Source organism: Nonlabens arenilitoris, assembly GCF_002954765.1.
Classification (GTDB): Bacteria; Bacteroidota; Bacteroidia; order Flavobacteriales; family Flavobacteriaceae; genus Nonlabens; species Nonlabens arenilitoris.
In genome coordinates, this window is sequence record NZ_MTPW01000001.1 from 2,256,958 (window position 1) to 2,372,300 (window position 115,343).

Sequence of the window (115,343 nt, forward strand, 5' to 3'; positions counted from 1 at the left end):
ATCTGTAGCAACGTTTAAAGTTTTTATTCCATCTGTAAATGGTACGGCGATGCGCTTGTACTGGCGCTCGTCATTTTCATATACATTTTTGATGACTGGATACACCTCTGTAGCGGTGCGTTCCATTTTTTCTTTATAATGCTGGTAAGCTGCTTTATAAACTATACCGGTAATGGTTTGCTCGTTTTTAGAACCGAATTCTGCTTCAGAAACTGGGCTACTCATTGAGAAGTAACGCATGATTTCAAATTCAAAGTTTTTATAATCTTGAGCTTGTTTATTAGTCTCGGTAACAACCTCGGCAATATCATAGACCATGTTTGCAATATCTACTGCAAGACGATCTCCAAACAAAGCATTATAACGACGCTTGTAAATCACTTCACGTTGCGCGTTCATCACATCATCATATTCTAGTAAACGCTTACGTACACCGAATGCGTTTTCTTCTACTTTCTTTTGAGCACGTTCAATAGACTTAGAAATCATAGAATGCTGAATTACTTCGCCTTCTTTCATTCCTAATCTGTCCATGGTTTTTGCCATGCGCTCAGAACCGAAGAGTCTCATTAAGTTATCCTCGAGAGAAACATAGAATTGAGAGCTTCCTGGATCACCTTGACGACCAGCACGACCACGTAATTGTCTATCTACACGACGTGAATCATGACGCTCTGTACCTATAATGGCAAGACCACCAGCGGCTTTTACTTCGTCAGACAATTTAATATCTGTACCACGACCAGCCATGTTAGTAGCAATAGTAATCTGTCCTGGATCACCAGCTTGTGCTACAATCTCTGCCTCGCGTTTATGCTGTTTTGCATTCAGTACGTTATGATCAATTCCTGCACGTTGTAAGGTGCGACTTAAAATCTCAGATATCTCAACTGAAGTTGTACCTATCAATACTGGACGACCAGCTTGTTTTAAACGTGTTACTTCTTCTATAACAGCGTTATATTTTTCACGTTTTGTTTTATAAACTAAATCCTGACGGTCATCACGAGCGATAGGCCTGTTAGTAGGTATTTCTACTACGTCCAGTTTATAGATTTCCCAGAATTCTCCTGCTTCTGTTACCGCTGTACCTGTCATACCAGATAGTTTGCGATACATACGGAAGTAGTTTTGTAATGTAATGGTAGCAAAGGTTTGTGTCGCATCTTGAATTTTTACATTCTCTTTTGCTTCAATCGCCTGGTGTAGTCCATCGCTATAACGACGACCATCCATAATACGACCCGTTTGCTCATCTACAATCATTACTTGCATTTCTTGCACGATACCATTAGGTGTGCGTTTCTCATGCGGTTGTACGACATACTCAGTATCTTTTTCAAATAGCGTATACGCTTTAAGTAACTGGTTTAATGTATGTACACGTTCTGATTTTATAGAAAATTCACGGAAAAGATCTTCTTTTGCTTCTGCTTGTTCTTCAATACTTAAACCTGAATTTTCAATCTTACCTATTTCCATTCCCATCTCAGGCATGACAAAGAAATTAGGGTCATCCTGTCCAGATAGGTAATCGATACCTTTATCAGTAAGTTCTACTTGATTATTCTTTTCATCAATAACAAAGTAAAGAGCCTCATCTACTTTAGGCATCTCACGATTGTTATCTTGCATATAGAAATTCTCTGTTTTTTGAAGAAGAGTTTTAATTCCTTCTTCACTTAAGAATTTAATAAGCGCTTTATTTTTAGGCAATCCTCTATAAACACGCAATAATTGCATTCCGCCTTCCTTAAGGTCACCATCAGCAATTAATTTCTTTGCTTGTGCAAGGGTTTTAATCAACTCTGTACGCTGGGCTTGTACAATACTTTCTACAGGAGCTTTAAGGACATCAAACTCTTGACGGTCACCTTCTGGAACTGGTCCTGAGATAATTAATGGAGTACGTGCATCGTCAATAAGAACAGAATCTGTCTCATCAATAATCGCATAATTATGACGTCTTTGAACTAGATCTTTAGGACTGTGCGCCATGTTATCGCGCAGGTAATCAAATCCAAATTCGTTATTAGTTCCATAAGTGATGTCTGCGTTGTAGGCATTTCTACGCTCTTCAGAATTAGGTTTGTGATAATCGATACAGTCGATCGTTAAACCATGAAATTCAAATAATGGACCTATCCATGCCCCATCACGTTTTGCGAGATAATCATTTACAGTTACTACATGAACACCATTACCTGAAAGTGCATTAAGATAAACAGGTAAGGTCGCTACAAGGGTTTTACCTTCACCAGTTTGCATTTCGGCGATTTTCCCTTGATGTAATGCAGCACCACCTATAAGTTGTACATCGTAATGGATCATGTCCCATACGATAGGTTTACCAGCGGCGTCCCATGAATTTTGCCATATGGCGTCATCACCTTCTAAGCTTACATAGTCTTTATTTGCAGATAAAATTCGGTCTTGTTCAGTTGCTTTTACTCGGATTATGCTATTGTGGAAAAATCGTTTTGCAGTTTCTTTTACAACTGCAAAGGCCTCAGGTAATAATTCATTTAAAGCAACTTCACCTTGCTCATAAGCTACATCTTCTAGCTTATCGATTTCATTATAGATATCTTCACGCTTATCAATATCATTTTCATTATCTGCATCAGCTTTTAGGGCTGTGATTTTTGCCACAGTATCTGCTTTGGCAAGAGCTATTTTTTCTTTAAACTCTACAGTTTTATGCCTTAATTCATCAATAGAGAGTTTCTCCATAGACGGCTCAATAGCTAAGATTTTATCAACTAAAGGTCGAATATCTTTGATGTCTTTTTTGGCTTTATCGCCTACAAATACTTTAAGTACGGAATCTAATAGTCCCATTATGTGGTTATTTAATTGGTTTATAGTGGTTTATAAAAACACACGTTCCAGTTGCAATATCTAAAAATTAAGGCAAAAAAAAAGTCTCTAAGCGAGACTTTTTATGCAGCGATTACCGCTATTAATATTCGTCCTCATTCCAGAGGTAGTCATCGTCTGTAGGGTAGTCAGGCCAGATCTCTTCAATAGAGTCGTACATTTCACCTTCATCTTCAATTGCTTGAAGGTTTTCTACCACTTCCAGAGGAGCACCTGTGCGAATAGCGTAATCAATAAGTTCGTCTTTCTCAGCAGGCCAAGGTGCGTCACTTAAATAAGATGCTAGTTCTAATGTCCAGTACATAGTTTTACCGTTTTAATTTTTGCAAAAATAAACTTCTTGTGAATTTATGCAAGTTATTTTTTAATTAATGATATCAAGATTTACAAGAGCGTGTAAGCTTTTGAGAATCAAAATGTTTTTGCTGAAAAATACTCTTCAGTTGCCCCACGTTTTTAATACTTCTTTGGGATCCATTTGATTTCTTCTGCTTGTAGGTCTTGTGACAATTTACGTGCCAAGACAAAAAGGTAGTCAGATAGTCTATTTAAATACTTTAAAACTTGAACATCAATGGGTGATTGAGCGTGGAGTTCGGCCGCAAGTCGCTCTGCACGACGGCACACAGTACGTGTTATGTGACAAAATGACACAGATTGATTGCCGCCAGGTAAGATAAAGTGAGTCATAGGTGGTAACTCTTTATCCATGGCATCCATTTCCTTTTCAAGCAGTTCTATTTTCTCATCATTAATTTTAGGGATATTTAATCGCTCTTTACCATTTTTTAAAATTAATTTTTCGGGATCTGTTGCCAGTATGGCACCTGCCGTAAATAAATCATCTTGTATTTGAATTAAAACGCCCTTTGTGTGTTCATTTACTGGTTGATCTCTTATAAGACCTATCCATGAGTTTAATTCATCTACAGTACCATAACTATCGATACGTAAATTATGCTTAGGAACTCTTGTCCCACCAAATAGTGCTGTAGTTCCTTCATCACCTGTTTTAGTATATATTTTCATATTATGATATAGTTAGGTTAAATGTTATATGATTAAGGCTATTCAATATCCCTAGTTGTTCTATTTTCTTTAAGTCTAGCTTTTAAACTTTTGCGATAGCCCTTTTTTTTCTAGTCGTAACTTACGATTCTTATTACTCAACCAAATGAAAAAAAGATCCCAGCAAATCCAAAAATTCCCCAGTAAAACATGATATAGCTTTTGCTCAAATATAAAATAGAGCAATCAGAATAGCCAATTTAAATTTGTAATGATTAAAAAAAGACCTCTATCCTTTAATAGGGTAGAGGTCTTTGTAATCTTTTAGTCATTACAAGAAGCTTAGGCTTGTTTCTCAACAGCATCCCAGTACTCGTATGCACGTCGTAAGTGTGGAATAACTATAGTTCCACCTACTAGTGTTGCGATTGAGAGTGCTTCTACAACCTCTTCTTTAGACAGGCCAGCTTTGTGACTTGCTTCTAAGTGGTATTTTACACAATCATCACATCGTAATACGGTACTAGCGACTAGTCCTAGTAATTCTTTAGTTTTTTTATCTAAAGCACCTTCTGTGAATGCATTAGTATCTAAATTAAAGATACGTTTGATAATCTTATTGTTGTCTTCAAGAATGGCATCGTTCATTTTTTCACGATACTCATTAAATTCTTCTACGATATTACTCATTGTTTAATGCAGCTAATTTCTGTTTGCGTTTATTTCTAAGTACAAACATCGATATAAAAATGCTTAGCTCATATAAAATTAACACAGGTATAGCAACTATAACCTGACTTTGTATATCTGGAGGCGTTATTACGGCCGAAATAATAAGTATAAGAACTAATGCGTACTTGCGATATTTTCTCATTCCTTGAGGTGTACATAGGCCTATTTTAGTTAAAAAATACACGATAACTGGCAATTCAAACATGAGTCCGCAGGCGAGAACACTTGCTCTTATTAATGCAATATAGCTTTGTAAATCTGGCTCAAATTTAATTCCGTCGCTCAAGTCATATGTGGCTAGAAAATGTACTGATAAAGGAGCAATTAGATAATAGCCAAATACAACACCTAAAAAGAATAAAATAGAGCTTATGATAATAAAGCCGCTAGAATATTTGCGTTCATTTGCTTTAAGACCAGGTGATATGAATTTCCAAAATTGCCATAATACCCATGGAAACGCAGCTACAAAACCTACCGTGATAGATGTCCATACATGTGCGCTGAAAAGATCAGACATTTTGCGGGACTGAGGCATGAAATCTAATTTAGGATCACAAAATTCACTTTCTACACCTATAAACCGGCCTATGTCACAAAACGCGCCATAAGTCACAAAATCCTTGCTCTTAGGTCCAAAAATAATGGTGTCAAAAATAAATTCAGTAAAAATAAAAGCAACAATTGCAGCGATAAGAATACCTAGTATAGAACGTATGAGTGACCAGCGCAGCTCTTCTACGTGGTCTAGAAATGACATATTATTAGGGTCTGCCTTTTTACGTGCCATGTTATAAAATTCCTTCTCTAATTAAATCATGTATATGTACCACTCCAGCATAGCCGTTATCATCTACAGCAACTAGTTGAGAAACATTATACTCTTCCATTACCTCACGTGCTTGCACAGCCATATCGTCTGCAGCGATGGTTTTAGGTGATGTAGTCATAATGTCTGCAGCGGTAAGGCTGTCTATGTCTTTACCTGTGGAAAGCATACGTCTTAAGTCTCCATCAGTTATGATGCCTGTTAACTTAGAGTCGTCTACAACCACGGTCATACCTAGTCGGTTTTCTGATATGTTGACAATCACCTCTCTTAGTGAACTTGTAGAGCTTACTTGAGGTTTTGTGTTTTGTTCAATAAGTTCTTGAACTCTCAAATATAATTTTTTGCCCAACGCGCCACCAGGATGATAGCGAGCAAAATCTTTATCTGTAAATCCTTTTAGTTCTAATAAACAAATAGCTAGTGCATCACCTACTACTAGTTGTGCTGTAGTACTAGTTGTAGGAGCAAGTCCATTAGGACAAGCCTCTTCTTCTATAGGTGCGTGTAGTACAAAATCTGCTTCTTTACCTAAAAATGAGTCTCTATGACTAGTAATAGCGATTAATTTATTTTCAAAATTTTTAATTAAAGGAACTAAAACTTTAATCTCTGGAGTGTTTCCACTTTTTGAAATACAGATCACAACATCATTTTTTTGAATAATCCCTAGATCTCCATGTATCGCATCTGCCGCATGCATAAAAATAGCAGGTGTGCCTGTCGAATTCATTGTGGCTACAATCTTCATCGCTATTATGGCACTTTTACCTATACCAGTAATAATGACTCTACCTTGAGCAGTGTGGATATGATTTACCGCTTTCGCGAAAGCGGAATCCAAACTATTTTCAAGGTTTTTAACGGCCGCAGACTCTATACGAATCGTGCGTTTTGCTACTTCTAAAATATTATTCTCAGTGTCCAAAAAAGTTAATTGTTTTTTATGGTTTGTAGAAAAAGATAAAAATCGTAAATTTCAAGTTACAAAGATAAGTAAAACGTATCAGCCCCATGCCAGAATCGTCTATAGGACTAGAGGAACAATTAAAGAAGTATTTCGGCTTTGACCAATTCAGAGGATTACAGAAAAAAGTAATCACATCACTCCTTAATAAGGAAGATGTTTTTGTAATAATGCCTACCGGTGGTGGGAAATCACTGTGTTATCAATTGCCAGCATTAATGCAAGAAGGAACTGCTATTGTAGTTTCTCCTTTAATAGCCTTAATGAAAAATCAAGTCGATGCCATAAGAGGTATCAGTGACCATGATGGAGTAGCTCATGTATTGAACTCTTCATTATCAAAAACAGATGTGCAACAAGTAAAAGATGATATCTCAAATGGTATTACAAAACTGCTCTATGTCGCACCTGAGTCACTTACTAAAGAAGAGTATGTAGACTTTTTGAAAGGAGAAAAAATATCTTTTCTCGCAGTTGATGAAGCACACTGTATCAGTGAATGGGGACACGATTTCAGACCAGAGTATCGTAACCTGCGCAAGATTATAGACCGTATTGATGAGCGCATACCTATTATAGGGTTAACAGCGACAGCAACACCTAAGGTACAAGAGGATATTCTTAAAAACTTACAAATATCTGACGCGACAACATATCAAGCCTCTTTTAACAGGCCCAATTTATTTTATGAAGTACGTCCTAAAACAGCTCAAGTAGATGCTGATATTACTAGGTTTATAAAACAACATGAAGGTAAAAGTGGTATTGTATACTGTCTATCTCGTAAAAGAGTAGAAGAACTAGCACAGGTATTACAGGTAAATGGTATAGATGCTGTGCCTTATCATGCAGGACTAGATGCAAAGACTAGAGTATTGCACCAGGATAAATTCTTAATGGAAGATTGTGACGTGGTTGTAGCAACTATTGCCTTTGGGATGGGAATTGATAAGCCTGATGTGCGTTTTGTAATCCATCATGATATACCTAAAAGTATAGAGTCCTATTATCAAGAAACCGGTCGAGCAGGTCGTGACGGTGGAGAAGGACACTGTCTTGCTTACTATTCTTATAAAGATATTGAAAAGTTAGAGAAATTTATGGCTGGAAAGCCTATTGCCGAACAAGAAATAGGGCATGCTTTACTTCAAGAAATGGTAGGATATGCTGAGACTAGTATGAGTCGTAGGCAATTTATATTACATTATTTTGGTGAAGAGTTTGATCCCGCAACTGGTGAAGGTGGTGATATGGATGATAACATGCGTAATCCGAAACCTCAAAAAGAAGCCGTTGATGATGTTAAAAAGTTGATACATGTTATAGGAGCTGCTGGTCAGCGATACAAAGCAAAAGATATAGTTAATATAATAATAGGTAAGACTAATGCGATGATAAGTTCGCATAAGCTGGATCAACACGACTTTTTTGGTAGTGGAAAAGATAAAGAACCTACTTACTGGATGGCACTTATCAGGCAAATTCTAGTAGCGCAGTATATAAAGAAAGATATAGAGTCCTACGGAACTTTAAGATTACTCAAAGCTGGTAAAGAATTTTTGAAAAACGGTAAGTCATTTATGATGACTGAAGACCATACTTACCCAGAGAATGCGAGTACAACTGTAATTGCTGCCGGGCAAGGTGGTGCTGTAGATACGGCACTTGTTAAAATGTTAAAAGAACTACGCAAGAAAGTAGGTGCTCAGAAAAATGTCCCTCCATATGTTGTTTTCCAAGATCCTTCACTAGATGATATGGCTACTAAGTATCCTATCAATATGGAAGAACTGGCAAACATACATGGCGTAGGAGAAGGAAAGGCAAAAAAATACGGCGCAAAGTTTATTGAGCTCATTCAACGATATGTAGAAGATAACGATATAACCAGACCAGATGATCTTATTATTAAATCTACTGGATCTAAATCTGGAAACAAACTCTATTTTATCACGAGCATTGATCGCAAATTAAGTTTTGATGACATAGCTAGCGCAAAGGGTATGGAGATTGATCAATTAATTGAAGAATTAGAAAGTATTGTTTATAGCGGGACACGACTTAATGTAGGCTATTGGATTGATGAAATACTAGATGAAGATCAACAAGAAGAATTACATGACTATTTCCTAGAATCAGAATCTGATAAAATAGAAGATGCGATGGAAGAATTTGACGGTGATTATGAAGAAGAAGAAATACGATTATATCGCTTAAAATTTATTAGTGAAGTGGCAAACTAGTTGTACATACTTTATAGAATGATTTAAAACGCTCTTATTTATAAGGGCGTTTTTTTATGGAATGGTTTTTTTAGTTTACTTTAAAACAAGGTAATCACCACGATATAAGGGTTTTATAAGCTGGTATGTCATATTCTACGCAAACGTTTGCGTAAATGGCACGGCATTTGAAAACTACTTAACAAGCGACAGCCGAAAAGCTTATAGAGTAGGCAAAACCCTAAATATTAAAGTCATGAAAAAAATGATACTTTTAATGGCAGCTGGTCTGATGATGATGACTACTGCACAGGCTAATGAAGTTCTTGTAAACCAAGATAATTTACAGGGTGAATTAACACGTTACCGCAATGCGCAACCAGTTCTTTTTGCTCTTAATGGCATAGACTATGCTGTTTTTCCAGATGGACGCGTTGAGTTTGAATTACCTAATACAAGACAAGTTTATGGTAATCGTAGTAACTATCGCAGATATGATGTTAATAGAAGGTCATCAAATCGATCTAACAATCGTGTTTTTGTGAAATATAATCGTCGAGGTCAGGTAACTAAAATAGGCAATACTCGCATCTCATATTTTGCAAGCGGTCGAGTGGCTCGTATTGGACATATTAATATGGACTACACACATAGAAGTGGTGTTTTGAATCAAGTAGGTGGATTAGAAGTAAGATATAATCGCAATGGTAAATTAATTGCTGCACGTGGACAGGTAAATATGCGTGAACGACTTACTCATAACCAGGATTTTGGGTATTTTCCAGATGATAATCACGATGATTGGGATGATGGTGTTTTCTTTAAAAGAGGATCTACAGACTAATTGTAATTGAAATAAACCTTTCTGCCATAACAACTATGAAGTTGTTATGGCTTTTTTAATTTTAATTTGTGAAAAAGCTATTAGTTAGACTTTGAGTTGATTGCGTATCTTTGCAGCCTTAAAAAAAGAAGACATGCAAGAAGGTATTTATGCAAAATTTAATACGACTAAAGGTTCAATTTTAATTCAACTTCACCACGATAAAACTCCTGGTACTGTTGGTAACTTTGTGGCACTAGCTGAAGGTAACTTAGAAAACGATGCAAAACCACAAGGAACGCCGTACTATGATGGTTTAACTTTTCACAGAGTAATACCTGATTTTATGATTCAAGGTGGTGATCCACAGGGATCTGGTGCAGGTGGACCAGGATATAAATTTGATGATGAATTTCACCCAGAATTGCGCCACGATGGTCCAGGTGTCTTGAGTATGGCAAATGCCGGTCCTGGAACAAATGGATCTCAATTTTTTATTACACATGTTGAAACGGCTTGGTTAGATGATAAGCATACTGTTTTTGGTAAAGTTGTAGAAGGTCAGGATGTAGTAGACGCTATTGCACAAGGAGATTCTATAGAAACTGTCGAGATTATTAGAGAAGGTGAAGCAGCACAATCATTTAATGCTGTTGAAGAATTCCGTCAGTTTGAAGGAGCTGCAAAATTACGTGAAGAGCAAGCACGTAAACAAGCAGAACAGGATCTAGATGAAATAGCGGCTGGATTTGATAAAACTGAAAGTGGATTGCGTTATAAAATTATTCAACAAGGTAATGGTGCGCAGGCTGAAAACGGTAAAACCGTATCTGTACATTATAAAGGGATGTTGCCTAATGGTAAAGTGTTTGATTCTAGTTTTGAACGTAAGCAGCCTATTGATTTCCAATTAGGAGCAGGACAAGTTATTGCTGGATGGGATGAAGGTATTGCATTACTTAAGGTAGGTGATAAGGCTAGATTAGTGATTCCATCTCATATAGGTTATGGTAGTGCTGGAGCTGGTGGAGTGATTCCACCTAATGCAACACTAGTCTTTGATGTTGAGTTAGTAGGCATTAAATAATTCTTAATTATCAGATATTCAAAGCATCGATTTTAAAAGATCGATGCTTTTTTAATTTCTAGTCAATTCTTATACCTCTAAAAATCTCATAAACTAAACAAGCATAAGCCTACAACTCAACGCTAATTCCTATATTTGAGCAACTAAAAAAATATAATGAAAGCACTGGTTCAGTTTTGTAGATGGTTTGTAGGTATCCTGTTTATTTTCAGCGGTTTAATTAAATTAAATGATCCTTTAGGATTCTCGTATAAGCTAGATGAATACTTCAGTGCTGCTGTATTAGGTCTTGAGTTTTTACAACCATTAGCCTTACCTCTTGCTATATTTCTAGTCATTTTTGAGGTTGTTTTAGGTGTCATGTTGCTCATAGGTTTTCAAAAGAAGTTTACGATTTGGTCCTTATTATTAATGATCATTTTCTTTACGTTTCTGACTTTCTATTCTTGGGCATTTGATAAAGTTACTGACTGTGGTTGCTTCGGTGATGCGATACCATTGGTGCCATTTGAATCATTCCTTAAAGACGTCTTGCTTACTATTTTAATAGTGATTATGTTTTATAACATGAAGTATATTCAACCGCTTTTCGCGAAAGCGTCCTTGAAATATATCATTTTAGTAGTTACTTTAATTTGTTTTGCAATAGCTTATTATGTGTTAATGCATTTACCTACCCTAGATTTTAGAGCATATAAAGTAGGTGTTAACATTGAAGAAGGCATGGCCGAAGATCCTGATAATCCAGACGTATATGCATACGACTGGTATTATACTATTGATGGTAAAGAAGAAATTGTGTCTACAGAAGGAGCTCCACCTAGTGGATACCCTAAATATGATAAAGTGGAGCCTAGACTTGTTGAAAAAGGATATGTGCCACCTATACATGATTTTTCTATTGAAAGAAAGGGAGAGGATTTTACAGCTGATATACTCTCCAAAGAGAAAATAGCTATAATCATCACTTATAACTTAAGCAAGTCTGAAAGTGAAGGCCTCTATAAATTAAACGCTTTTATAGATCGTGCAGAAAGTGCTGGTTATGAAGTGTTAGCGTTAAGTGCATCCAGTGATAGTCAGGCACAAGAAATAATGAAGAAGTACGGTTTTGAAACTACTTTTTATGTTACTGATGAAACGGCACTTAAGACGATAATACGTTCTAATCCTGGTATTATTCTATTAGATAAAGGAACGATTATGGCAAAATCACATTGGAATGATATCGATAGCCTAGAGTTATGATATCCTATGTGCTGCGCAAGATAAGCTATGCTTTACTCACTTTATATGGAGTTATAACAGTAGTCTTTTTACTCTTTTATTTATTGCCAGGTGATCCGGCTCAAATGATGATGGGGCAAAATGAAAGTGCTGAACAGCTTGCTATAGTAAAACATAAATATGGTTTTGATCAATCTTTAGGTACACAGTATCTTTATTTTTTAAATGATTTATCACCATTATCTTTTCATAGCTCTAGTCCTGTAGACTTCACATATAATGACGGTTTAAAATATACGGGTGTTTCATTATTTAAGATAGGTGATACTGTTGTGCTTTTAAAGTTTCCGTATCTAAGACAGTCTTTTCAGAAAACGGGAAAAAACGTCAGTGCTGTAATAGAAGAAACTTTACCTAATACTATAATTCTTGCTGTAGCCGCTATATGTGTAGCTTTGATTTTAGGATTATTCCTAGGTGTGGTATCTGCATTATATAGAGATGGCTGGTTAGATAAATTCATACAGGTAGTAAGTACCATGGGAATGAGTGTTCCATCATTTTTTAGTGCCATATTATTTGCCTTTTTATTTGGTTATGTTTTACATGAATTTACTGGTTTGAAAATGAGTGGTAGTCTTTATGAAATGGATGATTATGGAGAGGCAATGCACATTCAATGGCGCAATTTGATATTACCAGCTGTGGTATTGGGTATACGTCCACTAGCTGTTATAACTCAGTTAATGCGCAATAGCTTATTAGAGGTCATGAGTCAAGAGTATATTACCACCGCATATGCAAAGGGTTTAACCACTTTACAAGTTTTAAAAAGACATGCTTTTAAAAATGCCTTAAATCCGGTTGTCACGGCAGTCAGTGGATGGTTTGCTAGTATGCTTGCTGGTGCGGTATTTGTTGAATATATTTTTAACTGGAATGGTCTAGGAAAAGAAATAGTAGAAGCTCTTAACACGTTAGATCTACCTATTATTACTGGAGCAGTATTAGTTATTGCTGCGCTCTTTATAATTATCAATATCTTTGTAGATATAATTTACGTTTGGCTCGATCCCAGAGTTCAACTCGATTAATACCACTTTAAAAAAAAATACGATGAGAAAAAATATAGTTGCAGGTAATTGGAAAATGAATTGTGATTTATCCATGACACAAACCTTAATTGGTGACCTTAAAAAAGAACTTAAAGCAGATTATAACTGCGAGTTGATGATAGCACCTTCTCATCCATGTTTGTATCCTGCTTTTAATAATACCTTAGATACACCCATAGAAGTAGTAGCCCAAAATGTATGCGAGCATGAAAAAGGAGCCTATACAGGAGAAGTATCTATAGACATGCTACAAAGTGTAGGAGTTAAAACAGTAATCATAGGCCATTCAGAGCGACGCGATATCTATGCAGAATCTGATGAACTATTGGCAGCAAAAACTCTTGCCGCAGTTGAAAAAGGTATGCGTGTTATTTTTTGCTGTGGTGAACATCTTGAGCAACGTAAAGCAGGTAATCACGTAAACACGGTAACAGCGCAAATAGAAAAAGGACTTTTTCAATTAGATACTTCTCAAATGGAGCAAATAGTTATTGCATATGAACCTGTATGGGCAATTGGAACTGGAGAAACGGCTAGTCCTGAACAGGCCCAAGAAATGCATGCAGAAATTAGATCTTTTATACAGGCAAAGTATGGTGATATGACTGCAAGACATACCAGTATTCTTTATGGTGGAAGTGTAAAACCTAGTAACGCTAAAGAAATTTTTGCAAAGCCGGATGTTGATGGTGGCCTTGTAGGTGGTGCATCGCTAGACGCAAAATCTTTTCTTGCTATTGCAGATGCATTTTAGAAAAATACTATTAACACTATTACTGTTAATACCTTTTACCAGCTTTTCTCAAACTAGTTTTGGGTGGGAATTAGCACATGCTGCTGGAGAACTGACTAAAGATGACGTCACTTATAACGGCGCATATTTTTCTATTAATTACCCAGGCGGTGACGTGCCTTCTAATTATGGTGTTTGTACAGATGTAATCATCAGGGCATATCGCGCCTTAGACATAGACCTTCAAAAAGAAGTACATGAAGATATGAAAAATCACTTCAGTGCCTATCCACAAAATTGGGGTTTAAGTCATACAGACAGTAATATAGATCACAGGCGAGTGCCTAATTTAAGACGCTTTTTTGAACGACATAATAGTTCTTTAAAAGTTAGTCTTAACGTGTCAGATTATTTGCCAGGTGATGTCGTAAGCTGGGTTTTACCTAATGGATTAACTCATATAGGCATTGTTAGTAAAAATAAAATTAAAGGAACTAATAGGTACTATATAGTTCACAACATAGGAGCAGGACAAGTGTATGAAGACTGTCTTTTTCAATTTAATATAACCGGACATTACAGATATGAGCCATAGCGTCACAGATCAAATTTACATAGAATATCAATTTACAATAACACCGCTACAACCATGGAACGATGTTTTAATCGCACAATTAGGAGAAGCCGGATTTGAGAGTTTCGTTGAAACAGAAACAGGTGTCACCGGTTATGTTTTAAAATCAATCGACAGCGATTCTATTTTAGAAAGTGTAGATATTTTAAAAAATGAGATGGTAGATATCGCTTTCGCGAAAGCAGAAATAGAACCCACTAACTGGAATGCAGAGTGGGAAAAAAACTTTAACCCAATCACTGTGGACAACCGTTGTGAGGTAAGAGCACCTTTTCATGAAGCGACTGGTGTAGAATATGACATCGTAATTGAACCTAAAATGAGTTTCGGTACTGGTCATCATCAGACCACTCATATGATGATTCAGCATTTGTTAAATGAAGATCTATCGGATTTAAAAGTTCTAGATATGGGTAGCGGTACTGGAGTGTTAGGTATTCTCGCGCAAATGCGAGGTGCCCTAGAGGTGGATGCAATAGATATTGATACCTGGTGTTATGAAAATGCTATTGAAAATGTAGAACGTAATAATGCTGACAATGTTAATGTCATTCTAGGTGGTGCAGAGCAGTTAGAAAATAAATTCTATGATTTTATCATAGCAAATATTAATAGGAATATCTTACTTCAAGATATACCTGTTTATAGTAAATGCTTAAAGTCTGGTGGCACCATACTCTTTTCAGGATTTTATACTGAAGATCTTGAATTAATTAAACAAGCCTGTAATAAAGTGAGTATTCAATACGACTCACATATGGTAAGAGACAATTGGGTAGGACTTAAAATGATTAAGAATTAAAAATTAAGACGCTTTTAAAATTTAGTTTAATATCTTTTTTACCTTTGTAATATGATGATTATGAGTACAAAAGAAAAAGTATCTCCAGAGTTAGACTTAGAGGTGCTAGAACAAGAAGAAAATAAAATTGTTCTTTATAATGATGAGGTGAATACCTTTGACCATGTTATAGATATGCTAGTTGCAGCCTGTGACCATACACCGCTACAGGCAGAGCAATGTTCTATGATTGTTCATTATAAAGGGAAATGCAGTGTGAAAACTGGCGCATATAAAGATCTTGAGCCACGCTGTTCAAAATTATTAGAAGCCGGTTTAACGGCCGAGATTCAGTAACAGAATCTTATATCTTATTTATAAACCTGTGATTTTCACAGGTTTTTTTGTGCTTCATTATTTAATGATAGTTTCTGTATTGTTAAATAATACTAAAACTATTCATTATTAATAGTAATACTATTATGTTTGTGTGGTAATACAATTAACATGGACCAATTACTACAAAATTTAAAGGTACAGATTAACGATAAAATCTTTGTAAAAGATCCTGAATCATCTGAATTAGGGCAGCGCATTATCAGTAATAGTATAACCATGATACATGAAATGGGCTTTGAACAATTTACATTTAAAAAGTTAGGCAAGTTAATAGGCTCTAATGAGAGTTCTATATATAGATATTTTGAAAATAAGCATAAGCTGTTGCTGTACCTAACATCATGGTATTGGGGCTGGTTAGAGTACCAGCTGGTAATCGAAACTCTTAAAATTACACAGCCTACAGACCGTTTGCGTAGAGCGGTAGAAATCATAACTCAACCTATTGAGCAAGATTCAAAGTTTGAACATATAGATGAGGTAGTTTTAAATAAAATAGTCATTGCAGAGTATTCTAAATCTTACCTAACAAAAGAGGTGGATGAGGAAAATAAAAGCGGCTACTTTACCATTTATAAACGATTAGTTGAGAGAGTGAAGGATATGATTTTATTGGTGAATGCAGATTATCCATACCCTTCATCATTAAGTAGTACGATACTAGAAGGTGCACTACATCAACATTTTTTAAAAGATCATTTTAAAAACTTAACAGATTGTAATGATCAAGTATCACCTACAGATTACTTCAAGCATTTAGTATTTCAAACTCTTAAATAAATTATGGCAAAAAGTAAGAATATTTTAACCGCATGGCAGCGCTTAGTAAGAATGCTTAAGCTGGACAAGAAAGATGTACGACAGATCTTTTATTATGCCATATTTGCTGGATTGGTAGGTTTATCATTACCTCTAGGAATTCAAGCTATAATTAATTTAATTCAAGGAGCGCAAATAAGTACCTCCTGGATTATACTGGTTATTTTAGTAACCTTAGGTGTAGCTTTTGGTGGAGTATTACAACTTATGCAAATAAGGATAACAGAGAACATACAACAAAAGATTTTCACACGTTCTTCATTTGAATTTGCATATCGCTTTCCTAAAATTAAAATGAGTGAATTGCACGGTATTTATCCGCCTGAGTTGGCTAATCGTTTTTTTGACACATTAACTATTCAAAAAAGCCTGTCTAAGATTTTAGTAGATTATCCTACGGCATTACTACAGATACTCTTCGGTTTAATACTACTATCTTTTTACCATCCATTTTTTATTATCTACGGATTTTTACTAGTATTATTAGTCTATATTCTTTTCAAATTTACCGCGCAAAAGGGATTAGATAGTAGTTTAATGGAGTCACAAAGTAAATATAAAGTGGCTCACTGGTTGCAAGAGGTGGCACGATCTATTGTTAGCTTTAAATTATCAGGTAAAACGACTCTTGCAGTTGATAAAAATGATCAACTCACAGCAGAGTATTTGAAATATCGAGAAAAGCATTTCAACGTTTTGATTAGCCAGTTCACACAAATGATAGGCTTTAAAGTTCTAGTGACAGCAGGTTTATTATTAATAGGTGGTATTCTGGTATTGAGTCAAGAAATGAACATAGGTCAGTTTGTAGCTGCAGAGTTAATAATATTAATCATCATCGGTGCTGTTGAAAAATTAATCACAGGCTTAGAGTCAGTTTATGACGTTTTAACCTCATTAGAAAAATTAGGTAATGTAGTCGATAAAGAATTAGAGCCTATGGATGGAGAAAAACCATTTAAAGATGATGATAATTTTTCTGTTGACTTGGAACACGTAACCTATGAAGTAGAAGATAGAAGTCTTCCTATTATAAATGACGTGTCTCTTAAAATTACTCAGTCTTGTAATATTGCTTTAAGAGGTAATAACGGTAGTGGTAAAGCTACTTTATTGAGACTCATAACCGGTATTATAGAACCTACACATGGTAATATATATGTCAATAATACTGATTTAAGAGGAGTTAATTTAAATTACTACAGGTCGCATATAGGACAATCATTAACTGAAGAATCTCCTTTTGAAGGTACTTTGAGAGAAAATATAACCTTTGGTGATCCTGAAATAACAGATGATGAAGTTTACTGGGCTTTAAGTAAGGTAGGACTCAATAGCTTTTTGAAAAAGTTACCATTGGGCTTAAAGACTATTTTATTTCCAGAAGGAAAGCAATTATCCTATACAGTCTCTAAAAAAATTGTTCTTGCTCGCAGTATTGTACGCAAGCCCAAAATGCTCATTCTTAAAGATCCATTAGATCAATTTGATGAGTCTGAAGCAGAAAGAATTATGGAGTTCTTAACCGATAAAAGTAATGGATGGTCCTTAATTGTAGTGAGTCAAAACCCGGCGTGGACCAGTAAATGTAGTCGTGTAGTGACACTTGATCAAGGTAAATTAATAGAAGATAAATAAAGAACGATGCTCAATATTTCTCAAACAGAATTAGTAAAAAGGCTAGATCTTATTAATTATAAGTCTGGTCAGCGTGTTCTAGAACGTAGACACTATAAATATTTCAATAGATTTTTAACAGGTGCCGCAATTGCCTGTGTGGTTATGTTATTCTTACCATGGACACAAAATGTAACGGGTAATGGATATGTAACAACACTTACACCAGATCAACGACCACAGACTATTCAATCACCCATTCCAGGTAGGATAGAGCAATGGCTTGTACGTGAAGGTGACTTTGTTGCAAAAGGAGATACCATACTGCGTATAAGTGAGATCAAGAACGAGTATTTTGATCCTAATCTAGTGAAACGTACAGGACAGCAAATTGATGCCAAAACCATGAGCGTATCTTCATATAGTGAGAAGGTAAAAGCATTAGAAAATCAAATTGGTGCACTAGCTCAAGAAAGACAATTAAAACTAGAACAAGGTCGCAATAAGTTGATGCAAGCACGATTAAAAGTGACCACAGATAGTATCGATTATATCGCAGCACAAACTAATTTAAAAATTGCCGAGACTCAATTATTACGTGCACAAACCTTAAATAATGAAGGTCTTAAACCGATGACTGAGGTTGAGGAAAAGCGTTTGAAAACTCAAGAAACTCAAGCTAAATTAATATCTCAAGAAAATAAATTATTAACGAGTCGTAATGAAATCATTAACGCTCAAATTGACCTTAATCGTATACAACAAGAGTATGCAGAAAAAATAGCCAAAGCGCGTAGCGATCAATTTACAGCACAGTCTAGCCAGTTTGATGCAGAAGCACAAGTATCTAAACTAGAAACAGATCGTACAAATTATCAAATGCGTAATGATCTTTACTTTATAACAGCACCACAAAATGGATATATCAATAAAGCTATTTTTGGTGGATTAGGTGAAACGTTTAAAGAAGGTGAGCCATTAGTAAACGTAATGCCTGCAGATTATGACCTTGCCGTAGAAACCTTTGTAGAGCCGCTAGATTTACCTTTAATTCATCTAGGTGAAGAGGTGCGTGTCCAGTTTGATGGCTGGCCAGCCATCGTTTTTTCTGGTTGGCCTAATGTTTCCTATGGTACCTATGGTGCAAAAGTAGTTGCTGTAGAAACCTTTATCAGTGATAATGGAAAATATCGCGTTCTACTAGCACCAGATGAGAACGATCATCCATGGCCTACAGCATTGCGTGCTGGTTCTGGTGCATATACCATTGCTTTATTAGAAGATGTGCCTATTTGGTATGAATTATGGCGACGTTTAAACGGTTTTCCACCTAATTATTATCAGCCTAAAACGACAAAAGATGCCGATAAGAAAAAGAAATAAATCCCTATTGCTCATAGGTCTGCTCATCAGCTTTATAATGAATGCCACTGTGGTGGAGAGTCCGCTTTCGCGAAAGCGCACACAACACAGCTCGCAACTATCAACCATTGCTCTAGATTCTACTGAAATGAGTTTTAGAGAGTATATGGGGTTTGTAAAAGCGCATCATCCTATTGCAAAGCAAGCTCAATTATTAATCGATGGTGGACAGGCTAACTTGCTGCGTTCTCGTGGTGGATTTGATCCAAAAATTGAGGTAGACTATGATCGTAAGGAATTTAAAGGAACAGAGTATTATGATCAACTTAATGCGATGTTCAAAATACCTACCTGGTATGGTATTGAATTTAAGGCTGGTGTTGAGCGCAATGAAGGAACTTTTTTAGATCCTTCTAATACAGTTCCAGAAAATGGATTGTATAATGCTGGTGTAAGTGTTAATCTAGGTCAAGGGTTTTTGATTAATGAACGTATGGCCACCTTACGTAAGGCCAAAATTTATAATGAGCAAAGTATAGTTGATCGCGATTTATTAGTTAATGCGGTTTTATATGAAGCTGCACTTGCATATTTTAAATGGTGGCAAATACATGAGGAATACAAAGTCTATGATCAGTTTTATGAAAATGCCCAAATCAGATTTCAAGCGGTAAAAACTAGCTTTCTAGCAGGTGATAAGGCCGCTATAGATACTGTAGAAGCAGGCATTGCGGCTCAGAACAGAGCGCTCAATAGAGAGCAAGCTCGTATAGAGCTTGTTAAACAACGTCTTGAGCTTTCTAATTTTTTATGGCTTAATGAGATACCTGTAGAATTGCAACCTACTATTGTGCCTCAAGCAGATTTGAACAACGAGATCGATACAACGCTAGAAATTTATGGTTTCTCTTTAAATGAATTTACCATAGAAAATCATCCTAAGTTGCGTTCAATGAATTTTAAAATTGATCAATTAGATATCGATCGCAGATTAAAGGCAAATAAATTATTGCCTAAGTTGACACTGGATTATAATTTTTTGTCTCCAGAATGGAATGAATTTAATAGTTTTCAAACAGCAAATTATAAAGGTGGTATCACTTTTTCTATGCCTTTATTTTTAAGAAAAGAACGTGGTGATTTAAAGCTAGCACAAATTAAAATTGCCGATGCACAATACGACCTGGCGTCAACACAGTTAGAAATTAAAAATAAAGTCACTAGTATTTTTAATGAATTAGATTCTTATACCGTTCAAGTAAATATGATAACTAATATTGTAGAGTCATCGCAAATTATGTTAACGGGAGAAGAACGTAAATTTGACTTAGGTGATAGCTCATTATTTTTGATCAATAGTAGAGAGGTTAAATTAATAGATTCAAAACTTAAGGAAATTAATACCTATAAAAAGCTGTTTATATCTAAAGCAAATTTATTTAAGAGTCTAGCAGTAATGCCAGAAAACCTATAATGTAGGAATCTTTTTCACGCAACCATCTGGTTATTAGTTCATCTATGGAATAAGTCAGTAGTCTAATAAAGGTCGTTCAATACCTGAAATGACCATGATTTCAACTAACTTATAACCATAAAACTACCGCCATGAAAAGAATTTTACTCTTAACAGTACTACTGTTGACTACCATTGCTACAGCACAAGTAACTGCTGGTCCAGTTCCAGATTATATTTTATGTGATGATGTTTCTAATGACGGAACAGAACTTTTTGATTTGACTTTTTGGGATGCTACGGCAATAGGGAATCAAAGTCCTGCGACGCACAGTGCAACTTATTTTTCTTCCCAATTTGATGCTGTTAATAATTTGAATCAATTGCCCATGGCAAATTATTCAAACGTTACTAATCCAGAGTTGATATTTATACGTGTAGATGATAATGCAACGGGTAACTTTAATATTACTACAGGTAATTTAATAGTTGAGACCTTACCTGTTGTTAATAATCTACAGAGCTTTACCTATTGCGGTTCAATTACTGCTACCGGTGAGGTTCAAGTAGATCTTTATGATATCGAGCCATTTATGTCAAATGGTCAGAACAATTTGCTTTTCACTTATTTTTTAAGTCAGCAAGATGCAGACAGTAATTCAAATCCGCTTTCTACAACTTTTATCCATCAGGCAAACTCTCCTGTAGATTTATTTATACGAGTACAAACTTCATTAAATTGTCACATAGTCATTAATGTAGTTGCAATTTTAACAGACTGTAATCAGAATACTCAAGTAGTAGATCTAGAAGAGTGCGAAGATCAAAATAATTCAGCATGTTTTGACTTAAACGTGAATGATTTTCCAGCTCTAGGAACGCTTTCACCAAACCAGTATAGTGTCACTTATCATATTTCTCAAGTTGATGCTGATAATAATGTAAATCCATTAACTTCTCCTTATTGTACATCTACATCTCAACCTATCTTTGTTAGAGTTCATGATATCACTACAGGAAGTGGAGATACTTCTCAATCTTTTAACTTAGTTATCAGTCCAGCACCACCAGTATTTAATTTAACTCCTATTACGGGCTGTGATGACGATGGAGATGGATTTATAGATTGGGACAGTAGTGCGGTACTTGCCGAGATTGATGCCACTGCAACACCTAACATAGACAGTGCGTTTACAGAGTACTATTTAACACAGCAAGATGCTTTAGATCGTGTTAATTTAATAGGTTTTGGAGCAAACTTTTCAACGACAGCAGCAGTCAGCCAAGTTTATGTTAGAACAGATTTTTTCCCTTCGGGCTGTGCTAGCGCCTCTCCATTACAGTTAATTACAGACCCAAATTGTTTCTCCATAGGCAATCCGTCTCATTTATTACAATGTGCAGATCCTGGAGTTCAAGTGTGTTTTGATCTCACACAACACGCTGGTCAAATAATGGCAAATAATAATCCTACAGATTTTAGTATTTCTTATCATCTCAGTGATGCAGACGCAAATACCGATACCAGTGCGATATCAGCTCCTAACAATTATTGTATAAATAGTAATCAGATCATATACTTCAGACTAGAAGAAAATGCAACAGGAGCCTATAGAGTAGGCAGTTTTGATCTTTTTATTAATACTTATACCTATGATAATACAGTCTCATTAATACTAGATGAGTGTGATACAGACCTTAATGGAAATGTAGACTTTGATTTAACTTTAATTGCAACACAGCTTAACGCAGGTGCAATATTAAGTTATTATGAAGATCCTATTGATGCTCAAAATGAGACACAAGCGATCACTAATCCATCACTTTATAATTTACCAGTTAATAGTCAATTCAACACCGTTTATGTAAGGGAAACTGTTGCTGGTGATTGTGATTTGATTTATACCATTCAATTGAATGCACAAGGAAATTGTAATAACTCTTACTTATGTGAAAATGCGCTATCATTATGTGATCGTATAGGACAACCATTTGTGAATATAGCTGATAATTCAAATGCACAACTAGGTAATTATTATCCTTTTTCTCAATCAACAGGTCCTAGAAATCCATCATGGTTTTATATTCCTATAGAGACTAGTGGTGATTTAACTATTGAAGTGTGGCAAAACACACAACCAGATTTTTTAGGGCAGGATTTAGACATTGATTATGCTTTATATGGTCCATTTACAACAGCAACAGGTGGATGCGCAAATGGTCTTACACAAGCTAATTATGTAGATCATAGTTTCTCTGTAAACATGCCCGAAATAGGCCAAATCAATAATGCTCAATCTGGTGAATATTACCTTTTATTAACTTCAAATTTTTCGAACACTGCTGGCTTTTTAAAAGTAGAAATTGGAGCAGGAAGTACTGCTACCGTTAATTGCGATGGAATAAGAATGCAATCCATACTAGATGTTAACCTTAACGGTGTTGTTGATGCTACAGATGTTCCTTTTCCACTAGGGATATTTGATTGGGAAAAGAACATGAATGGTAGTGTCATGCAAGTTGTAACGCCACTATCAGCTTATACTATTTATGACTCAGATCCGGCAAACAGTTATGACTTGGGCTATAATGTAATACCAGCATATGCTTCAAATTACACAGTATCGCCTGCAACCTATAGTGCGCAAAGCATACCAGCAGGCTCAGGCGTCACAACTAGAGATTTTCTAGTTACTCCACTCGCTGCTTATGAAGATGTCGTCGTATATATCATACCGCAACAGCAACCACGTCCTGGATTTACTTATAAAGAAACAGTCGTCTATGCAAATCTGGGAACCACTCCAGTAGCAACGGGACAATTGCAGTTTTCCTATGACCCACAACTTTCTATTGTTGCAGTAGATGATCCAACCGCTGTTATTAACCCAACGAGTGTGGATTTAAACTATACAAATCTATTACCATTTGAATATCGAACTATGGAAATAGAAATGCAAATTCCAGTAATACCTAATATTAATCTAGGTGATATATTAACTAACACAGCAAGTATAACACCTGTAGCAAATGATATAACACCTCTTAATAATACTAGTGTAAGTTCTCAAATAGTGATAGGTAGCTATGACCCTAATGATAAAATGGAATCTCGTGGAGCCTTCATCAACCCATCAGAATTTGGTCCTAGTGATTATTTCTACTACACCATTAGATTTGAAAACACAGGAACGGCAAGCGCTATCAATGTAAGAGTAGAAGATACATTAGATGCGCAACTAGATTGGTCGACATTAGAAATGATTAATTCTAGTCATAACTATGTGATGGAGCAAATGGAAGAGCAAGTCGTATGGAGATTTGATAATATATTATTACCAGACTCTACCACAGATCCTGTAGGTGCAAATGGTTACATATACTTTAAAATTAAGCCGCTTGCTTCTAGTGAAGGAACCGTGATTCCTAATACGGCCGAAATTTACTTTGATTTCAATCCGCCTATTATCACTAATACATTTACGTCTACCTTCCGCACTCCATTGAGTATCGATGAGCCAGCAGTGGTGAATTTCAGTTTAATTCCTAATCCTACTTCTGGTATTGTTCAGGTAAACTTGCAAAATGCCGTTCTAGATAACGCACAGGTTGTTTTATATGATGTGAGAGGTAGAATTACGCTTTCGCGAAAGCTGACTAATAACAATCCTCAACTCGATTTTACAGATCTTCCTGCGGGAATCTATATTGCCGAGCTGCGCAATGGTGACCAAACTTATACGACTAAAGTTGTCAAACAATAAGGTACAACACTACAAAATAAAAAAGCCTCGATGTTAAATCGAGGCTTTTTTTTAATTTTCTACTCATCATCTATTTCGTCAAAACTATTGTTTTCTTCTTCATAGGTTTTGGTACTTTCAGCAGTAAGTCTGTAGATTTCATCGAGTTCTTCTTGAGTTAAGTCACGATAGGTGCCTTTAGGAATATCCAGCTCTACATTCATAATACGGATACGCTTTAATTTTGTTACTCGATAATCGAGGTATTCACACATGCGACGTATTTGTCTATTAAGACCTTGAGTGAGAACGATCCTGAAGGTTTTACGTCCTATTTGCTCTACCTCACATTTTTTAGTAACGGTATCGAGGATAGGGATTCCTGACGCCATTCTTCTTATAAATCGGTCATCTATACTGTGGTCTACCGTGACTATATATTCTTTACCATGATTATTACGAGAGCGCAAGATCTTATTAACAATATCTCCATCATTAGTCAAGAAAATTAATCCTTCGCTCATTTTATCTAAGCGGCCTATAGGGAAAATACGAGTCGGATAGTTGATATATTCTATGATATTATCAGGTTCAACACGTGTATCTGTAGTACATACAATTCCTGTAGGTTTGTGAAATGCGATATAAACAGGTTTTTCTTTCTTTTTTGAAATAGGTTCACCATCAACGGCAACTTTATCGTTGGGTTGAACTTTAGTTCCCATTTCAGGAACAGAACCATTGATGGTGACGCGTTGTTGCTCGATTAATCTATCTGCGGCGCGACGTGAGCAAAAGCCTTGTTCACTCAAGTATTTATTAATGCGTATTCCTTTATTTTCAGACATAGGGCAAAGGTAGGATTTTGAGTTTATATTTTCTTCTTTAAAGATGTTATTGAAGCTGCAGTTCAACCTACCTTTGTCCTTTAAATTATTTTCATGACTCCACAAGAACAATTCTTAACACAAACCCTTTTCAAAGATCTTCAATACACAGTAAAAGGTGAATCTATTTATGTGTTTAATGCTGATCAATTTAAAGAATTGATTAAACGTTGTGCTAGTAATGGAGTAGGAGCATACAGGTTGCTAGTATGGAGCGATAATGAAGTCGTAAAAATAGCATCGCATAATGAGTATAATAAAAAGGCGACAGATGTAAGATGGTTGAAGACCGCCTACTATAAATACTTTTATGAGGATAAGACCTTCAATTTTAGCACAGAATTTAAAATCTCTGATAAACTTTTAGAGCGTACTGAAATTTTTGTTCCCAAATCTAATGAGGAAGAAGAGTAGATGACGTTTTTTATCTGATGATATCACGTATAATTTTTAAGTGGTGCTCTGTGTGGATATATAGAAATTTTTGAGATTCTTTTAAATTTAAATGTCCAAATAGTGGATGCTTAAAATGGCTTTTAGAATCTAACTGCTTCAAGCTTTCAATTCTTTTTGAGGCAATTCGTAGTTGTTCTAATAAGTGATTTTTTGAGATTGTCTCTTTAGGTAAAACATGTTTAGGAGCGCGACCTTTTCCTCGAGGAATTTTTTTAAATGTCATTATGGTCCATTTAAGAAAAGACCATTTGGGTTTAAAATCATTAGGTTGAGAAGATGCCAGAGCTTGAGGAATGCTATTAATAACTTGTAGCGCATGATCGATATGCCAGTAGCTACCCACTTTTGATACTTCATTATTTTCTTGATCTCCTAATTGCGTCAAGTTTTGAAGTTCTGTAAGTTGTTGTTTGATTTGTTGCATCTTTAATAAATTTCCTGAATGGTAAACTTTTGATCATTAAAACTAACAATATCATTAGTTTTTTTATGTTTCAGCGCTACTCCTATAGGTGATTGTAGCGATATACAAAATATAGCCTCACCATCTACCATTATTTTTCCCATACCGGCGCTTACATAAAACCAGCCAGCAGGCAATTTTAAAAGTGCGCCAGGTTCTACCATATCACACTTTTTTAAAGCTTCTATTTTTTGAAAATGCTCCATTATTTTAGAAGTATCTGCTAGTTGTCTTTTATATAGATCTTCTTCATTTTGGATCATGGCCATTCCCGTTTCATACTTATCACCAGCACTACTTTTAGTTTCATTTTGTTTAGAATCCATTAATCTTTCTAGATTTTTAGCGATAGTAGAAATATGGTCTTTGAGAATATGATAACATTGATCATATACTTCTTTTTTAAAGGTAGTAGATTTCATAAATGTGATTAGACTGTAAAAGTAAACAATATGAACACGAGATTTTATAAAACAAAAAAGCCTCACGCACGAGGCAATGAGGCTTTTTCTCTACTAACCTAAAAGTTTATGGTAGCAACACGTTGTCTATAGCGTGTACTACTCCATTAATTGCTGTAACGTTAGTTACAATAATATTTGTGTCTCTTGTTTGTGCATCTGTAATTACTGTTCCTGTGATAGAAAAAGTTCCAGGTCCTATAGGATCCACATTTGCACCGTCTACGATATTTTCTGCTCTTACCGCTGCACCGCTCACTACATGGTAAGTAAGTACGTCAGTTAAATTAGATAATGCTAGAACGTCTGCTATATCATTTAATCCGTCTGTTGTGCTTTCATCAATTAAGGCTTGAAAAGCATCATTAGTAGGAGCAAACACAGTAAATGTTGCCGTGTCATCACTTAACGTAGGTACTAATCCTTCTTGATCCACTGCGGTAACTAGATTTGAAAAACTTGGGTTTGCAGCGGCCAGAGTCACTACTGTAGGCAATGCGATTACTTCATCAACTACATGTACTACACCGTTATCTACCGTTACGTCTGGCATAGTTACTTCTGCAACACCATTTAAAACAACACCTGCTGTAAGGTCAATGTATAAATCTAATGCGTCACCATCATTGTTTGTTGCACTGGTCTTTACATACCCATCAGTAAGGTCTGTTGATCGCGCCACAGTTCCTAGCACGTGGTTGCGCAATGTGTTTCTTAAAACTAAAACTGGCACATCATCTATAGTAGCAAATCCGTTTGCTGATAAAAATGTTTGAAAAGCTGTGTCTGTCGGTGCAAATACAGTAAATGTCCCACCTGCTTGATCTAGTGTAGCGTCTAATCCGGTTCTTAATAAGGCTGCATTTAGAATAGTAAAATCAGCATTATCTACTGTTAAGTCGTAAGCAGAATTATTGTTATCCAATATTCCTCCATTATCATCGTCATCTGTACAAGATACTGCACCTATGGTAAGTGCCGCAAGCATCAATACCTTAAAATTGGTTATTAACTTTTTCATGAGTTTGGGTTTTAGTTTTTTTATTTGTTCAAATATAGTCTCAATTACCACCTATTATGTTTAATGATTTGTTAAAAGTATTAAACAAAAGCTTAAGACAGGTCATTATCAATTTTTATCATGCTCACTATAAGAAAAATCAACTTGACTACCGCCTTAACTGTAATACAGATGAATTATTTTTGCAGCATGGCAAAAGTAGTAGTAGGACTTTCAGGTGGAGTAGATTCTAGCGTTGCGGCATATCTTTTAAAAGAGCAAGGTCACGAGGTAATAGGTCTATTTATGAAAAACTGGCATGATGATACCGTTACCATTAGTGATGAGTGTCCATGGCTAGAGGATTCAAATGATGCGATGTTAGTCGCAGATAAGCTAGGGATACCGTTTCAAACTGTAGATTTAAGTGAGCAGTATAAGGAGCGTATCGTTGATTATATGTTTGATGAGTATGCTCGTGGCCGCACGCCCAATCCAGATGTTTTATGTAATCGTGAGATTAAATTTGATGTTTTTATGGATATCGCTTTAGAATTAGGGGCAGATTATGTCGCTACTGGACACTACTGTCAAAAGACAACCACCACAGTTGATGGTAAAGAGATTCATCATCTTATTGGTGGAGCAGATCTTAATAAAGATCAAAGCTATTTTTTATGTCAGGTATCACAAGAGCAGTTAGCTCGTACATTATTCCCTATAGGTCATCTTCAAAAACCTGAAGTACGTAAAATCGCAGCAGCACAGGACTTAATTACTGCAGGCAAGAAAGATTCTCAAGGTTTATGCTTTATTGGTAAAGTACGTCTGCCAGACTTTTTACAGCAACAGTTGAAACCCAAAACCGGTGACATTGTAGAAATTCCAGCCGAAGTAAGTATGGATAAAGCTGCAGTTGTAGAAGATGAGGATGCTATGATTACGCTTTCGCGTAAGCGACATTATCAACCACATGAAGGAAAAAAACTGGGCACACATCAAGGAGCGCATTACTTTACACGTGGGCAGCGCAAAGGTCTCGCGGTAGGTGGTACGCCACAACCACTTTTTGTTATAGAGACAGATGTAAAGAATAACACGGTTTATGTAGGCCAGGGAAAACAGCATCCAGGACTTTACCGTCGTGGACTTTTCATAGATAAAAGCGAGCTGCACTGGATACGTGAAGATCTGGCACTTCAACCAGGACAGACCACGGATGTTATGGCTAGAATACGTTATAGACAGACTTTAGAAAAGGCTGTTTTAAATGTAGTAAGTGATGGCGCTTATTTGATTTTTGATGCACCACAAAGTGCTATTTCACCAGGACAGTTTGCGGCATGGTATCAGGACAATGAATGTTTAGGTTCTGGTGTAATTTCTTAACTTGCCCAGATGAGAATTGTTTTGTGTATCGTTTTTTATCTCGCTTTCGGGAAAGCGTATGCACAAGAACTACATGCATGGATCTATTTTACAGATAAGCCTAATGTCACTGCTAGCATAGCGTCGCCACAAAGTATACTTACTCAAAAAGCAATACAACGCAAGGCTAGACATGGAATCGCTATTGATGATCGAGACGTGCCTGTCAATCAAAACTATGTCACTCAAATTCAATCGCAGCCAGGTATCACTTATAAAACACAGTCTAAGTGGTTTAATTGTGTGCATGTTACGGGCTTAGAAACAGATATTAATGCATTGTTCGCATTATCATTTGTGTCTAGCATTGATTTTGCAGATCCTACTAAAATGACCCAAATCAATCACCACAATAAATTTGCCCAGACGACCATTCCACCGCTCACTTATGGAAATGCATTGAACCAAATTGATATGATAGGTTTAAATGATTTACATGATTTAGGCAACACAGGCTCTGGTGTTACCATCGCAGTAACCGATAGCGGTTTTCCTAATGTAGATACTAATCCAGCGTTTCAACAATTGCGTAATAATAATGGTGTCGCTGGTGGATACGACTTTGTAGCAGGCGATAACAGTTATTATGGTGATCATTTTCACGGTGCACGAGTGTTGAGTATTATGGCAGCACATGAGGCTGGTAATTTTGAAGGAAGCGCGCCCGATGCGCAATATTATTTATTTAGAACCGAAGACGTTGCTACAGAAACGCCAGTAGAATTAAGCTATTGGGTTGCCGCAGCAGAACGTGCAGATTCATTAGGTGTTGATGTGATCAACGTATCGCTAGGCTATTTGAGTTTTGATAATCCTGCAGAAAGTTTGAGTTATACAGATTTGGACGGACAAACGGCTTTTATATCACGTGGTGCAAACGTAGCATTTGAAAAAGGATTATTTGTTGTGGTAAGTGCCGGTAATTCCGGAACCTCGACTTCGCATCCATACATCAGTGCACCGGCAGACGCTGCTGGAGCCTTTAGTATCGGATCTGTAACAGCGACGGAACAGTTATCAAATTTCTCGAGTACGGGACCAACATTTGACAATCGATTAAAACCTAATGTAGTAGCACAAGGAAGCGGTACGGCACTAATTACTGAGAATGGAGCTTTAGTTTCTGGTAGTGGTACCTCTTATAGTGCTCCTTTGATTAGTGGTGCTGTTGCCTGTTTAATACAAGCATATCCCAATTTAACTCCTTTACAACTTAAAAACGCTATAGAGCAAAGTGCAGATAATTTTATGACTCCAAATAATCAATTTGGATATGGGATTCCTGATTTTGGTGCGGTATTTCAAACTTTGAGTATAACGCAGTTTAAAGATGTAGAATTGAATTACTACATTAATAATAGTAAACAGTTGGTGGTTGATTTACCACAAGACTATACAGAGGTACAAGCTAGGCTTTACAACCTTATGGGACAGTGCGTTTGGACTGGTATGCTCGAGAATGAAAAGCCACTTGAGTTGAATTCTTTTAATTCTGGTATTTATATATTTCAAATTGAAGAGTTGAATAGATCAATAAATGTTGCCTTTTAAGAATTTATTATTCTTTAGATTCTATTTTTGAGTAATCCACTCAATCGGTCTTTACGCCTCTCTTTTTCTTTTAAATTTGTAACTGTAAAATGAAACTATGGAAAATAGAATTACTTCTTTATTCGGTGTTAAATATCCCATTATTCAAGGTGGTATGATATGGGCTAGTGGTTATAAGCTAGCTAGTGCAGTATCTAATGCTGGAGGATTAGGGCTTATAGGTGCTGGTTCTATGTATCCTGATGTTTTAAGAGAACATATTCAAAAAGTTAAAAAAGCCACAGATCAACCTTATGGTGTTAACGTACCGTTGCTGTATACCGATCTAGAAGAAATTCTTCAAATCATTATAGAAGAAAAAGTACCAATTGTTTTTACCAGTGCAGGTAACCCTAAAACTTATACTCAAAGGTTGAAGGACGCAGGAATCACTGTGGTACATGTAGTAAGTTCTGTGAAATTTGCTTTAAAATGTCAAGATGCTGGAGTAGATGCTGTGGTAGCAGAAGGATTTGAAGCCGGTGGTCACAATGGAAGAGAAGAGACCACAACGCTTACTTTAATACCTATGGTAAAAGCAGCTTTGAAAATACCATTAATCGCTGCTGGCGGTATTGCAACAGGTAGAGGTATGCTCGCTGCCATGACGCTAGGAGCTGAAGCTGTTCAGGTAGGAAGCCGTTTTGTAGCCACTCATGAAGCTAGTAGCCACCTCGCTTTTAAACAGGCTGTGGTTGATGCAAAGGAAGGTGATACACATTTGACACTTAAAGAGTTAGCGCCAGTACGTTTACTGCGCAATAAATTTTGGGGAGATGTACAAGAGCTTTACAAAACAGCACCATCACCTGAAGAATTAAAAACCTTACTGGGTCGAGCGAGAGCTAAGAAAGGAATGTTTGAAGGTGATTTGAATGAAGGTGAACTAGAAATAGGTCAAATATCGGGATTGATTAATGATATTTTACCGGCGGCACAAGTCGTTGAAAATATGGTGTCTGAATATGAGGAAGCTAGAAAAGAAATGATGAAGATGTCACTACATGGCTAGAGCACAATCACCGCTAGAGGAAAAGTGGAACGTCATTACACATGGCTTTGGTTTAATTTTAGCATTAATTGGTGCGGTATTATTGTTTTTAAAAATTGAAGACAGTAATCAAGCTTATACATATCCAGCTATAGGGATTTATACGTTTTCACAGATTCTTCTTTACTTTTCATCAACTTACTATCATTGGGTTGAAGTAGGTTCAAGAAAAGATGTACTGCGCAAGATGGATCATATCGCTATTTACGGATCTATTGCAGGAACTTATACACCTATGTGTTTATTATTATTACAAGATAGTAATGGCTGGATGATTTTATATGCTGTGTGGGGAATTGCAATTTTTGGACTTATATGGAAGCTGTTCTTTACAGGTAAATATGAGGCATTTTCTAGCATTCTATACTTAGTGATGGGCTGGTTGATTATTTTAGATTTAGAAAGTGTACAGTCCTTATTTACAGATTCAATGATTTTTTGGTTAATCGCAGGTGGCGTCTTTTTTACCGTAGGAATCGTCTTTTATGCTTGGAATAAACTCTATTTCAATCATGTTATCTGGCACCTATTTGTGTTAGGTGGAAGCATCAGTCATTTTTTGATGGTGCTTGAGGTGGTTAACGTTTAAACCAAAAAACCTAACACAGCACCCGTTAACATTACTAAAATCTTAGCAAGGTTAAATTTGTGCGCTTCACTCGATTCTAGAATAAGAGTAGTGGATACATGCAGTACAATACCTGCAACAATAGCTTTGATAGGTGTCATATAAGCATCAAAAAAGCTCATCTCACTAGCTAGTAAACTACCTAGTGGTGACATGACTGCAAATAATAATAATATAGCAATAGACTTCCATCGCGACATGGTGCTGTTCAATAAAAAACTAGCAAAAATAAAAGCTATAGGTATTTTATGAATAGAAATACCATATACCATACCACCATGACCTTGCAACGGCATACCTTCTAGGAATGCATGCAAGCATAAACTACTAAAAAGTAGATAAGGAAACTGTTGAATCTCTTTACTTACGTGTAGGTGGCCATGTTCTGCACCTTTTGAAAAGAATTCTAGTATAATCTGTATAAAAACTCCAGCGATAAGATATATTCCCATCGTGCTATCGCCATCTTCATAAATTTCAGGTAAAAATTCTGAAGCGACGCTACTTAATAAAAATGCCCCAGAAAATGCAAGCAATAATTTCATTCTATTTGCAGCAGGTGATTTGAACAACATTGCTGCTCCAGCTCCTAGTAATACAGCGATAAATGGAAGTAAAAAATTCAATTCGGGTTATTTGTTAAAGCGTAAAAGTAATATTAATGAATTATCTGTGAGGTGATTTATGGTCTGAATAAAGAATTGGTCCAGTATTGATTTACTTTCTGACAACCATAATTAGTCGCTCACTAGTTGCAGCATCATAATTGTTTAAATGATAATCTCCATAAACCTCTATTAATTCTAATCCTGCTTTTTTAAAATAATTCGTAAAATCTGCTAATTCTAGGGCGCTCACACGTTCTGTAAAATGATAATTACGTTCTTGATCTGTAAATTTAATATCCTTATAGATATGACCTTTTTCATAACGACGCCATTGTTTAAAGGTAATGCCATCCTCAATTTTCTCATTATAGGCAACTAGATTTTTAATGACAAATGGAGCATTCATAAAATCGATAACTCCATATCCACCAGGCTTTAAATTTGAATAAATAGCTTTAATAGTATTTACATTATCTGCCACATCATCAAAATAACCAAAACTAGTAAAGAGATTAAATACCGCGTCAAATTGACCATCATAGGGTACTGTCATATTATGTACCTCAAAATTAATACGACTTGCATCGATTGGTAAGAGCGATTTATCATTTTCTACATCTGAGGTAGAAGTCGTATTGTCTCTCAATTGTGCTTTTGCAAATGCAATACTAGATGGACTTAAATCAACACCAGTTACACGATATCCTAGACGATTCAAATACATACTGTGTCTACCACGACCACAGGCTAAGTCCATGATATGAGAAGACTTAGTTAAGTTAAGGCTGTCTGTAAGGCGACGCATAAATGCGCCAGCTTCTTGATAATCTCTATCTCGATAAAGAATATGATAATATGGAGTGTCAAACCAACTCGCGTACCATTGATCTGTTTGGGATGCAGTGCTCATAGGCAACAAAAATAGCTTAATTTTGCGGCTCAAATCTGTGAAGAATGTCCCAAAGTTTTAAGATGATTGCCAAAACGCTTTTTGGCCTAGAAGAAGTCCTTGAAAAAGAGCTCCGCCAGTTAGGTGCAACACATATAGAGAAAGGTGTGCGCATGGTGAGTTTTGAAGGCGATCTGGGTTTTATGTACAAGGCAAATATGATGTTGCGCACAGCAATACGTATTCTAGTACCTATACATTCTTTTAGAGCGCGCAATGAAGTAGACCTCTATGATGGTATTTATCAAATGGATTGGTCTAAGTATCTGACTGCACACGATACACTTGCCGTACACGGTACGGTAGCGTCACAATACTTTAATCATAGTCAGTATGTCGCTTTAAAAACTAAAGATGCAATTGTAGATCAAATACGTAATAACACAGGTAGACGTCCAGATGTGGATACTAAACATCCAGACTTAAGAGTGTCTGTGCATATCAATGATCAAAAAGTAGACGTTTCTATTGACTCTAGTGGTGAGCCGCTATTTAAACGTGGTTATCGTCAAGAGACTAACATAGCACCTATAAATGAGGTGCTTGCAGCAGGATTAATTTTACTAAGTGATTGGGATCAACGATCTCAATTTATAGATCCCATGTGTGGTAGTGGAACGATTGCTATAGAGGCCGCAATGATAGCAGCAAACATCGCACCTAATTTGAACCGACCAGAATTTGGCTTTGAAAAATGGCCCAATTATGATAATGCACTTTTTGAAATGATTCAAGAAAGCTGTCTAAAGAAAATGCGTGAGTTTGAAGGTCCTATCATCGCACGTGATGCTGATGGATACACACTGGAAAAAGCAAAAGAAAACGTAAAAAATGCTAATCTTCAAGACTTTATAAAACTAGAAAAAGGTGATTTCTTTAGAGATCATCAAAGTGCACAAGCCTTTTTAATGTTTAATCCACCATATGATGAACGTATAGAGATCGATACCGATGCATTTTATAAATCAATAGGTGATACTTTAAAACAGCGTTATACCGGTTCTACAGCATGGATGATAACCGGTAATCTCGAGGCATTAAAATCAGTGGGATTACGTCCATCTCGCAAGATTAAAGTATATAATGGTAAACTAGAAGCACGGTTTGTAAAATATGAAATGTATCGCGGTACAAAGAAACTCCATAAATTAGTTGATGGAGACTCTAAGTAATGCAATCATTAGAGAATTTTAAATAATCAATTATAATTAATTAGAAGTATACAACATAGAGATTTAAAGGAAGTCATGTTTGTAATAATATCAATTTAATTACTTGTGCTTTCCTTCTTATCTTTGAAATTGAAAAGAAGATTATATGGCGATGAATAAAAATGGCGTTTTAGGCTGGGCAACTTTAATCATGATTATCATAGGACTAGGACTTATAGCACTGGGCGCATTTAGATACAATCAGGTAGCTGGCTATGGATTTGCTGCAGTAGGTGTAGGTTTCTTTGCTATCGCTTGGGTTTTTAACGCGTTGAAAGGGCGAGTGTAGTGAAGGAAAAAATTCAATTTGAAGATCTTACAGCTCTTAAAGTAGTTATCCCTACTGTAATAGCTATAATTTCTTGTTTTGTTTTTGGAACTTTAATAATAGTTGATGGTGCTCACTGGTATTACATTATACCAGCATTTATAGGGATTATCCTCATCGGTATTCCACAAATAAAAAATATAAGACAGCGCAACACTATTAAATTCACAAACACTGGTCTAACCGCAAAATTATTAGGGCATAAAACTTTTGGTTTTCAATTTAGTGACATAGAAAAGTATCAACTGACTGATGCTGGATTGATAATTAAAATAAATGAGATGGATGCGATGACGCTTTCGCGAAAGCGTTTTCAAAAAGAATCTCTCACACAATTACATACATTAATACAACAAAAAACAGCGCAACTATGAGCGATGATAAACAAGTAATATTTTCCATGTCAGGTCTTTCAAAGACTTATCAAAGTACAGGGAAACAGGTTCTTAAGAATATACACTTAAGTTTTTTCTATGGGGCAAAAATAGGAATACTAGGTCTTAACGGATCTGGTAAATCTACGTTGATGAAAATCATTGCTGGTATTGAAAAGAATTATCAAGGAGATATTCATTTCTTACCAGGTTATAATGTAGGTTATCTCGAGCAAGAGCCACAACTAGATGACTCTAAAACAGTAATGGAAATCGTGCGCGAAGGTGTTGCAGAGACTGTTGCTATTCTAGATGAGTATAATAAAATTAACGATGATTTTGGTCTAGAAGAAGTGTACTCAGACGCAGATAAGATGGAGAAACTAATGAACCGTCAAGCAGAGCTGCAAGATAAGATAGATGCGACAAACGCCTGGGAACTAGATACTAAACTAGAAATTGCCATGGATGCCCTGCGCACACCACCTGGAGACGCTAGTATTAAGAATTTATCTGGTGGAGAGAAACGTCGTGTAGCGCTATGTCGTTTATTACTTCAACAACCAGAGATTTTATTATTAGATGAGCCTACTAACCACCTCGACGCAGAGTCTGTTTTATGGTTAGAACAACACCTTGCACAATATAAAGGAACGGTAATCGCTGTAACGCACGATAGATATTTCTTAGATAACGTTGCAGGTTGGATTCTAGAACTGGATCGTGGAGAAGGAATTCCATGGAAAGGAAATTACTCTAGCTGGTTAGAGCAAAAAGGTGACCGTTTAAGAAAAGAAGAAAAAACAGAATCTAAACGTCAAAAAACATTGCAGCGTGAGCTGGATTGGGTACGTCAAGGTGCAAAAGGTAGACAGTCTAAACAAAAGGCACGTTTAAATAACTATGATAAGTTATTGAATGAAGATCAAAAACAAAAAGAGGAAAAGCTAGAGATTTATATACCTAATGGACCACGTCTAGGTACTAATGTAATTGAGGCAAAAGGAGTGAGTAAGGCCTTTGGCGATAAGTTACTTTATGAAGACTTAAATTTTGTGTTACCACAAAATGGTATTGTAGGTATCATAGGTCCCAATGGTGCTGGTAAAACAACCATTTTCAAAATGATTATGGGGCAAGAGCAACCAGATAAAGGATCATTTACAGTAGGTGAAACTGTTAAGCTGGCTTATGTAGATCAATCACACAGCGATATCGATCCAGATAAATCAATATGGGAAAACTTTGCAGATGGCCAAGACATGGTAATGATGGCGGGACGTATGGTTAACTCTAGAGCTTACCTAAGTCGTTTTAACTTTTCAGGATCTGAGCAAAATAAGAAGGTTTCTACGCTTTCTGGTGGTGAACGCAACCGTTTACATCTAGCGATGACTCTTAAAGAAGAAGGAAACGTATTATTACTCGATGAGCCTACTAACGATCTAGATGTAAATACACTACGTGCACTAGAAGAAGGACTTGATAACTTTGCAGGTTGTGCGGTTATTATTTCTCACGACAGGTGGTTTTTAGATAGAGTATGTACACATATCATCGCATTTGAAGGTGACTCTCAGATCTATTCTTTTGAAGGGAGTTTTACGGAATATGAAGAAAATAAGAAAAAACGATTAGGTGATGTAACGCCTAAGAGAATACGTTATAAGAAATTAATTAGAGACTAGCATTGAGGTCTTAAGTTTTTACGTTTAGAGTCCGTAGTTCAAATTTGAACTACGGACTTTTTTATTTAATTTAAAAAAATATAATATATGAATCCGCATACGGCAGACATAAGAGCTCAAATAGAATACTATGCACAAGAAGTGAGTAGTGGTAAGATGGATTTAAGTGCTGTACGTAATAAGCTTAAAAATCAAATGATGGATCTAGAAGACGTAAATTATACGGTCAATAGAGTTGATAAAAGAGCGGCTAGGTTGACAGAGTTAAAAGCGATACATCAAACGGGTAGAAATAAATTGTGGATAGGGATCGCTTTGTTGTTTTTTGGCTGTGTTTTCCCGTTCATTTATAATGTAGTCACCTTAAATAAATTTGTGATTGCTGTTTATACCTTTCCTTTTGTATTAGGCTTATACTTGATATGGAATGGTCGCAATGATATGGCGAGGTATTAATTTTCAAAAATCCACTCGTCCTTATAAAGTAAGGCTGTTTTCAAATAATTGAACAATACTGGGAAACCAGATTTAAAATCGGCTGGAGATTCAAAGAAGTATTCTGTAAGTACAGATAGAAATTCATACTCATTTGTAAATGCATATGCTCTAAAGTATTTAGTATCATCTAACTTTTGTCTCACTTCAGGATTCATAATATGTCGCAATATCTTTTGCTCATATTTATGGAATCTAGCAGAATCTACATCTGTACTATGTTTACTTTCAAAATGCATAACGTGCATTAATTCATGCAATCCCAGGTGAAGATTATCATTATCGATTGCCATACCTGTTAAAAAATCTTCCCAGGATAGAGCAAGGACTTTAGCACGAGGATTGTATTCACCTTTGTGCATAGCTTCGTTAGTTGGGCTTTGGAATGCCTGTGGGAAAAACAGTACCGTATTCAACATACTGTACAAATAATTTGCCCTGCCAAAACTTAATTGTATCGCTACTGCCGCGCTATAGGTAACCTGTGCATCAGATACTTGATTTTCATATCGATGTCTGAAATCTTTATCTTTTATAAAGGCTGCCATGCGATGTTCAAACTGTCGCTGGTATTTTTTAGATAGCTTTAAATAAAAAGGATAGGTTTCTAGTAGACGCTTTCGCGAAAGCGGTAACCTGCGATACGTAAATGGCTGTCTATTCCATATAAAGTCTTTTTTGTGCTGTAACCTGCGTAAAATAAGATGACCAAAGAAAAATAAGAATCCAACAGCAACTGCCGCAAATGCGTATGGAGCCATCCATTCTGTCTCTGGATTTAGAACAAGTATGTGAGAGAGCAATCTAATCTCTAGAAAATATACTCAGTAAGTACCAAAATAACAGCATCAATGATGCAAATAGACCTAGTGAGGCGCCTACATGTTGATCTGTACTGTATTTATGTACAAGATTGGATGTTTGGTATAGTATGGATCCTGCTGCTAGAACCACCATTCCGGCACTAAATGCAAGTCCAAGATTAAAGCCAAAAATCATTCCGGCTACGATAAGGCCTAAGGCAATAAAAAAACCTACCATAAGTATATTGCGCAAAAAGCTGAAATCTTTTTTTGTAAATAATACGATAGCACTCAAGCCTGTAAATAAAGCTAGAGTCATTACAGCTGCTTGATTAATGATAGAATTGTCAAATATATTCATACTACCACCAGAGTAAGCAATAGCAATCCATATCATAGGTAAAAAGATAAAAGCTTCTGCGATGACATATAACAATAATGCAAGGTATTGTTTAGTCTTATCATGTGATTTATGGGCTATATTTTCGGCATAGTTAGTCGCTAACATAAATCCACCTAGAATAAGTAACCATCGCCATCCTTGAGTCATAGATAAGGCAAATTCTACTAGTGGCTCAATACGTAAAAAAATAGATTCTACAACTATAAAAAGTAAAACGGCTAGAGCAACGTGTGCATAAGTACGTTTATAGAAAGCTACTCTAGTATCATCACTAGCTGCGATAAGTGGTTGATATGAAGAAATATTGTTATGATCCATGGTTAGTTTAAATTACAAGTAGTGAAGATAATTAATCTACAATTTTACAACGCTAAAACATTAATAAAATTTTCTGCCAATGGATTAAACCTTATCTTTCTTTTTAAGTCATAAGGTAGACTATGATAATAGATAAAGAATACGAGATTCTAGAGCTTATCAATGCTCCTCAAACTATAGAGGCTGGCTACCGCATGCTTTTAAAAGAGTATCAACAACAGTTATACTGGCAAATAAGAAAGTTAGTTATAGATCATGACGATGCGCATGATGTACTGCAAAATGTTTTTGTAAAAGTTTTTAAAGGGATAAAAATTTTAAAGGTGATAGTAAATTATCATCATGGTTGTATCGTATCGCTTATAATGAAAGCATGACGTTCTTAACTAAAAAAGGGAAGCAATTACAGGTCAATGATACAGAGCTGCAAGCCCATCTGGTAGATCAACTAGAGGCAGATGTATATTTTACTGGTGATGAAATTCAACTAGCCTTACAAAAGGCTCTCGCTCAATTACCTAAAAGACAAAGCGAGATTTTTAAAATGCGTTATTATGATGAGGTTAAATTTAAAGATATTGCAGATTTGTTAGAATTAAGTGAAGGAGCTGTTAAGTCTAGCTATCATATTGCAGCAAAGAAGATTGAACAATTTATAAAACAAGATTAAACTATTTAAGAACTTAAGAGTCTTAAAACCAGAACATGGAAAAAGAAAATAAACATAATAAGGATTTAGGTTTTCAAGTACCTCAAGACTTCTTTAAAAATTTTGAAGAAGATATGATGACGCAATGGAATCTAGAGGAAAAACTAGGTAAAGAAACTGGTTTTGAGGTACCTGATGGTTATTTTGAATCTCTAGAAGAACAATTAATTCCAGTAGTTGATGATAAGGTAAGACATCTACCTAAAAAATCTAATTTTACAACTTTCTTATATCCAGTTCTTGCGATAGCTGCCATGTTAGCTATTGTTTTAACCTTCAATACTGGAAATGAACCTATAGATATCGCAAGTGTAGAAACATCAGTGCTTGAAGATTATCTTATCGAAGAGTCTTTTTTATATGATGACACGACCGTGGATATTTTATTTGCAGATAATGATATACTAGATGACATCAGTCTTACAGAAAGTCTAGATACAGACGTATTGTATGATTATCTAGAAGAAGAAATGGAGTTAAACGAAATTATTACAGAATGAAAAGTATATATTAATAATAGTCGTACTTATAAGTACTATAGGGATGGCGCAAGGACCTGAAGGCGATAGAGATAATCATCGTCGTATGAATAAAGAGAAAATTGAAGCACTAGCGGTAGCTTACATCACAGAGCAGTTAGAATTAACACCAGATGAAGCAGGCAAGTTCTGGCCAGTTTTTAACAAACTGAGAGAAAAGCGTCACTCTTTAGAGCGCAAAAAGAAAGCCTTGATACGTGAAATGGAATCTAAAGTAGATGCACTAACAGATAACGAGGCGTCTAACTATGTGAGTAAAATTACAGATTTAGACAATCAAATTCATGCTGCTAGTTATGAGCAAAATAGCAATGAGATTATTAAAATAATAGGAGCAAAACGTTTTTTAAAACTCATGAAAGCTGAAATGGATTTCAGAAAAAAAATGCTAAGAGAATATAAAGAACGTAGAGGTAGAGACAGACCTTAAACAACTGTCGATTTATTTGATTTATTAATGGATAAGAGCCTTTTCAAAAAGCAATTGAAAAGGCTTTTTTAGTTTTTAAAATTTAATATCAAAGCTTAAATTTGAATTAAAATTAATTATCATGAAAAAGTTCTTTTTAATCTTTTTAGTAATAGGATTAGCATCGTGCAATCAACAAGATACTACGACTACTACAGAGGCGACTGATGGTATTAAAAGTAGTCAGGCATATCAAGAGTATGTCCTAGCCTATAATGAATATCAAGCTTGTAAAGAAGAGCGACCAGGAATAACTAATGCCTACATGAATAAAGAGCTTACCGCTCCAGAATTTGAAAAAGCACTAGAGAAGAATGCTAAAATGTGTGCTCTTAAAAAACAAATCTTTAATACCAGATGGCAAATGTTACAGACAGAATATGATAAACTATCTGAAGAATATCAAATCAAAACAGACTAGTCTTTAAATTCTGTTATTTCCGTAATATTTTCTACAGACTTTCCATCATAGATAACCGTCCATCCCATAGAATTGCTCAAAACAAAAATGCGTGACAGTTCTAGTAATAATCTGTCATCTGCGTTTTTAAGGATATCACTATTCCTAATTTGACGCTCAATATCTTTTGATATCTTTTGTTTCATACTATTGAAATCCTTTGCCTCAAAGGTGTTGAGTATACCATTATCCAACTGGTAAAGACTTAAATTAGGATTAATGTTGATAATGGGCTCGGGTAGTTTTGAAAAGATGATTTGTTTATTCTCAGCGTCTACAGAGTATTCTAAATTTTTGAGGTTATAAATGACTTGTGCTTTGGCATTTGAAACCACAAGTGCTTTTTTCTTACTAGCAAAGAAATCCCAGCCATAGGACTTTGTGTTTTCATAAGTATACACTTTACCGTAATTAACTTCAGTTACTATAAGTTTACTCACATTACGCACTTCTTTTCCAATAAGTTCTGTTTGCGCAATAAGATTTTCCTGATCAGTCTTATAACCTTTTATGTAGTCATAAATCAAAACAATGGCAAGCATCATCAAAGCGCCTAGAACTAGTGTTTTTAAATTTTTCATAATTGAATATGAGGATATTTTTGTTGTAGGTTAGCTAGTGAGTTTTCAATCTGTTCCAGATGCAAATCAACGTTGGATGGTCTGTGTGCGACAAGTTTACGATGTTTATCCACGGCTTTCATTATAGGTAAACAGGTTGTAGAAATCACGCTTTCGCGGAAGCGTTCCCAAACCAACTCAATGCCCGTTTCACTTAAATGAACCATATCACGGCCATAGAATCTATAGTCACGCAGTTCATCCATTACAATCTCATATGCCGGGAAATACTGCGCTTTTTGCGTTTCTACTACCGCTTGAATGGCTTCAAAAAGTCTAGATTTACTGCGTTGGTTTTCAGTAAATCCATCTTTAATATGTCGTACAGGAGAAAGCGTGAAAATAACTTGAGCTTGAGGATTGGCCTCGTTAATCAGGCTAATCATAGTATTTAAACTATCTATAATTTGATTAATAGAAAGTAACTTTTTCTTAAATAGTTGCTGAGATTGTTTATGGCAATTTGCTACAATTATCTTCTTCTCAATATGCTTATAAACCCAGGCTGTTCCCAGCGTTATAAATATGTGAGATGCTTTTTTAATATGTTGAACGAGAACTTTTCCAGCAGTATTTAGGTTTTTTAAAACCGCATCTTGACTAGAACCGTTTAAATCAGAATGCGCGAGGTAAGAAAAATGAGTATCGATATCTTCTAGAGAAAACAAGTCGTTACTCAAAGAACGCTCGATCAATACTAGTAAACTATGAGGATTAAAAATAATCCCAAATGGATTTACGCAAGTCTTAAAGCCGTGATAAGCCATTTTGCTACCTATATTTTCTGTAAAACAACTACCTAAAAATACCATAGCACTGTCATAGTTAATGGCAGGTTGTAACGGTTTAATAGGAACTGGTGTGGTAAGTTGCATTGTTATCTTTACATTTAATAACATCAAAGGTAAAGTAATGCTGTAGTTATAAAAATAACCACCAATAAATTAAGAGTAATAAAACGATGGTGAGTATTAATTTAAGGTATCAGAAGCGTTTGTTGTCACGCTGGTCTTTAAGCGCCTTTGCTATTACTTTTCTTTTAGTACTTGCGACTTGTTCTGGTGTAAACAGCAGACTCATTTTTGAACTTGTCTGCTCATTGTAAACTGAATTACGAGCATCATTTATTCTGTTGGTTCTACGTTGCGTCGCTTTATTTTGAATAGCCTGTATTTTTTTATAGAGATGATTGTTATAATACATACGGCTTAAGAATTAGACTGAAACTTCATTAATTCATATAGCAAGGTGCCAATTCCATAAAAAACGATAGGTGCCGCGATAATCGTTATGATGATAATGAGAAGTGATTTTCTCTTATCCTTATCTGCCTGCTTGCGTATCTTGCGTTTTGCTGCTTCTACTTCTTGTATTGTGTAATCTTTTCTTTCTACACCTTGAGAATAAGTAGCATGAGATTGTTTTCTTTTTTTACGACGTTCTTTTCTCTCAAGAAACAATTTCTTGTTGTTTCTCATGATAGTAACCATAGATGATATGCTGCCGCCAGATCCCATATAACTTAATCAGTCTGATAAGTCAATGAAACGTTACAAAATTTTTGAGGTTCAGAAAAAAAAGGTGCAGACTATAGTATACACCTTTCATACTTTTAATAAACTACATCGACCAGTTTAAATCCTGTTCTATAGGAATATTTATAGATTTTAAATAGTCATCGAGTTTATCGTAGTTATCAGAGGTTTTATTGAAAGCTATCAATCCTCCAGCTTTTATAAATAGAATGAGATGGGTATTTAATTCAACTAATTTTTCGATGCGAGAAATAGGGATAATTAATTCAACTCCATCACTATTAATTTTAAAATCAGTTTGATTTAGATAAAATATATCTTCTTCGGTATAGCTGTCGCCTAATTCCTTTTTCTTGTTTTCAAGATATTTTCTATAATGTTTGATGTGTAACCGCTTATAACGTATTGGGTAAAAGAAAAACCACAATATGCTAAATAGCAATAGTATAATTCCAATCCAACTTATGGTATCATTTATTATAAAAAGAACAATTACCAACGCTGTCCAAATTAATGGAAAAGTAAGTCTAGTTTTTAGAAGTTTTGCTTGATACTCCTTAGAATGCTGTGCTTTATAAAAAAGGCCTATTAAATTGTCTTCTAGAGTTATTTTCTCCTTAACGATATCCATTTAAATCATCTCCTTAGCTGCATCAAGTGCTGCCGCAATTCCACTAGGATTTTTTCCTCCAGCAGTTGCAAAATGTGCTTGTCCGCCACCGCCGCCTTGAATGTGCTTTCCTAGTTCGCGAACTATAGATCCAGCGTTAAGATCTTTTTCTTCTACAAGATTCTTTGAAATCATAACGGTTAAGGTTGCTTTCTCTCCATCGCTTGCTCCGATAATAAGGAAAAGGTTGTCCATCTCGCGTTCAATTTCAAAAGCTAGTTCTTTTACAGATTTAGCATCAAGATCTGTTTGTGTCGCGATAAAGTTGACACCATTGATATCTTGTGCGCTTGCTATTAAATTACCTTTTAAATTACCGGCTTTGGCTTTTAAAAGTTGTTCTATTTCCTTTTTAAGTGCTACGTTCTCATCTTGTAGTTGAGCAATTGCCTCAGCAGGATTTTTAGTATTAGATTTTAAGATGGTTTTGATTTCATCAAAATGTCTAGACTGTTCCGCAAAGAAATCTTTTACAGCATCACTAGATATAGCTTCAATACGACGTATACCTGCCGCAACAGCTCCTTCACTCATGATTTTAAAATGCCATACATCGGCAGTGTTTGGAACATGCGTTCCACCACAAAGTTCATAACTATTACCAAACTTTATAGTACGTACCACATCACCATATTTCTCACCAAATAAAGCCATAGCACCATCTTCAACAGCGGCGTCATAGGTATTGGTTCTATTTTCTTCAAGTGGTAATTGCTCACGTATACGGGCATTTACAAAGTTTTCTACTTCTTGTAATTGTTCTGGTGTCACCTTTGCAAAATGTGAAAAGTCAAAACGCAAACTCGCGCTACGTACCATAGAACCTTTTTGTTCTACATGATCACCTAATACCTTGCGCAATGCTTGATGTAATAGGTGAGTGGCTGTATGGTTAGAGCTTGTTCTATGACGTTGATTTACATCTACAGCAGCTTTATGAGAGCCTTCTAAATCTTTAGGTAAATTTTTAGTCAGATGTACGGTCTGTCCGTTTTCTTTCTTAGTATCTATTATGTAAACAGTATCACCACTGGTGCTTTCTAGATATCCTTTATCACCAGTCTGTCCACCACTTTCTCCATAAAAAGGTGTCATGTTAAAGACGAGTTGATACAAATCACCATCTTTTTTAGTCGTTACTTTACGGTAACGAGAGATGCGCACATCTGCTTCAAGTTTATCATATCCTATAAATTCTTGAGTATCATCACTGCGCAATTCTGTCCAGTCAGTAGTTGTGGTTTCACTAGCAGCACGTGATCGTTGTTTTTGAGCAGCCATCGCTTTCTCAAATCCAGCCTCATCTAGTTCCATCCCTTTTTCACGCAAGATTAATGCGGTTAAGTCTATGGGGAAACCATAGGTATCATAAAGCTCAAATGCCTTATTCCCGTCGATGATATTCTGTGAGTTACTTTTTGCTGCAGTAATCATGGAATCGAGAAGGACTAGTCCTTGATCCAGTGCACGCAAAAACGATTGCTCTTCTTCTTTAATCACGTTAAGAATCAAATTCTTTTGTGATTTAAGCTCTGGAAAAGCATCACCCATTTGTTTTGCTAGTGTATTCACCAGCATATATATAAATGGCTCTTTTTTATTCAGGTAGGTAAATCCATAACGTATCGCACGTCGCAAGATTCTACGGATTACGTAACCTGCACCATTATTAGATGGTAGTTGCCCGTCTGCAATAGAGAAGGATACAGCACGCACATGGTCTGCAATAACTCGTATAGCAATATCTTCTTGTTCTGTCTTACCATAAGCATGACCAGTGATGGTTTCTATTTCACGTATTAACGGTGTAAATACATCGGTATCATAATTAGATCGCACACCTTGCATAACCATAGCAAGACGTTCAAATCCCATTCCTGTATCTACATGTTGTGCTGGTAGGTTTTTAAGAGATCCGTCTGCCATGCGGTTGAATTGCATGAACACTAGATTCCATATTTCTACAACTTGTGGATGGTCTGCGTTTACCAGACTAGCGCCATCTACAGCAGCTTTTTCCTCAGCGGTTCTAATATCCACGTGGATTTCTGAACATGGACCACAAGGACCTTGATCACCCATTTCCCAGAAGTTATCTTTCTTATTACCATTAAGGATTCTATCTTCTGCAATAAATTCTTTCCAGTAATCATAAGCCTCAGTATCGCGCTCTAGATTTTCACTGGCATCTCCTTCAAATATGGTGACGTATAAACAGTCTTTGTCAATTTTATAAACTTCAGTCAGTAATTCCCAGGCCCAAGCAATTGCTTCTTTTTTAAAGTAATCGCCAAAACTCCAGTTCCCTAACATCTCAAACATCGTGTGGTGATAGGTGTCAACACCTACTTCCTCGAGGTCGTTATGTTTACCACTTACACGCAAACACTTTTGAGAATCTGCGATACGACTATGTTTAGACTCACTTATCCCTAAAAAGTATTCTTTAAAAGGATTCATACCTGCGTTGACAAACATTAAAGTCGGGTCGTTTTTAATCACCATAGGCGCACTGGCCACAACCTCATGTTGCTTGGATTTATAAAAGTCTAGGAACGTTTGTCGTATCTGTTGTGATTTCATGTGCAGCTTTAAAAGCGGTTAATGGTAATTTGTTATTTTTGTTGAAATGGAGTAGTTGGGTTGTTGAGTATTCGCTTTCGCGAAAGCGTAACAATTACCTTCTTTATGCGTTATTAAAACAATCCATTTAACGACACAAAAATAGCACTTTATACCATATGTCAAAGGTCAAGTATTACTATGATGCAGAAACGCTTTCTTACCGCAAAGTAGAGAAGCGCAAACGCAATACTTTTAGAAAAATAGCGCTGTTTACAGTGGCCAGTGCATTGTTTGGTTTTTTGTTTTTTAATCTGGCTTCACAGTTTTATGAATCGCCGCAAGCGCGTAAATTGAAGCGTGAGAACGAGTTTCTTAAATTAAGTCTTAAAGAGTCGCAAGAAGATGTCAATGATCTAGCAAAGGTGATTAAAAATGTAGAAGAGCGAGATAATTCTATTTATCGCATTTATTTTGATGCGGCACCTATATCTGATGAGCAGCGACAGTCGGGTTTTGGTGGTGTGAATCGCTATAAGGATTTTGAAGGTTATGATAGTTCTAAAAAAATTATAGGTCTTAAAGAGTCTATAGATAAATTGAAAAAGCGTGTAGCTATACAGTCTAAATCACTGGATGAGATTGAAGAGCTAGCCAAAAGTAAAGAAGAGCTTTTAGCTTCTATTCCTGCGATACAACCAGTGCGTAATGAAGATTTAACACGCATGGCGAGTGGTTATGGATATCGTACTGATCCATTTAATAAAACACGCAAATTCCATTATGGTATGGACTTTACCGCACCGCGAGGTACTCCAGTATTTGCTACTGGAGATGGAGTAGTGGATAGGGCAGATGCTAATAGTGCTGGATATGGTAATCATATACGTATTGACCACGGTTTTGGATACGTGTCTTTATATGCTCACTTAAGAGAGAATAAACCTTATAATGTTAGAGTAGGGCAACGTGTTAAGCGTGGTGATATTATAGGTTATGTAGGTAGTACAGGTCGTTCCCAGGCACCGCATTTACATTATGAAGTGTTTAAAGATAAGGAGCGTATCAATCCTATTAACTTCTACTATGGTAATTTAACTCCAGAAGAGTTCAACTTATTATTGAAAGCTTCTCAACAAGAAAACATCTCGTTAGACTAATGTATATAGACCTGCCAGATAAGTTGTATTATTCTATGGGAGAGCTTACTAAAGCTTTTCAGGTTAATGCGTCATTAATTAGATTCTGGGAAAAGGAGTTTGATATTTTACAGCCCAAAAAGAACTCGAGAGGTAATCGCAAGTTTACTAAAGAAGATGTGAAGAACTTACAGACCATCTATCATCTGGTAAAAGAGCGTGGTTTTACTCTAGAAGGAGCACGAGAATATATGAAGTCTCATAAAAATGAATTGTCTAATCTAGAGATCATCAAAAAACTAGAGCATGTTAAGGCAGAGCTGTTAAAAATAAAGGATCAATTATAGGTTCCCATGATGAGGTTATTTGACGAGTATCGTTTTTTCTAAACAGGTATTAAGCTATAAACTTTATGGTGATAGGATATTTGTAAAAACTACCTTCAGCAGCTTTTACAGCTCCTATGATAGGGAAAACGATGCTTAATATTCCCAATCCTACTAGTAATGGTATGCCAATAATGACACAAGTTAAAATTAGACCTATAATGACGTATATAAAAGAGCTAATCATCCAGTTAACAATATGCTTACCATGTTGATCAACTACATGAGATTGATCTTTATTAGTTAACCACATTACAATAGGTAATACAATACCTATTAAAGGAACGATATAACCTGCAAATTGAGAAAGATGCATAAACATGCAAAATTGGTTGAGTTCCATTCCCCAAGGCCTGAGTTCTGGGTAATTCTGATTCATTAATCTCTTTTTAAAATATCAATATTAGTAAAATAGTAATCACAGCAGGAATAGTTTGTACAAAAAGGATTTTGCGTTCTACTGTTAAAGCACCATAAATACCAGCGATGGCTACACATGCAAGAAAAAATAGGGCCACATATGATTGCCATATATCATCTGTGATTAATAAACTCCATATCAATCCGGCGGCTAGAAAACCATTGTATAAGCCTTGATTTGCAGCCATGGATTTAGTAGGAGCAAATAATTCTTTGGGGAAACTTTTAAATACTTTTCTGCCTTTAGTTTCCCAAGCAAACATTTCAAACCATAAAATATAGACGTGAATTAAAGCGATAAAACCTATTAAAATGGAAATGAGAATCTGCATATATGGATTTTGAAAAATGAGTATGGTATAAACAAGGCGAAATATAAGAATTAATACATGTTTTAACTTTTACATTTATCTGACTTCTCTCAAATAATAAGAACTGTCAATATCGTAAATCACTGAAATAAACAGTTTAATGGTATGCTACTAATAAATCTGCCACTTTCAGTAAATCTGGAGCGTTGATTTCCGTTTGTGGAGCTAGTGGAAAAAGTTGTTGTCCTGGTCTACTTACAAATGCGGCACGCCATCCAGCCCATAGAGCACCAGCAACGTCCCAACCATGAGCAGCTATTAACATACAGTCTTCTGACTGTACGTGAAGTTGATTTGCAGCCCAATCATAAGTATCGGTAAAAGGCTTAAACTTTTTTACGGGCTCAATACTTAGTCTGCGATCAAAATAGCTATTCAATCCAGCGTTTTTAAATTGATGTTGTACACCTTTATCAGATGAATTAGTAAGAGAAACTAATGTGTATCCAGCTTCTTTTAATTTTGATAAGGCTTCTTTAACTTCGGGATGTGGTGGTAAGTTGCGCAATCCATTAATGACAAGATTTCTAGCCTCTTCTTCGGTCATCTTAATATCGTGATTTGCAGCGACCATCTGTAAAGCTGCCGCACCTATATGACCGAAAGGTTCATATCGACCACTCGCAGACATTACTAGTGAATATTGTAACATCGTTGTAAACCACAGCGGTAATAAATGATCATTTCCACCTAAGGCCTCTGAAACCTGTTTTTTCATTTGTGTAAGGTCTAACAAAGTCTCATTGACGTCAAAGAATAATACTTTAGGCTTGATTTTAGGTTTCATGTTCAAATGATTTATCTATGCTTTTAAATGTTTTAATGCAGTTAGTATATCTGTTCCTTCTGCTCTTTCTTTATAATCTGCATCTAAAAAAGCATATTGAATAATTCCTTTTTGATCAATGACATAAGTTGCAGCAAGTGGTAACTCATTACTATGATCACCATTTTTCTCACTTAATTTAAACCCAGCTTCATATATCGCAGCAACATCATCAGTTAATTGATAAACTACACCGTATTCTTTACCTATGGTGTTTCCTATATCGCTTAAAACGTTGAATTTCAAATTATTTTTCTCAGCTGTGTTCAGTGAATTGTCAGGTAGTTCTGGTGTTAGTGCAATTAATTGAGCATTGAACTTTTCAAACTCAGGTAATATTTCTTGCAAATAGTGCAATGTAATATTACAATATGGACACCATCCACCTCTATACCAAGTTAAAATAACTGGGCCTTTTTCTAGCTGATTATACAGAGAAATGGACTGATTTATAGCATTTTTAAGTTCAAAATTTGGGGCTTTATCACCTATGTTTAATGCATTTTCTAAAACACCTGAATTTGCAACACTTTCAATACCATCATTATAGATTTTATTCTTTTCGGCTGTAAATTTTGCAATTCCTGCCTCGCGCTGTGGCTCTAGTAAACGGTCTAATGCTCCATTTTTGGTTTCCATTTTTCTTTTTTTATAGTTGAGATTGGATATTATTCTGCAATGATTTCAGATAGTACTTGTTTAAAAATATCTACTGGTTGTGCACCAGAAACAGCGCTTTTTCTATTGAATACTATTGTAGGAACCGAACTTACTCCTAAGTTTTGCCAGAATTGTTCCTTTTTTCGAACTTCTTGTTGTGCTTCAGGTTGATCGATTAGAGCTAAAGCTTCTGTAGCATTAAGACCTACTGAAGTCAATGCTTCTTTTAAAACATCGTGTTGAGAAACATCTTTACGATCACTAAAAAAGGCTTTTGTAAGCTGCATTTTTAACTCAGTTTGCTTACCAAATTCTTTTGCATACTCAAGTAAGATATGAGCATTAAAGGTGTTGACCATGCGCATCTCGTCAAAGTAGTCAAAGGTGAAACCTAGTTCTGCTCCAGCCTCTATCATATGTTTTTTAGAAGCTTGCTGCTGTTCTTTAGTGGAACCATATTTTTCAGTGATATGTTCATTAAGGTTTTGACCTTCAATGGGCATATTAGGATTCAATTCAAATGGTTGCCACTCTATTTCGACTTGATCTTGAATACCTAATTCATCAATAGCCTTTTCTAATCTTTTATAGCCTATGGTACACCATGGACAGACCACATCAGATACAATATCAATTTTTAATTTCTCAGCCATTAGGATAGAGTTATAAGTTCGCTAATTTGTAATTCACCATCAACATTGCTATAGTTTTTTACATCAGCAGCAAATGTTGCAGCATGTGGAGCAAACGAAGATTTAAAACTAGCGACATCGTCAAACAGTAAATGCGCGATTGCAACATAGGGAGCTAGTTCATCAGGCTGTCTTCCTGCAATTCCTACTTCAAATTCTAGTCCTTTTAAATCTTTACCTAATGATTTAGAAATCATAGGTAAATGACTATTTTTATAATAATCTGTATCAAACTGAACGTCTTTACCGTTAGGATACATTACAGATACTTTAATCATAATAATGATATTTATTTTAGTAAGTTAATAAACCTTCCGCACTTAAACGGAAGGCTTATTGTAATAAATTGAGATTTAGGGAATCAACAATTTATTTTTTCCATGCAAATTTTTCAAATGCAGCATCAACAGGAGTATGTGCGATGTGATTTGTATAATTACTGATTACTTTTTGTGACATTCCTAGAATGATGTCCAATACTTGTCTCTCTCCATAACCTGCAGCATAAAATGCGTCTAAGTCTTCTTGAGATACATTACCGCGATTGCGTACTACAGATAAAGTCATGTTACGTAGTGCTTCTAATTTTGAGTCTTCTAAAGGAGTCTCATTACGTAAAGCATCTGTGATGCTATCGTCTACTTTCATCATTTTTGCAATACCAGTGTGTGCTGGTACACAGTAATGACAGGCATGCTCTACATTAATAGTTTGCCATACAACAGTTAATTCATCTTCATTAAATGATGAGTTTACAAACAGTTCATGTAATTGCTGGTATGCCTTTAATAATTGTGGAGAAGCAGCTAGTACACCGTGTAAACCTGGTATCATTCCATATGCTTTTTGAGAATTCTCTAGTAAAGCTTTGCTTTCTTCTGGTGCGCTCTCAATGTTGTGAACTTTTAAAGTGGTCATAATTTTAATTTTTAATTTATGTTAATTATAACTAAACAATCGTTTAGTTATAGGGTAAAAAATATATTACAATCTATCGAATGTCATCTCGATGTAATCTTCAATTTCTTTGGTGCTGTTTACTCTAGAAGCAGCGGCTAGACCATGCTTAGCTAACAATAAAAAATTAGCCTGTTTTTGAATGGTTTCTTCATTCTTAGATGCATCCATTCTCAATTTTTCTATAAATACCTCTTTAAGGTCATTCATAAAAGCATTCATCTGTTCTTTAATTAATTCATCTGGGCTTTGAGAAAACTCATTATAGGTGTTTGTGATTAAACAACCTTTTTCTGATTTTTCATTATCGCGACCTAACTGAACAGAATCATAGAAGAATTGTTTGATATCCTCAACACCATTTGAAGCGTTTTTCAGTTTATCAAATACATCTTTGACCTTAGTTTTGTAGCTTTTTAGACTTTCTATAAAGACGCCATGTTTGCTGCCAAAACTTGAATAAATAGAAAATTTATTAATGCCCATTTCTTTCTCTAGCATTTGCATAGAGGTATTCTCATAGCCATTACGCCAAAAAAGAGTCATCGCTTTTTCAATGACTTCACTCTCGATATATTCCTTTTTTCTAGCCATTATTTCTAATACCATACAAAACTAACCAACCGTTTAGTATTAAAAAAGCTTTTAACTAATAATTATCAAATACCTCACTTATGTTCAATTAAGCATAGCATCTGTCTGGAATTGGGCTTGTTATATTATTTCCTTTTCAGACAACGACCTCTAGGTTCATCACCTTCATGAAGTACAATATCAGAATGTAGAAATTGTGCTGCGGCAGCCGAATCTCTCACTTTAGTAGCGGTACGTTGAAGCATTTCAGTTTCAAATTTTTCTAAGACATTTTTCTTTAATCCTACTTCTCGCCAGTTGGATTGTGGTCTGCAACCTATTGTGATACTGCGTGCTAGGGATAAAGCATCCAGTAAAGCTTGATTTGCACCTTGTCCTTTAAATGGACTCATAGGATGTGCCGCATCACCAATTAAGGTCACCATTTTACTATGACTTAATAAGTCTGGATTTAACAATTCACGATCATAAACAGGATAGCCGGTAATGTCTGATTCTTTAGTAGCTTCCAGAATTTGCGGAATAGGATCATGCCATAGAGTTCTTAATTGGGCTTCAGTCTTAAGGGCTTGAGTACCTTTTAAACTTAAATTTTTAGCCTCTTGTTCTGACATCGGGAAACTGAGTTGCCACATTACAGAATGAGCATCATATGGCATCATATAGATTCTCTCATTTCCATTAGCAGTTTGAAAAACCGTAGCCGAATCTAATAAAGAACTTTCCACATTCTTAAGTTGGTCCAATGGGCAAATACCTAAAATCACAATACAGCCTAAGTATCTTAAAGGTGTGCGTTCTTCACCTATAAGGTGTTTGCGCACTGTACTACGTATTCCATCTGCGCCTACAATTAAATCTGCTTGAACGGTTTTCTTTTCTCCGTCGATATTAAAAGTCAATATTCCACCGTTTTCTGGAGCAATTTGGACATCGATTAATTGATGATTCCATTGAATATGTTGAGATCCACCTAATTGATTGATTAATTCTAATCTAAGGGATTGTCTCGCAATATGAATATTGGTTCGTTTTGGATATGGTTTGTTTTCTGATGGCAACCATTTTCTAATTCCCCATTCACCGACAACATGACCTTCAGGTGTATGTACCACATGTTTTGTGGATATCACTCCATCTTTAAGCGTTTGGATTCCTAAGCCTTCAATCGCTTTACTAGCTTGTTGTAAGGTTAATCCATAACCTTGTGATCTTGCATCAAAACTACTATCACGTTCGTATAAAGTAAATGGTATGCCGCGATGTAAGCAGGCTACTGCCAGTGCCACACCACCGATTCCACCGCCGATAATAGCCACGTGCGGATAGTTCTCTACATCAGGTGTTGGGAAATTTGTTGAAGGGTTAATACCTTTTCCATGGCAGGTTTTGCAAATGTGTAAATGTGCTTTAGGTCGGGTAGGAGCAATGCCTTTTTGATCGCTGTTTTCAAATTGCTCTAAAGCTTTTTGATAAGCTAACTTATCTTTTTTGCGCAAGCGGCCACTTTTTTTGCCTCTACCTTGACAATCTGGACAGCTGGTCCAGCAAAAATGATGTTGCTGCTCGTTACTCAATGGTATTTGAAATCTAAATTTTTGGAATGGTAAAGATAAAGAAGCTTGAAGTATGGTTGGTAAGTGGTTTTACTCTAGTTTCTTTTTGATAAATTATTTCTTCTCAAGTCTTTATATTAAGACATAGATTTCATTTTTGATTTAAATATATTTTGAATAATATCTAGTTCTGTTTTATATTTCAAATCTGTTCTAGATGCAAAATATAAGGTGTTTTCTGTTTTTACTTTTCCATTCCAAACCAATTCAATTTCGTTTCTTCGAATTTCTTCTTGACATAAGAAATCTGGAACTAAAGCTAATCCTTTTCCATTGTTTAAACATCTAATAATGGAAGTAATATTGGGTAAAATATAGTTGGGTTTGAAGGCAGGCTTTTTATTGAAATTCTCAAACCAAAAACGTCTGAAATGTTCCATTTCGTTTGATGAGCTATACCATACATTTTTGAGTAGTTCTTCTTCTAATTCATCAAATTGATTAGCATTGATAAGACTTTGAATGTCATCAGTATTTGTTTTATTTCCTGCGATCAAGACAATTCTTTCTTTTGAAAAAGGAAGGTATTCCACCAAAGATCTTTTTTCATTCTGTTTATTAGGTGTGATAACCAAATCTAATATTCCATTATTAAGATCTTTTATTAAATCTGTATGTGCTCCAAACCTAGCGACTAGATCAAAGTTTAGGTTTGGAATTTCAGGTTCAATAATAAGCTGAAACATTTCTGAACACATCCCAATATTTAAAGAAGGATTTTTTCTTGAGTCGTTTTTTTAAAATGTTGCTCTGCTATCTCTAGTTTATTTAAAGACTCAATAATATATTCATATAAAAATTTCCCATCTTCTGTTGGAATCATTTTTCTTGATGTTCTTTCAAATAACTTCTTACCTACATACGCTTCTAAAGCATTTAAGTGTACACTAACTCCTGGTTGTGATGCATATAAGGCAACAGAAGCTTTGGTCAACGTTCCATTTTCATATATTTCTTTAAATGTCCTATACCACTCTAAATTCACCATAGTTATTAAAATATTAATACAAAGGTATGATTTGTATTATTTTTATAATAAATAGTGTCAACTTAATTTTGTCTCAGAATAAAATAAGAGATCTATGAAAAACATATTTATAATTAATGGAAGTCATCCATTTGCACATTCTGGAGGTCGATTTAATGAAACCCTTTTTAATACGACTATTTCATTTTTTAAATCTTTAGATGGTTTTGAAGTTAAATTTACCCAAGTAGGAGATCCATATAATGCCAAAGATGAGGTCGAAAAGTTTAAATGGGCAGACCTTGTCATTTATCATACACCTATATGGTGGTTTCAAATTCCCTTTGGCTTCAAAAAATACATAGATGAAGTTTTTACAGAAGGTCACCAAAATGGTATTTATACCAGCGATGGAAGAAGTAGAAAAAATCCAAATATCAATTACGGAACTGGTGGTTTAATGCATGGAAAAAAATATGTACTGACTACCAGTTGGAATGCTCCTAAAACAGCTTTTACTTTAGAAAATGAATTTTTTGATCAAAGAAGTGTAGACAATGGAGTCATGTTTGGATTTCACAAAATGAATGCTTTTACAGGAATACAATTGTTAGCAACACATCACTTTCACGATATGGAAAAAAATGCCGATGTCCCTCTAGAATTAGATCATTACAGTGAATTTTTAAATCACTTAAAAGGTAAATTATAGGGACTAGATGTGCTTGCGTGATATGCGTACCGTATAGTTTATTATATATATTACAGTGAAAAATTAATCACCTTTCAATTTAGGACAAGTCTGTTTAAAATTGTAAAATTGAATTTATCTATAGTTTTACTCAATTTTTAGATGTACTCTTATCTGTCCATCAACGTCTTCAAATTCTTGATTATATATTTTCTTACCTATTATTTCTTGACCATTTTTAATGTCTTTTAATTCTCCAGCCAGTTCAAGCTTAAATTTATTAGGTTCTGTATGGTTTTCAGTTTCTAAAAAGTCAGCAACATATAGATAATACTTATCTAATATATCTTCTAGCGGATATTGGTTGTTGGTTTCATTATCAGGTTCTAATTCATAACAAATAGTCATTCGGTATTTTGTATCATCATTATCTTTTAAATCTTGATAAATACCATTTTCAATTGGTTTGAATTGTTCAGAGTTCTCATATTTAAGACTTTTACCTATTGAGATATTTTTCATGACATTATACTCTAATCTCATGTCTTGATTTGTTGAGTTTTCAGAAGACTTCTCTTTTTTGCTTCCAAAAATTTTGTCAAATATTCCCATCTAGCTCCTTTTAGTTTGATTATATGATTGCACAAAATGATTTGTTCAATTTAGTGTTTTGTTGATAAGTGTTTTAATGTTCTACTAAGTCTTCCCATGCCATAATAGAAATTTGTCTTGGGATAATCTCTTGTTGTATTAGGTTTTCAAAGAATCCTCCTTTTCTAGGTAAAACAATCATTGCAATGTCATCAAATGAAAAATTGAATGGATTAAGAGTTCTCCATTCTCTTTCACAATAAATAGAATTAAACTCTTCATCGTTAAACGTTTTTACGAATGCTACAAAATCCGACAAACTTTCTTTCGTAGCTTTGATTTCTTTCTCCAAGTTGTCAACTTGATATTCTAGATTAGATTTAATATCTATCCAACTAAATGAGGTAAGATTAGTTTCATTTTTCGGTCTAAAACTTTCTTTTTTAATATCGTCTAGTAAATTATCGATTCTTTTTATTTCAGATTTAATATGATATGTTTCAGTAGAAGAATTAATTATTGATAAACCAGAGTATATGGAGTTCATAATAGGTGAATTCTGTAAACTATAAAAAACAGGATTAAAGTTATTTTTGATTGCTGAATCTCTGTGAAATCCAATAGCGAACTTTCCATAACGTTTAGAATGGTAGTCAAGATGTTGAATTGGTATATCAGCTAAACAAGCTACTTTTGAGGACTTTATAGTTTGTTCAGTATTATATTTTACATCTATTTTTTTTTCTTCCCAATTCCAAAATGGTATTTCAGGTACCAAGACACGAATTAATTCCGAATACTTGCTAATGCGAAGTTCTTGTCATTCAAGAATTTTAATTAAGATATCATAGCTTAATTCTACTGGTTTTGGTTGATTTTCTTGCTTATTTAGAATCTCATTCCATAAGGGACCACCTGTAAAATGCCATAGTATTTTTGAGACTGTACCTGGGTTCATATAATGTTGTTAACTTGTTCTAAAACCAATTTTACAACTTTATCAATTGGTTTTTATTAAAAACTCATCTTAATTATTAAAATGCTGTAAAGTAGTATTTTAATGACTTAAAAGCGATTTAAACCATTACAAACGTAAATAAACGTAAACAAACGTTTAAAATACTTATACAACTTTTAACCCGTCACATATTTGCACCGTCATCAACAAACAAACTGTGATGTCACGATACATAAACTAATTTAATCCATACAAAAACAATTTAATTATGAGCACATTAAGAAACAAAGTACAGTTAATCGGTAACCTAGGTCAGACTCCAGAAATCAAAGTTTTAGACTCTGGTAATAAACTGGCAAAATTCTCTATCGCAACAACAGATCGTTATAAAAATAAGCAAGGCGAGCTAGTAAATGATACCCAATGGCACAACATTATCGCCTGGGGAAAAACTGCAGACATTGTAGAGCAGTACGTTCAAAAAGGCAACCAAATAGGTGTAGAAGGTAAATTGACCTCTAGATCTTATGAAGATAAAGATGGTATCAAAAGATACGTTACAGAGATTGTATGCAGCGAGCTACTTCTTATGGGAAATAAAGCTTAAACCACTTTCCATTTTATATTTAAAAAGACCTGAGCAATCAGGTCTTTTTTTATGAATCCATAGCAAAGTTATCTGCTGTTTCAACAGGAATATAGTATTCTCTATAATAATAAATCTACAGTATTAAGATCGCAAAAAGCGTTTAACAGATACAAAACTAACCTTAGTCGGATAGCATGCAACATCACCTTTCCTTTTAACAGTCCACCATTCTTTTTTGTAACTTTATGCCTCAATAAGATACCAATCAATTACATTAAATAAAAGAATATGAGTAAAGCAAAATTTGCGGGTTTAGGCTGCGCAGGATTAGGATTAATAGGTGTAGCGGTTATCGCTGTGATTATAGCGATTAATGCATACAGCTGGTATAACAGTGCGATAGGACTTAAAGAAAATGTACAAGCACAATGGGCAAATGTAGAAAGCAGTTATCAACGTCGTGCAGATCTTATCCCTAACATAGTCGCAACGGCCAAAAAATATGCAGAGTTTGAACAGGAAACACTGACGCAAGTGATAGAAGCTCGTGCCAAAGCAACTTCTATTAACGTCGATGCATCAAACTTAACCAGTGAGCAAATTCAAGAATTCTCTCAGGCACAAGGCGCGGTAAGTTCTGGACTAGGACGTTTACTCGCCACCTATGAGAACTATCCAGACTTAAAGGCAAACGAGAATTTCCTAGAACTCATCAACGAGCTAGAACGTACAGAAAATCGTATCAATACAGAGCGCAACCGCTACAACGGTGACGTTAAAGCATATAACGCACACATAGGTATGATACCAGGTAGATTCTATGCATCATGGTTTGGCTTTACTGGTTCGCCATATTTCCAGGCAGAGGCTGGATCAGAAACCGCACCTGTTGTAGAAGATCTATTCAACTAGTTCTATGGGATCTAAAGTAGAAGATTTTCTCACGGCCGCACAAGAGCAGCAAATCATTGCCGCTATTAGAAAGGCAGAACGTACCACAAGTGGTGAGATAAGAGTCCATCTCGAGTCTCACTGCGCTGGTGACGCTTATGCACGTGCGCAAGAGATTTTTCATCTACTTAAAATGGATAATACAAAGGATGAAAACGGTATCCTATTTTACATCGCTGTTACAGATCGCAAATTTGCCATTATCGGTGATCATGGGATCCACCAGCATGTAGGAGACGATTTTTGGGTAAGTATTAAAGAGTTGTTGGTATCACGCTTTCGCGAAAGCGTATTTCACCAAGGCCTTATAGATGCCATACACCTTACCGGTGAACAGCTAGCGTGCTATTTCCCGTGGGATGTAGATGATGTCAATGAATTACCAGATGAGATAACGACTAGTTAATGAAGAAGCTCCATTTAATTATAGGGTTGTTGTTGCTGGTTACTTTACAGGCATATGGGCAATTTATCATTCCGCCAAAACCGGTAGATAATTTACAGACATCACTGTATGATTATGCCAGTTTGCTGGACCAGTCGCAGCGTGTATCGCTAGAAAATAAATTACTGCGCTATGCAGACTCTACATCTACACAAATTGTAGTGTTTATCGTTGCCTCTACTAAAGGCGATGATATCTCAATGGTGTCCACACAATGGGGACAACAATGGGGCATAGGCCAGGAAAAGGAAGATAATGGAATCGTTATTTTACTGGCTGTAGAAGATCGTAAAGTCGATATATCAACCGGTTATGGTATAGAATACCGTATGACAGACTTATTGTCTGAACGCATAATCAATCGTGTGATGATACCACAGTTTAAAACGGGTAATTATTATGCTGGTCTTAACGATGGTGTAGAAGCTATTTTTAAAGTTCTAACTGGAGAATTTACAGAATCTCGAGATTTTACTAAAGAAGATTTTCCATGGAGTTCTTTGATCATTTTTGGGATTTTTCTCTTTTTTATCATTTTAAGTGCTAGTAAAAATAACCGTAATAATGGTGGTCGCGGTGGCGGTAGTCCATCTTTACTAGATGTCATCATTTTAAGTAATATGGGCCGCGGTAGTATGGGCGGCGGCTTTGGCGGTGGCGGCTTTGGTGGTGGATCTTCTGGCGGCGGTTTTGGTGGTGGCTTTGGCGGCGGCGGCTTTGGTGGTGGTGGTGCTAGCGGTGGCTGGTAGTGGATGAATTGCAATCTATAAAGACTCTATTGCAAGCATAGAAACGGTCACAATCACGATAGGTTATCGTTGCAACCTTTGAATTTAGATTTGTGACGTTCCAATCACCAATTACCCAATAACTCAATAACCCAATAACCCAACTGTAACAAATGGGCTTTATCCAATACTAACTTTTAAAATAAGTTAGATGGTTCAAGATATTCTCGATTACTTTAAAAATCCCGATTGCCTTAAAGGTGATAATGTTTTCAATGCTCAAAAGGTAAAACTATTCTGGACATCGTTCTGGATGATTATGGTATGTAATGTTGCTTTTTCTATACTTATTTATGGAATTGAAGGTCTAGGCCTTATTGACACTGATAAGCATGCGGTCATGGATATGGTAAAGAACGAGTCTGTCTATTTTATATTGATAGCAGCTGTTGTGCTAGCGCCATTGCTAGAAGAATTAATTTTTAGAGCACCTATAACACTTTTCCATACGGTAGATCGTAGTGATTTTAGATGGATATTTTATTTATTTGCCTTAGCCTTTGGTGCAGTACATATCTCAAACTATGGCGTTAACTTAACGACCATATTACTATTACCCATCATTACTGGACCACAAATTGTGACTGGTTTATTTCTAGGATTGATACGTGTGAAGGTTGGATTGCTTTATTCTATGTTGTTTCATGCCTTATATAATGGTGTGTTGATGATACCAACTGTTCTTTTTATGAAGTATTTTGAGATGTAAATAGAGTAGTAGTGTGCGGTTGTATAAAAGGACTCAAATAATAGTACATTTGTGTTGTAAATACTTTTTTCGCACAAGCGTAACCATTAACCAACCTTTTATCCCATTTCATGAAAACTCTATTAAAAGCATCCTTCATCTTTGTATTATTAACGACTTTGTCTAGCTGTTTAGGTGGATCTAATAAAGCTGAGAAACTAGATATAGAGCAAGATTTCAAGCTGTTTGAAAGTAAAAAATTTAGTATTAAAGTCCCAGGTTATTTAACAGAAACTGATGATTTAAATGAGGATGCAGAGATGCAAATGCAAAACATGTTCCGTGAGACTTACATGATCGTCATGGCCGAGTCGAAGTCTGATTTTGATTTTGCTAGTGAAATTCTAGGTATGGGAAATGATAGTCTTTCTTATGCAGAGAATTACATGGACATGCAATTAGAGTCCATGACAGAGTCTTTTAGTTATGATGTAGTAAAAGAAAAAACTACAACGGTTATTAATGATATGCCTGCTATGATAGTAGAGGCAAACGCTTCTATTGATGGTCTTAATGTATCCTACATAATCACAACTATTGAAAGTGATCATGATATATTTTATATCACTTGCTGGACATTAACAGATAGAAGAGATCGCTATTTTCCAGCTTTTTATCAATCGGTTGAAACGATCCAGCAGTTAGAATATGACGTAGAGAGTGATGATAGTGGTTTACAAATCGATTATGATGAGTTGCTTAAAGAGTTAGAGCAAAGCGCTGGTGAGTAAGTAAATCCTGAGGTGAGTAAAATCATTCTGGCAAAGGTTTTGATATAGCTAATTAAAGCCAGGATTATGAAAAATTTTACAATACTTATTTTATTGATACTTACGACTACGGTAATGATGAGCTGTGATCCTGTCACAGACTGTATTGTTAACACACGTCCACACTTACCTCATACGGACTTTGTAGATGGTAGAGAAGGCGTTTACTATGAAGACTTTATTAGAGCCGAAATTAGAAACGAACCTAGAGACCGCGATTACTGGTATTATTTTACAGTAACTGGTTTGCCCGCTGGAATGGATTATGAATTTGTAGGACAGGACTTGTATATTTTCGGTACACCACAGTCACCTGGTAGATACAGTATAGAAGTTTTTCTAGAAGTAGAACCACAATATCTAGTGTTTGATGATGATGACGGTCCATTAGAAGATGGAGATTCTTTATGCTCTTATACCGATGAGCGTTTTTACTCATTGCAAATACAATAATAAGCTGGGCACGTTTGCCCAGCTTAATTAGTTTACCTTTGTAGCTTAATACAATTCATGACATTTAAAGAACTAGGGCTCGTAGAGCCTATCTTGCGTGCGCTGCAAGACCAAGGATATGAAAATCCTACACCTATTCAAGCGCAATCCATTCCTGTTTTATTAAAAGGGAAAGATTTATTAGGAGTTGCACAGACAGGTACCGGTAAAACAGCCGCGTTTTCAATTCCAATTTTACAACATTTATATAACGGTGCACCGCCTAAAGGGCGCAGACCTATTAAAGCACTAGTAGTAACACCTACACGAGAACTTGCTATACAAATTGATGAGAATTTCAAGGCCTATGCAAAGTATACTGATATTAGAAATACGGTTATTTACGGTGGTGTTAAACAAGCACAACAAGTCAATAGACTTAAAAGTGGTATCGATGTTCTAGTCGCAACACCTGGTAGATTACTAGATTTAATTAATCAAGGTTTTATTACCTTAAAGCATATTGAATACTTTGTCCTAGATGAAGCAGATCAAATGCTGGATATGGGTTTTATCCATGATATTAAAAAACTACTGAAATTATTGCCTCATGAGAGACAGTCGCTTTTCTTTAGTGCTACCATGCCTAAAACTATTGTAGAGTTATCTAGACAAATCTTAGGTGATTTTGAGCGTGTGACTATCGCACCTGAAAAAACGACAGCAGAGAAAGTAGAACAACAAATCTATCACGTTAATAAAAAGAATAAGACAGATCTATTGATAGAACTGCTTGAAACTAAATTATTAGACTCTACACTTATTTTTTCACGTACTAAACATGGAGCTAATAAGATTGTTAAAGATCTAGAAAAAGCAGGAATAGGTAGTGCAGCCATACATGGTAATAAATCACAAGCAGCTAGACAACGAGCGCTAGGTGATTTTAAAGACGGGAAGATTCAAACACTAGTGGCAACAGATATTGCTGCACGTGGTATTGATATAGATGAGTTGAGCTATGTAGTGAATTATGATTTACCTAACGTTGCAGAATCATATGTACACCGTATAGGTCGTACTGGTAGAGCAGGTGCTAGTGGTCTGGCTGTCTCATTCTGTATGCTAGAAGAAAGACCATTCTTAAAGGATATTGAAAAATTAATACAGCAACAAATCCCAGTGATAGAAGAGCACGACTTTCCTTTTAAAATGGAAGACGCTGCAGAGCCTAGTTTGAAAAAACAAGGGCAACGTGGTCGCAGACCACAACGTAGTGGTGGATCTAATAATGGTAAACCTAAATCTGGTGGATCTAAAAACGCTGGAGCTAATAAGCCCAGAAGAAGATATTAATACAATTTTCTTATCTATTTAATGAAAGCCACTATTTATGAATTTAAATCGTGGCTTTTAGTTTATAGGGAAAAATCAATCATTGATAGGGAACAACAGATCTACATATTACTCAGTGATCTTATCATCTTTGTATCATCATTAATCTTAAAACGATACATTATGAAAAATCCCGTAAAATCATTATTCAACCTAATTGAAATTTTTAGAAAAAATGCTTATAAAAATCAATCTCCATTAATTGCTGAGAAGCATTGTGAAAACTTAAGCCTACACGATTATTACTGTGATCAGGATCATTTAGGTATTTAAGCTTCAATAATTCACTCGCAAATAATTAATAATTGAAGAACTCCATGAATTTATTCAATTCGCTTTCGCGAAAGCGTAATTCTCGATATTCTTTTTAAAGACGTATTTTTGCACGCTTAAAAATCAAGCATCATGCGTAAGATCTTCAATAACTTTACTAAAAATCCAAAAGACGATATTCTTTCAGGAATCACCGTTTCTCTAGCAATGATACCAGAAGTGGTAGCATTTGCTTTTGTAATAGGTATTGATCCCTTAGTAGCTCTTTCTGGAGCTTTTATGATAGGTTTGATTACAGCTCTTTTTGGCGGTAGACCAGGATTGATATCTGGTGCAGCTGGTGCTGTTGCAGTAATTTTTGCAGATTTAATTATTGAAGGTCACGAGAAAGGTCTTGCCATGGAAGTGCCTGTGGATAATATGCAATATATCTACCTGTTTGCTGCTGTAATTTTAATGGGTATTATTCAAGTTCTAGCTGGTGTTTTTAAAGTAGGGAAGTTTGTGCGATTAATTCCACATCCTGTAATGATGGGATTTGTTAATGGTCTGGCTATTGTGATATTCTGGGCACAGGTAAAAATGTTTAGAAATAGAACTGCTGTTGTTGATGAGAATGGTGTGACTGATTATGTCGCAAGTTATATGGAAGGATCACAGCTATATATCATGATAGGTCTAGTTGCGCTTACAATGGCGATTGTATTTTTATTACCTAAACTAACTAAAAAAATACCTGCAGCTTTAACGGCTATTATTGTGGTTACGGCTATCGTTATACTAGGCGATATAGAAGGAGTGAGTACGGTAGGTTCTTATATTAGAGATGGTGGTGGAACTGGTCTTAAGGGAGAATTACCAACCTTTAATACAGAGCTTTGGGAGAAGTTACCACTAGGTTTTGAAACTTTTAAATTCATATTGCCATATGCATTTCTCGCAGCAGCAGTAGGATTGATTGAATCCTTAATGACGATGAATCTAGTTGATGAACTGACAGAAACACGTGGTAGTGGTAATCGGGAATGTGTTGCGCAAGGAGCTGGTAACATAGTAAGTGGGCTTTTTGGAGGAACAGGTGGTTGTGGTATGATAGGACAGACTGTTATTAATATTAACGCTGGTGGACGTGGACGTCTAAGTGGTGTCATGATGTCTCTTACATTACTAGTCTTCTTACTTTTTACTGATCAGTACATTGAACAAGTGCCTATTGCAGCCTTAGTAGGAGTTATGTTTATGATGGTTATTGAGACTTTTGCTTGGTCTAGTTTTAGAATACTGGGTAAAATACCTAAGTCTGACGCTTTAGTTTTAATCATTGTATCTGTGGTAACGGTGGTGTTTGATCTTGCAATTGCCGTATTTGTAGGTGTAATTATATCAGCCTTAGTATTTGCATGGGAAAGTGCAAAACGTATTAGAGCGCGCAAGAGCCTTAAGGAAGATGGAACAAAGGTTTATGAAATTTGGGGTCCATTATTCTTTGGTTCAGTAACAGATTTTAATATGAAATTTGATCCTAAAAATGACCCAGATAAAGTTGAAATCGATTTTATAGAAGCTCGTGTACAAGATCATTCTGGTATAGAAGCTTTAAGAGGTGTTGCTAATAAGTACCTAGACCTAGGGAAAGAGATTAAATTAACTCATTTAAGTCCAGAATGTAAACAGCTATTGATCAAAAACAATCCTGAGTTTGAAACTATTATAGAAAGTAGTATTGAGGATCCTAGATATCATATTGCAACTGACTTATTAGATGCTGAGGATTAGTCAATTAAATAATTAATTAATAAAAAAGGTGGACTATATAGTCCACCTTTCTTATGCTAAGTTTTGATTGTTACTTTAAATCAAAACGATCTAGGTTCATCACTTTATTCCATGCAGCGATAAAGTCATTTATAAATTTAGTTTTACTATCGTTACTTGCATAAACTTCAGCAATAGCTCTCAACTCAGTGTTTGAACCAAATATAAGGTCGACACGTGTACCAGTCCATTTTAAGTCACCAGTTTTGCGATCACGGCCTTCAAATAATAAATCTGCAGATGACTTAGATCGCCATTTAGTACTTAAATCTAAAACATTGATAAAATAATCGTTAGTTAAGTGACCTGGACGATCTGTGAATACTCCATAGTTAGAGTGGTCATAGTTAGTGTCCATAGCTCTTAATCCACCTATTAATACTGTCATTTCTGGTACAGAAAGGCTCAATAGATTTGCTTTATCGATAAGTAGATCTTCCCCAGCGGCTTTTTGTTCACTACCTAAGAAGTTTCTAAATCCGTCTGCACGAGGCTCGAGATAAGTGAACGATTCAACATCAGTTTGCTCTTGTGTGGCATCAGCTCTTCCTGCGGTAAATGGTACGGTAACATTATGGCCAGCATCTTTTGCAGCTTTTTCAATAGCAGCATTTCCTCCTAGTACAATTAAGTCTGCCATTGATACTTGTTTATCACCTGTTTGTGCAACATTAAAATCATTTTGTACGGCAAATAAAGCATCTAGCACTTTATGTAATCGTTTAGGATTGTTTGCTTCCCATTGGTTTTGTGGCGCTAGTCTTATTCTTGCACCATTTGCGCCACCTCTTTTATCACTATCTCTATAAGTTGAAGCACTAGCCCATGCAACTGATATTAATTCTTGAACAGATAAGCCACTATCTAAAATTTGAGATTTCAGATGATTAATATCTTCATCATTAATTAACTCATGTGTGACAGTAGGAATTGGGTCTTGCCAAAGTTCTTCTTTCTCTGGTATATCGTTACCTAGATATCTAGTTGTAGGTCCCATATCTCTATGTGTTAATTTGAACCACGCTTTTGCGAAAGCATCTTCAAACTCATCTGGATTATCTCTAAAGTGTTTAGAAATTTTAAGATATTCTGGGTCTGTTTTTAAGGCAATATCTGCAGTGGACATCATAAGATCCTGACGTTTAGAAGAATCACCTGCCATAGGAGCTTGATCTGCATTTGAGGCATCAGTAGGTCTCCATTGATGCGCACCAGCTGGACTTTTTGTAAGTTCCCATTCATAATCTAGCAATACTCTAAAATAATCGTGATCCCAACGATCTGGATGAGGTGTCCATGCACCTTCTAGACCACTAGTAGTGGTGTCATCGCCATGTCCTTTACCATAAGTACTGTTCCATCCTGTACTCATTTCTTCAATACGAGCACCAGCTGGTTCTGGTCCCATATATTTATCTGGGTCTGAGGCACCATGTGCCTTACCAAAGGTATGTCCACCAGCAATCAAGGCAACCGTTTCATAGTCGTTCATAGCCATACGGCCAAAGGTTTCTCTAATATCGTGCGCACTACCTATAGGGTCTGGTTTCCCGTTAGGACCTTCGGGATTTACATAAATTAATCCCATATGTGCAGCACCTAGCATACCTTCTAGTTCGCCATTCTCATATCGAGCGTCATTACCTAACCATTCTGTCTCGCTACCCCAATAAATGTCTTGCTCTGGTTCCCATATGTCTTCACGACCACCGGCAAAGCCTAATTTTTTTAATCCCATAGATTCCATAGCAACATTACCAGTAAGAATCATTAGATCTGCCCACGAGATGCTTTTTCCATATTTCTGTTTTATAGGCCATAATAGCAATCTAGCTTTATCTAGGTTACCATTATCTGGCCAGCTATTTAAAGGTGCAAATCGCTGACTACCAGAACACGATCCACCACGACCATCACCTACACGATAGGTACCAGCACTGTGCCATGCCATTCTTACAAAAAAGCCTCCATAATGGCCAAAATCTGCTGGCCACCAGTCTTGTGAGTCTGTCATAAGATCAGTAAGATCTTTTCTTAAGGCATCCATATCTAGACTATTAAATGCTTCTACATAATCAAAGTCAGGATCCATCGGGTCAGATTGCGGTGCGTTCTGACGTAGCACATTTAACCGTAATTGATTAGGCCACCAGTCTTTATTGCGAGTACCGCGACCGGCTGTATTTGCAGTTGCAGCTCCCATAAAAGGGCATTTTGAAGAGGCATCAGAATTATTGATGTCCCATACTTTAGTATTATTAGAGGAATCCATATGTAGAATATTTAAATTAGATTTTGGTTAAAATTAGGTATTAGATCAGTTTCTTTTTGTGCTTGTATATTTTTTATGACTACATCATTATAAGTAAAAACTATTAAAGTTAAATTATCAATATCTTTTTCTAATTACTTAAATGATTAGTTACAATCAAATTCATCTCTGACTGATTTGACAAATTGAATGTAATGCTCGAGATCTTTTTGAATAGTAGCGATGCCCACAGACACTCGAGTTGCACCGCGCATATTCTTTAATTTTTTTACAAGGTTATTACGATTGCTGTCATCAACCGCATAAAATTCGTTCTCTATTCCATCGTTTGTGATATGATTATTGAGTTCATCAATTCCAGGATTACAGAAACAGCCAGATCTAAGTGATATATTCATGGCATTTGCCTTTTCTTCTACATCATAAACCGAAATTAATGCACCGTCTGGTTTAAAGAAATTCATGATTATGGTGCCACCTGTGGTTTCTCGACACGATGGACCAAATAAATGTATAAACCTAGAGCCGTCCTTGTAATATATGTTTTTAAGTGATTGATATAAGTATTTTGTCATAGAGGTAACGCGCTCATTAATACGTTGCATGCCTATGTCAAGAATGTAGTCCAGTCCTATGGTCACTGCTGGAATATCTAAATAATTAATTGTACCATTTTCAAAACGTTCATAATCATCTGCTAGAAAGTAAAATGGATTACTGACACTGGCATACTGAACTGTGCCACCGGCAAACCATTTTTTATCCAGTTTATGAAAGGCACATTTTTTAACTAATAAGCAACCGATCCCTGTAGGATACCCAAAGATTTTGTAAAACGATACAGTGACAAATTCTGGTTGATATTCTTTTAAATTTAAATGGCTACTAGGGACATATGCTGCTGCATCTAGACAAACATCCCAGCCGTTTTCTTGAGCTGTATTTATCCATTCTAGATCATGTTTTATACCAGAGACGTTAGACTGTGCCGGGTAAGTGAAAAGTTTATTTTTCTTTTCAACATATTGTTGCAAATTATCTTTAAGATGCTGGCTACTTATGGTAAGATCTTCATAGTTAAGAGGTGCATAGCTATAGCTGCCACCTTGCTTGCTGCAATACTCTCGCATGCCGTGTACGCTGTTATGATTGTCTGCAATCATAAGTAGATGACTATCCTTACTATGAGAATAACATTCTCCTATGATCTTTAAGGCTCCACTAGCATTTTGTGTAAAAATACAATGATAGTCATCACTCGCATTAAAGAATGCTAAGACTTTATCTCGAGCTTCTTGAACTAATTGAGTTGCTAGCAAACTAGAAGGATTTCCAGAGTGTGGATTACCTAAAACGTGATTAAGCAATAAAGAGTGATGCTTATCGATTTGCGATTGAGCATATAAATTACCACCAGTATAATCTAGATAAGTATGTTGTTGATTGCATAGACGCGAGTATTCTTTGCGTCTTAAATCGTTAAAATAAGTATCATGTAGTAAAGTGGGTTTTTGGGCTGTTTGTTCTTTATATAGGCTGGTTAACATGACGTATGTTAATGGTTAGTTTCCAATGTCTTGCCTAAGTTAAGAAAATTAAATGAAGGTATTCAATATGTTTATTTTAATCTATTAACTTCTTACGTTTTAAAGTTGTTTTATATTCTTTATTATGTCGCAAGTAAGTAATCTCTAGTACTTCTAATTCTTCTAGATCAAGGGTATTATATACCTCGCAAGCAGTTTGGTCGGTAAGCGATCTCAAATTATGCTCATTAATATTTAATAATTGATCACCTATCTGTAGATCAATCTCAATATCTTTAATTAGTGCCACAACTATAGCTTTATTTTCTTTAAACCTAGTTTGAAAACCAAAAGCGCTTTTTTCTGCCTTTTCAAATTCTTTTAGTTTGTTGAGGTAAATGATATTAGAAGACCAGTCTATAATCACATCATGCTTATTCATAAAATCATTTCCTATCAAACTTCCGTGATCTAGTTCTACAATTTGTTGCCCCATTTTAATCGAGCCTATCTTTAAACTATCTGTCTTTATCGTTCTAGTAGACGTAGAGTCTTTAACATTATAAAGACCGACGCTAGAACTACCATACTTTACATACCCTATGGATTCTTTAAAATCTGCAATATCACTATCCACATCTATATGGCCTGCAAATCCTGTATCAAAAGTGAAACTTGTTTTGACACCATTAACAAAGCCTATGACATAAGGTGTTTTTTGTGCACTCGTATAAAACTGTAAACTGTCACGATAACTTGATATATCAAAGTTATCTAGTTGATCTGTGATGGTGATTTCTTTATTCTGATAATCAAATTTCCAAAATGATTTTGCCATTTGATTAGCGCCTATTATTCCATCGATTTCCATGCAGTTAAATTCAAATACATCACGCAGGTCAGCAACTATGGCTCCTATGTCATAATATAGCAGGTTGCCAATTTTTATTTCAGGCACAATAACTACCTCTTGATTATTGGACTGCCCTTGTGAGTCTTTCACATTTGTGTTGTGAGCAGAATCTACATTTAAATCTCTATAAATTTGATTAGAAATAACGGTAGGTGCGCCAGTATCTACCAGAAAAGTATAAGTCTTATGATTAATTACAACATCTATTAATGCAAAATTATAATCATAATTAAATTTGATGACTTCAGAATAATCATTAGTTGCAATCGATCCACCGTTAAGTGTTTTAGATATACCACGGCAAGAGATGATAAAAAGAATCATTAATAAATAGAGTAGTCTTTTCATGATGGTAAGTTAGATTTTAAAGATAGGGCTAGTTAAGATTACGCTTTCGCGAAAGCGTAATAATTCACATTTTTCTAACATCTAAAATCGCTATTTTTGAGCAAACATTCATTACATGGACATTAACTTCAATAAAAACGAAGATCACAATAAGTTACTACTTTCAGATTTAAAACGCAGACTTGCTGACGTGCATTTAGGTGGCGGTAAAAAGCGTATTGAAAAATTGCATGCCAAAGGTAAGATGACAGCTAGAGAACGTATTGATTATCTAGTCGATAATCCAGAGGATTGCATAGAAATAGCAGCGTTTGCAGGTGATGGAATGTATAAAGAGCATGGTGGTTGCCCTAGTGGTGGCGTGGTGATAAAGATAGGATATGTAAAAGGTAGACAGGTTATGGTGGTGGCAAATGATGCTACTGTAAAAGCCGGCGCATGGTTCCCTATTACAGGAAAAAAGAACTTGAGAGCACAAGAAATTGCCATGGAAAATAGATTGCCTATTATCTATCTGGTAGATAGTGCTGGTGTGTATTTACCTATGCAGGATGAGATTTTTCCAGATAAAGAACATTTCGGTCGCATATTTAGAAATAATGCAGTGATGAGCAGTATGGGAATTACCCAAATAGCTGCCGTTATGGGTAGTTGTGTGGCTGGTGGTGCTTATTTACCTATTATGAGTGATGAAGCACTTATAGTAGATAAAACAGGTAGTATTTTCCTTGCTGGTTCTTACCTCGTTAAAGCAGCGATAGGAGAAAGTATAGATAATGAAACTTTAGGTGGTGCAACGACGCATTGCGAGATTAGCGGTGTTACAGACTATAAAGCAGCAGACGATAAAGATGCGCTGGATAAAATCAAAAACATCATCGATAAAATAGGTGATTATGATCGTGCCGGTTTCAGTCGAGTAGAAGCGGTAAAACCAGCGCTGGATCCAGAAGAATTATTTGGTGTATTGCCTAGAGAACGATCTGCTCAATATGACATGATGGATATCATCAACAGAGTTGTAGATGCCGATACTTTTGAAGCTTATAAAGATGGCTATGGTCAAACTATTATTACTGGTTATGCACGTATAGATGGTTGGGCAGTAGGAATAGTGGCTAACCAGCGCAAGATTGTAAAAACGAAGAAAGGTGAGATGCAGTTCGGTGGTGTGATCTACAGCGATAGTGCTGATAAGGCCACTCGTTTTATAGCCAACTGTAACCAGAAAAAAATACCGCTGGTGTTTTTACAAGACGTTACTGGCTTTATGGTAGGATCTAAGTCGGAACATGGTGGTATTATTAAAGATGGAGCAAAAATGGTAAATGCCGTTTCAAATTCTGTGGTTCCTAAATTCACTATCGTGATAGGAAATAGCTACGGAGCTGGAAATTATGCCATGTGTGGTAAAGCTTATGACCCTAGATTAATAGCCGCTTGGCCTAGTGCAGAGCTAGCAGTAATGAGTGGAAATAGTGCCGCAAAAGTACTGATGCAAATAGAAAAAGCTTCTCTAGAAAAATCAGGTAAAAAACTGACTGAAGAAGAAGAAAAAGAACTGTTTGCTAAAACTAAAGATCGTTATGATGAGCAAGTATCACCATATTATGCAGCATCCAGAATATGGACTGATGGCGTTATAGATCCACGAGATACACGCAAGTGGATTTCTATGGGAATTGAAGCGGCAGATCATGCGCCTATCACAAAGGACTTTAACTTAGGCGTTATACAGACGTAATTAAATTAATAACACAACAAAAATAAAGCTCCAAAATCATTCTTGATTTTGGAGCTTTATTTTTTATAGAAAAAGAATAGATGTTAGTTCTTAAAGAAGTTTTTAGCACTTCTACCATTGTTAGTATCAATGATCAGTAAATATTGTCCTTTACTTAGGTTTTCAATATTAAGTATATACTTGTCACTTTGGTTTTCCAACTGTATACGCTTGATGTTTTTACCAGTGATATCATATATGCCTATCGCTTCTATAGATGAGTTAATAGTACTGATATTTACTAAATCTTGTGAAGGATTAGGGAATAGTTCCACATCGACCTCTATGTCAACTATACTGGCTGTTGCGCAATTCATATTAAATGAAGCTGTGGCATCGATATTAGTTACAAAATTACTATTCATATAGGTTATGTCAGATACTTCAATACAAGTGAGGCCAGTATTGTTAAGAGCATTAAAATTCCATAAATTTTCATTGGTAGGGTCTGTTGGGTCATTTGGAGCTAGCAGACCGTTAGCGCCGTTATTTAAATTTAGTTGGGTTAATTGATTGTTATTTACGTCGATAAATGTGAGTAAAGCATTTGAAGATAAATCTAATTGACCTAGGCTATTATCTCTCGTTACTAGAAATTTTAGAGCGCTATTCATAGACAGGTCTACATTGCTTAAATTGTTGTTATTTAAATAAATGCCTTCGAGTAAAACATTCTGACTAAAGTCTATTGTACCTAATAGATTGTTTGTGAAACCAACTTCAATTAAGTTAATATTACTATTAATATTTACTGCGGTAAGTTCACTATTATCCCAAAAAAGAGATTCTACACTACCCAGAAGACTGAAATCTGGATTTGTTATTCTACTACCAACGTTGATTAGTTCTATAAGGTTTGAGTTGTTGGTAAAATCAATCGATGTTATTGGGTAGTCAGTAGTAGTGCGATCAAAATTACTTGAACCAAATCTTAAATATTCTAATTGTGGATTTAAGGTAATATCAATACCTGTTAGTAGTGGACAGGATAGTAATTCTAGACGTTCTAATAAAGAGTTTTGACTGACATCAATAGATGTCAATTGATTTGCAAATGCAAGTCTTAAGGTTCTTAAGTTAGGGTTATTATTGGTATTTATACTGGAGTAGGTTCCTCCTATGGCATCTAGAAATTCAAGGTTGGTAGCTCCGGAAATGTCAATATTCTGTAAGCTAAAATTAAAAATAAAGCTGGCATAAGTTATTGAATTTGTAGAACTCATGTCCACTGTAGTAATAGAATTATTACCTAGATTCACAAAGCGAGCATTATTTACTAGTTGAGAGTTAAATGTAGCTATGGAATTATCATTTGCTCTTAACGTGTCTAGAGCAACAAAAGCCTCTAAACCAGTTAAGTCACTAATCCCTTTATTAGATATGTCTAAAGTATTAACGGCACTTACATTTGCACTATCTAGAAAATTATCTAATATCGTATCATAACCTAAAGTGATTAGTTCTTGTTCAAAATTATCATCAGGTATTACCGTTTGTCCTGCAGGGACATTTACTTTGATTAAGTTAAATGTGGCTTGAGCGGTCGGAATCCCACAAGCTGCCATGGTGTTTTCTGTATAATTTATAGTAAAATTATTATCACCACTAGTGATACTCCATAAAGAATTGTTGCCGGCACTAGCTTCATCATAGATGATATTAGGAGCAGTAGTACATTGTAGATTTGTGTCTAATAAAGGAACAGCTATTTCATTATTTGATAAATCTAAAACTACCGAAACCGTTGCACCATTAAACTCAGGTAGTAATTGAATTGTAAATACTCTTTCATTAGGTGTGTTTCCGACTGAAATATAAACATCTGTTTCATTAAAGTTAGAAGCGGTGAAAGCAGAACCTACTCCAGTAGTCCCGTTGGTAAGTTGATATAAGCCAACCATAAAATCATTAGGTTGAGCTGTCATCAAAGAAATATTGAGCACAAACCCGATTATAATAAGTAATTTAATTTTCATAATATGTAGTTTGGTCAAAACTACAATCACAACCTAATGTATAAAATACCCTATTTGGGGTATATTTTATAATAGTTCAAGAGCTAAAGAAATTTTGACAATTTCAGTAATTTTTGATACATCAAGTTTTCTATAAATATTCTTTCTATGGGTATGGACACTATGCTTAGAAATAATAAGAATTTCGCTTATTTCTTGATTAGATTTTCCTTTTGCGATAAGCTTTATGATTTCTTTTTCCCTTTTAGTTAAGGTTTGAAATCGTTGCCATTGTAGAAGAGATTTTTCTCCCCATGGAATTATTTGTTTCAGCACTTTTTCTAATCCACTTTGTTGATGTGGAAAAAAAGTAGTGTTGAGACTTAAAGTTTCATTCAATAATATCTTATTTGTGAAATAAGTCACCATTTTACCATTCATTGACACACATTGTAAATAGTCGCTAACTTCATCAAAGTCATTTCTAAAATTTAGAATTTTAGCCTTGTTGATAGCGTTTTTGTATAAATGAGGATTTGATATGGACGGTAAATACTCTATTCCAATTTCATAAAGCAATTCCATTTCTTGACCGTAACTAAAAAACACATCGGCAAAAACTTCATATTCTAAGGTAACTCTATCATTAACATAAACCGGTTGAGGTAGAAAATCTACTATCGCGTTAAAACTATTTCTATCATTTTGAAATAAGTGTTTTAACCTAAAGGCAAGATGTTGTGATTGGACGCGGTACTCATTCTCGGTAAATAGATTCATTTCTCTATTGTAAATGAGGTTTAAAAACGTCTCTGGCAAGTTGATTGATTATAGTGGACATCTCTTCAGGTAGCTCTAAAGTTGGGTAATGGCCACAGTTTTCTAGCTCAATATAACTAGTGTTGTGTGATGATTCTTGAACTACCTTTTTCAAATATTCTTTGTTTACTGATGGATCATTCGAGCCACTTACAATTACCTTAGGACATTTTAAATTTATAAAAGATTTATGTTGATCTGACCAGTTACCATTAAATAAATCTTCAGCCGTCGCAGATCTCACTTTGGGATTAGAATTTTTAAAATCGTTGACTATTTGTTCTGTGAATTTTTGCTCATATACCGTTACAGATGCGGCACTTACTATTTCTTCATCAGTAGAATTCTCTTTTAAAAAGGTTTGTAATGCTTCTACAGGTAAAAAAGCTTCTTCAAAATTAATAGGCTTTTTAACTGGTGGTGCACTAAAAATAATCAACCCTTTAAGTTCCTTTATTTGATGTGCTATTTCCATAGCAATATGACCGCCTAAACTATTACCGGCCAGTAATATAGGTTTCCCATAACTATTTATAAGTGATAATAGCTTTTGTTTATAAAACGATAGGCTGAAATCAGTGTTATCATCTGGATTCTCGTTAATTTCGTGTCCAGAAAGCGTAGGGATTAGAACTGAGTTATTTAATTTTAAATCTTTAAAAACTTTAGATGAAGATGAGTTTCCGTGAAGTAAAACGATGATATTTTCGTCATCTGAGCTGATAAATGTACTTTTCATAAAACGTAGGTTCCTCAAATTAAGTCAATTTAATTTTCTTACAAAAGAAACCGATTGATTAATTTTAGTTAACTTCTTAATTCATAATATTTTGACATTAAAAAAAATCATTTATATCATCATTATTGCGATGATAGCCTTTCTAGGTTATCAAGCCGTAACCTTTTTTGCGCTAGAAGAAGATAAAATCAACTCGGTGTATTTGATACCGAGTGATGCGATATTTATCATGGAATTTGATGAGCCGCTGGAGAATATGGAAACTCTTTCTAAAAGTGCTCTATGGGATCATTTACAAACCAATGAGCAAATCCATGAAATGTCAGCCAAAGTCAATGCGTTAGACTCTCTTTTTCAACAAAAAACAGACCTTTTAAAAATGATAGGTGAACGTGACATTCTTCTATCCGCTCATATGATTAAAAAAGATGATTATGCATTTCTCTATGTAGTGGATATGGATAAGTTATCGAGATTAGGTGTTATTAAAAATAATATTAATCAATTACTCAATAAGGATTTTAAAGTAACTAAACGGCTATATAAAAACACAGAAATTACTGAAGTCACTGACTTAGAGACCTATGAAATATTAAATATTGCATTTATTAAGAATCAAATGGTCGCTTCCTACACGCACTCGCTGGTTGAGAAATCTATTGATGAGTATGAGAAGCCGCAAATAGGAAGGGATTTACAATTCTTAGAAATCCAAAAAGAGCTCAAAAAGAAAGGTCTATTCCGTTTATATCTCAACCACAAGGAACTCTCTGATTATTATAAAGTATTTTCTAATGAGCCCAGTACAATTGTTCAATCATTAGAGGATAACTTTAACTACTCTGGATTTTATATTGATGAGGATGATGATCGTTTATTAACTGCGGCAGGTTATTCTAGTGGAAATGAAGTCATGGATGCTCTTATAAAGGCGCTCGATGACTCAGGCACTGGATCTGTAGACGCCGTATCTATATTACCTCAAGAGACAGCACTTTATATGAGTTTTGGGTTTGATGATTTTTCAAAATTGCATCACTCGTTTTATGATCTATTGGATTCTACACAGCCGGTTATGGTCAAAGAATATGTTTTAGGTAAAGAAAAAATAGAAAATCTGATAGACATTAATTTAGAAAAGGATTTTTACAGCTGGATTGATGATGAGATCGCTTTCGCGAAAGCGGATTTTCCACATCTTAGCGAGAAAGATGGTCTAGCTATAGCATTTAAAACTAAAGATGTAGATGAGAGTAAGACAAAATTAAAGTTTATTGAAAACCAAATTAAAAAAACCACACCTGTTAAATTTCAGACGGTAGATTATAAAGGATATGACATACATTATTTAAATATTAAAGGGTTCTTTAAATTGATCTTAGGATCTCTTTTTGAGAATATTGAAAAACCTTATTACACTTTTATTGATGATTATGTCATATTCAGTAATTCGCCAGTAACCTTAAAATTATATGTAGACGCTTTTGAGGCAAATACAACACTAATGACAGATGAGTATTTTAGAGATTTCATAGATGAATTTAGTAATACTAGCAATGTTTTCCTTTATGTAGATACTAATAAACTTGCTCATGCATCCCAATCTTATTTGAATACTGATTCTAAAAATCAACTTAAAAATAATGAGACTTTCTTTTCCCAATTTACCCAATTAGGTCTAGAATTTAAAGCAGACGATGATCACTTTATAACTAAAGCGGTTGTCCATTATGATGCAGATTATGACATAGAAGCTCAGCGTTTAGAACAACAAACAGAAGGAGTGCCGTTTTCAGTATTAAAAATTAATAAGGAAGAAATTAATAAGGAAACAATTTTTAACGTTCCTGAGATTTTCCCTAGTGATTTTACAGCAAATAGCTATGAAACTAAATTCAATAATGGAAAATTAGAAATGAAAGTATACTTGAAAGATGGTATGCCTCACGGACGCTATAAACTTTATTACTATAATGGAGAATTAAAAATCTCTGGTCGTTTTAATAAAGGTGAAAAAACAGGAACCTGGAGAGCTTACACGCGAGACGGGAAATTGTTTCATAAGGAGCGGTTTTAATGTTTAAGCTTGGTCCATTGTGCATTTCACGCTAAATTTATTTCAGCGTCTCCATATATAGAGAGATAGATTTATTGCCTATTATAATCATAGAATTTCATCACCGGCAGATTCTGAGATAAACTCAGAATGACAAATTGAAAAATATAGAATAGCTCCTTCCTTTGAGGCTCGCCTGCCGATAGGTACGGGAAGGCTGGGATGGGTGTTTTACTAAAGATTTAAATTATCTACAACAATCCAGCCATTTCCTGTTGTAATTCCAGTGCTTTAGCACGTGCGGCTTGAGCAAAATCACTCTCTACTGATGCATAAATAATACCTCTAGAGGAATTCACTAATAAACCTACTTGGTCATTTTTACCATATTTAACAACCTCGCTTAAAGAACCACCTTGTGCTCCTACACCAGGTACTAATAAAAAAGCATCTGGTACAATAGCTCTAATGTTACTTAGATATTCAGCTTTTGTAGCGCCTACAACATACATTAAACGCTCGCTGTGCTGGTATTGAGAAGCTGTTTTCAACACTTCTTGATATAATGGCTTTCCATCAACTGATTTAGTTTGGAAATCTGCACTTCCTGCATTGGAAGTTAGTGCTAGTAGAATAGCAAACTTATCCTCAAAATCTAGAAAGGGTTCTACAGAATCCTTACCCATATATGGGGCAATAGTTACACTATCAAAGTTTAGGTCTTCATAAAAAGCCTTTGCATATCTAGTAGAGGTATTGCCTATATCACCACGTTTAGCATCGGCTATGGTAAAGTGGTCAGGATAATTCTCGTTAAGATAATTAATAGTTTTTTCCAGTGCTTGCCAGCCTTTCACACCATAAGCTTCAAAGAATGCTGTGTTAGGTTTATAAGCCACACACAAATCATGAGTAGCGTCTATAATCGCCTTTGCAAATGCAAAAATAGGATCTTCTTCCTGTAATAAATGAGCTGGTATTTTCTCTAAATCAATATCGAGACCTACGCATAGGAATGACTTTTTTTCTTGAATTTGCTGGGTAAGTTTATGTAAGGTCATTTTAAGAATTCAAGTTCAACTTCAAGTTCTACAAACCTTCGTCTGTCATTTTCAACTTCTCGGTATTATCTACCAGTTGAAGCTCGTCTATGATTTTTTGAATATCACCATTGATAATATTATCTAGGTCATAAAGTGTCAAGTTGATACGGTGATCTGTCACACGACCTTGAGAGTAGTTGTAAGTTCTGATCTTTGCACTACGGTCACCAGAACTTACCATGCTTTTACGCTTTTCAGAATCGGCTTCCATTTTCTTTGCAAGTTCCATTTCATATAAACGAGAGCGTAAAACTTTTAAAGCCTTTTCAAGGTTTTTATGAGAAGATTTTTGGTCTTGACAACTCACGATCATTCCAGTAGGCTCGTGGTGTAATTTGATCGCACTATAAGTTGTGTTTACAGACTGCCCACCAGGACCAGTAGACGTGGTACGTTCTATACGTACTTCAGTCATGTCTAGTTCCACATCAAATTCTTCTGCCTCGGGAAGTACCATAACTGTTGCAGCACTAGTGTGTACACGTCCTTGAGTTTCAGTTTGCGGTACACGTTGTACACGGTGTACACCAGCCTCAAACTTAAGTGTTCCATAAACATCTTCTCCATTTACTTCTAGAATGATCTCTTTATAACCACCACTGGTACCATGACTAGTATCTACAACACTGGTGCTCCAGCCTTTGCTAGAACAATATTTTTCATACATACGGAATAAGTCACCGGCAAAAATACTCGCCTCATCACCACCAGCACCAGCACGTATTTCCATTACAGCATTCTTAGCATCTTCTGGGTCTTTAGGGACCAACATCATGCGTATTTTTTCTTCTAATTGTGGTATGGCTTCTTTAGCCTCATCATATTGCATTTGGGCCATTTCAACCATGTCTGCATCGCTACCATCTGCTATGATTTCTTTGGCCTCATCCAGATTTGCAGTAAGAGTCATGTACTCTTCACGCACATCCATTAAAGCTTTAAGATCTTTATATTCTTTAGTAAGTTGAACGTATCGTTTTTGATCAGAAATTATATCTGGTTGAATGATTAAATCATTTACCTCGTCAAAACGATTTTTTACTATGTTTAATTTATCTATCATGGTCTATATCAAGTCTTGCGAAAATACAAAATTAGCCTCAATTTTTTACTATATTAATAGCTATGAAAACAATTCTTAAAATAGGATTAGGTGGTGGCTGTCACTGGTGTACTGAGGCTGTTTTTCAAGCAGTACCTGGTGTTTTAAAAGTAGAACAAGGATACATTTCTAGTAAGATGCCTTATGATTCTATGAGTGAAGCTGTTATAGCACATTTTAAAGATGTGGTAGACCTTAAAAAGCTTATCGATATCCATTTAGAAACACATGCTTCAACAAGACAACACAGTAGGAGAGATGATTACCGTAGTGCGGTATATTTCTTTGATGTAGAGACTGAAAAAAAGGTGAAGTCTATTATAAGCACGCTTTCGCGTAAACGTAGTAAAAACTACATCACTGCAGTGTTACCTTTTGTAGCGTTTAAACCATCTCGCGAGTCCATACAGAATTACTATAAAACCAGACCTGACGCACCGTTTTGTAAACGATATATCGAGCCGAAGTTAAAATTAGTTAGTGATATACTCAAAAGCTAAACGTCTGTCTCAGCTAGTCGACGAGGCTCTTATTATAAACCAATGTGCCTTGACAAGCCTAGTGTGACTCTTTAACTCTTAATATTCAAATATTCCAAATTCACTATCAATAGTCAACTTTTTAGAGTTTGCAGCTTCTACACGACCTATGATTTGAGCATCGACATTAAAGGATTTTGAGATATCAATGATTTGTTGAGCAATAGATTCATTTACATAGAGTTCCATACGATGTCCCATATTGAAAACTTGGTACATTTCTTTCCAATCTGTACCAGATTCCTCTTGAATCATTTTGAAAAGTGGTGGTAATTCAAACATGTTATCCTTGATGATATGCAAGTCATTTACAAAATGTAAAATTTTAGTCTGTGCGCCACCAGAACAGTGTACCATACCGTGTAGATCTGCACGATTTACATCGCTCAAAATCTTTTTAATAATAGGAGCATAAGTTCGAGTAGGAGAAAGGACTAGTTTACCTGCATCTAGAGGACTACCTTCAACTGGATTAGTCAAATTTTGAGATCCAGAATACACTAAGTCTTCTGGTACGGCTGCGTCAAAACTCTCTGGAAATTTTTGAGCTAGTGTTTTATTAAATACGTCATGTCTAGCGCTAGTGAGACCATTTGATCCCATACCGCCATTGTATTCTGTTTCATAAGTAGCCTGACCAGAACTAGAAAGTCCCACGATAACATCACCAGCTTCAATGTTTGCATTATCGACTACATCGCTACGTTTCATACGTGCCGTTACTGTAGAATCTACGATAATGGTTCTTACTAGGTCACCAACATCTGCTGTTTCTCCGCCTGTAGAAATAATTTCTACACCATGTTTTTTAAGGTCAGCGATAAGTTCTTCAGTTCCGTTAATTATAGCACTAATCACTTCTCCTGGAATTAGATTTTTATTTCTTCCTATGGTACTAGAAAGTAAAATATTATCAGTGGCACCTACACACAATAAGTCATCGACATTCATTATTAATGCGTCTTGAGCGATTCCTTTCCATACGCTTATATCTCCAGTTTCTTTCCAGTACATGTAAGCAAGGCTGGACTTAGTGCCGGCGCCATCTGCATGCATGATAAGGCAATGGTCTGAAGAACCAGTTAACGTATCAGGTACGATTTTACAAAAGGCTTGTGGAAACAGTCCTTTATCTACATTTTTGATCGCATTGTGTACGTCTTCTTTGCCAGCGCTTACACCACGCTGTGCATATCTTTTGGAAATGTCTTGGCTCATATCGCAAATTTACTATTTACTAATAATTATGAGGTATTAAGTTTTAAGTATTAAATAAAAAGTATGAATAGGTTATTAAGATGTGATACTAGATTTTACAAATTTCTTATTCAATATGTGATTTATGATAATTTACGGCTACGCTTTCGCGAAAGCATGTACAAAAAAGCCTCTAATAATTAAATTAGAGGCTTTTATTTCATTTATGATTTAGTTAAACTAACGTGTAAATAATAATTCACGGTACTTTGTAAGTGGCCATAATTCATCGTCTACTAATAATTCTAGTTTATCACAGCTATAACGGATCACGTCAAAGTAAGGCTTTACTTTATCACAGTATTGAGCTGCAGTATCTTCAGCACTCTTTGCGTTGTTTGCTTTTTTACGAGCCTCAGTCATTTCTGTAATTCCTTTATTGATCTTCTCAATATGCTCTGAGATTTCTTCAATAAGAATCATTTGCTCTTTTGCTACTTTCTTGAATTCTTTACCGTAGATTTCTTTTAATCCTACTACGTTTTCTATCAATCTGTTTTGATATTTAACTGCTGTAGGAATCACATGATTACGTGCGATGTCACCTAGAATGCGTCCTTCAATCTGGATGCGCATTGCATATTCTTCAACTTCAATTTCATAACGAGATTCTGTCTCGATCTTACTCATGATGTTTAAGTCTTCAAAAAGCTTTATAGTTTTCTTAGAAACTTTTGCTTTAAGAGCTGTAGGCGTAGTTTTATTATTACTTAAGCCACGTTTTTTAGCTTCTTTTTCCCATGCTTCTCCATATCCATCACCTTCAAAACGTATCTTTTTAGATTGCTTGATGTACTCACGTAATACATTAAAGATAGCTTCGTCCTTCTTAAGCTTTTTGTCTTTAATTAAAGCATCTACTTCTGATTTGAACTCAATTAATTGTTGTGCAACAATCGCGTTTAAAACCGTCATTGGGTTTGCACAATTTGCTGTAGAACCTACGGCACGTAATTCAAATTTATTTCCTGTAAACGCAAATGGTGATGTGCGGTTACGGTCTGTATTATCTAAAATGACTTCTGGAATTTTACCAACAACATTAAGTTTAAGGTCTGTCTTCTCTTCTGGAGAAAGTTTTCCATCAGTTACTTTTTCAAGTTCGTCAAGAACTTTAGTTAATTGCGAACCGATGAATACAGAAATAATAGCCGGTGGCGCTTCATTTGCTCCTAGACGGTGGTCGTTAGATGCACTAGCGATGGTAGCTCTAATTAATTCTTCATTATCATGTACGGCTTTAATTGTATTTACAAAGAATGTTAAGAATTGTAAATTCTTCATAGGTGTGCTACCTGGTGATAATAGATTCACACCAGTATTAGTAGCTAGAGACCAGTTATTGTGTTTTCCAGAACCATTTACTCCTGCAAATGGCTTCTCGTGGAATAATACTTTAAAGTTGTGACGTGAAGCGACTTTGCGCATCACATCCATTAATAAAGAGTTATGATCTACCGCAAGGTTTGCTTCTTCAAAAATAGGAGCAAGCTCAAACTGATTAGGAGCCACCTCATTATGACGTGTTTTAACAGGTATACCTAATAGCATACATTCTGTTTCCATGTCACGCATATAATTTAATACTCTAGAAGGTATAGATCCAAAGTAATGATCATCTAGTTGTTGTCCTTTAGCAGATGAGTGACCTAATAATGTACGACCAGCTAGTTGTAAATCTGGACGTGAGTCAGCAAGTGCAGCGTCTATTAAAAAGTATTCTTGTTCCCATCCTAAAGTTGCGATTACTTTAGAAACGTTTTTGTCAAAATATTTACAAACATCAGTTGCTGCTTGATCTACAACTTGTAATGATCTTAAAAGTGGAGTTTTATTATCTAGGGCTTCTCCTGTGTAAGCGATAAATACAGTAGGAATACATAAGGTAGTTCCCATTATAAAAGCTGGAGATGTAGGATCCCAAGCAGTGTATCCACGAGCTTCAAAGGTGTTTCTTATTCCACCATTAGGGAAAGAAGAGGCATCTGGCTCTTGTTGAACTAATTGTCCACCACCAAATTTCTCAATCACTTCACCATCCATTTCTAGTTCAAAGAAAGCATCATGTTTCTCTGCAGTTCCACCGGTAAGAGGTTGAAACCAGTGCGTGTAGTGTGTTGCGCCATTTTGAATAGACCATTCTTTCATACCTGTTGAAATATGATCTGCTACTTCACGACTTATTTTTGTGCCGTTTTCCATAGCATCTATGACACTTTTATAGGCTTGCTTCGTCAAATGCTGACGCATCGCGTGTTTATTGAAAACATTCTTACCGAATATTTCACTACGACGTTTTGGTTCATTCACTTCAATAGGCTGGCGATTGAGTGTTTCTTTTAAAGCGTTAAATCTTAATGTAGACATGATGTGGTGTTATTTTTATAATAATACACCGCAAAAGTAATACTTTTTATAAATCAACCCTTGTATTTTTAGGGATGTAATATCAACAAAACATTAAATTATGTCAATAACCCCTAATTAGATTAGGGTTGCAAATGCTAAGTAAAGGAATAGTACGTATGATGCTAAGTAAAGAATTCCTTTATATCTTGAAATATTATATGCCTTGGGTAAAAAGGCGAGTGGTAATAGTGCAAATGCTATTCCCAGCATCCAAAAGATATCATTATTTAATAATCCCATTCCTTTTTCTTCAATTTGGATAGGTTGAATTAATGCTGTAATTCCTAGAACAGAACCTATGTTGAATATGTTTGACCCTATAAGGTTTCCTAGAGAAATGGCTTTTTCTTTTTTCAAAGCAGCGATTATGGAAGCCGCAAGTTCTGGTACAGATGTTCCTATGGCGACCATAGATACCGCAATAATACTTTCGGGAATACCTAAACTTGCTGCAATATCTACTGCACCTTCCACAAGCCATTCACTTCCTTTCCATAATGCAATACCACCTAGTATAAGAAACATAATGATTTTCCACCATTTAGCTTCTTGAAGTTCTTCTTCTACATCTACAGCTTCTGGGTTTTTACGAGCTCTTCTTATAAGCAATACAAGAAATACAACAATACTAGCTACTAAAACGCCACCTTCCCATCGCACTAGGTTATTATCAGAAAGTAGTAATACATATAATAGAATGCTAAATGCCATCATCCATGGCCAGTTGAATTTAAAAAAATCTTTATCAATAGCTAGAGGAGCAATAAGAGCTGTCGCTCCTAGTACTAAAGCGATATTTGCGATATTTGATCCTATAACATTACCTAAGGCTAATCCTGAAAAACCATCTAGTGCAGACTGTATACTTACAATAAGTTCTGGTGCGCTAGTAGCAAAAGAAACTACTGTAAGTCCTATAATCATACGGGACAGATTGAGTTTTAAAGAAAGCCCTACTGATGATCGTACGAGAAACTCACCACCTATGACTAATAAGACTAAACCTATAATTAAGTAGAAAATACTCATAAGACAAGTAGATATATTAAAATTATGGAGTTACCTCACAAATGCAACGGAATCCAGTGTTAAGTTCACTGGTTTCATAATATGATAAAGATTTATAAATAGGCAAGTACGGGCCATTTTTAGAAAGCTCTCTCATTTCAAATATGGCCATGTGATAATCATCTTGAATCCTTCTGAATTTATAGAAATCACCAGCATAGCTATATATCTCATCTTGGTATGTAAGAAGCTTTAGTTTTTTATCTAGCAAGTTTTGAGCTGCAATCATTTCTTTTTCAGTAGGTAAACGGTATAAAACCTTAGTTGGATATTGCGATCTTTGATTTTCATTTTTACTACGTATCCCATAAACTGCATTTACCATATCAGTACGCCATTTACAAAATAGCTCAGCTTTTTCTTGTGACACTTGCACTACGGGATGCCATTGGTAATATGGATGACTTGTATAGTTACCCAATGTTAGTTTAGGTGTGACCATCAATTTAGGGTCTAAAGTAGCTCCTATCATTAATCTAGTACTACCGCTATAGGGTTGGAAAACAGAATCAGCCTCTAATCCGTAAGATGGATAGGTTTTCATTTTTTCATGTTTTTTCTCTGACCAGTAATTACCTAAATGGTCTAAAAATTCAGAATACATAAGATTAGTGACAGGAACTCTATCGATATACAAGTTATCAGTAAGTTTGATAGTTCCTGGAGGAATTGATGTGTCCTCTAATTCAATCGCTATATCATCATTATTGCTAGGTTTGGGTCCACAGCTGATTACTAAAACAAATAAAAGGAACAGAGGAAAAATCGATTTTTTAAATAAACTCATTAAGGAAAACTTAGCTGTTAAAAACATTTAATATCTTAAGACTACAAGATTACAAAATTAGACATTACATTGACGACTTTTGTAACTACTTATCATCAACTTTTATAATACATATCACAACTATGAAATTTTTTATTGACACTGCAAATCTAGATCAAATCGCCGAAGCCCAATCAATGGGTGTTCTAGATGGAGTAACTACTAATCCTTCTCTTATGGCTAAAGAAGGTATAACAGGTAGCGAGAATATTTTAAATCATTATAAAAAAATATGTGATATAGTTGATGGGCATGTAAGTGCTGAGGTTATTTCAACAGATTTTGATGGAATGGTAAAAGAAGGAGAAGCGCTAGCAGCTATGAACGATCAGATAGTAGTAAAACTACCTATGATTAAAGATGGTGTAAGAGCTTGTAAGTATTTTAGTGATAAAGGTATTAAGACTAATGTTACTTTGGTTTTTAGCCCAGGACAAGCATTGCTTGCAGCAAAAGCTGGAGCCACTTATGTATCACCATTTATAGGTAGATTAGACGATATATCTACAGATGGTTTGAACCTAATTGCAGAAATCAGAATGATTTATGATAACTATGGTTTTGAAACAGAAATTCTTGCAGCATCTGTAAGACATACCATGCATGTAATTGACTGTGCAAAATTAGGAGCAGACGTTATGACAGGACCATTAAGTTCTATTGAAGGATTGTTAAAACACCCATTAACAGATATTGGTCTTGCAAAATTCTTGGCAGATTATAATAAAGGAAACTAATTATATTTCTTTGATAATAAAAAAAAGGGCTCACATAGCGAGCCCTTTTTTTAATACTTTTATCTATTGATATATCCCAGTAAAGTAGTTTCTATTTGATAATGAAATAGATTAATACTAGGATCTATAATGGTAAGATTTTTATCAATAACCATACTGCGGTTATCATTGCGCAATGCTAGTTGCGCCGTGACCGGTGAGGTGTTTAAAATTTGATATTCCATTTGAGGATTAAAGTTGTACCTCTCATAAGCTTCTTCCCATTGATTACCTTCAGAATCATCAAGATTAATACCTATAAAGTCAATTTCAGGATACTTAAGCCTTAGGTCTTTTATTTTATCGTGCACTCTTATTGCATATTCACGCTCATCATCAGACCAGAAAAATAATACACTCAGTCTCTTAACACGGTCAGATAATTCCATTTTATCTTTAAGAGTGTTTTGGATTTTGATGTTGGGCATTTCATTACCAGGATCTAATTTAATGTAGGTAGATGCGGTAGTAGTAATTCGGTTTTTTAATTCAGCATCGTCGGTCATATGTGTAAAAACATCTACTAACTCATTAATCTCATTAGCGTTTTTACGATTCATAATAAAATGCTGCGTGATGTTAGAAGCAAAAATATCTTTTATAATGCCGCGAGTAAATAAACTATCAATAACGGCTAGTCTCTTCTTTTGATACTTTAAACTAGAACGGTTTACTAAAACACCTGAGCCTAGTTCTTCTGCTAGACTAGTAAATGCTAGATTAGAAATAAGTGAGTTCACATAAGGTCTAAAAGCAATATTATTAAGTAATGACTTGTCATCTAGATCAAACTCTTTTCTATAGGAGTAAAAAGACGCAGGTAACTCTTTACTGTCTAAAAAATCATTTTTACCGTAATGTACAAAAGGGAAACGTTCTATTTTAGACCACATAGAAAATTTGATAACCTTATCTGCATGGCATAAAAAGTCAGGATCAAAAGAGTGCTCTTTTGCAATAGTTTCTAGATGTAGTAATCTAGCCTCAGTAATGCTGTCTAGTACCTTTTTAAAATCAGAATGTGATAATTTATAATTATTTAAAAACTCACGATCATCCTTTTCAATTTGTACAAAAAGATTAATCAAATAATTATTTTCCTTGGAATGAGTTCCAGAAAAAGCAAGTGTTTCATCAAATGCCTTGGTGTTTAATCTCAATATTGTACTATCACCTGGTGATAAAAAGACTGATTGATATTCTCCTGGATGTGCAAAAGTATATAACCCAGGTTTTAATGAAAGGTAAGACTTTGAAAAGGATCCATCAGCTGCGAGAGGTATGGTATCTATTAAGCCGTTGAAGTCTTTTAAAGTTACAAAGTCCTTATGTGGATTAATAATTTTACCTGATATATAAGTAGCTGCATTAGAATTATCCTCTTTACACGACGTAGATAGTAATATCACTCCAGTTATTAAGGAGCTGATAAGAAGATAATTACGCTTTCGCGAAAGCAAACTATAAAGTGTCATTTACGGTACTAATTAGGGCCAACAACAAAAGAAAGATTTATCTACACTAAAAGTAGTTAATGAGCTGTTAAAAACAACAAAATCAATATGGTAAAAACCTAATAATATCAGTACTTTTGCACGCTCAAAGACAAAAATATGTTATCAGTTTCTAATTTATCTGTTCAATTTGGTAAACGCATCCTTTTTGATGAGGTTAACGCAAAATTTGGTGGTAGTAATTGTTATGGAATTATAGGTGCAAATGGTGCTGGAAAATCTACTTTTTTAAAGATTTTAACAGGCCAGATGGAACCTACAAGTGGTCATGTCTCGTTAGAGGCAGGAAAACGCATGTCTGTTCTAGAACAAAATCATAATGCTTATGATGATGCTACTGTTCTAGATACGGTACTGCAAGGTAATAAGCCTTTATATGATTTAAAGAAAGAAATCGATGCGCTCTATGCAGATTATACAGATGAGAATGCAGAAAGGATAGGTGAGCTTCAAGTACAATTTGAAGAAATGGATGGGTGGAATGCAGACAGTGCGGCAGCATCTTTACTATCTAATCTAGGTATAGGAGAAGAGTACCATTATACATTGATGGGTGATATGGATAATAAACTTAAAGTACGTGTGTTACTGACACAAGCTCTTTTTGGAAATCCAGATGTACTTATTATGGATGAGCCTACTAACGACCTGGATTATGAAACTATCTCGTGGCTAGAGCATTTTCTTGCTAATTATGAGAACACGGTAATAGTAGTATCACATGACCGTCACTTTTTAGATGCTGTATGTACGCATATCGCTGATATTGATTTTGGTAAAGTAAATCAATATAGTGGTAATTATACTTTCTGGTATGAGTCTTCTCAACTGGCTGCACGTCAAAAAGCGCAGGCAAATAAAAAAGCAGAAGAAAAGAAGAAAGAATTACAAGAATTTATCGCAAGATTTAGTGCAAACGTTGCTAAATCTAAACAAGCAACATCTCGTAAGAAGATGATTGATAAATTAAATATTGAAGAGATTAAACCTTCATCACGTCGTTACCCTGCAATTATTTTTGAAAGAGAAAGAGAAGCCGGTGATCAAATATTGAATGTAGAAAAACTAGCAGCTTCTATAGATGGTGAGGTTTTATTTAAAGATGTAAATATAAACCTTGCAAAAGGTGATAAGGTGGTAGTGTTTTCTCGAGATAGTCGTGCTACAACAGCGTTTTATGAAATCATCAACGATAAAATGAAAGCAGACTCTGGTTCATACATGTGGGGAATCACAACAATTCAGAGTTACTTACCTGTTGATAATGCTGAGTTTTTTGACGTTGATTTAAACTTAGTAGATTGGTTAAGGCAATATGCTCAAACAGAAGAAGAGCGTGAAGAAGTTCATTTACGAGGATTTTTAGGTAAGATGATTTTTTCTGGAGAAGAGGCGTTAAAAAGTGCTAAAGTACTTTCTGGAGGAGAAAAAGTAAGATGTATGTTATCTCGCATGATGATGAAGAGAGCAAACGTACTAATAGTAGATGAACCTACAAACCACCTTGACCTAGAGTCCATACAGGCATTGAATAATAGTTTAAAAAACTTTAAAGGGACAGTGATGCTTACGACACATGATCACGAGTTTGCACAAACGGTAGGTAATCGTGTTATTGAATTAACACCTAATGGAGTTATCGATCGCTACACGACCTTTGAAGAATATATGGATGATAAAGCGATTAAAGAATTAAGAAATAAGATGTACAATTCTTAAAACTACATTCTAATAAAAAAAGCCCGTTTCTATATTTTTAGAAACGGGCTTTTTTTATTAGAATTTTAACTACTAAAGGTCTAGGTGTTTGTTTTTTTGTGCTTAAAATATTCAAAAGCTCTATATAATCCTAGAGTGACTAAGAATATGGAACCTGCTAATTGAAGATTAGAAATATCTTTGTTTAATATGAATCGTTCATATATTTTCCATGTTCCTAAACCTAAAAATGCAAGTCCTAGAAAAAATTTGAAGGACTCCTTATTCTGCATTTTTATTAATTAATGCATTGTAAGCTACTACTAGCCCGTAAATTACTATTGCTACAGACAGTACTACTCGCCATGTAGGCATTTCTTCTCCTAGTATAAAATAGTTATATAGCCTCCATGAGCCAAATCCTATCATGATGGCAGCGATGATTCCTCCTAAAAGTGGATTTCTAGTCTTCATATTTTGTTTTATGAAAGCAAGATAATAAAAAAACGCTCCTATTAAAAAATAGGAGCGTTTGAATATTGGGTTTTAATTAGAGGTTTTAAGCATTAAAATATTTTGAATTCCATATGGCTTTATTAAAGTTCTTTCCTTTAGCAAATGAGTAGTATAAAACCATACTAGCTACTGACTTAAACGTAAAGAAGAATATCAAGACAAATTGTACGCCGCTATTTTCTGGTGAAAAAATGCCTCCAGGAACTAGAGCGCTTATCAATAAGCTTACTAAAATAGTACTGACTATTAAATTTTCAAAACTTTTAAAGGACCATGCCCATACTTTTCTCCATGGACTTAAATCATTTCCCCATTTATGAATTAGGTAGAAATATCCATTACCTATAGGCGCAAAAAGTAAGGGGTCATCAGCATTTTCTAGTTTGAACATCTTTGATGGCGCTACTATTTTAAAACCACGTAAAGTAATTTTATGATCTTTCTCGATTTGCTTGATTTTACTTACCGCTTCTTGAGGAATCTCATTTTTGAAATACTTAGTATCTAAAAATCGTAAACGATAGTCTACACATATATCTCTAATTTGATCTATATGATATATGCGATCTGTTTCTAGTAGGTCAAGATTGAACTGGTTTCTAGGAGTAGGCTTTTGAGGGCTCTTCATGCGAGCCATTATAGCATCTTCCTTAAGTTGATCTTCTTCTAGAATTTTTGAAACTTGCTGTAAAATATCTACCTCTTGATACTTTTTATTTCTAGCTTTTTGAAGTTGTAGTTCAATATCTGTGCGCTCAAACATAAATTCCTATTTATTAGATATTTAAAATTATCGGATTTTTTTTAAATAAAAAACTCCTTTACACACTATGTCGTAAAGGAGTTGAAAAGCTATCAGTTAAAGAAAATTTTTAACGTAGTTCTACACCAGCTTGTTTTTCTAACTGTTGTTGTATTTTTTGCATTGCTTTATCGATTTGCTTATCAGTAAGTGTTTTCACCTCATCCTGGAGTAAAAAGCTTAAGGCATAAGATTTTTTACCTTTTGCAAGGTTTTTACCTTCATAAACATCAAATAACTGAACTTCTTTGAGTAACTTTTTCTCAGTTTGTATAGCAATATCGTGTAATTCTTTAAAACTAGTCTTATCGTCAACTAATAAGGCAAGATCTCGCTTTACAGCTGGAAATTTAGGAATAGCAGTAACTGTTTTACGTTCTTCTTTAACTAGTTTTAATACTTCATCCCAGTAAATATTTGCATAATGCACAGTAACATCGATGTCAAAAGATTTACATATTTTCTTTTTAACCACACCTAGATCTGCAATTTTTACACCGCTATTTAAAGATATTCCCTCACTTAAGAAATCCATTTTTGTAGGTTTTTCACTAATCGACGTTATGCCTAATCTGTTGAGAGCACTTATTACTACACCTTTTATGTAAAAGAAATCTGCCGTGCGCGATGGATTGTTCCAGCTTTGCTCATGGATAGCACCAGTAGTGATTAAGCTTAGATGCTTTTGCTCTGTAAATTGTCTTTCTTGATATTGATGGTAGGTATTACCATATTCAAACAATCTCAAATTCTCTTGTCTGCGATTAATATTATGAGCAACCGCTTCTAGTGCTCCATAAATCATGCTTTGACGCATTACACTTAAATCACTACTTAAAGGATTTAACATGCGTACTTCATTTTTAGGAGAAATTTGGTCTGTTAAGGTATGGTATTTATCTGAAGTTAGACTATTAGCCATCATTTCATAAAACCCTTGACCTGCAAGCTGTTGGGCGACTAGGTCTTGTAACTTATGATTATCTAATCTTGAACTTTTTGCAATACTAGCATTTAGTTTATCGCTTGTTTTTATGCGATCATAACCATAAACACGTAAGATTTCTTCAATAACATCTGCAGGTCTAGTCACATCATTACGGTAAGCAGGAATTGTCAGTCCTAGACCGGTTTCAGTAACATTATTCACATTGATATCTAATGTGCGTAAAATACTTTTAATTTCTTCTTTAGGGATTTCTTGACCTATCAAAGAGTTTACTTTTGAAAAAGGTAAGAATACCTGCTGATCTTCTATTTTCTGAGAGTAAACATCAGTAATGTCACTGCTTACTTCTCCACCTGCTGTTTCTATAATTAGTAAAGCGGCTCGTTTAAGAGCATATTCAGTAATATTAGGATCAATCCCACGTTCAAATCTAAAAGAGGCATCAGTATTAAATCCATGACGTTTTGCAGTTTTACGGACACTGACAGGATTAAAGTATGCCGATTCTAAAAATATAGAACTGGTTCCTTTTTTTACACCACTATTTACTCCACCATAAACTCCTGCAATACATAAAGGTTTTACGGCATCACATATCATTAGATCTTCATCATGTAATTCATGTTCCACCTCGTCTAGAGTTGTGAATTTTGTCCCTGTAGGTAAAGTTTTGACTACAATTTTATTTCCTTCAATAGTACCTAGGTCAAAAGCATGTAACGGTTGCCCTAATTCATGCATCACATAATTAGTTATGTCGACAACATTGTTTTTGGGAACGATACCTATAGCTTTTAATCTATTTTGAATCCACTCTGGTGATTCTTTAATAGTTAGACCAGTAAGTGTAACACCGCAATAGCGTGGTGCTAGATCTGGTCGTTCTATATCGATATCTACTCTATGAGAACGGTTGTCTACATGAAAACTACTTACAGATGGTGTGATAAATTCAAGTAAATCACCATCAATTGCTAGTCCTGCTCTTAAATCACGAGCTACACCTAGATGAGACATCGCGTCAGATCTATTAGGTGTAAGTCCTATTTCTATGGTATAGTCTTTTTCAATTTTAATCACATCACTGAAAAGGGTACCTGGTTCTAAGCTTTCATCTAGCACCATGATACCATCGTGTGACGTGCCTATATTAAGTTCATCTTCAGCACAGATCATACCGTGACTTTCTTCACCACGTATTTTACCTTTCTTAATTTTCCAGCCATCGCCAGTATCAGTATAAAGTGTAGTTCCTATAGTTGCTACGGGAACCTTTTGTCCTGCAGCCACGTTAGGAGCTCCACAAACAATCTGTACAGTTTCAGTACCTATGTTTACTTTAGTAAGTTTAAGTTTATCTGCATTGGGATGTTGTATACATTCTATTACATGTCCTACAACAATACCTTGTAATCCACCTTTTACACTTTCAAATTTCTCAATACCTTCTACTTCTAGACCTAGAGAAGTTAGCAATGCTGCGTGTTCTTCAATAGATTCAGGGACAGTGATAAATTGACGTATCCAGTTGTAAGAAACCTTCATAAAATTGTGATTTTTTAAGGCGGTAAAGATAGTATTAATGCCGCTTTCGCGAAAGCGTATCCAGTATAATCACACTTGCTTTATATCATCCAGTGGCCATGATGCACTATTTCTAAAACAGCAATAGCAAGCAGCCACTTCTCCTGCTGTGGAGTAGGCGTGTCTAGCAACTTCATAATAGGTTGCCCAATAGCATTTTCATTAAAGTTATGAGAAAAAGATCCATGATCAAAATCGGCATAGTTGGGAGCGACATAGACCTTTGCTAGGAGTTTACCTTGAAGTACCACGTCATAAGTGGATTCTCCAAAACGATATCTCAAACTACCTGAACTGATTGATATTTTAGTAGGATGTTTTGCTGTTCCTAGAAAGTTTCCATGATGATCTGTAATCTCTCCAGAACTAGAAATTCTGCCTAGAGATTCATTATTCAAGTTCACATTTATATGATCATCAACCACTTCACAGGCTAAATTGAAATTAGTCGCACCTACAAAGAAATATCCGTCAGATTTCATGCCGCGCTCTATACGGCTGAATGCCATAATCGGTTGCTTATCAGTAGAGTATACGGTTCCTATAAGGCGTCGTGCAAAACCTTTTGAGAATTGAGCTGTCATATATGACGAGATATCTGTATAACTACGATCTCCCCATGGGACGAGTGATTTTTTCATGTAATCTACTCGTGCAAGCATTTGCTGCTGCTCGTTTTGAGTGTGTTCTGGAGATTTATTACCATTACTTTTTTTAATAACCCAACGTATGAGAAACACCATTCCCACCACAAAACCAATCATGATTAAAATAGTAATGATAAAGATGAGGACAGCAAAAGTTCCCATATTTTAAATCGAATTAATATGTGTTAATAATCCCACTTACGTTTTTCATTTAATTGTTCCATTTCTTCCAGTGCATCTTGTGGAATCACTTTTAAAAATGATGGGTGTTGTTCAATAGCATACTCAATTTTTTCTACTATCGATTCTACACTTTCATTTTCATAATCGATATCTAATGGTTCTTTAATAACCATGGATTGAAGAATATTACGTTTTTTAATACGCAATCCTTTTTTATCAAAACTTCTACGGAAACCGTCAATGACGATAGGCACAACAATAGGTTTATATTGTTTAATGATATGAGCGGTACCTTTTCTAATGGGTTTGAAAGGTTTAGTCGTTCCTTGTGGAAATGTAATTACCCAACCATCATTTAATGCTATACCTATATTTTTTGTGTCATCTGGGTTCACTGATCGATTTATTTCTTCTCCTTTTGCACGCCAGGTACGTTCTACCGTGATGGCACCTACATAAGCAAATACTTTAGGTAAAAAGCCGCTGGTCATGGTTTCCTTTGCAGCAACATAATAAATATTGAGTTTAGGATTCCATAAATAACCTACATTTTTAATAGAATCTTGCCTACCAGATAAAGCTGCATTAAATACATGGAACATACTTACCACATCTGCAAAATATGTTTGATGATTTGATATAAATAGAACGCCTTGATCAGGTAGGTTTCTCAACACATCACTACCTTCAATGTTTAATTCATTAAAACCTCTAAAACGTCTGTGAGATAGTACACCTAAGAAGCGTATTAGAAAGCGTTTGATCCATAATATATGTCCGAAAGGATTCTTTTTGAATAATCCCATAGAGTCATTTAAGTTTAAGGGACGGCTAATATAGGGATTGTGGACGTACTAGCTGTTAATCACCTATAAAAATGACTTATTTTTTAAGTAGTCTTTTATAAACAATCGAATTATTAACATGAATATGAGCCATATAGAATCCTGTTTCTAAAGATTGCAAGTTGATCATATCCATTGGGTTTTCTTTTTCCATTACAAGCTGTCCTAATTGATTATAAATTTCTATCATTTCAATAGGGTTAGTGCTCTCTATAAATAAAAGTGATTTTACAGGATTAGGGTATATAGAGATGGCAGTTTCTACTGCTGTAGGTGCAGATAAAGCAGCATCGACTTGTGTTTTTACTGCGCCATGAATATCTTTTAAAAGTAATCGTTCATAAAAAATTTGATGAGCTTCATTAGTAGCGTGAACACCATCACCACTATTATATGCTAATAAAAGTTGGTTGCCAGCCGTATTTCCTAGACCAGACCAGAAATCTACCGCATTATTACCAAATGTGTTATAAGTTTCTGTAACCATCTGTGTTTGAATCGCTACTTGACTTCCATTTGCTGCAAAGTTGCGTGGTTGTGGTGTCGCAACCCATAAAGGAATCTGATTTTGCGAGGCTGTTTGAGCGATCAGACTATAATTATGTAATTGATCTGCCACCGGATAATTACTTGCAGCATCATTTGAAGGTAAATTGATGATAATACCATGCGCATTAAGGTTGACAGCCTTAGTTATATTCTTATCTACATTAATAGTTTTATTAACACCTGCAGGTATTGTGGTTCCAGTAGGTAAAATATTATAGGTGACAAATCCACCTTGTGCCAGATTTATAACCTCATAACGTGTGTCTAATTGTTCTAAGTAACGGCGGTATTTCCATACCCAAGCGTTATACTGGTTTGAAGGACCACTGCCTGCTGCAGTTGACGATCCTAGTACTACAATTCTGTAAACGGTATTATCGTCTGGTATAATCGATACTGGTGGACTATCTATAATCTGACCGTTATGACTTAGTCTAATTATGACATTATTAGATAATTGATTAGGTACTGTAAAATTATATCTAGCATCTGTTGCAGGTACTGTAGCAATAGCGTTGAATGTCGAGCCACCATCTATTGAATATTGAAGAGTAACCATGTCTATGTCTTCACTTTTCCATAAAATCTGGACAGTTTTACCTACTTCCCAGGTCGCTTGTTGTGTAGGGTAGGTAAGTTGTAAATCTGCTTGCGTTATAAATTGTGAAATAGGAGAGGTGTTTATTTGTATTTCAAGAGTGTTGAGATAATAAAAACCATAGCTGTTTGTATTGTTAGCACCAGCTGTGGCTATAATTTCAATAATGCCATTACTATCTGGTTGTATATTATAAACCTCAATTTTTTGTGTTGTATTATTTGATGCGTTTAAGTTTACAATTTGAGTTGTGGTTCCCGTAACCGTATATGATGTTTCTCGATTGTCAGTAACGTTCATCCTAGAGGCAAAAAATGAAAAGCTATAAAATTTACTTGGATCGAGTTGACGTAATTTAAAACCACCAGTTAATTGAGTATTACCATTAAAAAATCCTGTTGCACCAAAGAAACTGTCAGAACTTGCTGATTGTGGCACATTGATTAAATAAGAAGGAGTCGTTGTACCGGAAGAATTAATGTTGAGCCAGGCATCGTGTACTTGTAAATTTATGCCTGTTGATGTCCCTAAGTGGTTGTATAGCAATACACCATTAGAATAACCAGCTTGATAACTAGTTGAAATATTGTTGATATACTCGCTACTTGCTTGGCTCTCATTACTAGATCCAAAATCTATAAACACACGGTCTTGCGCAGCAGTAAGTATAGTGCTTAATGTAAATAATAAGATGATATATATCTTGTTTTTAAACATCTTTTAAAGATAAACTTTTTTGCAACATGGTTTTAAATTCTGCTAGCATCATTGCGGTAGCACCCCAAACTACATGATCCTGCAAGTTGTAACATGGTACTGTAATGTTAGTTGCATAACTAGTAGATAAGGTGTGTTTGCTTACATTATTAGGATCTATTAATTCATGCAATGGGACTTCAATAATTGATTTGACTTCGCTAGGTTGTGGAGTGAATTGTAATTCCGCTTTCGCGAAAGCGAGAAAAGGAGAAACCATGTAATTACTAGGTGGAATATAGATAGGAGTACCTGCAGCAATAATCTCTTGATGGTCTGGAATAATACCTACTTCTTCATGTGTCTCTCTAATAGCGGTAACAGCATCATCTTGATCTTCTTCTTCCTGACGACCACCAGGAAATGCAATCTGACCACTATGTGCACCTTTAGAAACCATGCGTTCAATGAGTACAAAATGGGCGACATCATTTACCGGATAAATAAGCATCATAACAGCTGCCTTGCGTGGTGTTTTTTTAAGTAGCGACACGCGTTGCAATTCTTCTAATCGTTCTACCGCAGCCATTTTAAGTTGTGCTTCAAATCCTGGTAAAGGCATTTTCTTTATTTTTGAAACCGAATCTTTAAAAGCGTTAAATGAAATCAAATGGTCTGTTTTTAATATTAGTGATATTCCTTACATTGGGTTGTAAAGATAGTTCACAAAAAGAAACACCTGTAAACGACGAAGTAAAGGAAACACGCACCAAAGAACAAATCTTAAATGAACGTAAGGAAAAAGAGATTGCTAGGTTTTATAAACGCAGTCTGAATAGAAAAGGTGATACTCTGTTACCCTACATACCACAAGACTCTGTAGAGGTTTTTTTTACTAGATATGGTAAAGAACATCCAGAGACTAAAGTGCGTATGACGACCACATATGGAGACATAGACATGGTTTTATTTAAAGAGACACCATTATATAGAGCTAGTTTTTTATTTTTAATTAATAATGGATATTTTGATGAGACTGTAGTACATCGTGCCGTTAAAGGATTTATCGTTCAAGCTGGTAATAGTGACAACATGATTACCGCACAAAAAAAAGGTAGCGCAGGAAACTATCAATTACCTATGCATATCCTGCCAGATGTTAAACATGCATATGGAACCTTGAGTAGTGCCAAGTATTGGGAAAATAATCCTGAAAACTGGCACAATCCTTTTGACTTTTTTATTTCTTTAAGGGCAACAGAGCATTTAGATGGTGAGCATACCATTTTTGGTCGAGTGATAAAAGGCATGGATGTCGCAGAGGAGATTTCAAAAGTAGAAACTGATTCAAGAGACTGGCCTAAGAAAGATATCTACATTGATATGAGTGTGATAGAATAGGTTTCATATTTTATTAATTATGAATATTATTATCTAATTAAGATCACAAAAAAAACTCCTTTTCAAAACTGAAAAGGAGTTTTTTTTATAGTTATAATTATTCTTGCTAATAACGATAAACAATGGCGTTAATATTCATACCAGCACCTACACTAGCAAACATAACTACATCACCTTTTTCTACTTTGTGTTGAGGCATTTTACCACGTACTACTAGATCCATCACAGTAGGTACAGTTGCTACAGAGCTATTCCCAAGTTTATGAATAATCATAGGCATGATATCACGCGGCACTTCCATGTCATATAATTTGTAGAAACGTTCTACTATAGCCTCATCCATTTTTTCATTTGCTTGATGTATAAAGATTTTTTTCAAATCTTTAATATCTACACCAGCCTGATCCATAGCGGCTTTCATACCTTCAGGAACTTTAGAGAGTGCAAAGTTGTAAATACGACGACCATACATTTTAATGTATTTAGTCTTGTCTTGTAGATCTTTATTGTAAGAAGTTTCATTAAAAATGAAAAAAGCTTCTTCTTCAGTATAAGTGGCTGTTGCCTGTCCTAAGATACCATGTTCATCGCTGCTAGGTTCAACCACCACGGCACCTGCACCGTCAGAATAGATCATAGAATCACGGTCATGTGGATCTACCACACGTGATAGTGCCTCTGCACCTATGACTAGAACTTTTTTTGCGAGTCCAGACTTGATAAAAGAATCTGCTTGTGTAAGACCTAAAACCCATCCTGGACAACCAAATAGCACATCATAAGCAACACAGGCAGGATTTTTAATTCCTAGTTTATTTTTAACCCGACTCGCAAGACTAGGGACCATGTCACTAGAGCCACCATCAGGTTTTACATCGCCGTAGTTGTGGGCAACAATTATAAAGTCTAATGTTTCTGGGTCACACCTTGCATCTTCTATAGCTTTTTGTGCCGCATAAGTTGCGATATCACTGGTCATGAGTTTATCGTCCATATATCGACGTTCTTCAATACCTGTGATAGCCACAAATTTTTCAATTATGGTAGCATTATCACTACCGAAGGAACTACCATCATTATTAAGGAACTCATGATTCATGAATTCTTCATTTTTTCTCACTACATCAGGTATATGACTACCTACTCCTGTAATTTTTGCTCTCATGTTCATCAACTTGTAAGGACAAAAAAAGTGATAAATGCGATGTTTTCCTAATAATTGAAAGCTTAATATATAGAACTTTTCTGTTGTTTAAGAATTTGCTAAGTTTTTGATTGTTTTGTTGCGAATAATACAATGCGTTGCATAGGAAATCAACGATTTGCTCATTTATTGCTATACATTTAATACATTGTATTAGAGTTTGCTGACGTCTCAGGTATTGCTGGTTCGCGTTCTAAGTCTTTACCTATATTTTGTATGACTCATAATTGTATATACTAGGTTATTTATTTTGATCATTTAACACTTTACCAACGTACGTGTGCTTCACAGGATATTTTTAATTAACTAAATAATTTTTCGTAAAGAAACGATTACATGTTTTGCAATAACATGTTTGGATTCGAAGAGTTTTAAGTGCTTTAGCTTAAAAATAGTTACTATCATCATGAGTCACAGTACATTTAAAACAACTAAATTTAGATTTAATACACACCAAAATCCTTATTAACCTATGTAGACGACTTTCAAAACGATTTAATACTATAAAATTCCAAGTATGTTTTGTATTGAGAGATTAATATTTTGGGCATTTGGTAATTCGATAATACCAAAGGTTTCTTCGGTCAAATTGAATTTTAAAATAGAACTCTGAGGTATATAATAAATACTTTCATCAAATTCAAAAATACGAGCAGAAATGTAATATTCATTAGTTTCATCATTATAATATATCAAGTTGTTGGTATCTGCAGCCATTGAATAAAAAGAGTTAGTTGCGGTAACAGGGAAAGATGAAGCCAAAATATCATTAAAAGTATTATTGGAAAAAAAGAAAATGAAAATTGAGTTGAATTATTTGAAGTAGTGTTTACACACACAAACTGATCTTGATTTGGATCAATTAAACTAATGTTTCTGATTCTTCTTGGAGAATTACTTTCATTATGTAAAATTGTTTTTTGAGAAGTTGTTACGTTGACTTTAACTAATCTCTGTAGGTTATCTGTATAATAGATATGATCGTTTGCTACCGCAATTAGACTGATAACCTTTTCAGAATTCTGTGGATTTAGCTGAAAATCATCAAAATATATATCAGCTGAATAATCCATTTTATTAATACGAACTACTACGTTAAATGAATCAAAAAAATCCGGATTTTTTGCAAGACAATAAAGAAAATTATCATCTTGTATCATTGAACTATCTGAGTCACTAATATTTAAAACTGCATCCTCAACTTGCAAGTTATGTCTTGATACAAATCGTGTTTCAAGATCTAATTCTAATATTTGATTATCACTTTCGTCTGGAAATAATGAATTAACAGATTGCACATATACTTTGTTCGAGTCTTTGATAAAGGTTGATGGAGCAATTGAATGAAAATTACCGTTGTTGAAATCATCATTCGTAGCATAACGAAAAAAATCTGTTTTAATCCCAGTAATTGAATTAATAGTTACTAAAGAAGGACCTCTAGCCACAAGAATCTCATCTCCCAAATCTACGTCTGTGTTAACATTTGCACCATCATCACTGGAACAAGAAACAAGTAAAACGATAAAGAATGTATAACCGACTATATATTTTTTCAAAAACATAACACTACTTTTAGTAAATATAAATATTATTTAATATACTCTTCCATAGGAGCACAAGTACACATTAAATTACGGTCCCCATAAGCATCGTCTGCTCTTCGTACAGTAGGCCAGAATTTATTGTCTGCAATGTAGTCTAATGGATATGCTGCTTGTTGTCTCGTGTAAGGTAAATCCCAGTGATCACTAGTAATCATTTGTAATGTGTGTGGACTATTTTTAAGAACATTATTAGGATTATCACTAGAACATTCTGCAATCTCTTTTCTAATAGAAATCATAGCGTCACAAAAACGGTCCATTTCTTCTTTAGACTCAGACTCAGTAGGCTCTATCATCATCGTACCGTTTACTGGGAACGATACAGTAGGAGCATGGAAACCATAATCCATTAAACGCTTTGCTATATCAACTACCTCAATGCCATGTTCTTTAAAAGGACGACAGTCTATAATCATTTCGTGTGCCGCACGACCTTTCTCGCCAGTATATAGACATTCATAGCTGCCTTTAAGTCGCTCTTTAATATAGTTTGCATTGATGATTGCATACTCTGTAGATCTCTTAAGACCTTCGGCTCCTAGCATACAGATATAGCCATAAGAAATTAAACAAACTGATGCACTACCGAAAGGTGCTGCACTGATAGGTGAAATAGCTTGATCGCCACCTGTAGGTATGATAGGATTGCTAGGTAAAAATGGAACCAATTGCGGAGCCACACATATAGGACCTACACCAGGTCCACCACCACCATGTGGGATAGCAAATGTTTTGTGTAAGTTAAGGTGACATACATCTGCACCGATGTTACCAGGATTAGTAAGTCCTACCTGTGCATTCATATTTGCACCGTCCATATAAACTTGTCCTCCATTCTCGTGGATGATACTGGTGATTTCCTTAATAGCACTTTCATAAACACCATGTGTGGATGGATATGTAACCATTAATGCACTTAAATTGTCTTTATGTTTAAGAGCTTTTTCTCGTAAATCATCTACATCAATGTTTCCATTTTCTAACGCTTTAGTAACGACTACCTTCATACCTGCCATTACTGCACTAGCTGGATTAGTACCATGCGCACTAGATGGAATTAAACAAATATCTCTGTGGTGATCTCCACGACTGTGGTGATAAGCTCGTATTGCCATTAATCCGGCAAATTCACCTTGTGCACCAGAATTAGGTTGTAGAGAAGTACCCGCAAAACCAGTTGCTTCATTTAATTGAAGTTCTAGTTTTTTCAACATTTCTTGATAACCTTGCGCTTGATCTACCGGTACAAAAGGATGGATGTTTCCCCATTGAGGATTAGAGAGTGGAAGCATTTCTGCAGCCGCATTCAATTTCATCGTACAAGAACCTAGTGCAATCATAGAATGATTTAATGCTAAATCTTTACGTTCTAGTTTTTTGATATAACGCATTAATTCTGTCTCTGAATGATAGGAATTAAATACCTCATAAGTCATAAAATCTGTTTGACGACCAGTTCCTAGATGAGTGCTTTCTAAAAGTTTAGTAATAGGAGTAAAGTCTTTGTTTACCGCTTTCGCGAAAGCGGAAACAACATCATTCAAGTCTGTCAAAGAAGTAGTTTCATTTAAAGAAACCTGAACTGTTTCAGCATCTGGATAATAGAAATTGATTTCTAAAGCCAAAGCCTCTTTTTTGACAGCCTCGGCATCTACTTTAAAACTTAAAGTGTCAAAGTAATTCTCATTAGTCTGATAGATTCCTAGATTTTCAACAGCATCTGCAAGAGTGGCTGTTTGGGCGTGTAATTTATTTGCGATAAACTTCAAACCACGTGGTCCATGATAAACACCATACATACCTGCCATTACTGCTAGTAACACTTGAGCTGTACATATGTTTGAAGTTGCTTTGTCTCTTTTAATGTGTTGCTCGCGCGTTTGTAAAGCCATGCGCAAGGCACGTTTTCCATCAGTATCTTTAGTAACACCTATGATACGACCTGGGATTTGTCTCTTGTATTCTTCTCGAGTAGCAAAGTAAGCTGCATGCGGTCCACCATAACCTAATGGAATTCCAAAACGTTGTGTTGTTCCCACAACCACATCTGCGCCCCAATGTCCTGGAGCTTCTAATACTACTAAGGAAAGGATGTCTGCAGCAACAGCAACACGAATATTATTTTCTTGACATTTTTTTGCAAATGCAGTATAATCGACTACGTTACCACTAGCACCAGGATATTGTAAAAGGATCGCATAATAGCCATCGTTCATATCCATATCTTGTGGATTACCTTCCACTAATTCAATTCCTAGTGGAATGGCACGAGTTTTTAATAATTCCTTTGTTTGTGGTAAGGTGTCTTGATCTACAAAGAATTTTACAACATTATCTTTTTTCTGAGCTCTTTCTCTTACTGAGAAAAGTAGAGTCATCGCTTCGGCAGCTGCCGTTGACTCATCAAGTAAAGAAGCGTTTGCTAGCTCCATTCCCGTTAAATCAGTGATCATTGTCTGGAAATTCAATAGAGCCTCTAGACGACCTTGTGCAATCTCTGCTTGATAAGGTGTGTATGCTGTATACCATCCTGGGTTTTCCAAAATATTTCTTTGGATCACCGCTGGTGTAATCGGTGCATTATATCCTAGACCTATGTAGGATCTATATTGCTTATTCTTATCGCCTAATTTTTTAATATGAGATAAAAACTCATATTCACTCATGGCTGGATCTAGCTGTAAATCCTGTTGAAGGCGTATGTTTTCTGGGACGGTTTCATAAACTAGCTGGTCAATAGATTCTACACCTATTGTTTCTAGCATGGGCGCAAGGTCTGATTTGCGAGGTCCGATATGTCTTAGGGCAAAACGATCTGTATTCATAGTACTTATATGGTCTATTTGAGATAGTGCAAAAGTAGTCGTTTAAGACTTTTAAACTAACAAGCGTTCGCAAGAAATGGATGTATTTTTCAACCTTTTTAACCTAGTTATTAACTATGCGCTGTAAATTTGAATGATGAGGTTATTGAAAATAATTCTGGACTTTTATATACGTAGTAGTTTACACGTAGCGATTTGCTTTGTAGCTTTAGCAATTGTTTATAATGGTACACATGGATTGTATGTGCCTATTCATTATTATATATTTCTTTTTTGCTGTGCTATTGCTGGATATAACTTGATTAAATACGGTTTTATATGGCTTAAAAAGCCACTAGGATTTAACTTCATCCTTAAGTTGTTGTCTTTTATGGCAACAGTAGTTGCTTTAGCAATGTTAATAAAGCTAGAAATAGGTAAATATGCATTGATCTTATTAATGATAATTACTGCAATCAACATGTTATATGTTTTACCTATTTGGAAAGGTCATGGATTAAGGTACAGTCCATTTTTTAAATTGTTTTCTGTTTCAATTGTTTGGGCTATTTTAATTATTGCGATACCTCAATTTTTATATTATGAAACTACTCCCGTAACTTATTTAATTGATGATTATAGATTACATTTTTTTGTAAGCAATTATGTTGAGCTACATACCTTAAAAATATTTGTATTAGTCATTGCCCTTTGTATTCCTTTTGAAATTAGAGACTTAAAATATGATGAGGAACAACTACAGACATTACCACAGGTACTAGGAGTCCAAGTATCTAAATATATCGGGCTGTGTTTATGTGGACTTTATCTCTTATTGCTGTTCTTTCAAAAATTTAAAATTGAAGATATTCAATACAGCGAGATTATGATGATTATTATAACTGGAGTAGCTATATGGTTTTCAGATAAGTTTAAATCAGACTATTATGCCAGTTTTTTTATAGAAGCTATTCCATTAATATGGTTAGTAATGTATTGCATTTTATAAACCTACTTATTCATAGCATCTTTAAGTTTTTTCTTAATAGAATTTTTCTGAGACTTAGACAGTTTAACCCATCCTAGACTATTGATTGTTCTTGAAAATAAGCGTGACTTTTTATCAAAGCTTCTACATCCTAGACAATGTCCATGATGTAATTTTATCCTAAATTTTTCTTTAGGAGAAAGATCATTATACTGATCTCTAGTGCTTAAAATACTCGCCTCATCACACGAGATAAAAATTCTACTCATTTTTTAATCCTTCTTATACCATTTGCTATTCAAGCAATCCATCAACTGTACACGCGCACGGTGGATGATTACCCATAGGTTGGACGCTGTGATATCATGTTCCTTACAGATAGTTTCAGTATCCAACTTGTCAATGGTTTTCTGGACAAATATAGTTGCATATCTCTCGGGTAAGGCAGCAATACATTCATTTAATGCTACACCTAGTTCTTTTTGTTCAATTTCATCTTCAACATTAGGATTACGCAGGTCTCTAACCTGTTCTTCCATCCAGTCACCGTTTTGATCATTATTATCTAGGTAACTCATCCGCACTTCGGCCTGACCTTTTTTTGAGTTAGACTTACGATAATGATCTATAATTTTACGTTTGAGTATAGAGATCAACCAGGTACGTTCTGTCGATTGACCTTTAAATCTATGAGCACTTTTTAAACCTGCCAGAAAGGTCTCAGACACCAGGTCTTGAGCCATAATAGAGTCGTTAACTCTAGAAATGGTAAAGTTGAAAAGGTAGTCGCCATAACGGTCTACCCATTTTTCAGGTATTAATTTTACTTCTGGCATCGTTTATTTATGTGACGAGTCCTGCTCTTTTAAGCAAGGCATCTATTTTAGGTTCGCTTCCACGGAAACGTTTATATAATAACATAGGGTTTTGTGTTCCTCCTTTTGATAAAATATGATCTTTAAAACTGGTTGCTGTTGTTCTATCAAAAATCCCTTTCTCTTTAAATAACTCAAAGGCATCGGCATCTAATACTTCTGCCCATTTATAACTGTAATATCCTGCACTGTATCCACCTTGAAAAATATGTCCAAAGGCCGTACTCATACAACTTGAAGAAACATCTGGATACAAATCTGTTTTTTCAAAAACGGTTCTTTCGTGACCTTTTACATCTGTAATATCTGATGGATTAATACCATGCCAGCTCATATCTAGCATACCAAAAGATAACTGTCTTAAGGTCTGTAAACCTTCTTGAAAGTTTGCTGCTTTTTTAATTTTTTCAATATACTCTAGTGGTATGACTTCGTCAGTTTCATAATGTCTAGCAAAAATTTCTAATGCTTCCTTTTCATAACACCAATTCTCTAAAATCTGGCTGGGTAATTCTACAAAATCCCAGTAAACCGATGTTCCAGATAAACTGCGGTATTGCGTGTTTGCTAGCATACCATGTAGGGCATGACCAAATTCGTGGAACAAAGTAGTAACTTCATTAAAGGTTAATAAGGAAGGTTTTGTTTTTGTAGGTTTAGTAAAATTACAAACGATGGACACATGCGGTCGTACATTTTTTTCATGTTCTACATATTGACTTTTAAAAGAAGTCATCCAGGCACCATTACGTTTTCCTTTACGAGGAAAGAAGTCTGCATAAAAAATAGAATTTAAACTACCATCCTCATTTTTAACTTCATAAGTCATGACATCTTCATGATACTTATCTATTTGTGTGGATTTTTCAAAACTTAATCCAAAAAGACGATTTGCCACCTCAAACGCGCCATCGATTACATTTTCTAGTTTAAAATAAGGTTTTAATAATTCATCATCTAGTTCAAAGAGTTGTTTCTTCAACTTCTCAGCATAGTAAGCGGCATCCCATTTTTGCAATTTTGTGATAGGTTCGCTCACATCAGATTTTGAAGCTGCAGCTATGGCAAAATTTTGTAATTCTAAAAAGTCACGTTCTGCGGCAGGTTTTGCTTTTTCTAGAATTTCGTTTGAAAATTCCATGACCTTTTCTGGTGTCATAGCCATACGTTCTTCTAGTACAAAATGGGCATGTGTTTTATAACCTAAAAGTTGTGCTCTTTCATATCTTAAAGTCGCTATTTGAAGCACGTTATCTTGGTTGTCAAAATCGTCTTTAAAAGCTTTAGACCCAAAAGCTATAGACAATTCTTTACGTAATTCACGATCATCTACATAGGTCATGAACGGTATATAACTAGGGTAGTCTAATGTAAAAATATATCCTTCTTTTCCTTTAGCTTTTGCAAGCTCAGCTGCAGCTTCTTTTGCACTTTCTGGTAAACCAGCTAATCTTGAATCATCTGTTAGATGTAATTCAAAAGCATTAGTTGCCGCTAGTACATTCTCACCAAATTTTAAGGTCAACTGGGATAGTTGGCTATCTATTTCGCGTAAGCGTGATTTTTTATCTTCACTTAAATTTGCGCCATTACGTGAGAAACTCTTATACTTTTTGTCTAATAGAGTAGATTGCTCAACATTCAAATCGAGATTCTCTTTAGAATCATAGACCTCTTTAACACGTTTAAATAAGTCTTCATTTAACGTGATATCATTACCGAATTGTGACAGCTTAGGACTTATCTCTCTCGCAATACGTTGAATCTCATCGTTAGTCTCTGCACTGTTAAGATTGAAAAATATACTAGAAATACGACTTAATAAATCACCAGACATGTCTAGCGCCTCAATGGTGTTTTCAAATGTAGGAGTATCTGTATTATTAGTTATTGCGTTTATCTCTTTACGAGCTTGATCTATAGCAATATCAAAAGCCTCTTCAAAATGCTCTTCTTTAATTTTTGAAAAAGGAGCAGTGTCTTGAAAAGTATTAAATTTTTCTAATAAAGGGTTTTTAGTAACACTCATGATATGGTAAAATTAATCTTCAAAAGTCAATATGTTCCATGTAGAACTGTTAAACTTTTGTACAAAAAGGTTAAACAAATTTATTTAAATAAAGAAGTAGCCATAGCCGCCTAGTACAATCATTAATATACTGTGTATGATGCCCAGGTAATTGTATCTAGCTTTTACAAATTGTCTATTGATGATTATAGACATTAAGAAATGAATACCGCCTGCGGTAAGAAACTGCCACTGCGGTGTATATTTATCCAGCCCCATAATTACAAGCCAAACAAGGGTAAGACCTATGGTAATAATCGATGCTATTTGAAATGATCTAGCCATTGTTGCGCATCTCTTGTGCGGCCTTAGTAACTTTTTCCTTAAGACTTTCTTTGTAAGCAACAATACGCTCACGTACGTCTTCTTGAGTAGCTCCTATGATTTGGGCAGCAAGTATACCGGCATTTTTTGCACCATTAAGTGCCACCGTTGCGACAGGTACGCCACCAGGCATTTGTAATATTGATAATACACTGTCCCAGCCATCAATAGAATTTGATGATTTAACAGGAACACCTACTACAGGTAAAGGAGATAAACTAGCCACCATACCTGGTAAATGTGCAGCTCCACCAGCACCAGCGATAATTACCGCAATGCCATTTTTATGAGCATTTTTACCAAAATCATACATTTTCTCTGGTGTACGATGAGCACTAACTACATCCACTTCAGTCTTTATTCCTAATTCTTTTAAAACATCTATAGCATCTTGCATCACTGGCAAGTCACTAGTAGAGCCCATTATAATTGCTACTTTTTTATTCATGCCCTAAAATTAGCAATTATGCCGTAAAGGCAGTCGCTATTTAATAGCATTTTTTATTTTCTTTTGTTTCTGCAGTCATTCCTACTTACTGTTTACTTATCTGCAATGTTTTTGTGATATAAACGACATAATACTTAACAAATCTTAAAGAACCGTAAACCTTATTATCACGTAACTTTACTTAAAAATAAGACATGAAATATTTAATAATAGCATTAACTCTCATAGCAACTATAGGTTGCAAAACTTCAACAACCGAACTAGCTCAAAATGAGACCCAAGAAAAAGTATATGAAGTACAGAAATCAGATGCCCAATGGAAAGCAGAATTAACGCCTGCACAATACGATGTGTTACGCCGTGCTGGTACTGAGCGACCTCACACTAGTCCTTTAAATAAGCAATATGCCGCAGGAACCTTGATCTGTGCAGGTTGTAATGCTCCTGTTTATGATAATGCTCACAAATTTGATTCAGGTACAGGATGGCCTAGTTATGATAGGGCTATTGAAGGTCAGGTAGAACGTGATGTCGATTATAAAATAGGATATGCTCGTACAGAATTAAAATGTAATACATGTGGTAGTCACCTAGGACATGAGTTTAATGATGGGCCTAGTGATACAACAGGTAAACGCCATTGCATAAATGGAGTAGCTCTAGAATTTATACCTGAAGGTGAGGCAATTCCTGCATTAAATAAATAATCCCATAAGCTGGTGTGGATTACGCTTTCGCGAAAGCGTATTTACAAATCAAACCGAACAAACAATAGTATTATGTTAGAAAAAACAGAAGCTGAATGGAAAAAAGAACTCACTCCAGAGCAATATAGAGTTCTAAGAGAAAAAGGAACAGAGCGACCATTTACAGGTGAGTATAATACGCATTATGAAGATGGAACTTATAGCTGTGCCGCCTGTGGAAATGATTTATATAAGTCTGAAACTAAATTTGACAGCGGTTGTGGATGGCCATCTTTTGATGATGAAATAGAAGGAGCTATTATGCGCAAACGTGATGTATCTCATGGTATGATACGTACCGAGATTATGTGTGCTAACTGCGGTAGCCATCTAGGCCATGTTTTTAACGATGGACCTACAGCTACTGGGATTAGACACTGCGTGAATAGTGTGAGTATAGATTTTAAAAGTGAGTGATTTAGGTTACGGTCTCAGTAATGGTTTAAATCTCTATAGCACTTTAGTTGTGACTTTATTTATTATTTGTTTTATCTGAAGTAATTATCTTATAGTCATTATAATAAAATTCACTAAAAATTAAAATCGGTTGGTTTTCAATTTTATAGTTATGAACCTTTTCTTTTGGGGCTGTTGACATTGGAATTTTATATTCTTTGTAAAAATCGCTTTCGGCAAACTTAAGATAGGATTTTATAACTGATTTCAAAACTTGCTCAGAGAAGTCCTCGCTAATTGAGTTATCATTGCGAAATATAAGATGAGGTAACTGATCTAAATTATTAACTTTTTGGAAATAGTTAATGCTTTTGGATTCAATGTGTCTGAAATCCACAATTTCATTGTTAAAGAATACTTTCTTATCAATTTGAGTTTCAATTACTAAAGGATGTATTATAGGAGGTGGTGGAACACTCAGACAATATTCTCCTGCAAAACTATTAATTTCATATGTTCCAGTGTTATAATTAAACCTAAAGGAATCTACACAATTCTTTTTGAATTTAAAGTCTGACCTTATTAAAACATAAATCTCTTGAACACTCAAATTGGCGGGAAAATCAATTGTCGGGACATTATCATCATCATTTCTCAACAAATAAGCTTTGTAATCAAAGGCTTTTTCCTCAGGAACTTCAATTACAACCGAGTCCTTGCAAGAACTAAAAGCTAAGATGAGTATAGAAAGAATCAATAATATTTTCATGTAGGTAAGTCATCAAGTTTTGTGCCTTTAAGTATTTTAAACTTAAACTTAAACTTAAACTTAAACCTAAACTTAAACCTAAACTTAAACCTAAACTTAAACCTAAACTTACACTTGATACTGCACTGCGAGTAAAAACTTAAAAAAGACTGCCCACTACTTAGGATTCCACTCTGGTAAATCCTCAGTCCAGACTTTGATTTTCATTTTCTTTTGTATTACGCGCCAGTGGTGTGATTCTTCGGGACTTATAAGTGTGATCGCTTCTCCTGGATTTTCAGCACGACCGGTTCTTCCTATACGGTGAACAAAGTCTTTAGGAGATCGAGGTAATTCATAATTTACTACAAAAGGTAAAAACTCGATGTCTATTCCGCGAGCGAGTAGATCTGTTGAGACTAATGCTGTTAATTCTCCTGATTTGAATTCGCTCAATGCAGAGTTTCTTGCACCTTGACTTTTCTTACTATGAATAGCTTTTGAGGCTATTCCGTTCTTTTTGAGCTTATCATTTACATGATCGACTTGATAGGTGGAAGAGCAGAAAATTAGTACTTGAGTCATCTCTTTTTCTTTCATGAGATGTCTTAATAATTCACCTTTTTTATTCTCAGTGACTCGATAACCTATTTGCTTAATTAAAGATATTTCTTCTTCCTTTTCTTCTACAGATGCGGTTACTGGATCATCCAACAAAACTCTTTGTAATTCATCAACATCTTCACTCAACGTGGCAGAGAATAACAAGTTTTGTCTTCTATTAGGCAATAGCTTTAGAATCTGGTCGAGTTCCTTTTTAAAACCTTTAGTTAGCATTTTATCGGCTTCATCGAGGACTAAAGCTTTGACATTTTTTAAATGCACTGCGTTTGCTTCAATAAGTTCTAACAATCTACCAGGTGTCGCTACTAGAATATCGACATTATTCATCTTACGCATTTGCGGATTGATGGAAGCACCACCATAAACGGCCATAGTAATTAAAGGCTTTGTTAAAGCTTTAGAGTATGGAATAAAAACCTCACTTACTTGCGCTGCTAGTTCTCTAGTAGGTACCAGTATCAATGCGGTAATATGTCTGTTTTCAGATTCAATTCCTTCTAGTCGCTGTAAAAGCGGTAAGGCATATGCCATGGTTTTACCAGATCCAGTTTTTGCAATTCCTAGCACATCTTTACCAGCAAGAATATCAGGCATGGCTAGCTTTTGAATAGGTGTAGGGTGAGAAAATTGATTTTCTCTTAAGGCAAAAAGTAATTGGTTAGATAATCCTAAGGATTCAAAAGACATATGTTGATTTTATACCATGCAAAGATAGCTCGTTTTTACAGTAAAATACAGTTGTCTTAGTATGTGTAACTGATAAGAGATGTAGTTTTAAAATTTCAAATTTAGAATATCAAATTCTCAAGTTGACTATTTTTAATCATCTTCACGTATTCCTGTGATATGAATTTCAACTCTACGGTCATAAAAATCACCTTTTCCAGTTTTAAAATTAGCCTGTTTCCCTACGGTCGTTAGGCGATCAGCAGCGACTCCATATTTAACGAGAAAGCGTTTCACTTGTTCTGCTCTAGCTTGAGATAGATTCCATTGACCTGTGTCCATATCACGTCCATAAACGCCTGGTGATAAACAACATATATGTCCTTGTATTTCGATTTCATATTTTTTATGAAGCAATAGTGAATTAATGATAGAATCCATTACAGGAAAAGAAGATTCTCTTAATACATGCCTGCCTGGATAGAAAATGACATTATTAAATACTAGTTTATCACCTATTTGAAGACTGTCTTTTAAGATATCATATGAACGGTATTTTTCAATACTATCGGTTACCACTGCTTTAGGTATATCTATTGTTTTTTTATAGGTTACACTTATTTCTACTCGTCTATTTCTATAACGTTGCGCTTTTATATTGCTACGATTCTTTAATGGTACCTCACCCACAATTTTCTGTTGAAAATAATTGTCTGTAAATCGTGGTTTTAAATAATTGATGACTGATTGTACTCTGTTAGTAGCGAGTTGCAGGTTGTAAGAAACACTACCACGATCATCACAGTAACCAATTAGCGCAATTGCGGTTATTTTTGTTGTTTGATCTACAATTAATCGAGCTTCTATATTTTTAATTGATTGCTCTGTTAGTATTGCACTATCGGTTTCAAAGTATATAGAAAATTCTTCAGTCGATACTTGAGAAAACCCTATGGTTGTAATTAATAAGAAAAGGTATTTTATCATCTTCATAACAATAGGCAAACGTTGCAAGCTTTAAATTAGTGTTTTAATCGCATCTCATGTCACAAAAACTACCACTTTCTTATTACCAGCAAAATGATGTGGTGTATCTCGCAAAAAATTTAATAGGTAAGAAGGTAGTGAGTAACATTAACGGAGAACTGACAAGTGGTATCATAACTGAAACTGAGGCCTATCGAGGCTATGATGATAAGGCCTGCCACGCACATTTAGGACGTTTTACAGACAGGACTAAGGTGATGTATGAACCAGGTGGCGTTGCTTATGTTTACTTGTGCTATGGTATCCATCACTTATTTAATATCATCACAAATATTGATGGTAATGCAGACGCTATCTTAATACGTGCAGTAGAGCCTGTACAAGGTGTCGAAATCATGCTCAAACGCAGAGGTAAAAAGAAACTAGATAAAACACTGACCTCAGGACCTGGCAATTTTAGTAAAGCATTTGCTTTAGATAAGTCACATTATGGAGCAGATTTAACCGGTGATGAGGTATGGATTGAAAAGAATGATTTATTACGCTTTCGCGAAAGCGGTATTACCTCAACCACTAGAATAGGAATCGATTATGCAGGAGATGATAAGCACTTACCACGGCGTTTTTACTTAAATACGAGTCAATTTGTGAGTAAGCGATAGCTTTTAACCACGGAATCGCTCTAAAAATTCAGCACGTTTAGCTCTGGCAACGGGAATAGTAGCGTCACTTGATAAAACTACATAACCATCATTTAAATATTTTACAATGTGTGTGGTATTCACTACATAAGATTTATGAATGTGATAAAAATCGGGATGAGTGAGAAGTTTTTTAAAATGACCGATGCTGCTTGAACTAAGTATGGGTTTGCGATTAGTGAAATGAATTTTAGTGTAACCATCCACGCCTTCACAATGAGTAATGGTCTTTACTTTTACAAACTCAAGACCATCAATAGAAGGAATGACAATCTTCTTTTTTTGAAAATTTTCTTGACTTATGTTTTCTAGTAGTTGTTTGTTTTTTAGGAGTGCATTTTTTTGATTAATATTTATCGTTGCGTTTGTGACCGATTCTACAAGATCTTCATTATCAATAGGTTTTACTAGATATCCTATGGCGCATTGTTTAATAGCATCAAGCGCATACTGATCAAATGCGGTAGCAAAAAT

General features: G+C 35.2%; 119 protein-coding genes (2 of these 119 only partly in view). 52 read left to right on the top strand and 67 right to left on the bottom strand.

What is annotated here, in order from left to right; genetic code table 11:
- From secA to BST92_RS09940, 6 genes are all read right to left on the bottom strand, one after another.
- Nucleotides 1-2,841, bottom strand: partial view of a preprotein translocase subunit SecA gene (secA, locus tag BST92_RS09915; RefSeq protein WP_105071307.1) — the 5' portion only. It extends 558 nt beyond the left edge of the window; 2,841 of the gene's 3,399 nt are visible here — the first part of the coding sequence; the start codon lies at nt 2,839-2,841; its stop codon lies beyond the left edge, outside the window.
- 121 nt (nt 2,842-2,962) lie between these two features.
- A complete protein-coding gene (locus BST92_RS09920) occupies nt 2,963-3,184 on the bottom strand; it encodes a DUF2795 domain-containing protein (protein WP_036581376.1) in 222 nt (73 codons plus the stop codon).
- Between the two features lie 152 nt (nt 3,185-3,336).
- Entirely contained in the window at nt 3,337-3,909 is a 573-nt protein-coding gene (locus tag BST92_RS09925; RefSeq protein ID WP_105071308.1) for a cob(I)yrinic acid a,c-diamide adenosyltransferase, read from the bottom strand.
- Between the two features lie 321 nt (nt 3,910-4,230).
- Nucleotides 4,231-4,578 (bottom strand): carboxymuconolactone decarboxylase family protein, encoded by a 348-nt coding sequence (locus BST92_RS09930; RefSeq protein ID WP_105071309.1) that lies wholly within the window; start codon nt 4,576-4,578, stop codon nt 4,231-4,233.
- The gene (gene tatC, locus BST92_RS09935) at nt 4,571-5,410 is read right to left on the bottom strand and encodes a twin-arginine translocase subunit TatC (RefSeq protein ID WP_105071310.1); all 840 of its coding nucleotides are present in this window, start codon (nt 5,408-5,410) and stop codon (nt 4,571-4,573) included. The genes BST92_RS09930 and tatC overlap by 8 nt, the downstream gene beginning before the upstream one ends.
- A gap of 1 nt (nt 5,411) precedes the next feature.
- Entirely contained in the window at nt 5,412-6,377 is a 966-nt protein-coding gene (locus BST92_RS09940; protein WP_105071311.1) for a KpsF/GutQ family sugar-phosphate isomerase, read from the bottom strand.
- An 86-nt stretch (nt 6,378-6,463) separates the two neighbouring features.
- Here BST92_RS09940 and recQ point away from each other — a divergent pair, with 86 nt between their 5' ends.
- The 14 genes from recQ (at nt 6,464) to BST92_RS10010 (ending at nt 24,452) form a co-directional block, all read left to right on the top strand.
- On the top strand, nt 6,464-8,659 hold the full coding sequence (gene recQ, locus BST92_RS09945) for a DNA helicase RecQ (RefSeq protein ID WP_105071312.1): 2,196 nt from the start codon (nt 6,464-6,466) through the stop codon (nt 8,657-8,659).
- 235 nt (nt 8,660-8,894) lie between these two features.
- Nucleotides 8,895-9,482: a hypothetical protein gene (locus BST92_RS09950; protein WP_105071313.1), complete on the top strand. Its 588-nt coding sequence runs from the start codon at nt 8,895-8,897 to the stop codon at nt 9,480-9,482.
- A 133-nt stretch (nt 9,483-9,615) separates the two neighbouring features.
- Nucleotides 9,616-10,548 carry a peptidylprolyl isomerase gene (locus BST92_RS09955; protein ID WP_105072245.1) on the top strand — a complete coding sequence of 311 codons (933 nt, stop codon included), beginning with the start codon at nt 9,616-9,618 and terminating at the stop codon, nt 10,546-10,548.
- A gap of 156 nt (nt 10,549-10,704) precedes the next feature.
- Entirely contained in the window at nt 10,705-11,796 is a 1,092-nt protein-coding gene (locus tag BST92_RS09960) for a BT_3928 family protein (protein ID WP_105071314.1), read from the top strand.
- Nucleotides 11,793-12,869 (top strand): ABC transporter permease, encoded by a 1,077-nt coding sequence (locus tag BST92_RS09965; protein ID WP_105071315.1) that lies wholly within the window; start codon nt 11,793-11,795, stop codon nt 12,867-12,869. Before BST92_RS09960 ends, BST92_RS09965 begins: the two co-directional genes overlap by 4 nt.
- A gap of 22 nt (nt 12,870-12,891) precedes the next feature.
- Nucleotides 12,892-13,644, top strand: a complete 753-nt coding sequence (gene tpiA, locus BST92_RS09970; RefSeq protein WP_105071316.1) for a triose-phosphate isomerase — start codon at nt 12,892-12,894, stop codon at nt 13,642-13,644.
- Entirely contained in the window at nt 13,634-14,218 is a 585-nt protein-coding gene (locus BST92_RS09975; RefSeq protein ID WP_105071317.1) for a DUF1287 domain-containing protein, read from the top strand. The genes tpiA and BST92_RS09975 overlap by 11 nt, the downstream gene beginning before the upstream one ends.
- Nucleotides 14,208-15,059, top strand: coding sequence for a 50S ribosomal protein L11 methyltransferase (prmA, locus tag BST92_RS09980; RefSeq protein WP_105071318.1), 852 nt, complete (start codon nt 14,208-14,210; stop codon nt 15,057-15,059). The genes BST92_RS09975 and prmA overlap by 11 nt, the downstream gene beginning before the upstream one ends.
- Before the next feature lie 60 nt (nt 15,060-15,119).
- Entirely contained in the window at nt 15,120-15,395 is a 276-nt protein-coding gene (locus BST92_RS09985) for an ATP-dependent Clp protease adaptor ClpS (RefSeq protein ID WP_105072246.1), read from the top strand.
- A gap of 150 nt (nt 15,396-15,545) precedes the next feature.
- Nucleotides 15,546-16,217: a TetR/AcrR family transcriptional regulator gene (locus tag BST92_RS09990; RefSeq protein ID WP_105071319.1), complete on the top strand. Its 672-nt coding sequence runs from the start codon at nt 15,546-15,548 to the stop codon at nt 16,215-16,217.
- A gap of 3 nt (nt 16,218-16,220) precedes the next feature.
- Nucleotides 16,221-17,894 carry a peptidase domain-containing ABC transporter gene (locus BST92_RS09995; protein WP_105071320.1) on the top strand — a complete coding sequence of 558 codons (1,674 nt, stop codon included), beginning with the start codon at nt 16,221-16,223 and terminating at the stop codon, nt 17,892-17,894.
- 6 nt (nt 17,895-17,900) lie between these two features.
- A complete protein-coding gene (locus tag BST92_RS10000; RefSeq protein ID WP_105071321.1) occupies nt 17,901-19,256 on the top strand; it encodes an HlyD family secretion protein in 1,356 nt (451 codons plus the stop codon).
- Nucleotides 19,234-20,709, top strand: coding sequence for a TolC family protein (locus tag BST92_RS10005; protein WP_202963791.1), 1,476 nt, complete (start codon nt 19,234-19,236; stop codon nt 20,707-20,709). Before BST92_RS10000 ends, BST92_RS10005 begins: the two co-directional genes overlap by 23 nt.
- Nucleotides 20,710-20,840: 131 nt before the next feature.
- Nucleotides 20,841-24,452 (top strand): T9SS type A sorting domain-containing protein, encoded by a 3,612-nt coding sequence (locus tag BST92_RS10010; RefSeq protein ID WP_105071322.1) that lies wholly within the window; start codon nt 20,841-20,843, stop codon nt 24,450-24,452.
- A gap of 59 nt (nt 24,453-24,511) precedes the next feature.
- Here the strand turns inward: BST92_RS10010 and rluF are convergent, their stop codons facing one another.
- The gene (rluF, locus tag BST92_RS10015) at nt 24,512-25,279 is read right to left on the bottom strand and encodes a 23S rRNA pseudouridine(2604) synthase RluF (RefSeq protein WP_105071323.1); all 768 of its coding nucleotides are present in this window, start codon (nt 25,277-25,279) and stop codon (nt 24,512-24,514) included.
- 93 nt (nt 25,280-25,372) lie between these two features.
- Between rluF and BST92_RS10020 the strand changes: the two genes are divergently transcribed.
- Nucleotides 25,373-25,732: a hypothetical protein gene (locus BST92_RS10020; protein ID WP_105071324.1), complete on the top strand. Its 360-nt coding sequence runs from the start codon at nt 25,373-25,375 to the stop codon at nt 25,730-25,732.
- A gap of 10 nt (nt 25,733-25,742) precedes the next feature.
- On the opposite strand, the gene BST92_RS10025 is transcribed toward BST92_RS10020, so the two are convergent.
- The 3 genes from BST92_RS10025 to BST92_RS10035 all read right to left on the bottom strand — a co-directional run bounded on the left by BST92_RS10025 (nt 25,743) and on the right by BST92_RS10035 (nt 27,719).
- Nucleotides 25,743-26,198 (bottom strand): DUF1569 domain-containing protein, encoded by a 456-nt coding sequence (locus BST92_RS10025; RefSeq protein WP_105071325.1) that lies wholly within the window; start codon nt 26,196-26,198, stop codon nt 25,743-25,745.
- Nucleotides 26,199-26,200: 2 nt separating this feature from the next.
- The gene (locus BST92_RS10030) at nt 26,201-26,659 is read right to left on the bottom strand and encodes a transcription elongation factor (protein WP_211292474.1); all 459 of its coding nucleotides are present in this window, start codon (nt 26,657-26,659) and stop codon (nt 26,201-26,203) included.
- A gap of 106 nt (nt 26,660-26,765) precedes the next feature.
- Nucleotides 26,766-27,719, bottom strand: a complete 954-nt coding sequence (locus tag BST92_RS10035) for a fasciclin domain-containing protein (RefSeq protein ID WP_105071326.1) — start codon at nt 27,717-27,719, stop codon at nt 26,766-26,768.
- Nucleotides 27,720-27,908: 189 nt separating this feature from the next.
- Between BST92_RS10035 and mnmA the strand changes: the two genes are divergently transcribed.
- The 4 genes from mnmA to trhA all read left to right on the top strand — a co-directional run bounded on the left by mnmA (nt 27,909) and on the right by trhA (nt 32,356).
- A complete protein-coding gene (mnmA, locus tag BST92_RS10040) occupies nt 27,909-29,087 on the top strand; it encodes a tRNA 2-thiouridine(34) synthase MnmA (RefSeq protein WP_105071327.1) in 1,179 nt (392 codons plus the stop codon).
- 9 nt (nt 29,088-29,096) lie between these two features.
- Nucleotides 29,097-30,677, top strand: a complete 1,581-nt coding sequence (locus BST92_RS10045) for a S8 family serine peptidase (RefSeq protein ID WP_105071328.1) — start codon at nt 29,097-29,099, stop codon at nt 30,675-30,677.
- A 97-nt stretch (nt 30,678-30,774) separates the two neighbouring features.
- Nucleotides 30,775-31,728: an NAD(P)H-dependent flavin oxidoreductase gene (locus tag BST92_RS10050; protein WP_105071329.1), complete on the top strand. Its 954-nt coding sequence runs from the start codon at nt 30,775-30,777 to the stop codon at nt 31,726-31,728.
- Entirely contained in the window at nt 31,721-32,356 is a 636-nt protein-coding gene (gene trhA / locus BST92_RS10055; protein ID WP_105071330.1) for a PAQR family membrane homeostasis protein TrhA, read from the top strand. Before BST92_RS10050 ends, trhA begins: the two co-directional genes overlap by 8 nt.
- Here trhA and BST92_RS10060 read toward each other — a convergent pair.
- Together BST92_RS10060 and BST92_RS10065 are read right to left on the bottom strand one after the other, a co-directional pair.
- Nucleotides 32,353-33,021 carry a ZIP family metal transporter gene (locus BST92_RS10060; protein ID WP_105071331.1) on the bottom strand — a complete coding sequence of 223 codons (669 nt, stop codon included), beginning with the start codon at nt 33,019-33,021 and terminating at the stop codon, nt 32,353-32,355. The two genes, trhA and BST92_RS10060, sit on opposite strands and share 4 nt — an antisense overlap.
- 91 nt (nt 33,022-33,112) lie before the next feature.
- Entirely contained in the window at nt 33,113-33,913 is an 801-nt protein-coding gene (locus BST92_RS10065) for an SAM-dependent methyltransferase (protein ID WP_170061736.1), read from the bottom strand.
- A gap of 44 nt (nt 33,914-33,957) precedes the next feature.
- Here BST92_RS10065 and BST92_RS10070 point away from each other — a divergent pair, with 44 nt between their 5' ends.
- The 5 genes from BST92_RS10070 (at nt 33,958) to BST92_RS10090 (ending at nt 38,009) form a co-directional block, all read left to right on the top strand.
- Nucleotides 33,958-35,124, top strand: coding sequence for a THUMP domain-containing class I SAM-dependent RNA methyltransferase (locus BST92_RS10070; protein WP_105071333.1), 1,167 nt, complete (start codon nt 33,958-33,960; stop codon nt 35,122-35,124).
- 151 nt (nt 35,125-35,275) lie between these two features.
- On the top strand, nt 35,276-35,452 hold the full coding sequence (locus tag BST92_RS10075) for a CAL67264 family membrane protein (protein ID WP_235183329.1): 177 nt from the start codon (nt 35,276-35,278) through the stop codon (nt 35,450-35,452).
- The gene (locus BST92_RS10080; protein ID WP_105071334.1) at nt 35,452-35,865 is read left to right on the top strand and encodes a hypothetical protein; all 414 of its coding nucleotides are present in this window, start codon (nt 35,452-35,454) and stop codon (nt 35,863-35,865) included. The genes BST92_RS10075 and BST92_RS10080 overlap by 1 nt, the downstream gene beginning before the upstream one ends.
- Entirely contained in the window at nt 35,862-37,553 is a 1,692-nt protein-coding gene (ettA, locus tag BST92_RS10085) for an energy-dependent translational throttle protein EttA (RefSeq protein ID WP_105071335.1), read from the top strand. Before BST92_RS10080 ends, ettA begins: the two co-directional genes overlap by 4 nt.
- Before the next feature lie 87 nt (nt 37,554-37,640).
- The gene (locus BST92_RS10090) at nt 37,641-38,009 is read left to right on the top strand and encodes a hypothetical protein (RefSeq protein ID WP_105071336.1); all 369 of its coding nucleotides are present in this window, start codon (nt 37,641-37,643) and stop codon (nt 38,007-38,009) included.
- Here BST92_RS10090 and BST92_RS10095 read toward each other — a convergent pair.
- Nucleotides 38,006-38,809, bottom strand: coding sequence for a zinc-dependent peptidase (locus tag BST92_RS10095; RefSeq protein WP_105071337.1), 804 nt, complete (start codon nt 38,807-38,809; stop codon nt 38,006-38,008). The two genes, BST92_RS10090 and BST92_RS10095, sit on opposite strands and share 4 nt — an antisense overlap.
- A gap of 43 nt (nt 38,810-38,852) precedes the next feature.
- The gene (locus BST92_RS10100; protein ID WP_105071338.1) at nt 38,853-39,572 is read right to left on the bottom strand and encodes a Bax inhibitor-1/YccA family protein; all 720 of its coding nucleotides are present in this window, start codon (nt 39,570-39,572) and stop codon (nt 38,853-38,855) included.
- Nucleotides 39,573-39,694: 122 nt separating this feature from the next.
- On the opposite strand from BST92_RS10100, the gene BST92_RS15445 reads away from it, so the two are divergent.
- The 5 genes from BST92_RS15445 to BST92_RS10120 all read left to right on the top strand — a co-directional run bounded on the left by BST92_RS15445 (nt 39,695) and on the right by BST92_RS10120 (nt 41,710).
- Complete coding sequence (locus BST92_RS15445; protein ID WP_342747859.1) at nt 39,695-39,949, top strand: RNA polymerase sigma factor; 255 nt, start codon at nt 39,695-39,697, stop codon at nt 39,947-39,949.
- Complete coding sequence (locus BST92_RS15450) at nt 39,919-40,242, top strand: RNA polymerase sigma factor (protein WP_342747860.1); 324 nt, start codon at nt 39,919-39,921, stop codon at nt 40,240-40,242. Before BST92_RS15445 ends, BST92_RS15450 begins: the two co-directional genes overlap by 31 nt.
- Nucleotides 40,243-40,277: 35 nt before the next feature.
- Nucleotides 40,278-40,781, top strand: a complete 504-nt coding sequence (locus tag BST92_RS10110) for a hypothetical protein (RefSeq protein ID WP_105071339.1) — start codon at nt 40,278-40,280, stop codon at nt 40,779-40,781.
- A 43-nt stretch (nt 40,782-40,824) separates the two neighbouring features.
- Nucleotides 40,825-41,250: a hypothetical protein gene (locus BST92_RS10115; protein WP_105071340.1), complete on the top strand. Its 426-nt coding sequence runs from the start codon at nt 40,825-40,827 to the stop codon at nt 41,248-41,250.
- A gap of 121 nt (nt 41,251-41,371) precedes the next feature.
- Complete coding sequence (locus BST92_RS10120) at nt 41,372-41,710, top strand: hypothetical protein (protein ID WP_105071341.1); 339 nt, start codon at nt 41,372-41,374, stop codon at nt 41,708-41,710.
- On the opposite strand, the gene BST92_RS10125 is transcribed toward BST92_RS10120, so the two are convergent.
- The 6 genes from BST92_RS10125 to alaS form a co-directional block, all read right to left on the bottom strand.
- Nucleotides 41,707-42,330: a DUF4230 domain-containing protein gene (locus tag BST92_RS10125; protein WP_105071342.1), complete on the bottom strand. Its 624-nt coding sequence runs from the start codon at nt 42,328-42,330 to the stop codon at nt 41,707-41,709. The two genes, BST92_RS10120 and BST92_RS10125, sit on opposite strands and share 4 nt — an antisense overlap.
- The gene (locus tag BST92_RS10130) at nt 42,327-43,244 is read right to left on the bottom strand and encodes a GSCFA domain-containing protein (protein ID WP_105072248.1); all 918 of its coding nucleotides are present in this window, start codon (nt 43,242-43,244) and stop codon (nt 42,327-42,329) included. Before BST92_RS10130 ends, BST92_RS10125 begins: the two co-directional genes overlap by 4 nt.
- Before the next feature lie 109 nt (nt 43,245-43,353).
- The gene (locus BST92_RS10135; protein WP_105071343.1) at nt 43,354-43,572 is read right to left on the bottom strand and encodes a hypothetical protein; all 219 of its coding nucleotides are present in this window, start codon (nt 43,570-43,572) and stop codon (nt 43,354-43,356) included.
- Between the two features lie 5 nt (nt 43,573-43,577).
- Complete coding sequence (locus BST92_RS10140) at nt 43,578-43,847, bottom strand: hypothetical protein (protein WP_146105142.1); 270 nt, start codon at nt 43,845-43,847, stop codon at nt 43,578-43,580.
- A 142-nt stretch (nt 43,848-43,989) separates the two neighbouring features.
- Nucleotides 43,990-44,535, bottom strand: a complete 546-nt coding sequence (locus BST92_RS10145) for a hypothetical protein (protein WP_105071345.1) — start codon at nt 44,533-44,535, stop codon at nt 43,990-43,992.
- Entirely contained in the window at nt 44,536-47,157 is a 2,622-nt protein-coding gene (gene alaS / locus BST92_RS10150) for an alanine--tRNA ligase (RefSeq protein WP_105071346.1), read from the bottom strand.
- A 158-nt stretch (nt 47,158-47,315) separates the two neighbouring features.
- Between alaS and BST92_RS10155 the strand changes: the two genes are divergently transcribed.
- Both BST92_RS10155 and BST92_RS10160 read left to right on the top strand, forming a co-directional pair.
- Complete coding sequence (locus tag BST92_RS10155) at nt 47,316-48,296, top strand: M23 family metallopeptidase (RefSeq protein WP_105071347.1); 981 nt, start codon at nt 47,316-47,318, stop codon at nt 48,294-48,296.
- Nucleotides 48,296-48,622 (top strand): MerR family transcriptional regulator, encoded by a 327-nt coding sequence (locus BST92_RS10160; protein ID WP_036581266.1) that lies wholly within the window; start codon nt 48,296-48,298, stop codon nt 48,620-48,622. Before BST92_RS10155 ends, BST92_RS10160 begins: the two co-directional genes overlap by 1 nt.
- 49 nt (nt 48,623-48,671) lie before the next feature.
- Here BST92_RS10160 and BST92_RS10165 read toward each other — a convergent pair whose 3' ends face one another.
- The 11 genes from BST92_RS10165 to BST92_RS15455 all read right to left on the bottom strand — a co-directional run bounded on the left by BST92_RS10165 (nt 48,672) and on the right by BST92_RS15455 (nt 55,785).
- Nucleotides 48,672-49,040, bottom strand: coding sequence for a DUF4870 domain-containing protein (locus BST92_RS10165; RefSeq protein WP_105071348.1), 369 nt, complete (start codon nt 49,038-49,040; stop codon nt 48,672-48,674).
- Between the two features lie 10 nt (nt 49,041-49,050).
- The gene (locus BST92_RS10170; protein ID WP_105071349.1) at nt 49,051-49,413 is read right to left on the bottom strand and encodes a DUF1304 domain-containing protein; all 363 of its coding nucleotides are present in this window, start codon (nt 49,411-49,413) and stop codon (nt 49,051-49,053) included.
- A gap of 136 nt (nt 49,414-49,549) precedes the next feature.
- Complete coding sequence (locus BST92_RS10175; RefSeq protein ID WP_105071350.1) at nt 49,550-50,239, bottom strand: haloacid dehalogenase type II; 690 nt, start codon at nt 50,237-50,239, stop codon at nt 49,550-49,552.
- A gap of 15 nt (nt 50,240-50,254) precedes the next feature.
- The gene (locus BST92_RS10180; RefSeq protein ID WP_105071351.1) at nt 50,255-50,917 is read right to left on the bottom strand and encodes a peroxiredoxin-like family protein; all 663 of its coding nucleotides are present in this window, start codon (nt 50,915-50,917) and stop codon (nt 50,255-50,257) included.
- Nucleotides 50,918-50,946: 29 nt separating this feature from the next.
- The gene (locus tag BST92_RS10185; RefSeq protein ID WP_105071352.1) at nt 50,947-51,591 is read right to left on the bottom strand and encodes a DsbA family oxidoreductase; all 645 of its coding nucleotides are present in this window, start codon (nt 51,589-51,591) and stop codon (nt 50,947-50,949) included.
- Nucleotides 51,591-51,908 (bottom strand): EthD family reductase, encoded by a 318-nt coding sequence (locus BST92_RS10190; RefSeq protein WP_042287847.1) that lies wholly within the window; start codon nt 51,906-51,908, stop codon nt 51,591-51,593. Before BST92_RS10190 ends, BST92_RS10185 begins: the two co-directional genes overlap by 1 nt.
- Nucleotides 51,909-51,999: 91 nt before the next feature.
- Nucleotides 52,000-52,548 carry a carboxymuconolactone decarboxylase family protein gene (locus BST92_RS10195; protein ID WP_105071353.1) on the bottom strand — a complete coding sequence of 183 codons (549 nt, stop codon included), beginning with the start codon at nt 52,546-52,548 and terminating at the stop codon, nt 52,000-52,002.
- Nucleotides 52,549-52,614: 66 nt separating this feature from the next.
- Entirely contained in the window at nt 52,615-53,196 is a 582-nt protein-coding gene (locus tag BST92_RS10200) for a TetR/AcrR family transcriptional regulator (protein ID WP_342747861.1), read from the bottom strand.
- A gap of 110 nt (nt 53,197-53,306) precedes the next feature.
- The gene (locus BST92_RS10205; protein WP_105071355.1) at nt 53,307-54,758 is read right to left on the bottom strand and encodes an FAD-dependent oxidoreductase; all 1,452 of its coding nucleotides are present in this window, start codon (nt 54,756-54,758) and stop codon (nt 53,307-53,309) included.
- Nucleotides 54,759-54,874: 116 nt separating this feature from the next.
- A complete protein-coding gene (locus tag BST92_RS10210) occupies nt 54,875-55,495 on the bottom strand; it encodes a LysR family transcriptional regulator substrate-binding protein (protein ID WP_342747863.1) in 621 nt (206 codons plus the stop codon).
- An 8-nt stretch (nt 55,496-55,503) separates the two neighbouring features.
- Complete coding sequence (locus BST92_RS15455) at nt 55,504-55,785, bottom strand: LysR family transcriptional regulator (protein ID WP_342747864.1); 282 nt, start codon at nt 55,783-55,785, stop codon at nt 55,504-55,506.
- 94 nt (nt 55,786-55,879) lie between these two features.
- On the opposite strand from BST92_RS15455, the gene BST92_RS10215 reads away from it, so the two are divergent.
- Nucleotides 55,880-56,476, top strand: coding sequence for an NAD(P)H-dependent oxidoreductase (locus BST92_RS10215; protein WP_105071356.1), 597 nt, complete (start codon nt 55,880-55,882; stop codon nt 56,474-56,476).
- Between the two features lie 126 nt (nt 56,477-56,602).
- Here the strand turns inward: BST92_RS10215 and BST92_RS10220 are convergent, their stop codons facing one another.
- From BST92_RS10220 to BST92_RS15025, 3 genes are all read right to left on the bottom strand, one after another.
- The gene (locus BST92_RS10220) at nt 56,603-56,998 is read right to left on the bottom strand and encodes a hypothetical protein (RefSeq protein ID WP_146105143.1); all 396 of its coding nucleotides are present in this window, start codon (nt 56,996-56,998) and stop codon (nt 56,603-56,605) included.
- A 142-nt stretch (nt 56,999-57,140) separates the two neighbouring features.
- Entirely contained in the window at nt 57,141-57,824 is a 684-nt protein-coding gene (locus BST92_RS10225) for an abortive infection system antitoxin AbiGi family protein (RefSeq protein ID WP_170061737.1), read from the bottom strand.
- A gap of 42 nt (nt 57,825-57,866) precedes the next feature.
- Nucleotides 57,867-58,004: a hypothetical protein gene (locus tag BST92_RS15025; RefSeq protein ID WP_170061738.1), complete on the bottom strand. Its 138-nt coding sequence runs from the start codon at nt 58,002-58,004 to the stop codon at nt 57,867-57,869.
- Nucleotides 58,005-58,272: 268 nt separating this feature from the next.
- Here BST92_RS15025 and BST92_RS10230 point away from each other — a divergent pair, with 268 nt between their 5' ends.
- The 10 genes from BST92_RS10230 to BST92_RS10270 all read left to right on the top strand — a co-directional run bounded on the left by BST92_RS10230 (nt 58,273) and on the right by BST92_RS10270 (nt 66,171).
- Nucleotides 58,273-58,611, top strand: a complete 339-nt coding sequence (locus BST92_RS10230) for a single-stranded DNA-binding protein (protein WP_006797161.1) — start codon at nt 58,273-58,275, stop codon at nt 58,609-58,611.
- A 270-nt stretch (nt 58,612-58,881) separates the two neighbouring features.
- The gene (locus BST92_RS10235) at nt 58,882-59,505 is read left to right on the top strand and encodes a LemA family protein (RefSeq protein WP_042287854.1); all 624 of its coding nucleotides are present in this window, start codon (nt 58,882-58,884) and stop codon (nt 59,503-59,505) included.
- Between the two features lie 4 nt (nt 59,506-59,509).
- Nucleotides 59,510-59,950 (top strand): TPM domain-containing protein, encoded by a 441-nt coding sequence (locus BST92_RS10240; RefSeq protein ID WP_105071359.1) that lies wholly within the window; start codon nt 59,510-59,512, stop codon nt 59,948-59,950.
- Nucleotides 59,950-60,738 (top strand): TPM domain-containing protein, encoded by a 789-nt coding sequence (locus BST92_RS10245; protein WP_105071360.1) that lies wholly within the window; start codon nt 59,950-59,952, stop codon nt 60,736-60,738. The genes BST92_RS10240 and BST92_RS10245 overlap by 1 nt, the downstream gene beginning before the upstream one ends.
- A 190-nt stretch (nt 60,739-60,928) precedes the next feature.
- Nucleotides 60,929-61,486, top strand: coding sequence for a CPBP family intramembrane glutamic endopeptidase (locus tag BST92_RS10250; protein ID WP_105071361.1), 558 nt, complete (start codon nt 60,929-60,931; stop codon nt 61,484-61,486).
- A gap of 110 nt (nt 61,487-61,596) precedes the next feature.
- Nucleotides 61,597-62,256: a hypothetical protein gene (locus BST92_RS10255; protein WP_105071362.1), complete on the top strand. Its 660-nt coding sequence runs from the start codon at nt 61,597-61,599 to the stop codon at nt 62,254-62,256.
- A 66-nt stretch (nt 62,257-62,322) separates the two neighbouring features.
- A complete protein-coding gene (locus BST92_RS10260) occupies nt 62,323-62,748 on the top strand; it encodes a hypothetical protein (protein WP_105071363.1) in 426 nt (141 codons plus the stop codon).
- Nucleotides 62,749-62,805: 57 nt separating this feature from the next.
- The gene (locus BST92_RS10265; RefSeq protein ID WP_105071364.1) at nt 62,806-64,083 is read left to right on the top strand and encodes a DEAD/DEAH box helicase; all 1,278 of its coding nucleotides are present in this window, start codon (nt 62,806-62,808) and stop codon (nt 64,081-64,083) included.
- Between the two features lie 162 nt (nt 64,084-64,245).
- Complete coding sequence (locus BST92_RS15030) at nt 64,246-64,395, top strand: hypothetical protein (protein WP_170061739.1); 150 nt, start codon at nt 64,246-64,248, stop codon at nt 64,393-64,395.
- Between the two features lie 132 nt (nt 64,396-64,527).
- A complete protein-coding gene (locus BST92_RS10270; RefSeq protein ID WP_105071365.1) occupies nt 64,528-66,171 on the top strand; it encodes a SulP family inorganic anion transporter in 1,644 nt (547 codons plus the stop codon).
- A 70-nt stretch (nt 66,172-66,241) separates the two neighbouring features.
- Here the strand turns inward: BST92_RS10270 and katG are convergent, their stop codons facing one another.
- From katG to BST92_RS10285, 3 genes are all read right to left on the bottom strand, one after another.
- A complete protein-coding gene (gene katG / locus BST92_RS10275) occupies nt 66,242-68,482 on the bottom strand; it encodes a catalase/peroxidase HPI (RefSeq protein ID WP_105071366.1) in 2,241 nt (746 codons plus the stop codon).
- Nucleotides 68,483-68,628: 146 nt separating this feature from the next.
- Entirely contained in the window at nt 68,629-70,029 is a 1,401-nt protein-coding gene (locus BST92_RS10280; RefSeq protein ID WP_105071367.1) for an aminotransferase class V-fold PLP-dependent enzyme, read from the bottom strand.
- A gap of 76 nt (nt 70,030-70,105) precedes the next feature.
- Nucleotides 70,106-71,269: an aspartyl protease family protein gene (locus BST92_RS10285; protein WP_105071368.1), complete on the bottom strand. Its 1,164-nt coding sequence runs from the start codon at nt 71,267-71,269 to the stop codon at nt 70,106-70,108.
- Between the two features lie 115 nt (nt 71,270-71,384).
- On the opposite strand from BST92_RS10285, the gene BST92_RS10290 reads away from it, so the two are divergent.
- The gene (locus BST92_RS10290) at nt 71,385-73,013 is read left to right on the top strand and encodes an acyl-CoA carboxylase subunit beta (RefSeq protein WP_105071369.1); all 1,629 of its coding nucleotides are present in this window, start codon (nt 71,385-71,387) and stop codon (nt 73,011-73,013) included.
- 83 nt (nt 73,014-73,096) lie between these two features.
- Here the strand turns inward: BST92_RS10290 and BST92_RS10295 are convergent, their stop codons facing one another.
- The 3 genes from BST92_RS10295 to BST92_RS10305 form a co-directional block, all read right to left on the bottom strand.
- Nucleotides 73,097-75,028: a T9SS type A sorting domain-containing protein gene (locus BST92_RS10295; protein WP_105071370.1), complete on the bottom strand. Its 1,932-nt coding sequence runs from the start codon at nt 75,026-75,028 to the stop codon at nt 73,097-73,099.
- Nucleotides 75,029-75,094: 66 nt separating this feature from the next.
- On the bottom strand, nt 75,095-75,787 hold the full coding sequence (locus tag BST92_RS10300; RefSeq protein WP_211292475.1) for a response regulator transcription factor: 693 nt from the start codon (nt 75,785-75,787) through the stop codon (nt 75,095-75,097).
- A 4-nt stretch (nt 75,788-75,791) separates the two neighbouring features.
- A complete protein-coding gene (locus BST92_RS10305; RefSeq protein WP_105071371.1) occupies nt 75,792-76,565 on the bottom strand; it encodes an alpha/beta fold hydrolase in 774 nt (257 codons plus the stop codon).
- A 91-nt stretch (nt 76,566-76,656) separates the two neighbouring features.
- Between BST92_RS10305 and BST92_RS10310 the strand changes: the two genes are divergently transcribed.
- The gene (locus tag BST92_RS10310) at nt 76,657-78,642 is read left to right on the top strand and encodes a DUF3352 domain-containing protein (RefSeq protein WP_105071372.1); all 1,986 of its coding nucleotides are present in this window, start codon (nt 76,657-76,659) and stop codon (nt 78,640-78,642) included.
- Between the two features lie 230 nt (nt 78,643-78,872).
- On the opposite strand, the gene pyrF is transcribed toward BST92_RS10310, so the two are convergent.
- The gene (gene pyrF, locus BST92_RS10315) at nt 78,873-79,682 is read right to left on the bottom strand and encodes an orotidine-5'-phosphate decarboxylase (RefSeq protein ID WP_105071373.1); all 810 of its coding nucleotides are present in this window, start codon (nt 79,680-79,682) and stop codon (nt 78,873-78,875) included.
- 28 nt (nt 79,683-79,710) lie between these two features.
- Complete coding sequence (gene prfA, locus BST92_RS10320; RefSeq protein ID WP_105071374.1) at nt 79,711-80,787, bottom strand: peptide chain release factor 1; 1,077 nt, start codon at nt 80,785-80,787, stop codon at nt 79,711-79,713.
- Nucleotides 80,788-80,849: 62 nt separating this feature from the next.
- On the opposite strand from prfA, the gene BST92_RS10325 reads away from it, so the two are divergent.
- A complete protein-coding gene (locus BST92_RS10325; RefSeq protein ID WP_105071375.1) occupies nt 80,850-81,326 on the top strand; it encodes a peptide-methionine (S)-S-oxide reductase in 477 nt (158 codons plus the stop codon).
- Between the two features lie 78 nt (nt 81,327-81,404).
- Here the strand turns inward: BST92_RS10325 and BST92_RS10330 are convergent, their stop codons facing one another.
- The 4 genes from BST92_RS10330 to BST92_RS10345 form a co-directional block, all read right to left on the bottom strand.
- Nucleotides 81,405-82,583 carry an AIR synthase related protein gene (locus BST92_RS10330; RefSeq protein ID WP_105071376.1) on the bottom strand — a complete coding sequence of 393 codons (1,179 nt, stop codon included), beginning with the start codon at nt 82,581-82,583 and terminating at the stop codon, nt 81,405-81,407.
- Between the two features lie 219 nt (nt 82,584-82,802).
- Nucleotides 82,803-84,989, bottom strand: a complete 2,187-nt coding sequence (locus BST92_RS10335) for a glutamine synthetase III family protein (protein WP_036581190.1) — start codon at nt 84,987-84,989, stop codon at nt 82,803-82,805.
- A 117-nt stretch (nt 84,990-85,106) separates the two neighbouring features.
- Nucleotides 85,107-86,060 carry a calcium/sodium antiporter gene (locus tag BST92_RS10340; RefSeq protein ID WP_105071377.1) on the bottom strand — a complete coding sequence of 318 codons (954 nt, stop codon included), beginning with the start codon at nt 86,058-86,060 and terminating at the stop codon, nt 85,107-85,109.
- Between the two features lie 22 nt (nt 86,061-86,082).
- The gene (locus tag BST92_RS10345) at nt 86,083-86,886 is read right to left on the bottom strand and encodes an SUMF1/EgtB/PvdO family nonheme iron enzyme (protein ID WP_211292476.1); all 804 of its coding nucleotides are present in this window, start codon (nt 86,884-86,886) and stop codon (nt 86,083-86,085) included.
- A gap of 122 nt (nt 86,887-87,008) precedes the next feature.
- Between BST92_RS10345 and fsa the strand changes: the two genes are divergently transcribed.
- A complete protein-coding gene (gene fsa, locus BST92_RS10350; protein ID WP_105071379.1) occupies nt 87,009-87,662 on the top strand; it encodes a fructose-6-phosphate aldolase in 654 nt (217 codons plus the stop codon).
- Between the two features lie 59 nt (nt 87,663-87,721).
- On the opposite strand, the gene BST92_RS10355 is transcribed toward fsa, so the two are convergent.
- A complete protein-coding gene (locus tag BST92_RS10355; RefSeq protein WP_105071380.1) occupies nt 87,722-89,176 on the bottom strand; it encodes a TlpA family protein disulfide reductase in 1,455 nt (484 codons plus the stop codon).
- Nucleotides 89,177-89,314: 138 nt separating this feature from the next.
- Between BST92_RS10355 and BST92_RS10360 the strand changes: the two genes are divergently transcribed.
- On the top strand, nt 89,315-90,934 hold the full coding sequence (locus tag BST92_RS10360) for an ABC-F family ATP-binding cassette domain-containing protein (RefSeq protein ID WP_105071381.1): 1,620 nt from the start codon (nt 89,315-89,317) through the stop codon (nt 90,932-90,934).
- A gap of 80 nt (nt 90,935-91,014) precedes the next feature.
- Here BST92_RS10360 and BST92_RS10365 read toward each other — a convergent pair whose 3' ends face one another.
- From BST92_RS10365 to BST92_RS10400, 8 genes are all read right to left on the bottom strand, one after another.
- Complete coding sequence (locus tag BST92_RS10365) at nt 91,015-91,206, bottom strand: hypothetical protein (RefSeq protein WP_105071382.1); 192 nt, start codon at nt 91,204-91,206, stop codon at nt 91,015-91,017.
- Nucleotides 91,196-91,387 carry a hypothetical protein gene (locus BST92_RS10370; protein WP_105071383.1) on the bottom strand — a complete coding sequence of 64 codons (192 nt, stop codon included), beginning with the start codon at nt 91,385-91,387 and terminating at the stop codon, nt 91,196-91,198. The genes BST92_RS10365 and BST92_RS10370 overlap by 11 nt, the downstream gene beginning before the upstream one ends.
- A gap of 85 nt (nt 91,388-91,472) precedes the next feature.
- Nucleotides 91,473-92,192, bottom strand: a complete 720-nt coding sequence (locus tag BST92_RS10375; RefSeq protein ID WP_105071384.1) for a hypothetical protein — start codon at nt 92,190-92,192, stop codon at nt 91,473-91,475.
- Nucleotides 92,193-92,301: 109 nt separating this feature from the next.
- Nucleotides 92,302-94,725, bottom strand: coding sequence for a phenylalanine--tRNA ligase subunit beta (gene pheT, locus BST92_RS10380; protein ID WP_105071385.1), 2,424 nt, complete (start codon nt 94,723-94,725; stop codon nt 92,302-92,304).
- A gap of 80 nt (nt 94,726-94,805) precedes the next feature.
- Nucleotides 94,806-95,573, bottom strand: a complete 768-nt coding sequence (locus tag BST92_RS10385) for a hypothetical protein (RefSeq protein WP_105071386.1) — start codon at nt 95,571-95,573, stop codon at nt 94,806-94,808.
- Between the two features lie 23 nt (nt 95,574-95,596).
- Nucleotides 95,597-96,400 carry a lysophospholipid acyltransferase family protein gene (locus BST92_RS10390; protein ID WP_105071387.1) on the bottom strand — a complete coding sequence of 268 codons (804 nt, stop codon included), beginning with the start codon at nt 96,398-96,400 and terminating at the stop codon, nt 95,597-95,599.
- A gap of 76 nt (nt 96,401-96,476) precedes the next feature.
- On the bottom strand, nt 96,477-98,303 hold the full coding sequence (locus tag BST92_RS10395) for an SGNH/GDSL hydrolase family protein (RefSeq protein WP_105071388.1): 1,827 nt from the start codon (nt 98,301-98,303) through the stop codon (nt 96,477-96,479).
- Nucleotides 98,296-98,904, bottom strand: coding sequence for an NUDIX hydrolase (locus tag BST92_RS10400; RefSeq protein WP_211292477.1), 609 nt, complete (start codon nt 98,902-98,904; stop codon nt 98,296-98,298). The genes BST92_RS10395 and BST92_RS10400 overlap by 8 nt, the downstream gene beginning before the upstream one ends.
- Nucleotides 98,905-98,942: 38 nt before the next feature.
- Here BST92_RS10400 and BST92_RS10405 point away from each other — a divergent pair, with 38 nt between their 5' ends.
- Nucleotides 98,943-99,683 carry a peptidylprolyl isomerase gene (locus tag BST92_RS10405; RefSeq protein WP_105071389.1) on the top strand — a complete coding sequence of 247 codons (741 nt, stop codon included), beginning with the start codon at nt 98,943-98,945 and terminating at the stop codon, nt 99,681-99,683.
- Between the two features lie 106 nt (nt 99,684-99,789).
- Here the strand turns inward: BST92_RS10405 and BST92_RS10410 are convergent, their stop codons facing one another.
- The 3 genes from BST92_RS10410 to gcvP all read right to left on the bottom strand — a co-directional run bounded on the left by BST92_RS10410 (nt 99,790) and on the right by gcvP (nt 105,319).
- Entirely contained in the window at nt 99,790-100,848 is a 1,059-nt protein-coding gene (locus BST92_RS10410; protein ID WP_105071390.1) for a 3-oxoacyl-ACP synthase III family protein, read from the bottom strand.
- Nucleotides 100,849-101,579: 731 nt separating this feature from the next.
- Nucleotides 101,580-102,452: a hypothetical protein gene (locus BST92_RS10420; protein WP_105071392.1), complete on the bottom strand. Its 873-nt coding sequence runs from the start codon at nt 102,450-102,452 to the stop codon at nt 101,580-101,582.
- A gap of 26 nt (nt 102,453-102,478) precedes the next feature.
- On the bottom strand, nt 102,479-105,319 hold the full coding sequence (gcvP, locus tag BST92_RS10425; RefSeq protein ID WP_105071393.1) for an aminomethyl-transferring glycine dehydrogenase: 2,841 nt from the start codon (nt 105,317-105,319) through the stop codon (nt 102,479-102,481).
- 136 nt (nt 105,320-105,455) lie between these two features.
- Here gcvP and BST92_RS10430 point away from each other — a divergent pair, with 136 nt between their 5' ends.
- The gene (locus tag BST92_RS10430) at nt 105,456-106,307 is read left to right on the top strand and encodes a hypothetical protein (protein ID WP_105071394.1); all 852 of its coding nucleotides are present in this window, start codon (nt 105,456-105,458) and stop codon (nt 106,305-106,307) included.
- A gap of 2 nt (nt 106,308-106,309) precedes the next feature.
- Here BST92_RS10430 and BST92_RS10435 read toward each other — a convergent pair whose 3' ends face one another.
- The 5 genes from BST92_RS10435 to purE form a co-directional block, all read right to left on the bottom strand.
- On the bottom strand, nt 106,310-106,555 hold the full coding sequence (locus BST92_RS10435; RefSeq protein WP_105071395.1) for a hypothetical protein: 246 nt from the start codon (nt 106,553-106,555) through the stop codon (nt 106,310-106,312).
- A 3-nt stretch (nt 106,556-106,558) separates the two neighbouring features.
- Nucleotides 106,559-107,122 carry a sigma-70 family RNA polymerase sigma factor gene (locus BST92_RS10440; protein ID WP_105071396.1) on the bottom strand — a complete coding sequence of 188 codons (564 nt, stop codon included), beginning with the start codon at nt 107,120-107,122 and terminating at the stop codon, nt 106,559-106,561.
- Nucleotides 107,123-107,129: 7 nt separating this feature from the next.
- On the bottom strand, nt 107,130-109,190 hold the full coding sequence (locus tag BST92_RS10445) for a M3 family metallopeptidase (protein ID WP_105071397.1): 2,061 nt from the start codon (nt 109,188-109,190) through the stop codon (nt 107,130-107,132).
- An 84-nt stretch (nt 109,191-109,274) separates the two neighbouring features.
- Nucleotides 109,275-109,514 carry a hypothetical protein gene (locus tag BST92_RS10450; protein WP_105071398.1) on the bottom strand — a complete coding sequence of 80 codons (240 nt, stop codon included), beginning with the start codon at nt 109,512-109,514 and terminating at the stop codon, nt 109,275-109,277.
- Complete coding sequence (purE, locus tag BST92_RS10455) at nt 109,507-110,001, bottom strand: 5-(carboxyamino)imidazole ribonucleotide mutase (RefSeq protein ID WP_105071399.1); 495 nt, start codon at nt 109,999-110,001, stop codon at nt 109,507-109,509. Before purE ends, BST92_RS10450 begins: the two co-directional genes overlap by 8 nt.
- A 194-nt stretch (nt 110,002-110,195) precedes the next feature.
- Here purE and msrB (BST92_RS10460) point away from each other — a divergent pair, with 194 nt between their 5' ends.
- Nucleotides 110,196-110,708, top strand: a complete 513-nt coding sequence (gene msrB, locus BST92_RS10460; protein WP_105071400.1) for a peptide-methionine (R)-S-oxide reductase MsrB — start codon at nt 110,196-110,198, stop codon at nt 110,706-110,708.
- Nucleotides 110,709-110,780: 72 nt separating this feature from the next.
- On the top strand, nt 110,781-111,164 hold the full coding sequence (gene msrB / locus BST92_RS10465) for a peptide-methionine (R)-S-oxide reductase MsrB (RefSeq protein ID WP_105071401.1): 384 nt from the start codon (nt 110,781-110,783) through the stop codon (nt 111,162-111,164).
- 55 nt (nt 111,165-111,219) lie between these two features.
- Here msrB (BST92_RS10465) and BST92_RS10470 read toward each other — a convergent pair whose 3' ends face one another.
- The 3 genes from BST92_RS10470 to BST92_RS10480 form a co-directional block, all read right to left on the bottom strand.
- Nucleotides 111,220-111,912, bottom strand: coding sequence for a hypothetical protein (locus BST92_RS10470; RefSeq protein ID WP_105071402.1), 693 nt, complete (start codon nt 111,910-111,912; stop codon nt 111,220-111,222).
- Between the two features lie 156 nt (nt 111,913-112,068).
- A complete protein-coding gene (locus BST92_RS10475; protein ID WP_105071403.1) occupies nt 112,069-113,202 on the bottom strand; it encodes a DEAD/DEAH box helicase in 1,134 nt (377 codons plus the stop codon).
- A gap of 132 nt (nt 113,203-113,334) precedes the next feature.
- On the bottom strand, nt 113,335-114,174 hold the full coding sequence (locus BST92_RS10480; protein ID WP_105071404.1) for an OmpA family protein: 840 nt from the start codon (nt 114,172-114,174) through the stop codon (nt 113,335-113,337).
- 50 nt (nt 114,175-114,224) lie between these two features.
- Between BST92_RS10480 and BST92_RS10485 the strand changes: the two genes are divergently transcribed.
- Entirely contained in the window at nt 114,225-114,830 is a 606-nt protein-coding gene (locus BST92_RS10485; protein WP_105071405.1) for a DNA-3-methyladenine glycosylase, read from the top strand.
- Between the two features lie 3 nt (nt 114,831-114,833).
- Here the strand turns inward: BST92_RS10485 and BST92_RS10490 are convergent, their stop codons facing one another.
- Nucleotides 114,834-115,343, bottom strand: partial view of a LytR/AlgR family response regulator transcription factor gene (locus tag BST92_RS10490; protein WP_105071406.1) — the 3' portion only. The gene runs 234 nt beyond the window's last position; only the last 510 of its 744 coding nucleotides appear in the window; the start codon falls outside the window, past its right edge; it ends in the stop codon at nt 114,834-114,836.

Coding starts and splice junctions, on each gene's coding strand:
- fsa (WP_105071379.1), top strand. CDS start 87,009: ATGAAATTTTTTATTGACACTGCAAATCTAGATCAAATCGCCGAAGCC.
- BST92_RS10250 (WP_105071361.1), top strand. CDS start 60,929: ATGGTTCAAGATATTCTCGATTACTTTAAAAATCCCGATTGCCTTAAA.
- BST92_RS10035 (WP_105071326.1), bottom strand. CDS start 27,719: ATGAAAAAGTTAATAACCAATTTTAAGGTATTGATGCTTGCGGCACTT.
- BST92_RS10295 (WP_105071370.1), bottom strand. CDS start 75,028: ATGAAAATTAAATTACTTATTATAATCGGGTTTGTGCTCAATATTTCT.
- BST92_RS10175 (WP_105071350.1), bottom strand. CDS start 50,239: ATGAAACCTAAAATCAAGCCTAAAGTATTATTCTTTGACGTCAATGAG.
- BST92_RS10255 (WP_105071362.1), top strand. CDS start 61,597: ATGAAAACTCTATTAAAAGCATCCTTCATCTTTGTATTATTAACGACT.
- BST92_RS10450 (WP_105071398.1), bottom strand. CDS start 109,514: ATGGCTAGATCATTTCAAATAGCATCGATTATTACCATAGGTCTTACC.
- BST92_RS10010 (WP_105071322.1), top strand. CDS start 20,841: ATGAAAAGAATTTTACTCTTAACAGTACTACTGTTGACTACCATTGCT.
- BST92_RS10325 (WP_105071375.1), top strand. CDS start 80,850: ATGAAAACAATTCTTAAAATAGGATTAGGTGGTGGCTGTCACTGGTGT.
- BST92_RS10480 (WP_105071404.1), bottom strand. CDS start 114,174: ATGAAGATGATAAAATACCTTTTCTTATTAATTACAACCATAGGGTTT.
- BST92_RS09975 (WP_105071317.1), top strand. CDS start 13,634: ATGCATTTTAGAAAAATACTATTAACACTATTACTGTTAATACCTTTT.
- BST92_RS10355 (WP_105071380.1), bottom strand. CDS start 89,176: ATGACACTTTATAGTTTGCTTTCGCGAAAGCGTAATTATCTTCTTATC.
- BST92_RS10385 (WP_105071386.1), bottom strand. CDS start 95,573: ATGGGAACTTTTGCTGTCCTCATCTTTATCATTACTATTTTAATCATG.
- BST92_RS10365 (WP_105071382.1), bottom strand. CDS start 91,206: ATGCAGAATAAGGAGTCCTTCAAATTTTTTCTAGGACTTGCATTTTTA.
- ettA (WP_105071335.1), top strand. CDS start 35,862: ATGAGCGATGATAAACAAGTAATATTTTCCATGTCAGGTCTTTCAAAG.
- pheT (WP_105071385.1), bottom strand. CDS start 94,725: ATGAAGGTTTCTTACAACTGGATACGTCAATTTATCACTGTCCCTGAA.
- BST92_RS10065 (WP_170061736.1), bottom strand. CDS start 33,913: ATGAGCACTGCATCCCAAACAGATCAATGGTACGCGAGTTGGTTTGAC.
- BST92_RS10165 (WP_105071348.1), bottom strand. CDS start 49,040: ATGAATCAGAATTACCCAGAACTCAGGCCTTGGGGAATGGAACTCAAC.
- BST92_RS09920 (WP_036581376.1), bottom strand. CDS start 3,184: ATGTACTGGACATTAGAACTAGCATCTTATTTAAGTGACGCACCTTGG.
- BST92_RS10145 (WP_105071345.1), bottom strand. CDS start 44,535: ATGGATATCGTTAAGGAGAAAATAACTCTAGAAGACAATTTAATAGGC.
- BST92_RS10470 (WP_105071402.1), bottom strand. CDS start 111,912: ATGAAAATATTATTGATTCTTTCTATACTCATCTTAGCTTTTAGTTCT.
- BST92_RS15030 (WP_170061739.1), top strand. CDS start 64,246: ATGAAAAATCCCGTAAAATCATTATTCAACCTAATTGAAATTTTTAGA.
- BST92_RS10090 (WP_105071336.1), top strand. CDS start 37,641: ATGAATCCGCATACGGCAGACATAAGAGCTCAAATAGAATACTATGCA.
- BST92_RS10370 (WP_105071383.1), bottom strand. CDS start 91,387: ATGAAGACTAGAAATCCACTTTTAGGAGGAATCATCGCTGCCATCATG.
- katG (WP_105071366.1), bottom strand. CDS start 68,482: ATGGATTCCTCTAATAATACTAAAGTATGGGACATCAATAATTCTGAT.
- BST92_RS10170 (WP_105071349.1), bottom strand. CDS start 49,413: ATGCAGATTCTCATTTCCATTTTAATAGGTTTTATCGCTTTAATTCAC.
- BST92_RS10445 (WP_105071397.1), bottom strand. CDS start 109,190: ATGAGTGTTACTAAAAACCCTTTATTAGAAAAATTTAATACTTTTCAA.
- BST92_RS10240 (WP_105071359.1), top strand. CDS start 59,510: ATGGGATCTAAAGTAGAAGATTTTCTCACGGCCGCACAAGAGCAGCAA.
- BST92_RS10270 (WP_105071365.1), top strand. CDS start 64,528: ATGCGTAAGATCTTCAATAACTTTACTAAAAATCCAAAAGACGATATT.
- BST92_RS10000 (WP_105071321.1), top strand. CDS start 17,901: ATGCTCAATATTTCTCAAACAGAATTAGTAAAAAGGCTAGATCTTATT.
- alaS (WP_105071346.1), bottom strand. CDS start 47,157: ATGAAATCACAACAGATACGACAAACGTTCCTAGACTTTTATAAATCC.
- BST92_RS09985 (WP_105072246.1), top strand. CDS start 15,120: ATGAGTACAAAAGAAAAAGTATCTCCAGAGTTAGACTTAGAGGTGCTA.
- BST92_RS10405 (WP_105071389.1), top strand. CDS start 98,943: ATGAAATCAAATGGTCTGTTTTTAATATTAGTGATATTCCTTACATTG.
- BST92_RS10375 (WP_105071384.1), bottom strand. CDS start 92,192: ATGTTTGAGCGCACAGATATTGAACTACAACTTCAAAAAGCTAGAAAT.
- BST92_RS10120 (WP_105071341.1), top strand. CDS start 41,372: ATGAAAAAGTTCTTTTTAATCTTTTTAGTAATAGGATTAGCATCGTGC.
- BST92_RS10140 (WP_146105142.1), bottom strand. CDS start 43,847: ATGAGAAACAACAAGAAATTGTTTCTTGAGAGAAAAGAACGTCGTAAA.
- BST92_RS10195 (WP_105071353.1), bottom strand. CDS start 52,548: ATGACCACTTTAAAAGTTCACAACATTGAGAGCGCACCAGAAGAAAGC.
- recQ (WP_105071312.1), top strand. CDS start 6,464: ATGCCAGAATCGTCTATAGGACTAGAGGAACAATTAAAGAAGTATTTC.
- BST92_RS10335 (WP_036581190.1), bottom strand. CDS start 84,989: ATGTCTACATTAAGATTTAACGCTTTAAAAGAAACACTCAATCGCCAG.
- BST92_RS10220 (WP_146105143.1), bottom strand. CDS start 56,998: ATGAGATTAGAGTATAATGTCATGAAAAATATCTCAATAGGTAAAAGT.
- BST92_RS10400 (WP_211292477.1), bottom strand. CDS start 98,904: ATGCCTTTACCAGGATTTGAAGCACAACTTAAAATGGCTGCGGTAGAA.
- BST92_RS15455 (WP_342747864.1), bottom strand. CDS start 55,785: ATGGTGAATTTAGAGTGGTATAGGACATTTAAAGAAATATATGAAAAT.
- BST92_RS09930 (WP_105071309.1), bottom strand. CDS start 4,578: ATGAGTAATATCGTAGAAGAATTTAATGAGTATCGTGAAAAAATGAAC.
- BST92_RS10430 (WP_105071394.1), top strand. CDS start 105,456: ATGAGGTTATTGAAAATAATTCTGGACTTTTATATACGTAGTAGTTTA.
- tpiA (WP_105071316.1), top strand. CDS start 12,892: ATGAGAAAAAATATAGTTGCAGGTAATTGGAAAATGAATTGTGATTTA.
- BST92_RS10280 (WP_105071367.1), bottom strand. CDS start 70,029: ATGTTAACCAGCCTATATAAAGAACAAACAGCCCAAAAACCCACTTTA.
- BST92_RS09990 (WP_105071319.1), top strand. CDS start 15,546: ATGGACCAATTACTACAAAATTTAAAGGTACAGATTAACGATAAAATC.
- BST92_RS10340 (WP_105071377.1), bottom strand. CDS start 86,060: ATGAGTATTTTCTACTTAATTATAGGTTTAGTCTTATTAGTCATAGGT.
- BST92_RS15445 (WP_342747859.1), top strand. CDS start 39,695: ATGATAATAGATAAAGAATACGAGATTCTAGAGCTTATCAATGCTCCT.
- BST92_RS10475 (WP_105071403.1), bottom strand. CDS start 113,202: ATGTCTTTTGAATCCTTAGGATTATCTAACCAATTACTTTTTGCCTTA.
- BST92_RS10070 (WP_105071333.1), top strand. CDS start 33,958: ATGTCCCAAAGTTTTAAGATGATTGCCAAAACGCTTTTTGGCCTAGAA.
- BST92_RS10420 (WP_105071392.1), bottom strand. CDS start 102,452: ATGTTTTTGAAAAAATATATAGTCGGTTATACATTCTTTATCGTTTTA.
- gcvP (WP_105071393.1), bottom strand. CDS start 105,319: ATGAATACAGATCGTTTTGCCCTAAGACATATCGGACCTCGCAAATCA.
- BST92_RS10230 (WP_006797161.1), top strand. CDS start 58,273: ATGAGCACATTAAGAAACAAAGTACAGTTAATCGGTAACCTAGGTCAG.
- tatC (WP_105071310.1), bottom strand. CDS start 5,410: ATGGCACGTAAAAAGGCAGACCCTAATAATATGTCATTTCTAGACCAC.
- BST92_RS10245 (WP_105071360.1), top strand. CDS start 59,950: ATGAAGAAGCTCCATTTAATTATAGGGTTGTTGTTGCTGGTTACTTTA.
- trhA (WP_105071330.1), top strand. CDS start 31,721: ATGGCTAGAGCACAATCACCGCTAGAGGAAAAGTGGAACGTCATTACA.
- BST92_RS10100 (WP_105071338.1), bottom strand. CDS start 39,572: ATGGATCATAACAATATTTCTTCATATCAACCACTTATCGCAGCTAGT.
- BST92_RS10285 (WP_105071368.1), bottom strand. CDS start 71,269: ATGAAAAGACTACTCTATTTATTAATGATTCTTTTTATCATCTCTTGC.
- purE (WP_105071399.1), bottom strand. CDS start 110,001: ATGAATAAAAAAGTAGCAATTATAATGGGCTCTACTAGTGACTTGCCA.
- BST92_RS10330 (WP_105071376.1), bottom strand. CDS start 82,583: ATGAGCCAAGACATTTCCAAAAGATATGCACAGCGTGGTGTAAGCGCT.
- BST92_RS10135 (WP_105071343.1), bottom strand. CDS start 43,572: ATGTATTATAACAATCATCTCTATAAAAAAATACAGGCTATTCAAAAT.
- BST92_RS10345 (WP_211292476.1), bottom strand. CDS start 86,886: ATGAGTTTATTTAAAAAATCGATTTTTCCTCTGTTCCTTTTATTTGTT.
- BST92_RS10095 (WP_105071337.1), bottom strand. CDS start 38,809: ATGGCTCCATACGCATTTGCGGCAGTTGCTGTTGGATTCTTATTTTTC.
- BST92_RS10180 (WP_105071351.1), bottom strand. CDS start 50,917: ATGGAAACCAAAAATGGAGCATTAGACCGTTTACTAGAGCCACAGCGC.
- BST92_RS10210 (WP_342747863.1), bottom strand. CDS start 55,495: ATGTGTTCAGAAATGTTTCAGCTTATTATTGAACCTGAAATTCCAAAC.
- BST92_RS10290 (WP_105071369.1), top strand. CDS start 71,385: ATGGACATTAACTTCAATAAAAACGAAGATCACAATAAGTTACTACTT.
- BST92_RS10190 (WP_042287847.1), bottom strand. CDS start 51,908: ATGATTAAAGTATCTGTAATGTATCCTAACGGTAAAGACGTTCAGTTT.
- BST92_RS10030 (WP_211292474.1), bottom strand. CDS start 26,659: ATGAAATCTACTACCTTTAAAAAAGAAGTATATGATCAATGTTATCAT.
- prfA (WP_105071374.1), bottom strand. CDS start 80,787: ATGATAGATAAATTAAACATAGTAAAAAATCGTTTTGACGAGGTAAAT.
- BST92_RS10300 (WP_211292475.1), bottom strand. CDS start 75,787: ATGAATCTATTTACCGAGAATGAGTACCGCGTCCAATCACAACATCTT.
- mnmA (WP_105071327.1), top strand. CDS start 27,909: ATGGCAAAAGTAGTAGTAGGACTTTCAGGTGGAGTAGATTCTAGCGTT.
- BST92_RS10260 (WP_105071363.1), top strand. CDS start 62,323: ATGAAAAATTTTACAATACTTATTTTATTGATACTTACGACTACGGTA.
- BST92_RS10160 (WP_036581266.1), top strand. CDS start 48,296: ATGTATATAGACCTGCCAGATAAGTTGTATTATTCTATGGGAGAGCTT.
- BST92_RS10155 (WP_105071347.1), top strand. CDS start 47,316: ATGTCAAAGGTCAAGTATTACTATGATGCAGAAACGCTTTCTTACCGC.
- BST92_RS10440 (WP_105071396.1), bottom strand. CDS start 107,122: ATGCCAGAAGTAAAATTAATACCTGAAAAATGGGTAGACCGTTATGGC.
- BST92_RS10110 (WP_105071339.1), top strand. CDS start 40,278: ATGGAAAAAGAAAATAAACATAATAAGGATTTAGGTTTTCAAGTACCT.
- BST92_RS10115 (WP_105071340.1), top strand. CDS start 40,825: ATGGCGCAAGGACCTGAAGGCGATAGAGATAATCATCGTCGTATGAAT.
- BST92_RS10265 (WP_105071364.1), top strand. CDS start 62,806: ATGACATTTAAAGAACTAGGGCTCGTAGAGCCTATCTTGCGTGCGCTG.
- BST92_RS10305 (WP_105071371.1), bottom strand. CDS start 76,565: ATGAAAAGTACATTTATCAGCTCAGATGACGAAAATATCATCGTTTTA.
- BST92_RS10185 (WP_105071352.1), bottom strand. CDS start 51,591: ATGGCTGAGAAATTAAAAATTGATATTGTATCTGATGTGGTCTGTCCA.
- BST92_RS09965 (WP_105071315.1), top strand. CDS start 11,793: ATGATATCCTATGTGCTGCGCAAGATAAGCTATGCTTTACTCACTTTA.
- BST92_RS09925 (WP_105071308.1), bottom strand. CDS start 3,909: ATGAAAATATATACTAAAACAGGTGATGAAGGAACTACAGCACTATTT.
- BST92_RS09995 (WP_105071320.1), top strand. CDS start 16,221: ATGGCAAAAAGTAAGAATATTTTAACCGCATGGCAGCGCTTAGTAAGA.
- BST92_RS10485 (WP_105071405.1), top strand. CDS start 114,225: ATGTCACAAAAACTACCACTTTCTTATTACCAGCAAAATGATGTGGTG.
- BST92_RS10125 (WP_105071342.1), bottom strand. CDS start 42,330: ATGAAAAATTTAAAAACACTAGTTCTAGGCGCTTTGATGATGCTTGCC.
- BST92_RS09960 (WP_105071314.1), top strand. CDS start 10,705: ATGAAAGCACTGGTTCAGTTTTGTAGATGGTTTGTAGGTATCCTGTTT.
- BST92_RS15025 (WP_170061738.1), bottom strand. CDS start 58,004: ATGAACCCAGGTACAGTCTCAAAAATACTATGGCATTTTACAGGTGGT.
- BST92_RS10435 (WP_105071395.1), bottom strand. CDS start 106,555: ATGAGTAGAATTTTTATCTCGTGTGATGAGGCGAGTATTTTAAGCACT.
- BST92_RS10235 (WP_042287854.1), top strand. CDS start 58,882: ATGAGTAAAGCAAAATTTGCGGGTTTAGGCTGCGCAGGATTAGGATTA.
- BST92_RS10390 (WP_105071387.1), bottom strand. CDS start 96,400: ATGGGATTATTCAAAAAGAATCCTTTCGGACATATATTATGGATCAAA.
- BST92_RS10130 (WP_105072248.1), bottom strand. CDS start 43,244: ATGCAACTTACCACACCAGTTCCTATTAAACCGTTACAACCTGCCATT.
- BST92_RS10050 (WP_105071329.1), top strand. CDS start 30,775: ATGGAAAATAGAATTACTTCTTTATTCGGTGTTAAATATCCCATTATT.
- BST92_RS10025 (WP_105071325.1), bottom strand. CDS start 26,198: ATGCAACAAATCAAACAACAACTTACAGAACTTCAAAACTTGACGCAA.
- BST92_RS10410 (WP_105071390.1), bottom strand. CDS start 100,848: ATGAGAGCAAAAATTACAGGAGTAGGTAGTCATATACCTGATGTAGTG.
- BST92_RS10005 (WP_202963791.1), top strand. CDS start 19,234: ATGCCGATAAGAAAAAGAAATAAATCCCTATTGCTCATAGGTCTGCTC.
- BST92_RS10045 (WP_105071328.1), top strand. CDS start 29,097: ATGAGAATTGTTTTGTGTATCGTTTTTTATCTCGCTTTCGGGAAAGCG.
- prmA (WP_105071318.1), top strand. CDS start 14,208: ATGAGCCATAGCGTCACAGATCAAATTTACATAGAATATCAATTTACA.
- BST92_RS09950 (WP_105071313.1), top strand. CDS start 8,895: ATGAAAAAAATGATACTTTTAATGGCAGCTGGTCTGATGATGATGACT.
- BST92_RS10020 (WP_105071324.1), top strand. CDS start 25,373: ATGACTCCACAAGAACAATTCTTAACACAAACCCTTTTCAAAGATCTT.
- BST92_RS10215 (WP_105071356.1), top strand. CDS start 55,880: ATGAAAAACATATTTATAATTAATGGAAGTCATCCATTTGCACATTCT.
- BST92_RS10395 (WP_105071388.1), bottom strand. CDS start 98,303: ATGTTTAAAAACAAGATATATATCATCTTATTATTTACATTAAGCACT.
- BST92_RS09955 (WP_105072245.1), top strand. CDS start 9,616: ATGCAAGAAGGTATTTATGCAAAATTTAATACGACTAAAGGTTCAATT.
- msrB (WP_105071400.1), top strand. CDS start 110,196: ATGAAATATTTAATAATAGCATTAACTCTCATAGCAACTATAGGTTGC.
- BST92_RS10075 (WP_235183329.1), top strand. CDS start 35,276: ATGAATAAAAATGGCGTTTTAGGCTGGGCAACTTTAATCATGATTATC.
- msrB (WP_105071401.1), top strand. CDS start 110,781: ATGTTAGAAAAAACAGAAGCTGAATGGAAAAAAGAACTCACTCCAGAG.
- pyrF (WP_105071373.1), bottom strand. CDS start 79,682: ATGACCTTACATAAACTTACCCAGCAAATTCAAGAAAAAAAGTCATTC.
- BST92_RS10200 (WP_342747861.1), bottom strand. CDS start 53,196: ATGGTATTAGAAATAATGGCTAGAAAAAAGGAATATATCGAGAGTGAA.
- rluF (WP_105071323.1), bottom strand. CDS start 25,279: ATGTCTGAAAATAAAGGAATACGCATTAATAAATACTTGAGTGAACAA.
- BST92_RS10360 (WP_105071381.1), top strand. CDS start 89,315: ATGTTATCAGTTTCTAATTTATCTGTTCAATTTGGTAAACGCATCCTT.